The organism is Nitratireductor indicus C115 (genome assembly GCF_000300515.1).
Taxonomy (GTDB): domain Bacteria; phylum Pseudomonadota; class Alphaproteobacteria; order Rhizobiales; family Rhizobiaceae; genus Nitratireductor; species Nitratireductor indicus.
In genome coordinates, this window is the sequence record NZ_AMSI01000013.1 from 1 (window position 1) to 115343 (window position 115343).

Sequence of the window (115343 nt, forward strand, 5' to 3'; positions counted from 1 at the left end):
CCGACCATCAAGTCGCAGGTCTTTGCGATCTCACGCCGCAGATTGCCGTGCTTGTCGAAGGCCCGTATCCAGAAATCCATATCATCCATGTTCTGCATGTGTTCTCATGCGGTGTCAGGAGTCAATACGCGCCCAGATCAAGCCTTGTGACATAGACCGATCCTCCCTGACTGCCCCGCTGGCCCTATCGGCTGGCGGGGCTTTTTTGCGTTTGGGGATGGCGGATGAGTGCGGCGCTGCGCAGGAACGGGGGGACGATTCGTCGCCAGTCCATGTTGCATCTATGTCGCGTGGAACTGCCGAGTGTGGCAGGAACTCCTTAGAAATCAAGGATAGTCAGTTGCAGCACAGCGCAACATGAAAAAGGCTCCCGTAGGAGCCCTGAATTTCAGAAGATATTGATTTTATTCTGGAACTTTTTGGAGGCCTCGCCCGGAATCGAACCGGGGTGCAAGGATTTGCAGTCCTCTGCGTAACCACTCCGCCACGAGGCCATGCCGAACCGGCATTGACGCAGTTCAATAGGTTGCGGCCCATTTTGCGTCAAGCGGCTTGGCGTGCAATTTACAAACTTTCCTCTATCCGTGCGATCCGGCCCGGTACTGGCTGCGCCCGACGACAGTGCGGGCGATGACGCTGGCCACGGTCACGGCCGCGATAGCCTCCAGCGCCAGCGGCGACAATGGAACAAGCAGTACCAGGGCCGCAAAAACCAGAAGCACATGTTGTCCAGCGCCCGAAAGCACGAACCTGTCGCGCACGAACCAGAGGCCGAACATATAAAGCGCAACGGGAATGGCGACTGCATAATCGCCCACAATAAGCGGGACTTCGGCATGCTTGGTCATGATGTCCACGAGAGCGGCGAAACCGCCACCCATTGCCGCACCCGAGGCGAAAATCAGAAAATGGCCGTATCCCCAGGTCAGCGCCCGCCCCAGATTGCTGCTTTGCAGATGGTCCTCGCGGCCGAAATAGAGCCACCACAGGCAAAAGACCATGATCAGCGCGGCAATTGCCAGGGGAACCAGCCCTTCGAGCGTGCCTTCGGCTGCTGCCTGGCGAATCGCGATGGAGCCCGCAAGAAGCGTTTCACCAAGGACGATAATGTTCAAAAGACCATAGCGTTCGATGATATGGTGGCGGTGCCAGGGCGTGGTGTTGTAGCGCTCCGCGATTGCCGGAACGGCCAGTTCGAGAATCACGCCGAGCACGAACAGGCCGTAAAGCCATGCGCCTGAAAGCGGCTGGATCAGAATCAGCAATACCCAATAAATCTGGGCAATCAGGATCCCAAGCGCGTAAGCGAGTGCTGTTCTGCGGCGCAGGCTGTCATGTCGAGCGGCGCGCAGCCACAGAAGCACCATCGCCACGCGCATGATTACGTAGCCGACGATCACCGTCGTCAGCACATGTTCGCTGAAGAGGAACGAGACGCCGGCCGCCATGGTCAGGGCGCCGCCCATCGTGACCATGGTCAGGAGCCTGAAGAGCGTATCGTCGTTATCATAGGCGGAGGCGAACCAGGTGAAATTCATCCATGCCCACCAGATGGCGAAGAAGGCCATGACAAAGGTGACGATGCCATCCGCCAGATGGTTCTCGGCAATGGCGTGATGCAGCCCCGCCGCGGCCGCGGCAATGGCGATCACGGACACCAGATCGAACAGGAGTTCGAGCGGCGTTGCGGCACGATGTGCCTCGCCAGGGTCGCGCGGTGGCATGGCGCGCAAGGGGCTGAACTGGGCATGCTGGGTTTCGCTCATGGGGAACTCGGTAATTGGGGCCAGGCGGGAGAGATGGTTTGCGGTTGTGGTCTCAGAGATTATTGTTGTGCGCAGCCGCTGCCAACCCTGTTCCGAAAGCCCGTCCAGAAAGGATGCGTCATGAGCTGGAATCCCGCACTTGATCCAGGTTGTCCCGACGACGCCACAATCGATTCGATAGAAACGCTGATCATCCCGAGGGCGCGCGATATAGGTGGCTTCGAGGTGCGCCGAGCCCTGCCGGCTCCGAAGCGGCAGATGGTCGGGCCGTTCATCTTCTTCGATCAGGCGGGGCCTGCCGAGTTTTTGACGGGGCAGGGGATAGATGTGCGCCCGCATCCCCATATCGGGTTAGGAACCGTCACCTATCTTTACCGCGGCGATTTTCATCACCGCGACAGTCTGGGCACGGATCAGGTCATTCACCCCGGCGCGCTCAACTGGATGGTTGCCGGGCGCGGGGTCACCCATTCCGAACGGACCAGCGCCGAGGCCAGGCAGGGGCCGCACAGCCTGTTCGGCATCCAGACCTGGGTCGCCTTGCCCGAACGCGACGAGGGCATGGACCCCATGTTCCAGCATCATTCCAAGGAGAGCCTGCCGGTCATCGAGGCGGAAGGCGTCTCGCTGCGTCTGATCATGGGCAATGCCTATGGCGAGCGTTCTCCATGCATGACCTTTTCGGAAATGTTTTATGCGGATGTGATTCTGGAGCCGGGAGCCCGCTTTCCGTTGCCGGACGACCATGAGGACCGCGGCATCTATGTGACCGAAGGGGCTATAACCATCGCCGGGCAGGATTTCGAAGCCGGTCGGATGATGGTGTTCCGCCCCAAGGATGCGATCACCGTTGGTGCCGGACCTCAAGGTGCGCGTCTTATGCTTCTTGGTGGTGCAACCCTTGGAGGGCCCCGCTATATCTGGTGGAATTTCGTGGCATCGTCGAAAGAGCGCATCGAGGCCGCCAAGGAAGACTGGCGACGCGCGCGCTGGGGCACGGGGCTTTTCGATCTTCCGCCCGACGACCGGGATGAGTTCGTTCCGCTGCCCGGCTGATCGGCGCGGTCGGGCAATTCTTCAGGAGGACGGGTCAGCCCAGTTGCTCATAGGCACGTTTGGCCAACCCTTCCAGCTCGTTGCGCGCAAGCTCGCCGACAAGGGAACAGCTGATGGTTTCGTCCCGCCAGAACACTGCGGCGGTGCGGCCCTCTTCGACGAAACGAAAGGCGCTTTGACCCGTTTCGGGGGTTGGTTTGACATAGAGCGTCACGCGGCGCCCGCTTCTGTCTTCATACATGAATTGCGCTGCCGGACCGCTGCCGTCCGGCAGGAGACGGCCGCCTACGAGATCAAATCCCCTGTCGCGCAAGTCCGGAATGACGATGGCGCGATCGAGCCGTTTTGAAAGCCAGGCCGCAAGATGTTCTTCCTGGGAGGCTGCGACTTCAACCGGATGAACGATCTCGCTGACATAAAGATTGTGAGCGGCTACCGCATTGTCCACCAGCGCCTGGCGCATGGATGCCGCAGGCGACATGAGCCCCCGCGCATACCAGCCGCCAGCCGAAGCAGCCACGGCAACGGCAAGGCAGGCCGCTGCAAGGTTGCTCCATCCCGTCAAGCCCCATCTTGTCAATTCACGGCGCCGGCTGCGGGCAATGCGATGTGCGGAAAGTGCTGCCGGGACTGGCTCGGCTTCCACATGGCCATAGAGCGCATGCAGGGCCTCCCGGTCCCGCCTGAAGGCGGCGACCAGAGCGGCGTCGTCAGGATTTGCGGCAAGATGCCGTTCCATCTCGGCCATCATCTCCTGCGTGAGCTCGCCGTCGACATAGGCATGGAGTATGTCGCGGGAGATGGTTTTCCCGGTGCTGCTCATTTGATGCTCCTGAGATGCGGCTGTCCGTTTTCGGTCAGGCTGCGCAGATTTTCGCGTGCACGCCCCACGCGAGACATGAGTGTGCCCACGGGAATGTCCAGCACGCCGGCGGCTTCCGCATAGCTCATTCCTTCCAGAGCGACGAGCAGAAGCGCTTCGCGTTGCTCTATGCTCAGTTTCTGCATGGCCCGCGCCGTATCGGCCAGTGCAAGCCTGTCGGTCTGTGCAGCGGGCGAGGGTGGCTCCAGCGGCAGCGCATCAATGGGAAAGGCCGCGGGTGTGCGGCGGTCGCGCCGAATCTCGTTGCGGTGGAGATTGAGCAGGATCCGAAAAAGCCAGGCCCTTAGCGGCCCGGTGGGGCGCCAAAGGCTGCTTTTGCGGATCGCCCGCTCCAGGCAATCCTGGACGAGATCGTCGGCCCGGTCCCGGTCATGCGTGAGGGCGCGTGCATAACGCCTGAGCGCGGGGACGCAGGCTTCCATCTCGTCCAGAAAAAACGACATCGGCGCGGGGCCTTCCTCAATCGGCTTTTGCAGTATGCCAGACGCCGTTGACCCCGTCTCCGCTCATGTCTCCAGGCTTCATGTCGTTCTTCCAGAGATAGAGCGGCATGCCTTTATGCGCCCATTGTTTGGCGCCGTCCTTGCGCTCCACGAGCGAGAAGTCGCCATCCGCCATGGCATTGGCTCCGGCCATCAAAGGAGGCCAGTTGGCCGCGCATTGTTCATAGCAGTTCGACATGCCGGCGCTGTCCTTGTCGAAGATGTAGAGCGTCATGCCCTTGGCATCGGTCAGCACCTCGCTGCCCGAGCTTTCCATGGTCTTGATTGCGCCGCCTGCGTAATCCTCGGCAAGCGCCGCCCCGGCACTGAGGGCGAGGGCCGCAGCCGCGGCAAGAATTGTCCGTGTCGACATGGAATGTCCTTTCTGGCGATTCCGACCGGTAAGCTCCGGCCTGCAATGAAAACAACACCGCCTGAATGGATTTATTCCCCACCCGTGATCCCTTTTTTCAAACGAGCGCGGCGGGGCAAAATATTGTGGATAGCTTTAGTAGGAAGAGGAGGAGATGAACCCGCCGTCTCCGTTATAGTGCAAGACTTTCAGCGTTTGAGGGCAGGGGTTTTCAGGTGAGCGGGTGAGTGAAGCTGTCGCGCTGCGGCGGCAGAGATTGACAGGTTCCGCCCCAATCGTTAGCAAACCCTTGAATTCGCTGTTTACGCGCTGTCGCGGGCGATCGGCCCCGCAGGCTGCGGCGGGCATCCATCGGGAAAAGACCTATGAACACCGATTTTTCCGTCCAGCGGGCCAACATGGTGGAAGGCCAGTTGCGGACCACGGACGTGACGAACACTCCGCTGCTTCAGGCCATGGGGGAAATTCCCCGCGAGGCTTTCGTTCCAAGCCGCAAGAAGGCGCTCGCCTACATCGATGAAGACCTCGAGATTTCCTCAGCGACAGGGGACGCGCCCGCCCGCTATCTCATGGAGCCGTCGCCTTTCGGCAAGCTGATTCAGCTCGCCGAAGTGCAGCCGAGCGATGTGGTGCTCGATATCGGAACCGGCAGCGGCTATTCCGCGGCCGTTCTGTCTCGCCTGGCGAGCTTCGTCGTCGCGCTCGAATGCGACGAGAACCTCGCCCAGTCCGCAACCGAGACATTGAGCACGTTGGGTGCCGTCAATGTTGCGGTGGTCGGCGGTAAGCTCGCCGAGGGCTACAAGGACGATGCGCCATACGATGTCATTTTCATTGGCGGCGCTGTCGATGAGGTCCCGGCCGTGCTCTTTGACCAGCTTCGCGAGGGCGGACGCCTTGTTGCCGTCATCGGCGAGGGCAATGCCGCGCGTGCGCATGTGTTCGTAAAGGACGAGGGCATCGTGTCCGGTCGTCCTGTATTCAATGTTGCCGTGAAGCCGCTCCCCGGGTTCCGCAAGGAAGCTGAATTCGTCTTTTGATGGGTCACTTGTTGCCGTCGTGCAACGGAATTGATCAAAGCTTTGATGTAACGTCCCCGTCGGGTTGAGCCCGCTGGGCCGGGAGAAAGGCAGGGGGATGCGTTTCTCGAGGGGCACCAATCCGGTGTTTTGCCGGGTCAATCAATAGGGCGGGGTGTCTTTGGGCACGACCGCGAGAAACAGTCCGAGGTTGCCAGATCGTGTCTTTTTATCGCCGCTTGCTTGTTCCTCTAATCGCCACGAGTGCGCTTATCGCATCTCCCGCCGTGGCTTCTGCCGAATCGATTCTCGGCGCCTTGGCCAAGGCCTATCAGAACAATTCGACGTTAAATGCGGAACGCGCCGGTGTGCGCGTTACCGATGAGAGTGTCGCCATTGCCAAGTCGGGCATGCGCCCGCGCGTCGAAGCGACAGCCAGTGCCGGCTACACCAACAATGACGGCCTTGATATCCGCACCGGCCAGTTCGGCATCTCGCTGACTCAGCCGATTTTCGACGGTTTCCAGACACGCAACAATGTTCAGGCGGCCGAATCCGGCGTGCGCGCGGCCAATGAGGCTTTGCGCAACCAGGAGCTCGATATCCTGTTCAATGCGGCAAGCGCTTATATGGATGTGATCCGCGACAGGCAGATCGCTGCCTTGCGTGCGCAGAACCTTCAGTTCCTGGAAGAGCAGGTGCGTTCGTCGCGCTCCCGCTTCGAGGTCGGTGAGGGGACCCGCACGGATGTCGCCCAGGCGGAAGCGAACCGTCAGGCGGCTCTGGCACAGCTCAGCGCGGCGCGCGCCAGCGTGTCGTCTCAGGCCGCGATCTACCAGCAGATTATCGGCGACAAGCCGGGCGAGCTGAAAATGGCGAACCCGCTGGTGAAGTTCCTGCCGAAGAGCATGGAATCGGCCATTTCCGTCGGACTTTCCGAACATCCCGTCATTATCGCGCGCCAACACCAGATCGATGCGGCGTCCTTCAAGGTGAAGTCGTCCGAAGGCGCCTTCCTTCCGCAGGTGACGGGATCGGCGGGGCTGTCGCACAATTACACCAATTCCACGCCCGGCCTTTCCTCCGATGGGTCCAGCGACCAGGCGACGGTCGGCCTGAAGCTGACCGTGCCGATCTATCAGGGCGGTCTTGCTTCCGCGACGGTGCGCCAGAACAAGGAATCGCTCGGTCAGGCCCGCATCTATCTCGATGTGGCCCGTGATCAGGTGCGTGCCGCAGTTGTCTCCGCATGGACGCAATATCAGGCTGCACGCGAATCGCTGGTCGCCAATCGCGAAGTGGTTCAGGCAGCCCAGCTTGCCCTGAATGGCGTCATCGAGGAACGCAATGTCGGCCAGCGCACGACGCTGGACGTTCTTAACGCGCAGGCTGATGTGATCACCGCCAAGATCAATGTGGTCAGCGCGGAGCGCGACATCGTGGTCGCAAGTTATGCGATTCTGTCGGCCATGGGCCGGCTTTCCGCGACGCGCCTTGGCCTGCAGGTTGCCGAATACAAGCCGCAGGAACATTACAAGGCCGTCAAGGATAAGTGGTACGGTCTGCGCACGCCGGACGGCCGCTGATTTCATTGTTTCGGATCGCCTCCGCGATCCTGCTGCAGAATATGGATGCCGGGTGTCTGAAAAGACATCCGGCATTCTTGTGTGCGCCGCATTCTTGTGTGCCCCGCATTTTTGTGTGCAACGTGAGGCTGTTGCCTTCGGGGGATTCTCTCGCGCTCACCGGTCGGTTACGCTTGGACAGTGATTCGATTGCGCGTTCTGGTGGGTGCGATGCTTGCATTCCAACCTGCCCGGACGAGCGGAGACTGGGCAAAGGCGGCAGATTTTGACGATGTCACAAGGTTTTGGGGCTCAGAAAGTTGGTGCGTCGACGGACGGCGTGACGGGAACACAGCGCGAGCCTTCGATGGAAGAGATTCTCGCTTCTATCCGCCGTATCATTGAAGACAATGATACACCGGCAGCCCGCGCTGCAGCCCCGCAGCGCTCTCCGGAAACTGTGACGCCCGCCGCCCTGCAGCCGTCCAACAGCAGCGATGCGCCGGCGACTCAGCCTGCGCGCACGCGGGAACCCGATGAACCTGTCCGGCAACAGCCTGCCGCCGCCGAAGTGCGCAAGCCCTCATGGGAGCTGCCTCGGCTGGAGGATGAGAAGCCGCTTGGCCTGCGTGGAGAGCTGGGTGCCGCGGGAGCCGCTCCGGCACAGAAGCCTGTAGCCGCTCCCGCGCCGAAAGCCTCGCCCGCTCCTTCCTTCGCGACCAAGCCTACCCCCGTCGAGGCAGAGTTTCGTTCGCAACCTGCACCCAAGCCTGCAGAAACTGCGCCCGCTCTTCGTGAAGCTCCGGCCCATGGCGAGGGCGATGAGAGCAAGGTCGTCGGGGGTATCCTCTCGGCCTATACGGGGCGCAAGGTCGCTGCCGCCTTCGGCGAGTTGAATGAGGCCTTCGAGGCGAGCCGTCGCCGCAGTTTCGATCAGGTTGCCGAAGAAATGCTGCGCCCCATGCTGCAGGATTGGCTCGACAACAACCTGCCGACGCTTGTGGAACGGCTGGTGCGCGAGGAGATCGAGCGGATCGCACGCGGCGCATAAGCCGCGCCGCTTGCGGTTGACTCTACCCGACCCTTCCGCTTTACACCGGGCTCTGATCGGACCAATCTTCTTTGGTCTGTAGCCTTGCGAGCGCGGAAATCCTCATGCTTGAAAAGAATTACGACGCTGCGAGCGTCGAGCCGAAAATCGCCGAATTCTGGGAAGAGGCAGGGGCCTTCAAGGCCGGCGCCGGAGCAGAGCGCGGCGCGGAAACCTTTACCATCGTGATTCCGCCGCCGAACGTGACCGGCTCCCTGCACATGGGCCATGCGCTCAACAACACCTTGCAGGACGTCATGGTCCGTTTCGAGCGCATGCGCGGCAAGGATGTGCTTTGGCAGCCGGGCATGGATCATGCCGGCATCGCCACCCAGATGGTCGTGGAGCGTCAGCTTGCCGCCAGGCAGGAGCATCGCCGTGATCTCGGCCGCGAAAAATTCGTCGAGAAGGTCTGGGAATGGAAGGCGGAATCCGGCGGCGCGATCATGAACCAGCTCAAGCGGCTGGGCGCTTCCTGCGACTGGTCTCGTGAACGTTTCACCATGGACGAAGGGCTCTCGAAAGCTGTCGTCGAGGTGTTTGTCTCGCTCTACAAGGACGGCCTGATCTACAAGGACAAGCGCCTCGTCAATTGGGATCCGAAGCTCCTGACCGCGATCTCCGATCTTGAGGTCGAGCAGGTCGAGACGAACGGCAATCTTTGGCATTTCCGCTATCCTCTCGCCGATGGCGTTACCTATCAGCATCCCTACAAGCTGGATGAGGAGGGCAATCGCATTGCCTGGCGTCCTTCGGATGGCGAGCCTGCCGGTTATGAGACGCGCGACTATATCGTCGTCGCAACGACCCGGCCTGAAACGATGCTCGGCGATTCAGGCGTTGCCGTTCATCCCGGCGACCCACGCTATAAGGGGTTGATCGGAAAGCATGTCCTCCTGCCGCTCGTTGGTCGACGCATTCCGATCGTCGGCGACGAATATCCCGATCCCGAGGCTGGCACCGGCGCGGTGAAGATGACGCCCGCCCACGATTTCAACGATTTCGAGGTCGGCAAGCGCCACGATCTCGCGCAGATCAACGTCATGACCGTCGACGGTGCCATCACGCTCCGGGACAATGAGGCGTTTTTGGACGGCCTTGCCGTTACCGATGCGCTGGCGGCCACAATTGCGGCCCTCGATGGCCAGGAGCGTTTCGAGGCGCGCAAGATCGTTGTGGCGATGATGGAGGAAGCAGGTCTTCTCGAAAAGGTCGAGCCGCACAAGCATATGGTGCCCCACGGCGACCGTGGCGGCGTGCCTATCGAACCTTTCCTGACTGATCAATGGTATGTCGATGCCAAGACGCTGGCCAAGCCTGCGATTGCTTCAGTGCGCGAAGGACGCACGAACTTCGTGCCGAAGAACTGGGAAAAGACCTATTTCGAGTGGATGGAGAATATCCAGCCCTGGTGCGTCTCTCGCCAGCTCTGGTGGGGACATCAGATTCCCGCCTGGTACGGTCCGGACGGACAGGTCTTCGTCGAAAAGGACGAGGAAACCGCGCTCGAGGCGGCCATCCAGCATTATATCGCCCATGAAGGCCCATGGAAAGCATGGGTCGAGGAGAAGCTCGAAAACTTCAAGCCGGGTGAAATCCTGACACGCGACGAGGATGTGCTGGACACCTGGTTCTCCTCCGCACTCTGGCCGTTCTCGACACTTGGCTGGCCGGATAAGACCCCGGAGCTCGACCGCTATTACCCGACTTCGGTTCTGGTCACCGGGTTCGATATTATTTTCTTCTGGGTTGCCCGCATGATGATGATGGGCATGCACTTCATGAAGGAAGAGCCGTTCCACACGGTCTATGTCCACGCCCTGGTGCGCGACAAGTCCGGGGCCAAGATGTCGAAGTCGAAAGGCAACGTCATCGATCCTCTGGAACTGATCGACGAGTATGGCGCCGATGCGCTCCGCTTCACGCTCGCCATCATGGCCGCGCAGGGGCGCGACGTGAAGCTCGATCCGGCTCGTGTCGCAGGATACCGCAATTTCGGCACCAAGCTGTGGAATGCCACGCGCTTCGCAGAGATGAACGGTGTGGCCCGCGATCCCGGTTTCAGGCCGCAGGATGCGAAGCTTGCCATCAACCGCTGGATCCTGACCGAGCTGACACGTGCTGCGCGCGCGATCACCGAAGGCATCGAGGCCTATCGCTTCAACGAAGCGGCCGGTGCTGCCTATCGGTTCGTATGGAGCCTTTTCTGCGACTGGTATCTGGAACTCCTGAAGCCGGTCTTCGCCGGCTCGGACGAAGCGGCCAAGGCCGAGGCGCGGGCATGCGCCGCCTATGTCCTCGATGAGACGTACAAGCTCCTGCATCCGATGATGCCTTTCATGACGGAGGAGCTGTGGTCGCATACGGGTGGAGACGTGGGGCGTGAGGAGCTCCTCATGCTGTCGCGCTGGCCGGAGCTCTCCTTCGAGGATGAGGATGCGGCAGCTGACATCAATTGGCTCGTGGATATCGTTTCGGGCATCCGTTCGGTGCGCTCGGAAATGAACGTGCCGCCGGCAGCGACCGCTCCGCTTGTGGCGGTCGGCGCGGATGAGACGACCCGGGCACGCATCGCCCGTCACGACCCGGCCATTCGCCGTCTTGCCCGCGTGAGCGAGGTCGGTTTTGCGGCCGATTCTCCCAAAGGGGCGGCCCAGATCGTTCTGGGGGAGGCCACATTCTGCCTGCCGCTGGGAGACTTGATCGACCTGTCCGCCGAGACTGCACGTCTCGAAAAGGAGATCGGCAAGGTGCAGGGCGAAATGCAGCGACTGGAAAAGAAGCTTGGCAACGAAAAATTCGTTGCCAATGCGCCCGAGGAGATCGTGGCGGCCGAGCGCGAGAAGCTCGCGGAATTCGCCGAATCTCGAACCAAGCTTGAAGCGGCTCTCGCCAGGGTACGCGACGCAGGCTGAGCCGGAAGGCGAGGATATTTCAGGGCCGCATCGCAGGCAGGCGATGCGGCCCTGATTCGTGAACGACGCCCGCAAACCTTCCAAACCGGAGTAAAACGGTGCCGTTTCAAGGATCGCCGCTGCATTTGCGTCTAAATTCCTAGGGTTGTGGTATTTGTGCCACTCTTGCTCAACTTTGACATGGAACCGTCACGAACTATGGCGATTTTAAGCCAATTTTACGGCTTTCAATGGCTCTATCGGGTTCACGCACACGCTGTTTGCGTTGCTTCATGCGCGATTTCCCTTACGTAAACGTAAGTGGAAGGTGCGACAATCTGTACTCGGTATGATTGAGGTCGCGCATCACGCTGCTATCTTCATTCCACCAACTGGAGGAGAGGGTTTTCATGCGTTCCATTTGCATTGCTTCAGCAGCGGCAATGTTCGTCGGTTCCGTGGCAACCGCCAGCGCAGGCGGCTTTTCGCGTGGCACGGCCGACACGGACATCCTTTATGAGGACGGCAATTTCAACATGCGGGCTGGCGCGATCATCGTCGTGCCAACGCAGAAGTTCAAAACCGCACCCAACGTGCAGTTTGCCCCGGGCCTCGCCGGCACGAACTATCTGGGCAATTACGTCATCCCGTCAGGGGCCGTTAAGCTGAAGATCAGCGATGCCTTGTCGTGTGCCGGAACCTATACGGACGCCTATGGCGCCAATTCGGCCTATGCGGTGCCTTATGGCGCTACTGCGTTGCTGAACGAGGAGTTCACCGTCACCGAATTCGGCGCAACCTGCGCCGCCTTCTTCGATATGGGCCGGGGCCGCCTGTCGGTTCTGGGGGGGGCCTTTATCGAGCAGTTCAATTACGATGCGACCGCCCAGGGCGGCGCTCTTGATCTCGGTCTGAACAGCACCGCCTATGGCTGGCGCGCCGGGCTGGGATATGAAATTCCTGAAATCGCCTTCCGCGCCCAGCTTCTCTACCGGTCCGGCACCAGCCACTCGGCAACGGGAACGGCCAACGGCCTTCCGATTGCGGCCGGCAGCGGTGAGTTGCCGCAGACCGTCGAACTGAAGGTTCAGTCGGGTATAGCCCCCGGTTGGCTCGCCTTCGGTTCGGTCAAGTGGATGGACTGGTCCGTCAACGAGACGTTGCAGGTTACGATTAATGGCGCGCCGCTACCGCCGAACCAGTATTACTGGCGCGATGGCTGGACGATTACCGGCGGTATCGGTCATGCCTTTACCGAGAATGTCTCCGGCAGCCTCAGCGTTCAGTGGGACCGTGGCGTGGCCAACGGATATGATTTCCGCACGGACAAATGGCTGGTGGCGGCAGGCGTGGGCATGAAGGATGCCATGGGTGGCGAGTTGCGGCTGGGCGCTGCGGTTTCCTACCTGAATTCGGCCGAAGTGACGGCTCTCGACGCCGTCCATAGGGGCGCCTCCGTGGATTCGGGCTGGGCCGCTCTCTTCTCTGCCAACTACAAGGTCAAATGGTAAGTTCTCCGACCTCCTGAAACGGAAAACTGACCCGGCCCTGTGCCGGGTCTTTTTTTGCCTGCCATTTTGTCGTCCTTGTTCAGCAGCGCGCTGGCCCGGGAAGCGGGGCTTGTAAACAGTCGGATTCTGGCGCACATATAGGCCAGTCACCCGGCCCGGGCCCCTCTGGCAGGCAAGGCGTTGCCTGTGATGTCGGACCGCACGACAACGCGCAGACGCAGCGCATTTTTCGTTTCCTGAAAAATGACCATTCATGATTGGCTGTGGCCTGGATTCCTGGCCTTTGTGGCCGTGATCCTGTTCGTCGACCTGTTCGTTCTCCATCGACGTGATCACGTTATCACCACCCGTGAGGCCTTGAAGACCGTTGCGGGTTATGTGGCGCTGGCAATGATTTTTGCTGTTGGTGTCTTCTATTTCGGTGGCAAGGATCGCGGCGCCGAGTTTCTGACGGGATACCTCATCGAGCAGGCGCTCTCCCTCGACAATATCTTCGTGATCGCCCTGATCTTCACCTATTTCAAGGTTCCTGCCGAGGCGCAGTATCGCGTGCTTTTCTATGGCATTGTCGGTGCCATCCTGATGCGCTTGTCCCTCATTGTTCCCGGGGTGAAGCTGGTCGATCATTTCATGATTGTCGGCATGGCGCTGGGCGCTCTCCTTGTCTTCTCCGGCTACAAGATGATGACGTCGGGAGACGATATGGTCGATCCGGGCGAAAGTCGCATCGTCAAGTTCCTTATGAAGACGGGCCGCGTCACCACCGAATATGAGGGGTCGAAATTTTTCACGCGCCGCAACGGTCTCCTGTTCATGACGCCGCTTTTTGTGGTGCTGGTGACGGTCGAGGTGACGGATCTCATTTTCGCGGTCGATTCCATTCCTGCGGTATTGGCGGTTTCCCGCGACCCGTTCATCGTGTTCTCATCGAACGTGTTCGCCGTTATGGGCTTGAGGGCATTGTTCTTTGTGCTTTCGGGAATGATGCGAACCTTCAGGCATCTGAAGACCGGACTTTCGCTGGTCTTGATCTTCATCGGCTTGAAAATGCTTGCCGCCCACTGGGTCAAGATTCCTTCGCCATTCGCTCTCACGGTCACGGTGCTTCTGATTGGAGGCTCGATCGTCGCATCGATTATTGCGCGCAAGCGTGAGGAAGATCGGGCTGGTGCAGGCGGTTAGAACGCCCCTCGCGCCTCCAAGAGGACGCAAGGGCTCCAGCCGAGGCGGCCTCCCGCTCGTATCGACGCTGTCCGGTTTCCTGATGCGGAGAGGCAAGGGAAGGGGCGTTTGCGCCCCTTTTTGATCACGCAATGTAACCGACTATGTCATTGCGTGGGCGCCTGTGTTCATTTCGCAACAGTTTCTCAATAAGCAATCGGTTAAAAAGGAGCGGGGTCGGAACGCCAATTTCCCGCCATAAACCCGGCGCATCGAAATCTCAAAGACGCGCCGAACCTGACCGGAAGTCTTGAGAAGAACTGCCGCGCACGCGGCCAGGGTGAAAATGAACGCGAAAGCAATGTCTGGGGCAAAGCTTCCAAGCCTTTGTAAGGCAAGGGTCTCCGTGCGAATGATGCGCGGTAAGGGCATGTCTTTGACGGACTTTGTGTTCGCTGGCCGTAGAATTGCCGAAAAGCGGCGGAATCCTCTCGGCAACGAAGGGTATCCGGTTCGTGTCGCCATCAATGGTGAGTTCGCCACCGGCTTTGGCCCGGTCGCTCGCGGAAACGGTTCTGCCGTCCACCGGGCGCAATGGAAACCGCGCGAGACGGTTCGCCGTCTTGCAGCGATTGGAAGATGTGCTTCTGCTGTAGCCTTGACGCGCAATGGCGCGGCGGCTGCGTGGGGCTAAGAAAGAAACGCAGGATCATGCGGATATTTGAAACAGGCAAGGCAGCGGTTTTAGCGGGACTTGTGGCTTCCGCGATGGTGGCGTTGCCCGAAGCGGCCCTGGCGCTCGATGAGAAAGCCGTCATCAAGGAGCCGGAGCAGCGCAGCCCGTGGGCTGTGTTCCGGTTCGGCTTTTCCGCTTACAAGCGCGGCGAGAAGCAGGAAGCGATGGAGGCCTATCGCTATGCTGCCGAGAACGGCCAGGTTGGCGCCCGGTGGAAGCTGGCGCGCATGTATGCCGAGGGTGATGGGGTCACACGCAACGATTACGAAGCCTTCAAGTTCTTCTCCGCTGTGGCACAGCAGGATGTGCGTCCGGGCAGCCCGGACGAAACCTATGTCTCGGATGCGCTGGTCGCGCTTGGAAAATACCTGCAGACGGGCATTCCCAACAGCCCGATCCGGGCCAACCCGCTGGCCGCGCAGGAGCATTTCATGCGGGCCGCCGCAACCTACCGCAATTCCGAAGCCCAGTATCAGGTCGGCAAGATGTTCCTGTCGGGCGAGGGCGTTGCCAAGAGCGTCCAGCAGGCCGCGCGCTGGTTCCAGCTTGCTGCCGAAAAGGGGCATGCCGGAGCCCAGGCCACGCTTGGCCACATTCTTTTCGAGAGCGGCAAGATTGTGAAGGGGCTCGCGATGATGACGGCTGCTCTCGATTACGCCTCTCCTTCCGATATCGGCTGGATTCGCGCCATGCAGGAGCAGGCTTTCGCGCTTGCCGGCGAATCCGACCGCCGCACGGCGATTGCGCTGGCCCATGATCTGCGCGACAACGGCCTCGACTGATCGACTGGGTGCACTGCGCTCGGTCCAATAATTCCACAACCGGAATGGGGCGCTTCAGGCGCCCTTTTTGTTTTGCGCTTGAAGGAGTGGGGGCTTCGGCGCGGGCGACTGGAGCCCGCTTATCCGTTCGCAGGATTGCCCGAGAAATTTCCACGAAGCATTGTTCAGGACCTTGTCGCAACGCGCCAGTTGCGAACCTTGTGGAAGCTTCAGGCAGACGAGTTGGCCGTGTTTGTACTGTTCGCCGTTGGCGCGGCAAAGGCAATCCGCTTTGGCAGCGGATGTGGCCGCTGCCATCATCAGAACGATCCCTCCGGCAAGCAGAAGGCATGGGCGCGATATCTGGACCATGATGGCCCATCCTACAGCATTTGTTGCCGCGTGTAATCTCCCTCGCACAACGCCTGCTTTTGACGGCGACGGCAGGTTTGGGCAGGCGGTCCTCAGGCGGGCTTGAGATCGAGCTCGACTGCGACCGGCACATGATCGGATGGCTTTTCCCAGGCGCGGGTATGCTTTTCAACCGCCACGGAAAGCAGATGATCCGCCGCTTCCGGCGAGAGCATCAGATGGTCGATGCGGATGCCGTTGTTCTTTTGCCAGGAGCCGCCCTGATAATCCCAGAATGTGTAGACGCCGTCTTCGTCATTGACGGCGCGCAGCGCATCGGTGAAGCCGAGGCTCGCAAGCCGCTGAAATGCCTGGCGGCTTTCCGGCCTGAAAAGGGCATCGCCGACCCAGGCTTCGGGATGGCGCGCATCCCGCGGCTCGGGAATGACATTATAGTCTCCGGCGAGCACCAGAGGCTCCTCGAGCGCCAACCGTTCTGACGCCCATTGCTCAAGGCGCTTCATCCAGCCCAGCTTATAGGGAAATTTCTCTGAATCGACGGGATTCCCGTTGGGCAGGTAGAGCGAGACCACGCGCAGAACACCCTTGTCGGTGGAGATCACGCCCTCGATGAAACGTGCCTGTTCGTCGCTGTCATCGCCGGGAAGGCCGCGATTGACCTCGTCGAAACGAACCTTCGACAAGAGTGCAACGCCATTGAAACCCTTCTGGCCATGAGTTTCCACGTGATAGCCGAGCGCTTCGATGGGTTCGCGCGGAAATTGCTCGTCGACGGATTTGATTTCCTGAAGGCATGCAATGTCGGGGGAAGCCTCTCCCAGCCAGTGCAGGAGGTTGTCGATGCGTGCCTTGACGCCGTTGATGTTCCAGGTTGCGACCTTCATGGGATCCCTCTTGCGGCTTTCCACTGTCTTAGGCGTGGCGCCGTTCCCCCGCAACCGGTGCGTGGGCATTACTGACAGACCATGACGGAATGGAAGGCTCAGGAGCCGCCGGCGATCTTCTGCAGACGGAAGGGCAACTCTGAAAGAAGCGCGTTCACATAGCGCTTTCTCTGATAAAGCCCGTTGAGCGAGACCCGCGCCAGTGCGGTTGGCTTCGACAGCGCGTCGCTCCCGATGAGCCCGGGCATTGTCGTTACGGCCAGGTCGAAGCCTGCGGCAGCCGCCATAGCGATTTCCCGTTCTCCGACGGCTGCCCGGTACCCATAGGGATAAGCCAGGGTTCTGGGATATCGACCGACATAGCGCTCAACGGCTTCGGCGGATTGCACCAGTTCATCACGCAACGCTCCGTCGCCGAGCTTGCGCAGATTGCGATGGCTCAATGTGTGCGCGCCGAAATGGGCGAGGGGGTCCCTGGCGAGCACGCCGAGCTCATCCGCATTCATGACCTGTTTTGCGGTTATGGCCAGCGGATCCACGCCGCAGGTTTTTGCAAGGGCATCGATGCGCGCAATCGCTGCCTCCTCGTCCCGGGCCTCCGTGACGAATGCCGCAAGCCGGTCGAAGGCGGCGATCTTGCGCAGATGCGTTGTCGTGTTCAGCTTTTGCTCGCCATGCCCGAAATCGAAGGAAAAGGCATCTGCATTGTCGACGATCTCGGCCGCCGTCTTCCACCATATGGAGCAGCGGCGCTCGACGAAGCCCGCCGTGATGAAGATCGTATAGGGAACGCCATAACGTCCGAACACGGGAGCCGCGTGTTCGGCATTGTCGCGATACCCGTCATCGAGCGTGAAACAGGCATAGCGGCGCGTATCGCTTCGATCGGCAAGGCGCGCCGTAAGATCTTCGAGCGCAATGGGTGTCAGCCCGCTTTCGAGCGTCGCCTGAATGGCTTCTTCGAGAAATTGCGGCGTGATGCTGAGCCAGCTGTTCGGCGCTTCCGGATCGACCGGCTTGGGATCGACATGGTGAAGCGTGAAAATCACGCCGCGCGCCTGCGGTTTCATGCCGAAGCCGGCGCGCTGCAGAAGTGCGGAGCCCTCGAGCCCCGCCCGGATGAGCCCATAGCGGGCAAATCTCTTGAAGGCCTGAAGGGGAAGCATGCCGATGGAGACGCCGCTAATGGTTGCCAGATTTGCCGTCGAGGCGATGTTTGCGGGCTATTTCGCCCCGATAGGCCTGATCCAATCAGGAAAAGCTGAACAAATCGCTTCGTCAGTCCTTAAGAAGCGGATCGCCGCCAATATTGGTCAATACTTGGCGGACTTTCAAAAATTTCTTGATAGTTGGTTGCGCCGTTCTGGCTGATGCTCCCTGAAACAAAAGAGTCCGCGGGGATGCGGAACGAAGGGGAACAGATATGACGGAGACCACACTTCCCGGTTCGGGTGCCGGGGGCTTATCGCAAGCCGATTTACGAAACCCCGACTATACGCCACCTCTGGCTCAGGCGGTGCCGCTGGGAATCCAGCACGTCCTTGCAATGTTCGTTTCGAATGTAACGCCCGCGATCATCGTCGCGGGCGCTGCCGGTTTCGGCTTCGGATCGAATTCCCCCGATTTTCCAAGCCTCATCTACATGATCCAGATGTCGATGCTGTTTGCGGGCATCGCGACATTGTTCCAGACCATCGGCATGGGACCGGTCGGCGGTCGTCTGCCCATCGTCCAGGGCACGAGCTTTGCCTTCCTGCCGGTCATGATACCCATCGTGGCGGGGCAGGGTGTTGGCGCTATGGCCGCACTCATGGGCGGCGTGGTGATCGGCGGCATTTTTCATTTCTGCCTCGGCAGCGTGGTGGGGCGCCTTCGCTTTGCCCTGCCGCCGCTTGTGACGGGCCTTATCGTGCTCATGATCGGCCTGTCTTTGATCCGCGTCGGCATTCAATATTCGGCGGGCGGTGTCCCGCTCATCGGCAAGCCGGAATATGGGAGCCTTGCCAATTGGAGCGTGGCGCTTGTCGTCGTCGTTGTAACGCTGCTTCTCAAATTCTTCACGCGCGGCATGTGGTCCATCGCAGCGGTGCTGCTCGGTCTTATCGCCGGTTATCTTTTCGCCCTTCTTCTCGGCATGGTCAGTTTCGGCAATGTTGGAAACGCCTCCTGGGTGGCGCTGCCAGTGCCGTTCAAATGGGGCTTCGAGCTTTCGGCCCCCGCCATTCTCGGCATGTGCTTCATGGCCATCGTCTCCGCCATCGAGACGGTGGGCGATGTTTCGGGCATCACCAAGGGCGGTGCGGGCCGCGAGGCAACGGAAAAGGAGATTTCGGGCGCCACCTACGCAGACGGGCTGGGCACTGCCGTTGCCGGTATCTTCGGCGCCTTGCCCAACACGTCCTTCAGCCAGAATGTCGGCTTGATCTCCATGACCGGCGTGATGAGCCGCCATGTGGTGACCTATGGCGCGATTTTCCTGATCATTTGCGGCTTGGTGCCCAAGGTTGGCGCGATCATCTCCACCGTTCCGATCACGGTGCTCGGGGGCGGCGTCATCGTCATGTTCGGCATGGTTGCGGCAGCTGGCATCAACATGCTGTCCGAGGTTCATTGGAACCGGCGCAACATGGTCATCTTTGCCGTGTCCTTGTCGGTTGGCCTCGGTCTGCAGCTTGAGCCGGGGGCACTTCAGCATCTGCCGCAGACGGCGCAGGTCCTGCTTACCTCAGGACTTCTGCCGGCAGCATTCCTGGCGATTATGCTCAATCTCCTCCTCCCGGAAGAGGCGGGCGCCGAAAAGCCTGCCTGATAAAGCAGGAAAGCCGCCCGATGGGCGGCTTTCCTATTCATGAGCCGAAGGGCACGTTGCCTATATCGAAAAACTCGTACCGCAGCCGCACGAGGCGACGGCGTTGGGATTGCGGATCTGGAACGATTGGCCGATCAGATCGTCGACGAAGTCGATCACGGATCCGCCCATATAGACGAGCGACAATTCATCGACCAGCACGGTCGCGCCATCCCGCTCGATGGCCACATCGTCGTCATTGCGGCTGTCGACCAGATCGAACTTATAGGAAAAGCCAGAACAGCCACCCCCTTCGACTGCGACCCTGAGGGCAATCTTGTCCGGTTCGCTCTTCATGATGGTCGCGATACGGCGGGCGGCCGCTTCCGTGAGCTCCACACCCTTCATCTGCGATGCGGCATCCATTCCCATGGCGCTTGTCCTGATGGTCACCTTGCGTTCTTGCTAAGGGAATAGGTATGAAGCCGCGTGCGGCAAGTCAACCGCGACCGGAGCAAAGCCGGACGGTTGAAGAGGCGAGAATGGAAGGCGGCGGATGATGCGGACGGGTGGCGCTCTGGAAGACATCGGTTTCGGTTACAGGCCCCGCGCACCCTATGCGACGGACCCCGCGGCCTCACGGGGAAGGCTCTATCCGGAGCCGGAAAGTCCCACGCGAACCCCGTTTCAGCGCGACCGTGACCGTATCATTCACTCGACCGCGTTCCGCCGTCTGAAACACAAGACGCAGGTTTTCATCGCCCATGAGGGCGATCATTATCGCACCAGGCTGACCCATTCCATCGAGGTCGCCCAGATCGCGCGCGCTTTGGCCCGCGCCCTGCGTGGCGACGAGGATCTGGCCGAGGCAATTGCCCTTGTTCACGATTTCGGTCACACGCCCTTCGGTCACACTGGCGAGGATGCGCTTGCCGAGCGGATGGCCCGCTGGGGCGGTTTCGACCACAATGCGCAGTCGCTGCGCATTGTCACCCGGCTGGAGCGCCGCTATGCGGAGTTCGACGGGTTGAACCTGACCTGGGAAACACTGGAAGGCCTCGTCAAGCACAATGGTCCGCTGACCGATGAGCGTGGCGCGGGGCTCGATGGCAGACCGGTTCCGCAGCCGATACGCGATTATGTTGCGCGCCATGACCTGGAACTCGCCCGCTTTGCCGGGATTGAGGCGCAATGCGCCGCCATTGCCGATGATATTGCCTACAATGCGCATGACATCGACGATGGCCTGCGCTCGGGTCTTCTGACTCTCGACATGCTTGAAGACGTCATGCTGCCGGGCCGTATTCTGGCTGCGGTCGAAGAACGCTATCCAGGCCTCGATCCCGTCAGGCGAGGGCACGAGCTGATGCGCCGACAGATCACGGCCATGGTCGAGGACGTTATCGTTTCTGCAAAATCCGTTCTTGAGGACATCGATCCTAAAAGCCCGGCCGACATTCACGATGCCGGCAGGACGATTGTCACCTTCTCGCCTGCCATGCAGGCGGAGGAGAAGGAACTGAAGACCTTTCTTTATGCCAATCTCTATCGGCACCGGGAGGTGATCGAGGTGCGCCGTCGGGCCGAGCAGATCGTGCGCGATCTCTTCGACGCCTATTTTGCCGACCCCTCCGCCATGCCCAAGGGTTGGCGCGAGGGAACCGATACTGCGGAGGAGGGCGTCAAGGCGCGCCACATAGCCGATTTCCTCGCCGGCATGACCGACACCTATGCGGTGAAGGAACACCGGCGCCTGTTTGACCACACACCTGAATTGGGCTAGTGCGGTCGGCGTTCCGGTCCGCAGACCGGTACGCCAAGTTTATCCGATGAATTTCTCAGGACATTGTCCATGAACATCTTTGCCGATTTCACAGGTCGGGTGCTTAAGACCGTCGAGGCGCTGGGGCTGAAAACCGTTGATGGGTCGCCGCTTGACCTGTCGCGTATCGCCATCGAGCCGCCGCGCGATCCGAGCCATGGCGATGTGGCGACCAATGCAGCCATGGTGCTTGCCAAGGCGGTCGGCGAAAACCCGCGTGTCCTCGGTGAGAGGATTGCGGCAGCCTTCGAGAGCGATCTGGATGTCGCTGCGGCAAGCGTTGCCGGCCCGGGCTTTGTCAATCTCAAGCTGTCGGACGGCTTCTGGCAGGCGCGGCTCGCCGAAATGCTCGAACTTGCGACCGATTACGGCCGCTCGCAGATCGGTGGCGGCCGCAAGGTGAATGTGGAATATGTCTCGGCCAATCCCACCGGCCCGATGCATGTGGGCCATTGCCGCGGCGCGGTCGTGGGCGATGCGCTGTCCAATCTCCTGGATTTTGCCGGTTATTCCGTCACGCGCGAATATTATATCAACGATGCCGGCGTGCAGATCGATGTGCTTGGCCAGTCCGTGATGCTGCGCTATCGCGAGGCGCTCGGTGAGAAAGTGGGCGAGATTCCGCCTGGCCTTTATCCGGGCGATTATCTCGTTCCCGTGGGTAAGGCTCTCGCCGACGAGTTCGGGACCAGACTTCTGGAAATGCCGTCGGTTGAAGCCATGGCAATCGTCAAGGACAAGACCATCGACATGATGATGGCGATGATCCGCGAGGATCTCGACGCCCTCAACGTGAAGCACGACGTGTTCTTTTCCGAGCGCTCCCTTCATTCGGGCAATGGCGGCATGATCCGCTCGGCCATCAACGATCTCACCCTCAAGGGGCATGTCTACAAGGGCAAGCTGCCGCCCCCCAAGGGCCAGAAGCCGGAAGACTGGGAAGATCGCGACCAGACCCTGTTCCGCTCGACGGCGGTAGGCGACGATATCGACCGCCCGCTGATGAAGTCTGATGGTTCGTTCACCTATTTCGCCGCCGATGTCGCCTACATGAAGGACAAGGTGGACCGGGGGTTCGAGCATCTCATCTACGTGCTTGGTGCCGATCACAGCGGCTATGTAAAGCGCCTGCAGGCCGTTGCGCGCGCGATCGCCGGCAACGATCTCGAAATCACCGTTCTGTTGTGCCAGCTCGTGAAGCTCTTCCGTGCCGGCGAGCCTGTGCGCATGTCGAAGCGGTCGGGCGAGTTCGTGACGTTGCGCGAGGTGGTGGATGAGGTTGGCCGCGATCCCATTCGCTTCATGATGCTCTATCGCAAGAACGATGCGCCGCTCGATTTCGATTTTGCCAAGGTGACCGAACAGACGAAGGACAATCCTGTCTTCTACGTGCAGTACGCCTCCGCGCGTTGCCACTCGGCGTTCCGTCAGGCGAGCGAGCAGCTTGGTATTGCCACCTTCGAGCGTTCCAAGATGCGCGAAGCCTTGCCGCTGCTGAAGGACGAGGGCGAGCTTGCCCTCATCCGCAAGCTTGCGGAATACCCCCGATTGATCGAGGGAGCGGCCCAGACCATGGAGCCGCATCGGCTTGCATTCTACCTTTATGACCTCGCAAGTCTCTTCCATTCCCAGTGGAACAGGGGGGCGGAGACGGACGACTTACGGTTTGTTAAGGTTAACGCACCAGAATTGACTCACGCCAGACTAGGGCTGGTGCAGGCTGTCTGCGATGTGTTGACGTCGGGACTTGCATTGATTGGGGCGGAAGCGCCCTCGGAGATGCGTTGATCTGCCTGTTTTGAGGTAGAACAGTCTGTCACCTTTTGCCCACATTGCGCTGGTAGGTGCAACAGTTGTGACGTCGCCGGCGTCCGACCGAGTGTGAGTGCGGAAGATAGCATGGCAGACCATAGCTCGACCCAACGTGCAGAAATTGCAGGCCTTGCGGACGATGATCCGTTCGCTGAACTGACCCGGATCATGGGACATGATCCGCGCCAGGCGAGTGCTCGCAGGCCCGAGGCCGACATCGCTACAGATGATCTGGTTCTGGAGCTGGAGAACGAACTGCTCGGCGACATGCCGGAGCTCTCTGCGGAATTTTCCGATGAGGTTGGTTCTCCGAGTGCTGCGAACGATTCCTGGCGTGATACCCGCAATGACTGGCGCTTCGAACAGGAAGCGCCGGCGGACGTTCTGCAGGAGGCTCCGGTCGCCGCTGAACCGGCACAGGACCTCGATATCGACCTGAGCGATGAGCTCGACGGACACTTCGCCGTGGAGTTTGAGGACGAATTGTCGGCTCAGGCATCAGACGGTGAGCCCGCTCGCCATGAGCCGCAGGGTTTTTCGTCCGAGCCGGAACTGCACGACTGGCAGCCGCAGGAAACGGCTCCCGTGCACGAGTCCGTCCAGGAGAATGCGAACTGGCTGGACGAAGAGATCGCGCAAAGCCTGGATTCGGCTGCACTCGCGATTGAAGAGGCCAGCGAAGAGACCGCGCAGGAAATTTCCGAAGTTTCCGCAGAAATGGAAACGGACGATTTCCATGCTGCCGACTACGGCGAAGCTGCCGAGACCGATGCGCCCGCAGAAATGGTCGAGCAGGAAGATGATTTCGCGTTCGACGCCAGCGATTGGGCGGGGCTTGAGGCAGAGTTCGGTTCTGCCGTCGAGGATACCGCTCCGGTTGCAGAAGATTATGCTCCCGAAGCTCAGGATATGCATTACGAGGCGCATCAGGTGCCAACTGATGATATCGCCGCTGAATTCGAGCAGGATATCGTTGCGGGCGAGCTCGATGCAGCGGCTGCCGAAGATGCGGAAGCGGACATTGGCCGCGCTGATGACTGGAGCAATGCCGCCCATTTCGACGAGCCGCAGACCGAGATTTATGGCGAGGCTCCCATCGCTTCCGCGTCAGTATCCGACGGCATTGCGCATTACGACGAAAATCCCACGGCGGAAGAATTCGACACCGGCAATACGCCGAGCCAGTATCTTTCGCCCCAGGCTTTCGCAAACTCCGTAGCGAGCGGCGCATCGCGGGAAGAAGCTGTTTCCGAACCGGTCGCGCCGTTCGACCTTGCCGCAGAATTCGCCGCTGAATTTGGTGAGCAGCCGGCTCCCGTGCAGGAGGAGCCTGAGATATTCCAGGAAGCTGCTTCGGTTGATGGCGGGCAGGATGATGCTGGCGATTTCACTTTCGATACCGCTGACTGGAATTTCGAGGCTGAGGAAGCGCCGCATTACGATGCCGCCGTGCCTGCCTATGCGGAAGCATTCGCTGCTCACGACGAACGCGTTGAGGAGCCTTTCTGGCAGGCGCCTGCCGCCCCTGCTGCCAAAATTGCCGCCGAGCAGCCGTTTATCGACACGGTCGACGTGCCTGGCGAACGGATTGCCATCGACGAGGCCCGTCATATCCCCGAATATGTGAGTGAACCTCAGGCTCCGGTCGAGACGGCGGGTGAAGACCTCGAACTGGCGCTCGCCCGTGCATTCGGCGATCCTGAGAATTATGCCGCATCGGCCCAGGCGGAAGACAAGTTCCTGCACGATGAATATGCCACTGCCGCCATGCGCGGTGACGAGGCGCAGGAGCCACAGGACGATTTCGACTTCGACAGCGCATTCGGTGGCGCGTTCGCTCAGGCCGGGGAGGCCGATGATCTCTCTACCAACGCGGATGAGGACCTCGACAACCCGTATTACGTTGCCGACGAGGACCCCTGGCGGGGAGATGACGCACAGATGGAAGCTGTGGCGGGCGCAGTTCCTGCCGGGGGGGCGCTTGCTGCCGCGCCGGCTCTCGCCGGCCGCCGCCGTGGTTTGATGATCGCCGGGGCAATCGGTGCGCTTGCGGTCTTGGGTGTCGTGGGCGTCTTCGCGTTCGGCGGTGGCGGGACGGAAGGTTCCGGCACTCCCGCATTGGTTCGCGCTGACCCCGAGCCTGTGAAGGTAAAGCCGGAAAACCCAGGCGGCCAGCAGGTGCCCAACCAGGAAAATCAGGTCTATCGCCGTGTCGATGGCAGCGATGCCGCTGCGAAGCCTGCCCAGGATCGGCTGGTGACCACGGCTGAAGAGCCTGTCGAGATGCCGGTCGCAAAACCGGAAACGGTGGTTCCCAAGTCCGAAGAGCGCCTTGCTTCCACGCCGGAAACAGGCACGGCACCGCAGGGCGAGGACGTCACGGCGATGGCGCCGCGCCGCGTGCGCACTATGGTGGTTCGGCCCGATGGCACGCTCGTGCCACGCGAGGAACCGGCTCCCGCACCGGCGCCGACTGTGGCTGAAGCGCAGACGCCATCGACGCCGACACAGGCAGAGACACCGCCGGCTGCGGCAGCATCCGAGCAAGCTGTGCCCGCAGCCACCGCGCCCGCTCAGCCTCAGGCAGCGGCGAGCCCTGTGCCGACGGCGCGCCCGACGCCGCCCGCTGCACAGCAGCAACCGACCCGTGTGGCTGCGGCACCTGCGCAGCCGGCGCGTCCGGTGGCCCAGCAGCCGGCCGCACCCGCACCGGTGTCCCAGGCCGCAGCCGCCGATGGCTGGTCCGTGCAGATTTCCTCTCAGCCGACCGCCGAGAGCGCGCAGCAATCCTATCAGGACATGGCGCAGCGCTATGGCAACCTGCTTTCGGGCCGTGGCGTGAACATCGTGAAGGCTGAAGTGAGCGGAAAGGGCACCTATTATCGGGTCCGTGTTCCCACAAGCTCCAAGGAAGATGCGATCAATCTCTGCTCGCAACTCAAATCCGCCGGCGGTAGCTGCTTCGTCTCGAAGTAGTCTTTCAGCCGTATGAGTTTGCAAAGGCCGCCGCACATTGCGGCGGCTTTTGTTTTGCCTGCTTTCAGCTGATCTTTTCGGGAGGTATTCTCATTCTATGAGCGAATCAAAGGCAATGATCCTCGGCGTTGCCGGGACCGAATTGAGCGCGGACGAAAAGGCTTTCTTCCGCAATGAGTGCCCTTGGGGCTTTATCCTCTTTGCGCGCAATGTCGCCGAGCCGGAACAGCTGCGCGATCTGGTTGCCGCCATGCGCGACAGCGTTGGCCGGTCTGAAGCGCCCGTTTTCATCGATCAGGAAGGGGGCAGGGTGCAACGGCTTCGTCCGCCCATCGCCCCCAATTATCCGACCGCTGCCGAGCTTGGCGCGCTCTATGCACGCGACCGTGAGGTCGGGCTTCGTGCTGCCTGGCTGATGTCGCGCCTTCATGCGATGGACCTTGCTAGCCACGGTATTTCCGCCGACTGCCTCCCCGTTCTCGACGTGCCGGTGGCAGGGGCGCATGACGTGATCGGCGACCGCGCCTATGGGTACGATCCTCAAATCGTGATCGAGCTTGGCCGCGCAGCCTGCGACGGCCTCATGGCGGGAGGTGTCCTTCCCGTGATGAAGCACATGCCCGGTCATGGTCGTGCTTTCTCAGACAGCCACAAGGCGCTGCCGGTTGTCGAGGCGTCGCTCGATGAATTGAGGGCGCATGATTTCGTGCCCTTCAAGGCGTTGCGCGATGTACCCATGGCCATGACCGCTCACATCGTTTTCAAGGCCATCGATCCGGAACGCCCGGCGACCACATCGCCGAGGGTTATACATGACATCATTCGCGGTGAGATCGGCTTCGAAGGTCTTCTGATGAGCGATGACGTCTCCATGAACGCACTTTCTGGGGATTTCTCCGCCCGCGCCGAAGCAATCCTTGCGGCGGGATGCGATCTTGTCCTTCACTGCCACGGCATAATGCCGGAAATGCAGGCCGTGGCCGAAAAGGCGCCCGAATTGTCGGGCAAGAGCCTGGAAAGGGCGCGACGCGCTCTGGCTTTCTTGAAGCCGGCTGACACGATGGAGGAGACGGTGGCACGCGCCGAGTTCGCGCAGTGCTTCGAGGCCGTCGCCTGATGACAAGGATTGGTGGCACTTGGCAGAGAACGCCGAGAAAAAGACCGTCAAACCCATTCCCATGGACAAGCTGTGGGAAGAGGGGACCAAGGATGAGCGTGGCGTTTCCGAACCCGCGCTGACGGTCGACGTCGACGGTTTCGAAGGGCCGCTCGATCTTCTTCTTCATCTGGCGCGCACCCAGAAGGTGGATCTGGCGCGCATTTCCGTTCTTGCACTTGCCGAGCAGTACATCGCCTTCATCGAGAAGGTGCGTGAGATGCGGCTGGAGCTTGCCGCCGACTATCTCGTGATGGCGGCATGGCTTGCCTATCTCAAATCCCGCCTGCTCATTCCCAAGAAGAGCGAGGATGAAGGTCCCTCGGGCGAGGAAATGGCGGCCATACTGCAATTCCGCCTGAAGCGCCTTGAAGCCATGCGCGACGCGGCCTCAAGGCTCGTCAACCGCAACAGGCTCGGTCGCGATGTCTTTGCGCGCGGCATGCCCGAACCCATCGTCGTATCGAAGCAGAGCGCTTTTTCGGCCTCGCTTTATGATCTTCTCACAGCCTATGCCGGCCAGCGCCAGCGCCGCGCGATCACCAATGTGCGCATTGCAAAGCGCGGCGTCTGGTCCCTGAAGCAGGCGCGCGACATTCTGGTGCGCATGATCGGCGATTTTGCCGACTGGACGGCGCTCGATCATTTCCTCATTCGCTACATGACGAGCCGGGAGGAGCGGGCGACCGCCGTTGCAAGCTCCTTTGCCGCCTCACTGGAACTGGTCCGTGAGGGTGCGCTGGAAATCCGCCAGCAGGAGCCGTTCGCTCCAATCTACATGCGCAAGGGCAAGCAGACACCCGCCAGCCTCTTCGAGAATGCCCATGATTGAGGGTAACAATATCGTGCCGGCCTCGAACGAGGACGAAGCCGAGGAAACGAGAACCCCGGTGCGGGTTTTGGGCACGCTTTCGATTCAAGAAGTGAAGCGAATGGTGGAAGCCATTGTTTTTGCAAGTGCAGAACCGGTTTCCGAGCGACTCATCGCTGACCGTTTGCCCGATGGCGCCGACATCGACGCGGCACTGGAGGCGTTACGCTCCGAGTATGAGATGCGCGGCGTCAATCTGGTGAAGGTCGCCGACAGTTGGGCGTTCCGCACGGCAAGCGATCTGTCCTTCCTGATGAACCGGAACGCCGTGCAGCAGCGCAAGCTCTCCCGTGCGGCGCTGGAAATGCTGGCCGTCATTGCCTATCACCAGCCCGTTACCCGTGCGGAGATTGAGGAAATTCGCGGCGTGGAGACCTCCAAGGGCACGCTGGACATCCTTCTGGAAACCGGCTGGGTGAAGATGCGCGGCCGCCGCCGCACGCCGGGGCGCCCCGTCACCTATGGCACCAGCACTGAATTTCTCGACCACTTCGGTCTGGAGGAACTGCGCGATCTGCCGGGCATCGAGGAATTGAAGGGCGCGGGGCTTCTTTCGCCGCGCATGCCCAGCAATTTCGCCGTTCCCCAGCCAACGACCGATCCCGATACGCTGACGGAAGACGAAGATCCGCTGACCGATATCGATCTGGAGGAGCTCGGTCTGTTGACACCGCTCGCCGAGGATGATTGACGAGAGGACCGCGGACATGGAGCGTCCGCGCGCATCCAGGGAAGTCGGCAGATGAACGTTCAGAAGCAGGGTTCGGCACGAGTGACGGCCGGCGTCAGCTTCGCGGCGCGTTTGTCCTTTGAGGATATTTTCCATTCCTATGCGTCCGGCGTGGAAACGCTTCGCGGCGTTTCGCTGACGGCGGAACCTGGTGAGGTTCTCTGCCTCCTCGGGCCTTCCGGGTCGGGAAAGACCACACTTCTCAGGATCGCTGCCGGCATCGAGCCACAAAGTTCCGGCCGCGTGGTGCTGAACGAGCGCGTCATCGCCGGCCCCGGGGTCTTCCTGCCTCCCGAACAACGCTCGATAGGCCTGGTGTTTCAGGATTTCGCCCTGTTTCCGCACCTGACCATTCTCGACAATGTGCGCTTCGGCCTCACGGCCTTATCGCCCGAAGAAGCGCGCCACGAAGCGATGATCGCGCTTGAGCGTGTCGGTCTGCAGGCCTATGCCGGCGCCTATCCGCATGTGCTTTCTGGCGGCGAGCAGCAGCGCGTGGCGCTAGCCCGTGCATTGGCTCCGCGCCCTGCGGTTCTCTTGATGGACGAGCCGTTCTCCGGTCTTGATTCGCGCCTGAAGGATTCCGTGCGCGCCGAGACGCTCGATATTCTGCGCCAGAGCCGTGCCACCGCCATCGTCGTGACCCATGATGCAGAAGAGGCTATGCGCATGGGCGATCGCATCGCGCTTTTGAAAGATGGACGTCTGGTGCAGGTCGGCACTGCAGAAGAGCTCTATCAGCATCCTGCAAACCTGTTCGTTGCCGGCTTTTTCTCCGAGATCAACGAGTTCGAGGCTGCGGTGGAAAATGGCATGGTGGAAACGCCGCTCGGTCGTTTTCCCGCTCCCGAGGCGCTGGAGGAGGGCGCGGAAGCGACGGTTGCGGTGCGTCTTTCCGGCTTTCTGGTCAATCAAGACAGCGGTGCAATACCGGCGCGTATCGTCTCCCGGCGCTTCCTGGGGGTTGTGGAACACCTCGAACTGGCGGTTCCGGGGGCTGACCGAAATATGCGCGCGCGCATCCGCTGCGGCCAACTGCCGCCGAAGGCGCGCGATATCTGGATCGACATCGTGCCGTCCGATGTGCTTGTCTTCACCAGACAATCGTTTGAAACCCAGACAATCGTTTGAAACATGGCGCGAAAGCGCATAAATCATCTCAATGGCAACTGGCAAAAGAGACTGACCATGGGTTCCTTTTCAATCTGGCACTGGCTGATCGTGCTCGTCGTGGTGCTGCTCCTGTTCGGACGCGGCAAGATTCCCGAGCTGATGGGCGATATGGCCAAGGGCATCAAGAGCTTCAAGAAGGGCATGGCCGACGACGAAGACGAAAAGCCCGCAAAGACTGTCGAGCATCAGGCCGATGAGGCCATCGAAACGCCGAAGTCGAGCAAGAAGAAGGCCGGCTGATAGCCGGCTTGCCGTCAGCCGGCTGTCAGCTGGCGTCATGAGCGGCTTGCCGTGTTTTCCGTCTTTCATACGGTGATGCATGTTTGACATTGGCTGGCCAGAGATGCTGGTGATTGCCGTCGTCCTGATCGTCGTGGTCGGGCCGAAGGATCTTCCGCGCATGCTGCGCGCATTCGGGCGTACGACCTCGAAGCTGCGTTCCATGGCGGGCGATTTTCGCAAGCAGTTCGACGAGGCTTTGAAAGAAGCCGAGCTCGATGACGTGAAGACGCTGGCCAGCGATTTCCGCAAGCTCGACCCGCGCAACGAGATACGCAAGCATCTCAACCCCCTCGAAAAGGCGGGCAAGGAGTTGCGTGACGGTCTGAACGAGGCGATGAAGCCCGAGCCTGAGGCCGACGCGGCCAAGGGTGGGGTGCCGGCCGCCGCCGAACCGCATGCTCAAGCCCCCGCCAAGACGGGTGCTGCCGCGATCCCCGGCGAGACGGCATCGGAAAAGCCGGCAGCGGCAAAAGGGGCAAGGAAGAAGCCGGCGGCCAAAACTGCCGCCGCTTCCCCAGCCAAGGCCAAGCCTGCTGCGTCCGGAACCGCAGCACCCAAGAATGCTGCATCCAAGAATGCTGCATCCAAGAGCGCGGCATCCAAGCCTGCACTGATCACCAAGACAACGAAGGCCGGCACCGCCGCGAAAGCAAAGGCGTCCGCTGGCAAGAAGAGCAGCGGAGCGGCCTCGTGAGTCACGACGAACAGGACGAGATCGATCAGTCCTCGGCGCCGCTGATCGAGCATCTGATCGAGCTGCGCTCGCGTCTTATCTGGGCGATTGGCGGCTTTTTCGTCGCCTTTCTGCTGTGCTTCTTCTTCGCCAAGCAGATTTTCAACGTTCTCGTCCTGCCATTTCAGTGGGCAACCCGCTGGGCCGGCCTGGATGCCGGGAAAGTCGACCTGATCTATACGGCGCCACAGGAATTCTTCTTCACACAGATCAAGCTTGCGATGTTTGGCGGCCTTGTTCTGGCCTTCCCGGTCATTGCCATGCAGATCTACAAGTTCGTAGCTCCGGGGCTTTACCGGAACGAGAGGCGTGCTTTCCTGCCGTTTCTCGTCGCTTCCCCAATTCTCTTCCTGCTAGGGGCAGCACTCGTCTATTTCTTCTTCACGCCGATGGTGATGTGGTTCTTCCTGTCCATGCAGCAGGTTGGGCCGGACAATGAGGTGCAGATTTCGCTGCTGCCGAAGGTCTCCGAATATCTCGGCCTGATCATGACGCTGATTCTGTCCTTCGGTCTGGTGTTCCAGCTTCCGGTCGTCACCACACTTCTGGCCCGCGTCGGTCTATTGACCTCGCAGGGTTTGGCCGACAAGCGCAAATACGCGATCGTTGCAGCCTTCATCGCTGCGGCTGTTTTGACGCCACCCGATCCGGTGAGCCAGATCGGCCTTGCGCTTCCAACCATCCTTCTCTACGAGATTGCCATCTGGGCCGCCCGCATGGTGGAACGCAAGCGTCGCGAGGAAGAAGCCGCGCGCGCCGAGGCAGAAGCCAGCGAAGCGGAACAGCCGACCGCCGAGACCTGATGACAGTTCCTGTCGCTATCGGGCGGTTGTTCGCAATCTCTCCGCGATGGGAAATCTGCCATGCTCGATATCAAATGGATTCGCGAGAACCCGCAAGCGCTTGACGAAGCGCTGGCAAAGCGCGGGGCGAATCCGGAAAGCCACAATCTTCTGGCGCTCGATGAGGCGCGCCGCCAGCATCTCACCCGGTTGCAGGAGGCGCAGGAGCGCCGCAATGCCGCCTCCAAGGAGATCGGCAAGGCAATGGCCTCCGGCGACAAGGCGCTGGCCGACAGGCTGAAAGCCGAGGTGGCGGAGCTGAAGGGATTCGTCCAGGAAGGCGAGGCCGAAGAACGCCGGCTCGATGCCGAATTGCGCGATGCGCTTGCCCGCGTTCCCAACGTCCCGCTCGAGGATGTGCCGGTCGGTGCGGATGAGAACGACAATGTCGAAATCCGCAAGGTCGGCAAGCCTGCACATCACAACTGGTCGAAGGAGCATTTCGAGATCGGCGAGGCGCTTGGCCTCATGGATTTTGAGCGCGCGGCCAAGCTGTCGGGCGCCCGTTTCACCGTTCTGTCCGGTCAGCTTGCCCGGCTGGAACGCGCGCTGGGGCAGTTCATGCTCGATCTTCACACGACCGAGCACGGCTACACGGAAGTGCAGCCGCCGCTTCTGGTGCGCGACGATGCCATGTTTGGTACGGGGCAGCTGCCGAAATTCTCCGAAGACCTGTTCCGGGCCGGCGATGATCATTGGCTCGTCCCCACCGCCGAGGTTCCGCTGACCAATCTCGTGCGCGAGGAAATCCTCGATGGCGAAAAACTTCCGCTGCGTTTCACCGCGCTGACACCCTGCTTCCGTTCGGAAGCAGGATCGGCCGGCCGCGATACGCGCGGCATGCTGCGCCAGCACCAGTTCTACAAGGTCGAACTGGTATCGATCACTGACGAGGACAGTGCGATCGCCGAGCACGAACGCATGACCGAATGCGCCGAGACCGTTCTGAAAAAGCTCGACCTGCCGTTCCGCACCATGGTGCTTTGCTCGGGCGATATGGGCTTCGGCGCGCGCAAGACCTACGATCTGGAGGTCTGGCTTCCGGGGCAGAACACCTACCGCGAGATTTCTTCCTGCTCGGTCTGCGGCGATTTCCAGGGGCGTCGCATGAATGCGCGCTACCGGGCCGCCGGCGAAAAGCAGCCACGCTTCGTGCACACGCTGAACGGTTCGGGTACGGCGGTGGGCCGCGCGCTGATCGCGGTCATGGAGAATTATCAGAACGAGGATGGCACCATCGCCGTCCCCGATGTGCTGCGTCCCTATATGGGCGGGATCGAGAAGATCGGCGGCTAGAGGTTTTCGCGCCCCGATGACAGGTGGCGTGTGCTCTCGCCGGAACGGAGACGGGCAAGGTTTCTTCCTGAGCTGATGCCTGGAACACCGCGCCGGTTTGTTGAACGGACAGGATGAAGGACAGGACAGTGCGCATTCTTTTAACGAACGACGACGGCATTCACGCGGAAGGCCTTGCGACGCTGGAGCGTATCGCCCGGACATTGAGCGACGATGTCTGGGTGGTGGCACCCGAAACCGATCAGTCGGGTTTCGCGCATTCGCTGTCCCTGTCGGAGCCGCTGCGCCTGCGCAAGATCGACGAACGTCATTTCGCATTGCGTGGCACGCCGACCGACTGCGTGATCATGGGCGTGCGCAAGGTGCTCGACAGGGCGCCTGACCTGATCCTGTCGGGCGTCAACAACGGCACCAACATCGCCGACGATATCACCTATTCCGGCACGGTTGCCGGTGCCATGGAGGGGACGCTGCTCGGTATCCGTTCCATAGCGTTGAGCCAGGCCTACACGGTGACCGATGAAAGCCGGCATGTTCCCTTCGATACAGCCGAAAAGCTCGCGCCGCCTTTGCTCAAGAAACTGGTCGCAACACCGGTGCCCGAGGGCGTCTTTCTCAATATAAATTTCCCCAACTGCCGGCCTGAAGAGGCAAAGGGCACTCTCGTCACCGCACAAGGCAGGATGTCCCACGGCCTGTGGATCGACGAACGCCGCGACGGGCGCAATTTCCCCTATTATTGGCTCAATATCGGCCCGTCCGGCACGGAAATCCGCCCCGGCACGGATCAGGCCGCGATTCGCGACGGCTATGTCTCGGTCACTCCGCTGCATCTCGATCTCACCGCCCATGAGGTGCGTGAGCGTCTTTCCAAGGCACTCGCATGACGGGAGGGGAGCGCGAGCGTGAAGGCTTTGCGGCGTTTATGCTGCGCATGCGCGCCCGCGGAATAGGCGGCAAGGAGCTGTTTGCCGCCATGGAGGCAACACCACGCGGCGATTTCGTGCCCTCCGAATGGAGATCGCTTGCCTGGTCGGAGCGGATGCTGCCGATTGCCTGCGGTGAAGCCATCGAAGGGTGCGATCTTCAGGCCCGTGTGATCGAGGCGCTGGAGTTGTCTTCGGGCCATCGCGTCCTTGAGGTTGGCACGGGCTCGGGTTTCACGGCCGCCGTGATTGCCCGTCTTGCGGGCCGCGTCATCAGCCTTGACCGCTTCAAGACGCTCGGCAACGAGGCGAAGCGCCGTTGGGAGCATCTGGGGCTCTCGAACGTGCTGGCAAAGCAGGCGGATGGGGGCGAGGGCTCAGCGGCCGACGGCCCTTTCGACCGCATTGTCGTGTGGGCTGCCTTTGAAGAATTGCCGCGCCGTTTCGTGGATCAATTGGCCACCGGCGGCATCATGATCGCCCCGATGGGGCCGGCGGAAGACACGCAGATCATGATGAAACTCACCAAGGTCGGTAGCCGCTTTGAGCGCGAAGACCTTGCATCCGTGCGCCTTCAGCCTCTTGCGAAGGGCATTGCCGAGGCGATCTGAGGCGCCGCTATTAAGAATGCGCATTATTTTTTGCCCGATCTTAACCCGCGGGTAACATTAACGCGATTTAATCACTCGTGTTCAGGTATTGGGTACGCGGGTAGTCTCATGCGTTGCATCACACAGAAATTCGAGCACGCGTTGGCGCGTGGGGCGGCAGTCGCCCTAGTCGGCGGTCTGGTGGCTGGCTGCAGTTCCGATATCTCCCGTTTCCGGGCCAGCGATTTTGCCGACGGGCGCTCTTCCGGCCAAACGGTCGCAATGGCCCCGGCAAGCCAGCCTTATCCGGGAGATGGGGGATATCAGTCGGGCGGCATCGATCGCACCTACACGGGTTCCATCAACCGGCATGCGGTTCGCCCCGATGCCGTGGTCGGTGGAGTGCCGCAGCAGCAATTGCCTGCGCCTGGCACCTATCGCACGGCGCAGCCAGCACCGCTCGCTCCCCCGGTCTCTAATTCTCCGATACAGCGTCAGGCGATCGGCGCGCCCGCACAGCAGGTTGCGCGCAACGAAATGCCGTCGGCAGCTGCCGCAAGGCCGCGCCTTGATCAGACATCGACCGGTTCGGTGAGCCGTCAGCCCGCTCAACCCTCACAGGACGCTGGCCGCCGCGGTAATGTGATCACGGTCGCCGAAGGTGAAACCGCCTACAATCTCTCGCGCCGCTATGGTGTTCCGGTCTCCGTGATCCTGAGCGCCAATGGCATGCAGCACGCCTCCGAACTGAAGGCGGGCCAGCAGATCGTCATCCCGACCTATGCTTATTCCCGTCCCGCGCCGTCTTCCGGCAATACGGGGCAGGGGACACAAACGCGCACCGCTTCGCAGTCCGAGCCGGCAAAGGCGCCCGAGCCGCAGCGCGAAGCGCCCAACCGCCTCGCCGTGCTGCCCGAGACGCCGAAGCCCCGCTCGCGTCCGGATCGGCCGCAGACGAACACCCCGACAGCCTCCAACGCCAGCACTGGTGCCAGCGGCGGCTATTACACGGTGGTTTCCGGTGACACGCTCTATGGCATTGCCCGCAAGACCGGGGCCAACGCTTCGAGCATCAAGGCTGCGAACAATCTTGGAGACGGCTATTTGCAGGTTGGCCAGAAACTGGTGATCCCTTCGGGTTCCGGCCAGCCGGTGCAGGTTGCCGCCGCGCCGAAGAAGATCGACCCGACCACGACGGCGGCAACGGCGCGCCAGCCCCAGGCACAGACGGCGGTCCACCAGGCCCCTGCGCCCAGGCAACAGGCCGCATCCAAGAGCCAGGCTGAGACCCAGCTTGCCTCGGTTGCAAGCAACAGCAGCGCGGAAGCCCCCGATTCTACAGGCATCGGCAAGCTTCGCTGGCCCGTGCGGGGTCGGATCGTCTCCGAATTTGGCAGCACGGCCGGCTCCACGCGCAATGACGGCATCGACATAGCCGTCCCTGCCGGTACGCCGATCAAATCCGCCGAAAATGGCGTGGTCATTTATGCCGGCGACGGGCTGAAGGAATTCGGCAACACGGTTCTGGTGCGCCACGACAATGGCATGGTCACCGTTTACGGCCATGCCAGCGCATTGCGGGTCAAGCGCGGCGACAAGGTGCGCCGCGGTCAGGAAATCGCCTTGTCGGGCATGAGCGGTAATGCGGATCGGCCGAAAATGCACTTCGAAGTGCGCAAGGACGCGACGCCCGTTAATCCGACAGGTTATCTGGAATAGGAAATCCGCAGGTCAGGTGGAAACACCTGACCTGCGCACAAATTCAAAAGTTCCCTGGATAATGAAAAAAGAAAGGCCCGTCCGACCTCCGTCCGGGCCCTACCTTGAACCCGCCCCAAAAGGCGGGTTTCTTTATTGTTGGCTATTCCTCAAGTCGCTTGCCCAGGCGCCCGGCCAGATCCTGGATGAACTGCCACGCGACACGGCCCGAGCGGCTGCCTCGGGTCGTTGCCCATTCCAGCGCATCGGCGCGAAGGGCGTCAGCATCGGCCTCAAGGCCGTAGTGGCGCACATAGCCGTCGATCATCGCCAGATATTCTTCCTGAGAGCATTTGTGGAAGCCGAGCCACAGGCCGAAACGGTCTGACAGCGAGACTTTTTCCTCCACCGCTTCGGACGGGTTTATCGCCGTGGAACGCTCGTTTTCGATCATGTCGCGGGGCAGGAGGTGGCGGCGGTTCGAGGTGGCATAGAAGATCACATTGGCGGGCCGTCCCTCCACGCCACCGTCCAGCGCAGCCTTCAGCGATTTGTAGGAGGTGTCGTCATGGTCGAAGGACAGATCGTCGCAGAACAGGATGAAACGGTATGACGCGCTTTTGAGCAGCGCCATCAGCTGCGGCAGCGTTTCGATATCCTCGCGGTGGATTTCAACGAGCTTGAGTGCTGCCCCTCTGGCTTTCTCATCGGTTCCCTTGCCCTCGGCTTTGTGCCGGTTCACATCGGCATGCACCGCCTTCACCAGCGATGACTTGCCCATGCCGCGCGCGCCCCACAGGAGCACATTGTTGGCGGGCAGGTCCTGCGCGAAGCGCAGTGTGTTGTCGGCCAGAATGTCGCGAACCCGGTCCACGCCGTGAATAAGCCCGATCTCCACGCGATTGACCTTTTGCACGGGCTGCAGCATCTGGCGCTCCGCCTGCCAGACAAAACAGTCGGCGGCATTGAAATCGGGAGCAGGAGGTGCCGCCGGCGAAAGCCTCTCGACGGCCGCGATCAGACGCTCAAGCTTTTCCGACAGTGCTTCGATGCTTTGCTCACCCCGTTGTTCGACCATGATTCTTCCTCCGGAACATTCATTCGCCGGCGCATGTTTTATGGGCGTACCGGACGGTACGGTTGTTCCATAGGGATTTGCCCTTTGCAAGCCGGTTGGAGCCCAAAGCGGTACGCTTGCAGAACACCGTTGAATGCGGGCCGCTGACGGTTGCAATGAAAGGGTTAAAGTCTATATTCCGGCAACATTTGTGAAGAGCCGGCCAGCCGGCCAATCTCGGGAGTTTCTAATGTTTATCACCCCTGCATACGCTCAGGCTGGCGGCGCTGGAGCGCCGGATATGCTCGTCAGCATTCTGCCGTTCGCGCTGATTTTCGTGATCATGTATTTCCTGATCATCCGCCCGCAGCGCCAGCAGATGAAGAAACGCCAGGAGATGCTTTCCTCCGTGCGCCGCGGCGATACGGTCGTCACCGGCGGCGGTCTGGTTGGCAAGGTCACCAAGGTGATCAACGACAGTGAAGTCGAGGTTGACCTGGGCGGTGGCAACAAGGTTACCGCGCTGCGCTCCATGCTTGCGGAAGTGCGCGTGAAGGGTGAGCCGGTCGCGGACAACACCTCCGCCAAGAAATAACCGTAATATGACGTGATTGCGGGGAGGGAGCGCCTGCGCGCCCCTCCACCGAACCCGACGAGGCCCCATGCTACACTTCTCGCGCTGGCAAACGATATTCATCTGGCTGGCCGTGGCGCTCGGCGTTGCATATGCGATTCCGAACATCGTTCCGGCTTCCTATCTTTCTTCGATGCCGAGCTGGGCGCCGTCGCGGCCGATGACGCTGGGTCTCGATCTGCAGGGTGGTTCCCATATCCTCCTTCAGATCGAGAAGAAGGATCTTATCGATGAGCGCATCGTCACAACGCGTGACGATATCCGCCGCATCCTGCGGGATAAGAAGATTGGCTATACGGGCCTTGGCGGTTCCGGCCAGACGGTTCAGGTGCGCATTCGCGACGCTTCGGAATACGATGCGGCCAGGCAGGCGCTGAACGAGCTGACGCAGCCCATTTCGTCGGGCCTGTTCGGCGGCGGCACCGTGCGCGAACTGGCGATGAGCGAACCGGAGCCCGGGCTTCTTCGTTTCACGCTGACGGAGGAGGGGATCAACTACCGCGTCTCCTCCGCGCTTTCCCAGTCCATCGAGGTGGTCAGCCGCCGCGTCAACGAGCTTGGCACCACCGAGCCCGTGATCCAGCGTCAGGGCGACGATCGTATTCTCGTGCAGGTGCCGGGTCTGCAGGATCCACAGCGCCTGAAGGACATTCTTGGACAGACAGCCAAGCTGACCTTTCAGATGGTCGACCAGTCCGTGCCGGTTCAGGAAGCGATTAACGGTCGCCCGCCCGTCGGTACTTCCGTCAAATACTCGGTCGATGATCCGCCCGTCCCTTATCTGATCGAGGATAGGGTCATTGTCTCGGGCGAGAACCTTGTCGATGCACAGGCAACATTCGACCAGCGTACCAACGAACCCGTGGTCAGCTTCCGCTTCGATACCAAGGGCGCCACACGTTTCGGCCAGGCGACCCAGCAGAATGTCGGGCGGCTGTTCGCCATCATTCTCGACGATCAGGTGATTTCGGCGCCGCAGATCCGCGAGCCCATCCTGGGCGGTACGGGACAGATCTCCGGCAGTTTCAGCGTCCAGAGCGCCAACGATCTCGCGGTGCTGCTGCGCGCCGGCGCATTGCCGGCAACGTTGACGGTCATTGAGGAAAGGACCGTCGGTCCGGGTCTCGGCCAGGACTCCATCGATGCGGGCAAGATCGCGTCGGTCATCGGTTCGGTGCTGGTCGTGGCGTTCATGATCGCCGTTTACGGGCTGCTGGGCGTCTTCGCCGTCATCGCGCTCGTTGCCAACGTCACCATGATCATCGCCATCCTGTCGGTGCTGGGAGCGACCCTGACCCTGCCGGGTATTGCCGGTATCGTTCTGACCGTCGGCATGGCGGTGGATTCGAGCGTGCTTATTTTCGAACGCATACGCGAGGAGCGGCAGAATGGCCGTTCCGTGGTTCAGTCGGTTGATATCGGCTTCTCCAAGGCGCTTGCCACCATTATCGATGCCAACGTCACCACGCTGATTGCGGCTGTCATCCTGTTCTATCTGGGATCGGGGCCGGTACGCGGTTTTGCGGTCACGCTCGCCATTGGTATCGCGACCACCGTGTTCACGGCCTATACTCTGACGCGCTGGATCGTGGCCGACTGGGTTCGCCGTCGCCGTCCGAAGGAACTGCCGCGCAACCCCATCAAGCTTGTTCCCGACGAGACGCGCATCGGCTTCATGAAGCTGCGCCGGGTAACCTTCACCCTGTCGGCTGTCGCCTCTATTGCGGCAGTTGCCTTGTTCATGACCGTCAACATGAATTACGGCATCGACTTCCGCGGCGGTTCCTCCATCGAGGTTCAGTCGCGTGAGGGGCCTGCCGATCTGGCCGACATTCGTGCACGCCTCTCCGACCTCAATCTGGGCGAAGTCCAGGTGCAGGAGTTCGGCGATCCGCGTGAGGTGCTGATCCGCATTCAGGCGCAGGACGGTGGCGAGAATGCAGAGCAGACCGTGATCACGAAGGTGCGCGGCGAGCTTGAGGACGCTTACGACTTCCGGCGTGTGGAGGTGGTGGGACCGACCGTTTCCAACGAACTGGCGCGCGCTGGCACCATCGCCGTTCTCGTCTCACTCTTTGCCATCCTGATCTACATCTGGCTGCGTTTCGAATGGCAGTTCGCCGTCGGCGCGATCCTTGCCACATTGCACGACGTCATCATGACGGTGGGCTTCTTCGTGGTAAGTGGCATCGAGTTCAACCTGACGAGTATCGCAGCCATCCTGACCATCGTCGGTTACTCACTGAACGATACGGTGGTGGTGTATGACCGTGTCCGCGAGAATCTCAGACGGTTCAAGAAGATGCCGCTGCCACAGCTGCTCGACCTGTCGATGAACCAGACGCTGTCGCGCACAACCATGACGTCGCTGACAACCTTGCTCGCTCTGGTGGCCCTGTTCATCTTCGGCGGCGAAGTCATCCGCTCCTTCACGGCGGCAATGATCTTCGGCGTGGTGATCGGTACCTATTCGTCGATCTTCATCGCCGGTCCCTTGCTCATCCTGTTCCGCATGCGGCCGGGTGGAGCGCAGGCTGATGCCGGTGCGCAGGACGATGCCGAAGACCCCGCAGCCGGTCAGCTTCCGGCCAAGTAATGGCGGGCGGCCTTGAAATACGCGCGGCCCATTTCCCGGGCCGCGCTCCCCTCGATGCTTACGGCAACGGCGGATTTCGCTTTGCCGACATGTCGCACCGCGGATCGATCCTGTGCCTTCCCTCCGGTGTTCACGGCTGGGACGCACAGGATTTTCCCGGTCTCGAAGAACAGGACTTCCAGCGTCTTTTCGACGAAGCGGGCGAATTCGACATTCTTCTGGTGGGAACGGGCAAGACCCTCATTCCCATGCCGGCCGATCTGCGCAGGCGTTTTCGCGAAGCGGGAGTTGCAGTCGAGACCATGTCGACGGGTGCAGCTGTGCGCACCTACAACGTCCTTCTGGCAGAAGACCGCAGCGTTGCCGCTGCCCTGATCGCCGTCGATTGACATGGCAGGCGAACCGCAACACGCAATGGCGGTCACCCGCGCTGCGGATCGCGACCGCTATCTCTCCGTGCTCTATGCGCCGGAGGAAAAGCGCGGCGCACTCTTTGCTCTTTATGCGTTCAACTCAGCAATTGCCGGCATTCGTGACCGTGTCAGCGAGCCTTTGCCCGGTGCGGTAAGGTTGCAGTTCTGGCGTGACGCCTTGGCAATGGGAGTGTCGCACGGAGGAGGAGAGGCCGAAGGCGCGCCGTTGGTCATCGCGTTGACGCAGACCATTCGGGAACACGGGCTGCCGCTCGATCCTTTCCTCAACATGCTCGATGCACGCGAATTCGATCTATATGACGATCCAATGCCCAGCCGTAATGACCTCGAGGGCTATTGCGGGGAAACGGCATCGGCTCTGATTCAGCTTGCAAGCCTCGTTCTGGATCCGGCAGCGGCGCGTGGCGTGGCCGAGATCGCGGGGCACGCCGGCTGTGCGCAGGCAATCGCCGGCTTGCTGCGCCTGCTCCCGATTCATCGCAGGCGCGGCCAATGCTACGTCCCCGCCGATGTGATGGCAGCGGCAGGCATCGACCGCGAGGCGTTTCTCTCCGGTCGCGATGGATCAGGGGCCGAAAGGGTCATCGCCGCCATGGTGGCGCTTGGGCGCGATCACGCGGCCAGGTTCGAAACCCTTGCTCGCGATCTTGTGCCGGCCCTTCGGCCGGCTTTCCTGCCGGCAGGCCTTGCGCCCGCCTATTTCGGGCGGCTGGAGGGGAAGGGCGTTCGCGCGCTCGACGAGGTTGCCGAGATTCCAGCATGGCGCAGGCATTGGATCATGTTCCGCCGGGCGACATCCGGTTGGGGATGATGCGGCGCTGCCGTATTTCCGCCTGTCTGCCATGATGTCAGGCAAATGCATTGTTCAGCTGGAGGGTTTGAATTGGCCTCGCATTCATCGGACACGCATCCGGCAACGGGCTGGAAGGCGGCTCTTCGCGAAACCCTGTCTGCGGCGCGCGATGCGATACAGCGTTTTCCCGTAACGACGCTTTTCCTGTTTCTTTGCGCCTTTGTCGCCAATCTCGAAATTCTGGACAACCGCTCCCTGTTGGGATGGATCATCTCACCGGCGCGCCAGGATGATCTGATCCTTTCACTTGCGGTAGCGGCTCTGGCCTCCTTTCCCGCCACCCTGTTTGCACAGGCCCACCGTTTTCAATCCGGTGTTGGAATATTGCTGGGGCTTGTCGCCGGCCTCCTCGCCTTTGCCATCATATGGCCGGGCTTCGCCTTCGCTTCCGGCACCACCGAATGGGCCTTCGTGCTTGCTCTTGCTGGATTTGTTCCGGTGGCGCCCTTCATCGGGCGCGGCTCAAGCGCATCTTTCTGGCTGTTCGGTGCCCGTCTCGTCTTTGCGGGGATGCTCGGGCTTCTGGCACTCGGCCTCTTTGGCGGCGGCATCTCGGCCATTCTGGCGAGCCTTTCGCATCTTTTCGGCCTGCCGGTATCCCATGACCTCTATCAGCATGTCTGGGCCTCCATCGGTCTCTTCATAGCTCCACTCTTCGCCATGGGGCAGACCCCGCAGGATTTCGAGACCGCGCCGGGCGACATGGAAGCGGGGCTGATGAAGCGCGGCATGCGCGCGCTCGGCGATTTCGCCGCCGTGCCCATCCTTATCGTCTATGCGATTATCCTTCATCTTTATGCGGCGAAAATCGTCATCACCTGGTCATTGCCCGATGGGCAGGTCGGATGGCTGGTTCTCACCTACGGCTTCTGTATTTTCGCCGTTCTCATCCTTACCCGCCCTTTCATGGATACGGCCCGCGCCCCGACGCGCTTCTTCGTGCGGTTCTGGCCATTGCTCATGCCTGTACCGCTTGTGCTCCTTTTCTATGCATTGGCGGTTCGCCTGAACGCTTATGGCGTCACGGTCGACCGTTTCCTTCTCGGGCTTTTCGGGGTGATCAGCGCAGTACTGGTTCTCGCCCAGCTTCTACCGCGCCTGCGCGGCGATACCCGCCTCGTGGCGGCTTTGCCGGTGGCGGCCCTTCTGCTTGCGAGTTTCGGCCCGCAGGGAGCTATTTCACGGTCCATCGACAGTCAGACCGAACGTTTTCTCGCGATTGTCGACCAAAAGCCCGTTTCGCCGGAAGCAGAGCGCGATGCACTATCCATATTGCGCTTTCTGAACGGAAAGGGGGCGCTGGATCGTGTGGCTCCCGACACTCTGGAAATCGATCCCGACGGCGATCTAAACGGGGGCGACCGCTACAGGGATGTTGCAGAGGCCTGGGGGCTCGATCCGGACATGAAATATGTGCGGCCGGAAGCCCCGATTACCTTCTTCGGAACAGAAGCTGCCGCTCGTCCAATCGAGGGGTTCGATCTTTTGTTTGTGGGCGTGCGACCGCGCTCGGCATCCGAGCAGCCATTTTCAATGAAATTCCCGGAGGGCCGCGAGGTCCGTATTTCGCTTAGCAACAACGAACTGTCGATTGCGGTCGGCAAGGCGCAGGCGGTTCGCTTCAAGGTCAGTGAAGAGACAATCCTGTCTTTCCGGGTTCAGAAAACGGCACCCACCACAATCTCGCTCGAAGCGGAGGGGCGCCGTGTGATGATTGTTCCATCCTACCTGTTCGCCGAGGTGAAGCCTGCCGTTGAATTGCAGGCAATCGACGGCATCCTGCTGTTGCGCTCAGCCGACTGGCCCTGAGCGCACCGCTCCGCGAATTCACTCTGCGGCGATTTCCGCCGCAGCGCCTTCCAGCCATGCCTTGCAATCGGCAAGCGCTCTGGCGCTCATGGCGCGCTTCTTGGCGAGTGTCTTTTCCTTGCCACGCAGGCGCTTGCCCTCAGGTTTGGGCACCTCGATCGGCGGAAACAGGCCGAAATTGACGTTCATCGGCTGGAAAGAGCGTTTTCCGGGTTCGTCCTCGGACAGGATGTGCCCGCCGGTGATATGGTTGAGAAGCGCGCCGAAAGCGGTGGTCGCCGGCGGCGGGGTGAGCGGACGTCCCAGCCGTGCGGCTGCCGCAAAGCGGCCGGCGATGAGGCCCATGGCCGCACTTTCCACATAGCCCTCGCAGCCCGTGATCTGCCCGGCAAAGCGCAGACCGGTGCGGGTTTTGAGCTGCAGCGTGCCGTCGAGCAGAGCGGGGGAATTGAGATAGGTGTTGCGGTGCAGGCCACCGAGCCGGGCGAACTCGGCAGTCTCAAGGCCCGGAATCATCCGGAAGATATGCGTCTGTTCGCCATATTTCAGCTTCGTCTGGAAACCGACCATATTGTAGAGCGTGCCAAGCGCATTGTCCTGCCGCAGCTGAACCACGGCATAGGGCTTTTCATCCGGCTTGTGAGCATTGGTAAGCCCCATCGGCTTCATCGGCCCGTGCCGCAGCGTCTCGGGGCCGCGTTCGGCCATTACCTCGATGGGCAGGCAGCCATCGAAATAGGGCGTGCCTTCCCATTCCTTGAACTCGGTCTTGCCGCCATCGAGCAGGGCCTGGATGAAAGCCTCGTACTGCGCCTTGTCCATCGGGCAATTGATATAGTCCTTGCCCGTTCCGCCCGGTCCCACCTTGTCGTAGCGCGACTGGAACCAGGCAATGTCCAGATTGATCGTGTCGAAATGAACGATGGGGGCGATTGCATCGAAGAAGGCAAGTGATTCCGAGCCAGTCGCAGCCGAGATCGCCTCCGCCAGAGCCGGCGCGGTGAGCGGTCCGGTTGCGATGATCGCCTCATCCCATTCCTCAGGAGGCAGGCCGGTGATTTCCTCACGCGCAATGGTGATGAGCGGATGAGCCTCGAGAGCCTTGGTCACCGCCTCGGAAAACCCCTCGCGATCGACGGCGAGCGCACCGCCTGCGGGAACCTGGTTGGCATCCCCCGAACTCATGATCAGCGAGCCGGCGAGCCGCATTTCCGCATGGAGAACGCCGACCGCGTTGGTCTCGGCATCGTCGGAGCGGAACGAGTTGGAGCAGACGAGTTCGGCAAGCCCGTCCGTCTTATGTGCGTCGGTTCCGCGCACAGGCCGCATTTCATGCAGGACGACCGGCACGCCCGCCTGGGCTGCCTGCCATGCTGCTTCCGAGCCGGCGAGACCGCCGCCAATGATGTGTATCGGTTTCATGGCTGCCGAGATAGGCCGCAGCAGAGCGGAATGCAACGGGAAGCTTTTCCGCAAACGCTTTGAAGAAAGGGAAATGTGTCGGGAGGAGAGGCTGGATGCAATGGGCGCTCCCCAAAAAAACAACACCCGCCGAGGGAGGAGGTTCGGCGGGTGTCGTTTTGGGATGACCGGCTTTTGGGAGGAGGAGGAGCCGGTCGTATCCGTCAGAACTGGGAGGAGGAGTGTTCTGACGAAACTCTAATTCTTCTGCGGTCGCTCCCTATATGGGGAGCCTCCGCTGGGAAACAACACCCGCCGAGGGAGGAGGTTCGGCGGGTGTCGTTTTGGGATGACCGGCTTTTGGGAGGAGGAGGAGCCGGTCGTATCCGTCAGGGGTTCGGCGGGTGTCGTTTTGGGATGACCGGCTTTTGGGAGGAGGAGGAGCCGGTCGTATCCGTCAGAACTGGGAGGAGGAGTGTTCTGACGAAACTCTAATTCTTCTGCGGTCGCTCCCTATATGGGGAGCCTCCGCTGGGAAACAACACCCGCCGAGGGAGGAGGTTCGGCGGGTGTCGTTTTGGGATGACCGGCCTTTGGGAGGAGGAGGGGCCGGTCAATTCCGAAGGAACAGGGAGGAGGTTGTTCCGCCGGAAACTCGAAAACTGTCCGGATGTCCGCCTAAGCGACTTTTCCGGGGAAACAACACCCGCCGAGGGAGGAGGTTCGGCGGGTGTCGTTTTAGGGTGACCGGCTTTTGGGAGGAGGAGGAGCCGGTCGTATCCGTCAGGATTGGGAGGAGGATAACCCTGACGGAATTCCTTGAACTGTTAGAGCGACTTGCGCGCCACGAACGGAATATCGCCACGCGAGATGCCGAGATCGTTCAGCTCCCGGTTGGAAAGGCGGCTCAGCTCGGTAACCGTCTGACGGTAGCGGCGCCAGTTGCGATAATTGCGGATGATGTTCATTTCTCTAGTCTCACTTCGATGCGAAATCTGAATTCGTCTTGCGATGAGGAGATAGTCCCATCGAGCCATGCTTTGAAGTGCCAATGTTGCATGACTGCAATGCGTTTTGTGCAATGCAACATGGCTTCTTTGCGGCTGCAGCATGACGGCTCTTTGACAGGCGGTTGCGACCTCTCGTGAAGCGTTGCCCGGTGGGACTTGCCGCGCTGCAGCGGGGCGAAGCCGCAGGCTTTCCGGAAAGGCGCAAAAAAGCCCTGAAAATTGCCAATTTCTCTTTGATAGAGTGGGTGCAGGTGATATAGAACCCCGCGCTTTCGGAAGCTTTAGGCGTATCTTGGGACTTTCGAAGCGGGTGTGGTGGAATTGGTAGACACGCAGGATTTAGGTTCCTGTGGCGCAAGCCGTGGGGGTTCAAGTCCCTCCACCCGCACCAGATAGGCCAGTTCCCGGCACGAATTTCCCCGACAGTAGAGCGTTGGGCGCCGTGAAAGCGGTGATGCAAGCGAATACAAAGGTTTTGATGGATGCAGGTAACCGAGACTCTTAATTCAGGGCTCAAGCGCGAACTGAAGGTCATCGTCCCGGCCAAGGATATGGAGGCCCGTCTTTCGGAGCGCCTCGATACCGCCAAGGACAAGGTGAACCTCAAGGGCTTCCGGCCGGGCAAGGTGCCGGTCCAGCATCTGCGCCGGGTCTATGGCAAGTCGCTCATGGCGGAAGTCGTGAACGAGATTCTGTCGGACACGCAGAAGCTTCTTACCGATCGCGGTGAAAAGCCGGCTATGCAGCCGGAGATCGCCATGACCGAGGACGAGAAGGAAGCCGAGAAGGTTCTCTCCGGCGGCGCCGACTTCGAGTTCACCATGTCCTACGAGGTCATTCCGCCGATCGAGCTGAAGCCTTTCTCCGATATCAAGATCACCCGTCAGATTCATGACGTGCCGGATGAAGATGTTGAAGAACAGGTCAAGCGCGTTGCCGATTCCGCCCGCACCTACGAGGTGAAGAAGGGCAAGGCGGCTGACGGCGACAAGGTCAAGATCGACTATCTGGGCAAGATCGACGGTGAAGCCTTTGCAGGTGGCGCCGCCGAGGATTCCGAGGTGGTGATCGGCCTGAACCAGTTCATAGCCGGTTTCGAAGAGCAGCTTGTCGGCCTGAAGGCTGGCGACGAGACCACGATCAAGGTTACCTTCCCGGATGAATATGCCGCTGAGCATCTCGCCGGCAAGGAAGCCGAGTTCGACATCAAGGTGAAGGAAGTCTCCAAGCCGAACGAGCTGGAGATCAACGACGAGACCGCCAAGATGCTCGGCCTGGAATCGGCTGAGAAGCTCCGCGAGATCGTTCGTGGTCAGCTTGAGAACCAGTTCGGTCAGGTGACGCGCCAGAAGGCGAAGCGCCAGATTCTCGACGCTCTTGACGAGGCCTACAAGTTCGAGGCTCCCGAGCGTCTGGTCGAGGCCGAGTTCAACAACATCTGGGAGCAGGTCACCCGCGATCTCGAGCGCGCCGGCCACACCTTCGAGGATGAGGACACGACCGAGGAAGAGGCGCGCGAGGAATATCAGCGTCTTGCCGAGCGTCGCGTGCGCCTTGGCCTCCTTCTCTCCGAGATCGGCGAAAAAGCCGGTGTCCAGGTGAGCGACGAGGAAATGCAGCGCGGCCTGATCGAGTCCATTCGCCGCTATCCCGCCCATCAGCAGCAGGAGATCTACGAGTTCTATCGTCAGAACCCGCAGGCGCTGGCCAATGTCCGTGCTCCTCTCTTCGAGGAGAAGGTCATCGACCATCTGCTGGGCGAGATTTCCGTCACCGACAAGAAAGTGTCGCGCGACGAACTGATGGCCGACGACGAGGATGACGCTGGCGAAAAGCCGGCCAAGGCCGAGAAGGCCGCTCCGAAAAAGAAGGCAGCGCCCAAGAAGGCCGCCGCCAAGAAGAAGGAAGAGGGCGAGTAGGCCCGTTTCCGACCCCAATCAGGAAAGGCCGCCTCAGGGCGGCCTTTTTCTTTAAGGCCGGCTTGGGTAGTCAGCCGGTTCTGTTTCGGGCCATTCCAAATCTTGTTTTTGTATCTATGCGGTTGCCGGTGTTCTGTCAGGCCGCAAAGTGTCGTGATCAGGCACGTGTTGCATCGAACCATGCATGACGCCACTGCTGCGAGATTGAGCACGGCCGGTCGAGCGCAATGACCAATCGTATAGTGACACTCGTCCCAGTTCTTCTTCCGTGATCGGGCCGATTTCCCCGATGCCGCGTGTGGCGGCGAAAGCTAGATCAGATGCGTGCCGCGAAAACTGACATGGCCGCTCGCGCCGATGATGATGTGATCGTGCACCGTGATGCCGAGCGGCTCAGCCGTTTCCACGACGGTCTTCGTCATCTGGATATCCGCCTGCGAGGGAGTGGGATCGCCCGAGGGATGGTTGTGCACGAGAATGACCGCGCTCGCTGAGAGTTCGAGCGCCCGCCGCACGATTTCCCTCGGATAGACCGGCGTGTGATCCACAGTTCCCGTTTGCTGCACCTCGTCGGCGATCAGCCGGTTCTTCTTGTCCAGAAACAGGATGCGAAACTGCTCGCGCGGTTCATAAGCCATGGCCGCATGGCAATAGTCGATGACCTTCGACCAGGATGCCAGGACCTGCCGTCCCATGAACTCGCTTTTCAGCATACGCCGGGCGAGGGCGCCGGCGAGTTTGAGATCGCGCGCGGCCGCTTCTCCGATACCCGGCTCTTCGCAAAGGCGCTGGCTCGGCGCGCCGATCACACCGGCCAGCGAACCGAAGCGCTTGAGAAGGGCTTTTGCCGGCCCTTTGGTGTCCGCGCGCGGAATGGAACGGAAGAGAAAGAGCTCCAGAAGCTCATAATCTGAAAGCGCATCGCTGCCGGCCTCGGCAAAGCGTTGCCGCAGCCGCTCCCGGTGCCCGTGATAATGCGGTTTGTCTATGGCTGGTTCGGTCGTTTCCGCAGGGGGCTTGATCGGCCCCTCTGCGAAGAACCCGCGCTCATCTTCGCCACCCATATCGTCGTTGCGCATCCGTACCCCACCCGAAAATGATGTCCCGCCCGGCGCGTTTGCACTCCAGATGGAACCATTTGACGCCCGCACGAATGCGGAAGAACAGGGAGATCAAGCGGATCAGCGTTTCCCTGAAACGACCACCGCTCCATGCCGCCCATGCGGATAGTAGGGCAATTCCCTCAAGGAGGGAAAGATGTTCGGGGAACTCTTTTCGGTTGCAGTCAGATCTTCGGAGGCAGGCCGGGGCGGTCGAGGCCCGCCAGGGAAAGCGTGAAAATCTCACACCCGGTTTCGGTGACGCCAACCGTGTGCTCATATTGCGCCGACAGCGAGCGGTCGCGCGTTACGGCTGTCCAGCCATCCGAGAGAACTTTCACATGCGGCTTGCCGAGATTGATCATCGGCTCGATGGTGAAGATCATGCCGGGGCGCATTTCGACGCCCTCGTTCACGCTGCCGTAATGCAGGATATTGGGCGCGTCGTGAAACAGAAGCCCCACGCCATGGCCGCAGAAATCGCGAACTACGGAGCAGCGCTCACCTTCCGCATAAGCCTGAATGGCTGCGCCGATGGCGCCGGTGCGTGCGCCGGGTTTGACGGCCTCGATCCCGAGCATGAGGCAATCATGCGTGACTTCCAGAAGACGTTCCGCGGCCCGCTTGATCGTGCCGACGGGATACATGCGGCTCGAATCGCCATGCCAGCCGTCGACGATATAGGTCACGTCGATATTGACGATGTCGCCCTCGCGCAGCGGCTTGTCGTCGGGAATGCCATGACAGACCACATGATTGATCGAAGTGCAGGTGGATTTCGTGTAGCCGCGATAATTCAGTGTGGCCGGAACCGCCCCATGGTCCATGCCGAATTCGAAGACGAAACGGTCGATGGCGTTGGTGGTGAGGCCCGGTTCAACCATCGAAGCGAGTTCGTCAAGGCAGCGTGCAGTGAGGTTGCAGGCCTTGCGCATGCCCTCGAAACCGGCCTCGTCGTAAAGACGGATCTGTCCCGTATTGCGCAAGGGGGCGGCGTCGGCTTCGAGATAGGTGACCATGGCTTCGCTGTCAGTCTGTGTTGGGAGCGTGAACGATTGTGAGGCTTTCACGCCAGGATGTCTATTGTGCAATCGGCGATGATCGCTTCGGGAGTGATTTGGCACTTGATGGCGCAAGCTTCAACCCCCGCATCCGACGCAATGCGGAATGCTGCCGCATAGCGCGCGTCGAGATCCTTGCAAAGCCTGAAGCGATCGCAATCTCCCCGCTGGATGACATAGATCATGATTGCCCGGTGCCCATCGGCGCACATGCGGGCGAGTTCCTGCAGATGCCGCGTTCCGCGTGCTGTCGCAGTGTCGGGGAACTCGGCAAGCCCGTAAGTGCGCATGAAATGGACGTTCTTGACCTCGGCATAGACGGTTTTGCGTTCGGGGTCTTCAAGCAGCAGGTCGATGCGCGAGCGCTCCCCATACCGCTGCTCCCGCTTGAGGGTAACATATTCAGCCAGATCCCCCACGAGCCCTGCGCGTATTGCCTCTTCGGCGATGCGGTTGGGCATGCCAGTGTTGATGCCGACCAGGGTGCCGTCAGCTTCCACGATTTCGAGACGATAGGCGTATTTTCGCTTGGGATCGTCGGAATGGGAGAGAAAGACCCGGGAACCGGGTGCCGTAAGTCCAAGCATCGACCCGGTGTTCGGCACGGAAACGGTGATTGCGCTTCCGTCAGGCAATATGACGTCGGCCAGAAACCGCTTGTAGCGGCGCAGGAGCGTTGCTTCGACAAGAGGCGAGGAAAAGCGCATTCTTTCTTCAATCCTCGCCAGGAGAGGCGCTATGTGGCTGCGCTGCCGGTGCCCGCTTCCGATAGAAGCGGCCGAGAAGCATCGGGGTCAGATAGATGGGAACCTGATAGCAGCCGATGTAGAGAAGAAGTGGATCGGTGATCGTGGCGGGCAGGGCGGTCAGGAAGAGGCTGATATTCCTGTTTCCCGCAACAATGCCGAGGGGGCCTGCCAGCGCCTGGTGCCCGGTTTTCTCCAGAAACAGCGCGGCCGCGATCTGCAGCAGGAAATTGGCCGCAAAAGCGACGGCAAGGTGAAACAGAACCTGCAGCGGATCCACCCACAGCATTGCGCCCATTGCCGACATGAGGCCGATGACGATCATCCCCATCAGCAGGGCCGATATGCCGTCCATGGAGCGAATAGCACGAGGCCCGGGAGATTTCAGGAAGAACCCTCTCACGATGAAGGCCGCAGCCACCGCCACCGCGATCACCGAAAGCAGCCGGCCTGCCGCCATAAGAATGAGGCTCGAATCACCGAGCGCTGGCATGAACCAGAACACCGGAACAACGGTGAGCGGCATCAAGGCGGTGCCGAGCGTCATGACCCGCAAGGCAGGGGCGGGATCGTTGCCGGTCATGATCGCAAGATGCGGGCTGCCGGAAATGGGGGGAGCCGCGGCCATCAGAATAAGCGCGGTGGGAAGGGCGCCGCGCCAATCCACCAGATAGAAGATGAGAATGAGAAGAAGAGGCAGCGCAAGCTGCAGGAGCAGGCTCGTACCCGCCGATTGGCCGATATCGCGCACGGCACCCAGAAGCTGCCTTGGCCCGACGCGAAGGGCTGCCATGAAAAGCAGTGCCCCGATCATCTCGGCGATCCACGGCTTGGCCGCCTGGGCTGCGCCGGGAACGAAAAGGCCGACCAGAAGCCCGGCAATGAGAATCAGGCGGGCATGTCGTGCGAACGAATCGAGTGTGGCTTCCACGAAGCCCTTGGCACTGGCCATTCCCTGTCGCTTTCAACTCTGCCCATAGTCCTGCCCACACACGCTGATGGCGGGGAAATGGGAAATTCACATGCTTGCCTGAGAGGCGGATGTCCGGCAGAGGGCACCGGAAGCCTTCGAAACCAAGGCTGTGCTTAAGCAGTCGCTCGCGCGGGGTCAAACATGCGACCGCCGATTGGCGGCGTGGCCTGACAGGCACCACACGCTGGCACAACGATTCATGAAAGAGGAAAGAGAAATATCTTGGTACGCCCAAGGGGAATCGAACCCCTGTTTCCGCCGTGAAAGGGCGGCGTCCTAACCGCTAGACGATGGGCGCGCTCAAGACGAGGTGCCTTATAGTGAGCTTCGCGGCTCCCGGCAACCCATCTTGTGATGGTAGCATACGTTTTTTTGAATTATTTGCGGCGGCGGCAGCGCCAGTTCCAGTCGCGCTCCGGACCGACGTCCACATGCACCGAATTCGTGTGGCAATAGGTGCCAACACCGCCACGGCCGGGCATGGAGCGCGCGAACTTGGCCAGCTCCCATTTGCTCACGCCATCGATCTGGATGTCGGCAGCCGCGCAGTACATGTGCAACGAGTTGCGCGCGCCGCGAACACGCTGATTGTAGCTGGGACTGCGATAGCCTGAAGTGACGATGATTCGCTTTCCGTAATGGCGTTCGATCTTCTTGAGAACGCTCACCAGAGCCGGCTTGAGGCAGGCGGTATCGACGCTTTCGCGTTGCTTCAAAAGACCATTGGGCGCCAGACGCGCGAGGCCTGCCGCCGAAGCAACCTGATAGCTCGGCTCGTCCTCGTAAAGATCGACGTCTGCATCGCCCGAACCCGATTTTCGGGTGAATTCGAAAAGGCTCTCGCCTTGCCGCACGCCGGGCAGGGCATCGCCAAGGCTGGCGCGAACCGGTCGAGCGTCCGAAGTGGCCGCGGTGAGAACCACCTTGGGTTTTTCTCCTCGCTGTGCCGGCTTGGGTTGGGCGGCTGGCGTCGCTGCTTTCTCGACGGCCGCTGCTGCATTCGATTGGCGGCCGGAGAAGAATGCGGAGAGGAAATCGCGTTTCTTGGGGCTGGTTTCCTCAGCGTTTTGCTGGGGGGCTTCGGCCGGTAATTCGGCGGCTGCAGCCTGGACCGGTGCCTCTTCTTTGTTTTGGGGTTTGGCCGGGGCGGCGCTTGCCGTTTCCTGATTGGTCTCAGCCGCGGGGGCTTCGGGCTCGGCTTGCGCCGTCTGAGTGGCGCCCTGCGCCTCCTCGGAAGCCTGCGGTGTTCCCTCGGCTGCCGCTACCGCGACTGCATCTTCCTGTCCAGGACGTGCAGTCGGGGTGGGGGCAGAAGCATCCGCAAAGGAGAGCGTGTCCTCTCCGAGGGAAGCGCTGGCGAGCGTTGTCGAGGCGCTCTGGTCTCCGGCGGGAGCAAGCCCCAATTGAACCGTGGGGTCGGACGCGGTGGAGCAGGAAGCGAGAAGGACAGACATGAGTGCGGCGATAACGCTGCCGCAGCCAACACCTCTCCCTTCGATCGCGCGACCTGTGCCGCGATGCCAGAAAGCCAAGAACCAACCCCCTCAACAAGACAGTTCAGAGCGGCGGGGAACACACCGTTCCAGCGCCATGCTCAGCCCACCTCCGAATCGAATACGCAAAACAAATTATTCGCGAGAAACGGAAATATGCCGCTAGGTAACAAATGAGGCAAGAACATGTTGCTTATGCAAAACATGCTGCATGCCGGCTATTGTGTTGATTTTCTATACGCCGTTAACCCTGTTGGCAATGCTGTGGGCGTTCACGAACGAATACGGACATAATCACCGGGTGCATCCCCTAGGGGCTTTTTCTTACCACCCGGTTTACGGGCGGCAACGCGTTCGCCGTCCTGTTTCTCGATCCATGTCTGCCAATAGGGCCACCAGGAACCGCCGGTTTCTTGTGCGTTCGTGATCCAGCTTTCCAATTCGCCGGCAGGCTTCGCCCCGGTCCAGAACTGGTATTTGTTGGAGACGGGCGGATTGACCACGCCTGCGATGTGGCCTGATCCTGCCAGGACGAATTCGACCGGGCCGCTAAAGAAGCTGCTGCCGAGGAACACGGATTTTGCAGGGGCGATGTGGTCTTCGCGGGCCGCCAGATTGAAGATCGGTATCGTGATCGCGCCAAGGTCGATCTTCTTGCCGCCAAGTACGGCACGCCCGTGCGACAGGTTGTTCTCAAGATAGCAGTTGCGCAGGTAGTAGGAGTGGTTTGCGGCGGCCAGCCGGGTCGAATCGGAATTCCAGTAAAGGAGATCGAAGGGAAGTGGCGCCTTACCGCGCAGATAATTGTTCACCACATAAGGCCAGATCAGGTCGCCGGCCCGCAGCATGTTGAAGGCCGTGGCCATCCGGTTGGCGTCGAGATAGCCTTTGCCCTGCATCACCTTGTCGAGGGCTGCGATCTGTTCTTCATCGACGAACACTTTGAGATCGCCTGCATAGGTAAAGTCCACTTGCGTGGTGAGGAAGGTCGCCGTTGCTATGCGCTCGTCGCCTTCCGCTGCCATCAGCGCCAGGCTGGCCGCAAGCAGGGTTCCGCCGACGCAATAGCCGACGGCGTTGACCTGCTTTTCACCGGTCGCCTTTTCGACAGCGTTGAGAGCAAAGCGGATCCCTTCCTCAAAATAGTCGCTCCAGTCCAGAGTGCCGTGCCGCTCGTCCGGGTTCACCCAGGAGATGACGAACACCGTGTGACCTTGTTCCACCGCCCAGCGGATGAACGATCTTTTGGGGTTGAGATCGAGAATGTAGAATTTGTTGATCCATGGCGGGACGATCAGGAGAGGGCGCTTGAGCACGTTCTCGGTCGCCGGTGCGTATTGCAGGACCTCCACCAGCCGGTTGCGTGCGATCACCTTTCCGGGTGTGGCCGCAATGTTCTCGCCGACTTTGAACTGGGAAGCATCCGATTGGCGCAGTTTGATATCGCCCCTGCCGGCGGAGATGTCCTCGGCGAGCATGCGCATGCCACGCACCAGATTCTCGCCATTGCTCGCCATCGTCTCGCGGAAGAGCTCGGGATTGGTGAGCAGGAAATTGGAGGGTGACAGCGCCTGGCTCACCTGCTCCATGTAGAAGCGGGCCTTGTGCCGGGTCGCCAGGTCAAGGCCATCGGCGCCTTCCACAAGGTCGAGCGCCCATCGCGAGGTGACGAGATATGCCTGCTTGAGGAAACTGAAGAAGGCGTTGCGCCCCCATTCGGGGTCTTGGAAACGCTTGTCGGAAGCCGGAGCCTCCGCATGGTCGGGGATGCCGGCTTCGCTCATGCGGCGAATGGCGTTTGCCCAGATGCCCATGAATTCGGCGAAGAGCCGCGTCTGTGCTTCCAGCGCTCGTGTAGGATCGCCGAGCCAATATTCGCTGACACGTGAAAAGGTCTTGATCATGTCGGCGATGGGAGCTGCCGAGACGTCGCTTGCCTCGCCCTTTTCGCGGGCTTGGGTCCACGCGGCAGCCACTTTGCCGAGTTCTTCCATGGCGCGCGCCAGATTGCGCGCGAATTGCTCGGGATTCCTGGCGGTGTATTGGTCGATCAAAGGGCTGGAGCGGTCATCCTCTTGCCGATCGCGTTCTTTCTGCTCAGCCATAACTTGCGCCCGCACTTATATGCGCCTTCCAACTGACGCCTTGTTAACATAGTTTGTCGGGAAGCTCCCCATTCTCATGATGCATCGTAGCGACTTGAATCGGAAGAGAATATGAAATTGACGAGGCGAGGCGCCTTTTTTCCTGCTGCCGCGATTTGCGCGGCCCTTGCTGCCCTTTCAGGTTGCACGACGACGAATCTTGCCGACATCGCTCCCACCAGCGCGACGGCAACGCCGGTTCCCCAACCCCGCCCGCAGGAAACCGCCGCCAACCCGGTCGCGCAGCCTTCAGGTGGCGGGCCTCGAGAAACGGGCGAATATCCAAATCTCAACGTGGCGCCCACAAGGGCGGCAAATCCGATCAGCGACGCAGAGAAAAGCTCGATCGTGCGCGATCTGACCGCCACGCGCAACAGCGTCAATGCAAACGCGCCCTCCGTCGATACGGCAGCCGAAACCCGCCGTCTTCGCGAATTGGCCAGAACGCACGCCCAGCGCCAGCTTGAGGAAATCGAAAAGAGCGAATAGCTCGCCGCGCCGGGTTCCCGGGCCCATTTTCCTGTGCCCTTGTGGCGCGCCTTGCTCTCGACCGCCCGGGGGTTTGGGTATAAGGAGAGCCGGCGCAAGGTGCGCATGCGTGTTGAGGAACCCCTATGGAAGAATTCCATAAAATCCGCCGGCTTCCGCCTTATGTGTTCGAGCAGGTCAATCGCCTGAAGGCGAGCGCCCGCTCGCGCGGGGCCGATATCATCGATCTCGGCATGGGCAATCCGGATTTGCCGACGCCGCAGGCCATCGTCGACAAGCTGTGTGACGTGGTGCGCGACCCGCGCACCCACCGTTATTCATCCTCGCGCGGCATTCCTGGCCTGCGCCGCGCCCAGGCCAATTATTATGCCCGTCGCTTCGGCGTGAAGCTCGACCCCGATACTCAGGTCGTCGCCACGCTCGGCTCGAAGGAAGGTTTCGCCAATATGGCGCAGGCCATCACCGCCCCCGGCGACGTGATTCTGTGCCCGAACCCGACCTATCCGATCCATGCCTTCGGTTTCATCATGTCTGGCGGCGTCATCCGCGCCATGCAGGCCGAGCCGGACGACAATTTCCTTCCCGCTCTCGAGCGCGCCGTGCGCTATTCGACGCCCAAGCCATTGGCCCTGATCCTCAACTATCCGGCCAATCCGACCGCCTTCACCGCGAGTGTCGATTTCTACAAGGATGTCGTTGCCTTTGCGCGAAAGCATGATCTGATCATCCTGTCCGACCTTGCCTATTCCGAGATTTATTTCGACGGCACGCCGCCGCCCTCCGTCCTGGAAGTGCCCGGTGCAATGGACGTGACGGTGGAATTCACCTCCATGTCGAAGACATTCTCCATGCCCGGTTGGCGCATGGGCTTCGCAGTGGGCAATGAGCGGCTGATCGCGGCGCTGTCACGGGTGAAATCCTATCTCGATTACGGTGCATTCACGCCGATCCAGGTGGCTGCCACCGCCGCGCTGAACTCGGATGGAACTGAGATTGAGGAAGTGCGCTCGATCTATCATCGCCGTCGCGACGTGCTGGTGGAATCTTTTGCACGCGCGGGCTGGGACGTTCCGGCACCACCCGCCACCATGTTCGCCTGGGCGCCGATCCCCGAACCCTACCGCCATCTGGGCTCGCTTGAGTTCTCCAAGCTCCTGGTCGAGAAGGCCGATGTCGCGGTTGCGCCGGGCATAGGATTCGGCGAGTTCGGCGACGATCATGTGCGCATCGCGCTGGTGGAGAATGAGCACCGCGTTCGCCAGGCTGCGCGCAATATCAAGCGCTTCCTGTCTCAGGCGCCCGAAAGCGCCGACAACGTCATTCCGCTCGGCGCGCGTCGCTGAGCGGATACACCCGAAAACAGCTTAATTTACCAGAAGGAGCACGCCGCGAGATGGTCGAAGCGTTGCGTATTGGAATTGCGGGTCTTGGTACCGTTGGAGCGTCCGTTGTGCGCTGCATGGCCGAGAAGGAAGCAGAACTGACCCGGCAATGCGGACGCACGATTACGGTGACGGCCGTCTCCGCGCGTGACCGAACGCGTGATCGCGGCATCGACCTGGCCGGCGCGCAATGGTTCGACGATCCGGTCGACCTTGCCCGCACCGCGGATATCGACGTTTTTGTCGAACTGATCGGTGGCGACAGCGGACCTGCCTTTGAGGCGGTCAAGGCGGCCCTGAATGCTGGCCGCCATGTGGTGACGGCCAACAAGGCGCTTTTGTCCAAGCGCGGCGTTGAGCTTGCTGCCATTGCCGAGGATAAGGGAATTCTCCTCAACTACGAGGCGGCGGTCGCCGGCGGTATTCCCGTCATCAAGACCATGCGCGAATCGCTTGCCGGCAATACCGTCGAGCGCGTTTTCGGCATCATGAACGGTACGGCCAACTACATTCTGACGCGGATGGAAGCAGAGGGTCTGTCCTTCGAGGACTGCCTGACGGAAGCACAGCGCCTTGGATATGCCGAAGCCGATCCGACTTTCGACATCGAGGGGCACGATACGGCCCACAAGCTCTCCATTCTGACGAGCCTTGCCTTCGGCTGCCGCATTTCGGCCGATGACATCTATATGGAGGGCATCTCCAACATCACGCAGGCGGATATCCGGGCTGCCGCTGAACTCGGTTATCGCATCAAGCTTCTGGGTGTTGCCCAGCGCACCGACAGCGGCGTGGAACAGCGCGTCCACCCCACCATGGTGCCGACCCAGTCTGTCATCGCGCAGGTACATGGTGTCACCAATGCCGTTGCGATCGAGACCGATATTCTGGGCGAACTGCTTCTTTCCGGCCCTGGAGCCGGTGGCAACGCCACTGCTTCCGCGGTGATCGGCGATATCGCCGACATTGCCAAGAGCCGTCCGGGTTTTCAGCACGGACCGGTGTTCGGCCGCCCGGCAAAGAAGCTCACCCCCTACAAGAAAGCCCGCATGCGCGCCCATGAGGGCGGCTACTTCATCCGCATGACGGTGCATGACCGTGCCGGTGTTTTCGCTGCCATTGCCAAACGCATGGCCAGCAATGACATTTCGCTTGAATCCATCGTTCAGCGTGCCGATGCGGGGCTGTCGGAAGATCAGAAGAACGTCATCCTGGTCACGCACGAAACCACGGAAGCGGCTGTCCGCAAGGCCGTGGACGGCGTGATGCAGGACGGCCATCTGGTCGATAAGCCTCAGGTGATCCGCATCGAACGGGCCGCCTGAATACGATCATGCCGCGGCGCGGGGGGCGGGATATCGCTCTTTTTGCGCCGCTGGCATGGCTCGGTTTTCACCCTGTCACATTTATTCAATCGATTCATGTTCTTGACGGAAGGCGCAGGGCCTTGCCGTTGAGCGCGCTCTTTGCAAGAAGAAGCCGGCAGCTCATAGGGAGCGCCGGAACATCAGGATCAAACTCATGCTGAAAGCCAACCAGGCCGGTCTCGACCGCATTCTCACGCTGGAACTCGTTCGTGTGACGGAGCGCGCTGCGGTGGCTGCGGCCAGGCTGCGCGGCCGCGGAGACGAGAAGGCCGCCGATCAGGTGGCCGTCGATGCGATGCGCTCCGAGTTGAACCGCCTGCCCATCAAGGGCACGGTCGTGATCGGCGAGGGTGAGCGCGACGAGGCGCCGATGCTGTATATTGGCGAGGAAGTGGGCGTCGGCGAGGGGCCGGAAGTCGACATCGCGCTCGATCCGCTGGAAGGCACGACCATCTGCGCGAAGAACCTGCCGAATTCGCTCGCCGTGATCGCCATCGCCGAACGCGGCAGCCTGCTTTATGCGCCTGACGTCTATATGGAGAAGATTGCCGTTGGCCCGGGGTATCCCGAAGGCGTTGTGGATCTCGACGCTCCGGCCGTCGAGAACATCGAGGCGCTCGCCAAGGCGAAGGGCGTGCCGGTCAACGAGATCACCGCCTGCATTCTCGACCGCCCGCGCCATGCCCGGCTGATCGAAGAAGTGCGCGGCACCGGTGCTGCCATCCGCCTTATTGGCGATGGCGATGTCGCCGGCGTGATCCACACCACTGATCCCGACGAGACGGGCATCGACATTTACCTTGGCATTGGCGGTGCTCCCGAGGGTGTGCTTGCTGCTGCTGCGCTGCGCTGCATCGGCGGTCAGATGCAGGGTCGCCTGCAGCTCAACACCGAGGAGAAAGTTGCCCGCGCTGCCAAGATGGGTATTTCCGATCCCAACAAGATCTACCGTATGGACGAGATGGCCAAGGGCGACGTGCTCTTTGCTGCCACGGGCGTGACGGACGGCAATTTACTTTCGGGTGTCAAGTTCGGTCGCGAGCAGATTTCCACGCACACCATCGTGATGCGTTCTTCCTCGCAGACCGTCCGCGAAATCATCGCGCGCCATCAGGACCTCGATAAGTTCTGAAGAAAGGGCGCCCGGTCGTCCATATATTGCGGGCAAGGCAAACCGCATCGTCCCGGCTTGCCTTTGCTCCGCGCCTGTGAAACCTAGGCGGCGATGACGACTGGCGACAAACGGTATTTTCTCGATATCCGGCACTCGGCTCGTGGGCTGGCGTGGGAGCATCGCCTCGATCAGCGCGGCGAGAACATCGCGCTTGCCATCGCCCAAAATCACGGCATTCCCGATATCGTCGCGCGCGTGCTCGCTGGCCGGGGCGTTGGGCAGGACGATGCCGAGCGCTTTCTGGCGCCGACCATCCGCGATCTTCTGCCCGATCCGGCAAGCCTCACCGACATGGAAGCCGCAGCCGCCCGTCTGGCGGAGGCAATCCGGCGTGGCGAGAGGGTAGCGATCTTCGGCGATTACGATGTGGATGGCGCCGCTTCGTCCGCGATGATGAAGCGGTTTCTCGCCCATTACGGCATCGAGGCGGAAATCTACATTCCCGACCGTATCTTCGAAGGTTACGGCCCGAACCCCGATGCCATGCGTGAACTCGTGCAACGCGGCGCGAGCCTCATTGTCACCGTCGATTGCGGCGTCAACAGCGTCGAGGCGGTGGCCGCGGCGAATGCGGCGGGTGCCGATGTGGTGGTGCTCGACCACCATCAGGTCGGAGGCGAGCTGCCACCCGCTGTTGCCAGCGTCAATCCGAATCGGGAGGACGACCTTTCGGGGCAGGGGCATTTGTGCGCGGCGGGCGTTGTGTTCCTTGCGCTGGTCCAGACCGTGAAGGAACTGCGCCGGCAAGGCGCAACCAAGACCCCGCCCGACCTTCTGTCCATGCTCGATCTCGTGGCTCTGGCGACTGTTTGCGATGTGGTACCTCTGGTCGGCGTCAACCGAGCCTTCGTCGTCAAGGGACTTCTGGCGGCCCGCCAGATGCTGACACCGGGGCTTGCCGCGCTGGCACGGGTATCGCGCATCGGCGAACCGCTGAACCCCTATCACTTCGGCTTTCTGATCGGCCCGCGCATCAATGCGGGTGGCCGCATCGGCAATGCCGCTCTCGGCAGCAATCTTCTGGCGACCAACGATCCGGCAGAGGCCGCGAGCATTGCGGAAACGCTGGATCGCCTGAACACCGAGCGTCAGGACATGGAGACGGTGATGCTTGCCGAAGCGCGGGCCGAGGCCGATGCCGAGCTTCTTTCAGGCGAGGGGCCGGCGGTTCTGGTAACGGCCAGCGAACGCTGGCACCCGGGTATTGTCGGCCTGATCGCATCGCGGCTGAAGGATCATGCGCGCCGACCGACTTTCGCCATCGCCTTCGACCCGTCAGGCAAAGGCACGGGTTCGGGCCGCTCCATTCCCGGGTTTGATCTCGGAAAGCTCGTGCGCGAGGCGGTGTCCGAGGGCTTGCTGGTCAAGGGAGGTGGCCATGCCATGGCGGCGGGCATCACGGTGGAACGTGCGAAACTCGGCGCTCTGCGCGCATTCTTCGAGGACCGGGCCGCGACTGCGGTGAAATCCCTGCGCGACGCCGAAAGCCTGAAGATCGATGCGGCGCTCTCTGCCGACGGAGCGGGGCTTGCCTTGCTGGATGAGCTGGAAAAGGCCGGACCCTACGGCTCGGGCCATCCCACGCCGGTGGTAGCCTTGCCGCGTCACCGGCTGAACGATGCGCGTATCGTCGGCAATGGTCATATCCGTATCGAGTTGCGCTCGCAGACCGGCGCGCGCCTAGAAGGGATCGCCTTCCGTGCCGCGGAGACCGATCTCGGCAATTTCCTCTTCAAGAGCCGGGGTGCTATCGTGCATGCGGCCGGAACGCTCGCCGTCAACCATTGGAACGGCAATCGCCGTGTCCAGTTGCGCCTTCAGGATGCGGCGGGGGCCTGAAAGAGGATAGGGGGCTTCTCGTTCGAAGACCTATCTGACACTCTTTGCTGGCAGGGGCGTTGTGCACAATGTCTGGACGCCTCTATCGCAGGAAGGTGAGTAGCCTTTCGAGCTCAGGAAGCCGCGCCTGCGTGGTTTCATAGCCGATGGCGATGGCCTCGTCGGCGCGGTGGAACTCCGTCAGGCCGAGATGACCAAGCTTGGGCTGAAGCGAAAGATCGGGCGGGTCGCCCGCCATACGCGCCCGCGAAATCCTGTCCTGAATGATGTTGAAGGCCTCGACCATGACGCCGGTAATGCCGATCCGCTGTTCGCGTTCGTGCTGCTCGCCTGCGGCGGCTCCGTCGGTTCTGGTGCGCGTCTCGCTGGGCTGCGGCAGGCCCGCATTGTGTTTGATGACGGCCGCGCGTCCGAAAAGGTCGTAGTGAAGGTTCACAGCAACGACCAGCGGCTGCTCATGGGCACGACAGGCCGAGACCGGCACCGGATTGACGAGCGCACCGTCCATCAGAACCCGGCCATTGCAATGCACGGGCTCGAAAACGCCCGGAAGCGCATAGGAAGCACGCATCGCCGTGATGAGCGAGCCGCTTGAAAGCCAGATTTCATGACCGGTACGCATTTCCGCGGCCACGCACACGAACGGTTTGGCGAGATCGTCGAAGGTGACGCCGTCCAGATGTTCCTGCATGCGTGCCGTCAGCTTCATGCCGCCGAAAAGCCCGCTGCCGCGCAGATTGAGATCGAGCAGCCCGAAAATACGTCGCTTTGTGAGCGATCTGGCGAATTCCTCGAGTTCGTCGAGCTTGCCGGCAAGATAACAACCGCCAACGAGCGCGCCGATGGAGGTGCCCGCGATCATGCCGATGGGAATATTGGCTTCCTCGATTGCCCGTAGAACACCGATATGGGCCCAGCCGCGGGCTGCACCGCCACCCAGCGCCAACGCTATGCCGCGCGGAGCCTGCGGTTCCGGTTCCGGTAAATCGGGCTCGGGAGGCATCGGTTCGATGTCCCGGTCGCCCTGTTTCTTGCGAAGAGATGCCCAGTCGAGCATGTCCGTCTCCTAATCCCCGGACATAAGGGTGCCCGAGGACAGTGTCAAATTGGTGAAGATTTGTCGCATCGTGCGCCCGAAAGGTTCACGAGGGGCAATTTCACCCGTTTGCGCTCGACAACGGCTTCATGCCGAGATCGACCAGAACCGCCTTTCCATCCCGAACGCTGATGTTGCGATAAAAGCAAGTGCTGCGCCCGGTATGGCAGGTTGCCCCATCGCCCACGACAGTCACCGCAAGGTGCACCGCATCCTGGTCGCAATCCGTCGCCATGGACACGATATGCTGCACGTTTCCCGAGGTTTCGCCCTTTTTCCAGAGCTTGCCGCGCGAGCGTGACCAGTAATGTGCAATGCCTGTTTCCAGTGTCGTCGCAAGGGCCTCGGCGTTCATGTGCGCGACCATCAGGAGCGCGCCGCTCTCCGCATCCGTGACAACGGCCGTAACAAGACCATTTGCGTCGAAACGGGGCGAAAAAGCCGTGCCTTCCTCAAGCGCGACTTTCTCCGCAGGGGCGGGGGGAAAGGTGATTTCCGTCATTTGCGCCCTAGTTCCGTATGTCGCGCAGCATGGTCATGAAGCGCGCCTGCTCCTGCAGGTCCTGCTTGTAGGCACCGGTAAATGTGGTGGTAAGCGTGGTCGACCCCTGCTTGCGGATGCCGCGCATGGCCATGCACATATGTTCCGCCTCGATGAGAACGGCAACGCCGCGCGGCTGCAGGACTTCCTGGATCACGCCGGCAATCTGCGCGGTCATGGATTCCTGGGTTTGCAGGCGGCGCGCGAAGATGTCGACGACGCGGGCGATCTTCGACAGGCCGACCACCTTGCCATCGGGCAGATAGGCGACATGAGCCTTGCCGATGATCGGCACCATGTGATGCTCGCAGTGCGAATGGAACGAGATGTCCTTGATCAGGACCATGTCGTTATAGCCCTGCACCTCCTCGAAGGTGCGCCCGAGTTCTTCCGCCGGGCATTGGTCATAGCCCGAAAACATCTCGCGATAGGCCTTGGCCACCCGCTGGGGCGTCTCGATCAGCCCCTCGCGGGAAATGTCGTCACCGGTCCAGCGCAAAAGAGTGCGAACGGCGGCTTCGACCTCTTCCTGGGATGGGCGGTCGGTAAAAGGTTTGTCCATGAAGGATTTACTCTCCGCATCCTTGCCACCCTTGTCGGTGTGAGGCGGAAAATTCTTGATAACAGCATCCATAGAAGGCGTCTCCCGTAGTCCCTGTCTACGCAGGGACGAGTTGAACGGTTCACGGCCTTATCCAGCGGGTTTGGGAGAAATATCTCAGCCCGGCCCGAAAGCGGCGTGCACTTAACCGGGGTCCTGGGAAAATACATCCCTTGTCGCGGACCCATGGTGCTCATTATATATGCTGGAAGTGAGCGAAAGAAAGACCGGGAAGCAATATCCTGACACTTTGACCGGCCAATTCGAAGAAAACTATGCTGGACGACGTCTACAACGCGAAAATTCTCGGCTTTGCGGGCAATATCGGCCGTATCGGTCGGCTTTCTGCCCCGGATGCAAGTGCCAAGGCACATTCCAAGCTTTGCGGCTCGACCGTGCTGGTCGACCTCAAGATGGAGGGTGATACCGTCACCGATTTTGCTCATGAGGTGAAGGCCTGCGCCCTGGGACAGGCATCCTCATCCATCATGGCGGCCCATGTGGTGGGCGCAACCGCCGACGAATTGCGCCATGTGCGCGATCAGATGTACGCCATGCTGAAGGAGGAAGGTCCTCCGCCGCAGGGGCGTTTCGATGACCTGAAATATCTGGAGCCCGTTCGCGGCTACAAGGCGCGCCACGCCTCCACACTCCTGACATTCGATGCGGTGGTCGACGCCATCGGGCAGATCGAGAAGGCGCGCGCGGACGCTGCGGCCTGACGATGGCCGGCGCTCCGACCAGCCGCAATTGGCGCGGACCGTGGCCGAAGACGCCGGGGCGCATTTTCGGTACGGCTTTCGTTCGGCTCTACCAGCTCACGCTTTCCGGTTTCATCGGAAATTCGTGTCGTCATTTCCCCACCTGTTCGGAATATGCCTATGAGGCGATTGCCCGCCATGGTCTTTGGGCGGGCGGCTGGATGGGGCTTTTCCGCGTTGTGCGTTGCGGGCCGGGCGGAACGCATGGGGTGGATCCGGTGCCCGACACGCTCGACGAGCGGCTTAAATGGTGGACACCCTGGCGCTACTGGCCCTTGTCGAGGCAGAAGGGCGGCCACGAATGACCGTTCCCATGGACTATCTCTATGCCAGTCGCGATTTTCGCCGGTTTCTGGGATCGGTCAAGGAACGCGCCATGCTGGCCACCAACAACCAGTCCTATGCGGTGACGCGAGCGGTTCTTCATGTGTTTCGCAGCCATCTCGCACTGCGCGATGTTCTGGTCTTTGCGGAAATCCTGCCGCCTTTGCTGCGCGTAACCTTTCTGGAAGGGTTGGGCGCGGAACACAAACCTATCGCATTCCCGGATCGTCAAACGCTTCTTGAAGAGGTGAAGGCGGTGCGTGAACCTCATAACATCGCACCGGACAGCGCCATCGACGACGTTGCCGAAATCTTGCGCGCCGAAATCGGAGAAGCGACCCTTCGGCGTGTCCTCGGGCGCATGCCGCAGGACGCGCAGGCCTACTGGCTGGCCAGTTGAAACAGGCATTCTCCGGCACGCGGTCTGCCAAGGACGCGGTTTGCTCTTTACGCGCTCTGGCGAAACGCTTATTTCGACCCTTCAAACCACAACATGCCCAACCACCCGCGCTCGTTGGCGGGACTGGATAAGGAGAAGTCTTATGGCAGAAGCCGTTTCCCTCAAATTTCCCGATGGTTCCGTCCGCGAATACGACGCGGCGACGACCGGCGCTGATATTGCAAGTGGCATTTCCAAGTCGCTGGCCAAGAAGTCGGTCGCCTATGCGATAAACGGTACGGTGCGTGATCTTTCCGATCCCGTTGGCATGTCGGGCGACATCGAGATCGTGACGCGAGAGGATCCCCGCGCGCTTGAGCTCATCCGCCATGACGCTGCCCATGTGTTGGCCGAGGCCGTGCAGGAGCTTTGGCCCGGCACCCAGGTCACCATCGGTCCCGTGATCGAAAACGGCTTTTACTACGACTTTGCGCGCAACGAACCCTTCACGCCCGAGGACTTCCCGGTCATCGAGAAAAAGATGCGCGAGATCATCGAGCGCAACAAACCCTTCACCAAGGAAGTCTGGTCGCGCGACAAGGCGAAGAAGGTCTTTTCCGACAAGGGTGAAAACTACAAGGTCGAGCTGATCGATGCCATCCCGGAGGATCAGGACCTCAAGATTTATTCCCAGGGCGACTGGTTCGACCTCTGCCGCGGCCCGCACATGGCCTCCACGGGGCAGGTGGGCAAGGCCTTCAAGCTGATGAAGGTGGCCGGCGCCTATTGGCGCGGCGACGCCAACAACCCGATGCTGACCCGTATTTACGGCACCGCGTGGCAGACGCAGGAGCAGCTCGATGCCTATCTCCACATGCTGGAGGAGGCCGAGAAACGCGATCACCGCCGCCTAGGCCGCGAGATGGACCTGTTCCATTTCCAGGAGGAGGGACCGGGCGTCGTGTTCTGGCACGCCAAGGGCTGGCGCATATTCCAGAACCTTGTGAGCTACATGCGCAGAAGGCTTGCAACGGATGGCTATCAGGAGGTGAACGCTCCGCAGGTGCTCGACAAGAGCCTGTGGGAGACCTCCGGTCACTGGGGCTGGTACAAGGAAAACATGTTCGCGGTGAAATGCGCCGACGAGGAAGCCGAGGACAAGCGCACGTTTGCCCTGAAGCCGATGAACTGCCCGGGCCATGTGCAGATATTCAAGCACGGGCTGAAATCCTATCGCGACCTGCCGATCCGTCTTGCCGAGTTCGGCAATGTCCATCGCTATGAGCCGTCGGGCGCGCTGCACGGGCTGATGCGCGTGCGCGGCTTCACGCAGGACGACGCGCATATCTTCTGCATGGAAGAGCAGCTTGCCGCCGAATGCCTGAAGATCAACGATTTGATCCTCTCCACCTATGCCGATTTCGGCTTCGAGGAGATCACTGTGTTCTTCTCCACGCGCCCTGAAAAGCGCGTCGGTTCGGATGCGCTGTGGGATCACGCGGAAGAAATCATGGCGGGCGTTCTGAAAAAGATCGCCGCATCCGACAACCGCATCAAGACAGCCATCAATCCCGGTGACGGCGCCTTCTATGGCCCGAAATTCGACTATGTGTTGAAGGATGCCATCGGCCGCGAATGGCAGTGCGGCACCACGCAGATCGATTTCAATCTGCCCGAACGGTTCGGTGCCTTCTATATCGACCAGGATTCGGAAAAGAAGCAGCCGGTCATGGTCCACCGCGCTATCTGCGGCTCCATGGAGCGCTTTCTCGGCATCCTGATCGAGAATTTCGCCGGTCATTTCCCACTCTGGTTCGCGCCGGTGCAAGTGGTCGTGGCGACGATCACCTCGGATGCCGATGACTATGCGGTGAAGGTTGCGGAGCGTCTTCGGCAGGCGGGGCTGCAGGCTGAAACGGACCTGCGCAACGAGAAGATCAACTACAAGGTCCGCGAACATTCGCTGGCCAAGGTTCCGGTCATTCTTGTGTGCGGTCGCCGCGAGGCGGAGGAGGGCACCGTCAATATCCGTCGTCTTGGAAGCCGCGATCAGGCATCTATGACGCTGGACGAGGTCGTTGCGGCTCTCTCCGATGAGGCGACCCCGCCAGACCTGAAACGCCGGGCCATCGCTGCCCGTCGTTGAATGTCGTCCATTGAAACTGATGAGGGCGGCCCGTGTGAGCGGGACGCCCTTTTTTATGGGAAGTGTCAGTCCGGGAACTGGTTGTTCTGGTCGAGCAGATCCGTCGGAAGAAGTTCGACGTCCTGGTTGCGGCCCGGCACCACGGTGAAGTCGCGCTGATAGATTCTGTCGCGGTTCTTCGCGATGAAGGTGTAGGAGCCTTCGGCAAGCACCATCGAGGCATAGGCCCCGACTGTTTCATAAACGATTTCGCCTGTGTCGGTCAGGATCGACCAGGCCGTATCGGCAATCGCTTCACCGCCGCGTTCGCGCACCAGCTTGAGCGTCAGATTGGCGGCACGGTGTTCCACGGTCGCCTCTGTCAGCTTGCCGGCCTCGACACGGATATCCGAGCGGATCACCGCATTCACCGAGCCGTAATTCGACACCACGTGATAGGTGCCGGCATTGAGGCGCACGATGCTGCCCGGTTCAACGTCGGGAATGATCAGCGCACCGTCGCTCGCCGTTTCGGCACTGGTCTCATAAATGGCGAAGCGCAACTGCCCAGAAGGGATACGCACGCCCCCCGAAAGACGCGCATCGAGCTTCAGGCCGCCGGCATCCAGAACGAGGTCTTCGCGCAGCGGGTCTCTTCCAACGGTGATGCGCTTGGTAACGCCTGCGCGCCCATAGGCGGCATGCACGAGATAGCTGCCCGGCGCGAGTTGGAAAACGCCGGTCCCGCCACGGGCGGTGGCCACCAGAGGCAGCTTCTCGTCAGGGCCGGTTTCGGTGCCGAAGACGCGCCAGATCACGCCGCGCGGAATTTCCGCGCTCTCGTCGGTGAGATGAGCGGCGAGCGTTATCTGTCCGCCTTCGCCGGCCGCAAGCGGCCGTCCCGAATCGGTCGGCGCGTAATTGTTGAGGTTTGGAAGGCGCAGATTGTCGATACCGGACGACGAATTTCCCTGAGCGCCAGCCTGAGCGACCAGAAAAGGCGAACCGGCAATGACGGAGAGGGCGAACATCGCCCGTTGAATACGGCGCATGATCGACTTGAAGCCCAAGCCGGTGGCAATTTCAAGGCGTTTATGCGATCTCCAGAGCGCCGTGCGCCCTTTCGCGTGCACAAGGGCCACTCTATATCGTTTCAATCCGGAACATGCTTTCCGTGCGGGCGGCTGCGTCCCGGCAGGATGCTCCGGCCACGAAGATCAGGAGAAGACAGTGCATTCTTCCGTGCTCGAATTCATGCTGGCGCGCAAGTCGGCGCCCATCCAGGATATGAAGGAACCGGCGCCATCCGACGATGAGATTGCCACCCTTTTGAAGGTCGCCACGCGGGTTCCCGATCACGGGCGGCTCGCGCCATGGCGCTTCATCCTTTACCGCGGCGACAAACGCCACGAGATCGGTGAAGCTCTCGCAAGGCTGGCTGTCGAACGTGAAGGGTCCTTGCCCGAGGCACGGCTCGACAAGGAACGCACCCGCTTTTCCCGCGCGCCGCTTGTCATCGGCGTTGTCTCGGTTCCGAAGGAAAGCCCGACCATCCCTCAATGGGAAATGCTGCTTTCCGGCGGTATGGCTGCGATGAACCTCATGATTGCAGCCAATGCCATGGGATATGGGACGAACCTCATCACCAACTGGTATTCCGACGATCCGGAGGGCCGCCGTATCCTGGGCCTGAAGCCTGAGGAGAGGGTTATCGGCTTCATCCATGTCGGAACGGTGGATACGGAAGCGCCCGAGCGTCCGCGGCCGGATCCGGCTTCCCTCCTGTTCGAATATGCAGGTCCCTCGGAGGTGTGATGTTTTACGAACCGGAAAAGGGCCACGGCCTGCCGCATGACCCCTTCAAGGCCATTGTTTCACCGCGCCCCATTGGATGGATTTCCACAGTGAGCAGGGATGGGGCTGTCAATCTCGCGCCCTATTCCTTTTTCAACGCGATCTCGTCCAACCCGCATCTGGTCATCTTTTCCTCCGAAGGGGCAAAGGACAGTGCCACCTTCGCCGAGGAAACCGGAGAGTTTGTCGTCAATCTGGCGAGCATGGACCTGGCGGAGCGGCTCAATGCCACGTCGATCGATGCGCCGCGCGGCGTCAGTGAATTTGCGCATGCGGGGCTGACGGAAGCGCCATCGAGGATCGTGGCGCCGCCACGCGTCGCCGAATCGCATGCCGCCCTTGAATGCAAGGTGACCGACGTGACCCGCCCGCTCGGACTCGGCGGAAAGTCTTCCGGTGTCATTCTTGTCACGGGGGAGGTCGTCGGTGTGCATATGGATGAAAGCGTGATGCGCGACGGGCTCTTCGATGTGGTTGCGGCAGGCAATCTCTCGCGCCTTGGGTATATGGATTATTCCGCAGTGACCGAGGTTTTCCAGATGCGCCGGCCGCGCTGGGAAAAGCGCTGAGGCGGTGGCCCGCGGCCGGATCGCCTGATTGTCCGGATAACCGGCGGTGAGTGCAGGCATCGCCGGTGTTGAACGAGACTGGGAATATCTGCGCTTTTTCTCATATATCGCCTTGCCCGTTGCCTTTGCCGGTGCAAGTGTCAGCCATTCCATTTCTTCGGAGGCGACCATGCGCAGGCATTTCATCCTGGTTTCAGCGCTCATTCTCTGGGCGATCACCTTATGCATGCCCGTTTTTGCGCAGGGCACGATGTTGACCGTCAGCGGTGCAGTCGAGAAAACCAATCGCGGTGCCTTCGACCCCTTCTATGACGGCTTTCTGAATTTCCACGACAAGAGCTTCGACAAGGCCTTCGAATTTGACTGGGCGACTCTGGCCGGGCTACCTCAGCAATCGATTTCGGTGGCCGCCGATGTCGGTGACTGGCCGGCGGAAACCCTTGAGATGAAGGGGCCGCTTCTAAAGGATGTGCTGGCCGCTGCGGGCGCCAGCGGAAAGCAGGTCACGCTTTACGCCCTCGATGGCTTCGGCCTCACGCTCGATCCTGAAAAACTCGGCGCGCATGACTGGGTCTTGGCAATGAGCGTTAATGGAAAGCCGCTCGGCATTGGCGGTTTCGGCCCGCTCTGGCTCACCTATGATACGGGTGGCAAGAAGGCTCCTGAATCGGAGGAAAAGAGCTGGGTCTGGTCCGTTTTCCATATCGAGGTCGAATAGAGTGCCCTTGGCGTTCCGGGCGCTCCAGCTTCTTGTCGCCGGCTATGAGCTGGCGCGGGCAAGCACGCGCTCGGCAAGGGCAAGGTGAGGGCGGTCATACATGCGGCCGCCGATATTGACGACGCCGGCGTTGCCGGCCTCCGCGAACGCCTTCACCACGGCGCGCGCCTTTTCCAACTCCGCGTCGCTGGGCGTAAAGGCCCGGTTGATGACGGGAACCTGTGCCGGGTGGATTGCCATGCGGGCGACGAACCCGTCGCGCACGGCATCTGCGCAGTCTCGTGCGAAAGCGTCCATGTCCGAGAAATTCGGAAAGACCGTGTCGACGGCTGGAACGCCGGCTGCCGCTGCCGCAAGCAGGGTGGTGCTGCGGGCAAGGCGAAAGAGGTCGGTGTAGCGCCCTTCGCTGTCGCGGGCCGAGAGGGCTCCGATATGAGCCGAAAGATCTTCCGCCCCCCATGTCAGCCCGGCGAGGCGTTCGCTCGAACCGCGATAGCTCGCAGCATTCAGAACGCCCATGGCCGTTTCGGTGATGATGGGCAGGATGCGGGTGGACCCGTCCGCGATATCGTTTTCGGCTTCATGCACCCGAAGGCTTGCCGCCAGGCACGCCACATCGTCGCCGCCTTCGGCTTTGGGCAGCATGATGCCGTCGGGCCTGCCGGCCATGATCGCGCCAAGGTCCGTATCGGTCATGCCGGTGGAAAGATCGTTGACACGGATATAGAGCTTCGCGCCCGTGCGGCCGCGCGCTTCTGTCAGGAACCGGCCAGCGATCCGCCGGCCATCGTCCTTCCGCTCAAGGCCAACGGAATCTTCCAGATCGAGGATGAGCACATCCGCCTCCGCGGTGAGCGCCTTGTCGAGCTTGCGTTCGGAATCGGCCGGTACGAAGAGAAGCGAGCGCATGATCAGGCCGGCTTCTTCTGGAGCATGGCCTGACGCAGGCAGCGCGCCACAAGCTGGTCGTCCTGATTGTAGGCGCGATGCTCGAATTCCACGATGCCGCGATCGGGTTTCGATTTGGACGCGCGCACGGATTTCACCTCCGTTTCAACGCGGATCGTGTCGCCGTGAAAGACCGGATGGGGAAAGCTGGTATCGGTCATGCCAAGATTGGCAACGGTGGTGCCGAGCGTCGTGTCATGCACGGAAATACCGATCATGAGGCCAAGCGTGAACAGCGAATTGACGAGCGGCTTCCCCCATTCGCTCTTTGCCGCGAAGTCGAAATCGATATGCAGGGGCTGAGGGTTCAGTGTCATGACGGAGAAAAGCATGTTGTCGCTCTCTGTCACGGTCTTGCGCAGCGGATGCTGGAAAACCTGCCCTGGCTGAAACTCCTCGAGATAAAGACCGGCCATTCCTCTCCTCCATTTCAACCTGCCCTTGATAAGCGTGCGCCGGGACGCCCGCAAGCATGCGATTATGGTAAAGGATTCCTATACGAATTCACGTTACGGTCGAAGCAATGGGGCGGGAGCTTGACCGGCGTGAAAGTGATTCAGCATTTCATGAAATGGATGGAGACGGCGAAAGTCGCCGAACGGGCTGCGGCAGCGGTGGCGCTGGCTCATGCCTATCTCGACGGAAAACTTGCCTTTGAAGAGCGCTACGCGGCCGAAGCCGCCATGACGGCTTTGCTCGACGATCCTTCCTCGAAGGTGCGGGCAGCCCTTGCCGAGGCAGTCTCGATGAGCCGCCATGCGCCGGTGCAGGTGGTGGCAGCGCTTGCCGCCGATCAGCCGGACGTCGCAGGCCCCGTGCTTGCCCGTTCTCCGGTTCTTTCCGATACGGACCTTATCGAGTGCATTTCGGAAGGACGGGAAGCCTCGCAATGCCTGATTGCCGGTCGTCCACGCGTTTCCATGGGGGTGGCCGCGGCGATTGCCGAGGTCGGCGCTCTGGAGGCCTGCCTCGTCCTGGCCGACAATTCGGGCGCGGATATCGCCAGCCTGAGTTTTCGCCGCCTGATCGAGCGTTTCGGCTCCGACGCGCGGCTGCGCGAGGCGCTGTTTGCCGACCCACGTCTTCCATCCGATTGCCGCCACAAGCTTCTTGTCCATCTTGGCGAGGCGTTGCGCGACGCGCCTTTCGTCAAGGCTCTGGTCGGTCAGGTTCGGGCGGAAAAGCTCACACGCGAGGCTTGCGTGCGTGCTTCGCTTACCCTGATCGATAGTGTCGAGCAGAATGAATATGAAGCTCTGGTCGAGCATTTGCGCCTGAGCGGCGAGCTTTCCACCGGTTTCGTGATCCGCCTTGTCGCCCATGGAAAGATCGATTTCTTCGGCACGGTTCTGGTGGCACTGGCCGGCCAGCCGGAAGCGCGCGTTCGCGCCCTGCTGTCCAATGGGCGCGATGTCGCGATTTCCGCTCTCCTGCAGAAAGCCGGTCTGGCGCGCGAAACGCATACGCCGGTATTGCGCGCGCTCGATTTGTGGCGCGACGTGGCATGCGGCAAACGCATTGCCGGCCCGCAGGAAGTTTCCTGGCTGATGCTGTCGGCCATTGGAGGGACAGACCCGCAGCCCGAATCTGCCGAACTGGCCGGTCTCCTGCGCACCATTCACCTGGAAGTTTTACGAGAGAACGCTCGTATCCAGGCACAGGCTATTGCTGCCGCCTGATTTCGATACGCTCTCTGTAGCGAGAGCTGGCGTCAGGCGCCCTCGCAGTTCGATAAGCTCACCATGAGGGCGGAACGCCGCACGACCGCTCAGATGTCCAGCTCGTCGGCGAATTCCGCATTGTCCTGGATGAAACGGAAGCGGGCTTCGGGCTTGGTCCCCATCAGGGCGTCGATGGCGTCCTTGGTGGCATCCTGACCGTCGATCACGGAGACGCGCAGGAGCGTGCGCTTCCTCCGGTCCATGGTCGTTTCCTTGAGCTGTGCCGCCATCATCTCGCCGAGGCCCTTGAAGCGGCCGATCTCGACCTTGCCACGCCCGGTGAATTCGGTAGCGAGCAATTCGTCCTTATGGGCATCGTCGCGCGCATACATGGTCTTGCCGCCTTGGCTAATGCGGTAGAGCGGAGGCACGGCCATGAAGAGATGGCCGTTCTCGATGAGTTGCGGCATCTCCTGATAGAAGAAGGTGATGAGCAGCGATGCGATATGCGCGCCATCCACGTCAGCGTCGGTCATGATGATGACCCGGTCGTAACGCAGGTCGTCCTCGCGATACTTCGTCCGTGTGCCGCACCCCAGCGCCTGAACCAGATCGGAAATCTGCTGATTGGCGGCGAGCTTTCCGGTTCCGGCGCTGGCCACGTTCAGGATTTTGCCGCGCAGCGGCAGAACGGCCTGGCTGGTGCGGTCGCGCGCCTGCTTGGCGGAGCCACCGGCCGAATCGCCCTCGACGATGAAGATTTCCGCCCCGGCGGCCGCACCCATGGTGCAATCGGCAAGCTTGCCCGGCAGGCGCAGCTTGCGCACGGCGGATTTGCGGCTGACCTCGCGCTCCTGACGGCGGCGCAACCGCTCGTCGGCGCGCGCCACCACCCAGTCGAGCAGCTTCGAGGCTTCCTGCGGGTTGTCGGCGAGCCAATGGTCGAACGGATCGCGCACGGCGTTCTCGACGATACGGGTCGCCGCCGCCGTCGCCAGCTTGTCCTTGGTCTGGCCGACGAATTCCGGCTCGCGGATGAAGACCGACAGCATGCCGGCGCCCGAGATCATCACATCCTCGGAGGTGATGATGGAGGCGCGCTTGTTGCCGGTGAGTTCCGCATAGCCGCGTAAGCCGCGCAGCAGCGCGTTGCGGAAGCCCGATTCATGCGTTCCGCCTTCGGGTGTCGGCACCGTGTTACAATAGGAGTTCAGCATGGCGTCGCCGCCATACCAGGTGATTGCCCATTCCACCGCACCGTGGCCGGAATTCTTCTCGCTGCGGCCGGAGAAGATTTCCTTGGTGACCTGGAATTCGCCTTCGAGCGAGGCGGACAGAAAGTCCTTCAGACCGCCGGGGAAGTGGAAGGTGGCTTTTTCGGGCGTCTTTGCCTTTTCGCCAAGCAATGAGGGCGCGCAGGACCAGCGGATTTCGACACCGCCGAAGAGATAGGCCTTCGAGCGCGCCATGCGATAGAGCCGTTCCGGCTCGAACTTCGCATCCTTGCCGAAGATTTCCGGGTCGGGCCTGAAGCGCACGCGCGTACCACGCCGGTTGTGAACCTCGCCGAGCTTCTCCAGCCCGCCCTGCGGAATGCCGCGCGAAAAGGTTTGGCGGAAGAGCTGGCGATTGCGTGCCACCTCCACTTCGAGAAGCTCCGAGAGCGCGTTCACAACGGAAACGCCGACACCGTGCAGGCCACCCGAGGTCTCATAGACCTTGGAATCGAATTTGCCGCCGGCATGCAGCGTCGTCATGATGACTTCGAGCGCCGACTTGTCCTTGAACTTGGGATGCGGGTCCACGGGGATGCCGCGTCCATTGTCGGTCACCGACAGGAAACCCTCAGCATCGAGCTCCACCTCGATGAAGGTCGCGTGGCCGGCCACGGCCTCGTCCATCGAGTTGTCGATGACCTCGGCGAAGAGATGATGCAGGGCCTTGTCGTCCGTGCCGCCGATATACATGCCTGGCCGTCGGCGGACAGGCTCCAACCCTTCCAGAACCTCGATGTCGGCTGCACTATAGCCGTCACTGGACGAGGCGGCGGGCACGGGCCGCGGTGCCGGCTTGCGCTCGGCTGCAGGCTCAGGCGTCTTGGCGCGTTCTTGTGGAGCGGCCGACGGGGCAGCAGGCGCGGCACCGGTCAGTCCGGCAAAGAGATCGTTATTGTCGTCCATAGGGCGTGTGGCTTCCTGTCCCGCGAATCACAGCGCAGTTTGCCATGGATTCCAAGGCAAAGCGAAGGGCGTTCCGGTTCCGTTCGGTGCGTGTGAACGGGGTTTAACAGAAACCTGGAAGCCGCTGCAATGGGCAGGCCGAAAGACGGTGGAAAACAAAAGCCGAAAAGGTCGGCGGAGCCCCGGAAGGCTCCGCCGGAAGCGTCAGCTTGCCAGCGCCTCGATAGGTGGGCAGGCGCAGACCAGATTGCGGTCGCCCGCCACATTGTCGATGCGCGAAACGGGCGGCCAGTATTTCGACGCCGAATCCAGCGATCCGGCGGGGAAGGCGGCCTGCGCCCGGCTATAGGGATGCGCCCAGTCGTCCGCCATGAGTTCGGCGGCGGTGTGGGGCGCGTTGGCGAGCGGATTGTCGTTCTCCGCCCATTCGCCGCCTGCAATGCGCGCAGCCTCGCCGGCAATCGAGATCATCGCCTCGCAGAAGCGGTCGAGCTCCTGCTTGGGTTCGGATTCCGTCGGCTCTACCATCAGCGTTCCGGCCACCGGCCAACTCATGGTCGGGGCGTGGAACCCGTAGTCGATCAGACGCTTGGCGATGTCCTCGACGCTGACGCCCGCGCTATCCTTCAACACACGCGTGTCGAGGATGCATTCATGCGCCACGCGGTCGTTGCGCCCCTTGTAGAGTACCGGATAATGCTCCTTCAGGCGATGCGCGATGTAATTGGCGTTGAGGATTGCCATTTCGGTCGCAAGCTTCAGTCCGCTGCCGCCCATCATGCGGATATACATCCATGTGATGGGCAGGATCGATGCGCTGCCGAAGGGAGCGGCTGCCACGGCGTGGCTGCTGCCGAGTTCCACGTGACCGGGCACAAAAGGCTTCAGATGCGCCTTTACGCCGATCGGCCCGACACCAGGCCCACCGCCGCCATGGGGAATGCAGAAGGTCTTGTGCAGGTTCATGTGGCAGACATCGGCGCCGAGATCGCCCGGTCGGGCAAGGCCCACCAGCGCGTTGAGGTTTGCCCCGTCGAAATAGACCTGCCCGCCATGCTCGTGGATCATCGCGCACATGTCGCGCACGCCTTCCTCGAACACGCCATGGGTGGAGGGATAGGTGAGCATCAGCGCGGCGAGCTTTTCCGAATGCTCCTGCGCCTTGGCCTTCAGATCCTCCTGGTCGATATCGCCGTTTTCCGTGCAGCGCACCACCACGACCCGCATGCCGGCCATCGCCGCCGAAGCGGGATTGGTACCGTGGGCGGAGGAGGGGATGAGGCATATGTCACGCCCGCTGTCGCCGCGTGAGGCGTGGTAACGGCGGATCGCCAGCAGGCCGGCATATTCGCCCTGGCTGCCCGCATTGGGCTGCAACGAAACGCCGTCGAAGCCGGTGATCTCCGAAAGCCAGCGGTCGAGATCCTCGATCATGCGGCGATAGCCGGCCGTATGCGCCTCAGGCGCGAAGGGATGCAGATTGCCCACTTCGGGCCAGCTCACCGGCATCATCTCGGCGGCGGCGTTGAGCTTCATTGTGCAGGAGCCGAGCGGGATCATGGCGCGGTCGAGCGCCAGATCCTTGTCGGACAGCCGGCGCAGGAAGCGCATCATCTCCGTTTCGGAGCGATGGGTATGGAAATCGGGCTGCGTCAGAAAGCCCTTGCCGCGTGCCGCAGCCGGCGCGAGAGGTGTGATTGCCTGCGGAACGGTTGCCCCGAAAAGCGCTGCCAGGGCTTCGAGATCGGCCTCGCCGGAGGTCTCGTCGAAGCTGACGCCGAGCCTGTCGCCATCGATGAGACGGAGAAGCCGTCCACCGTCTTCGGCCTTGCGGGCGATGTCGGCGGCCTTGCCGGGAACGCTGACCGTCACGGTGTCGAAGATGCTTTCGCCTGCAAGCGAAAGCCCGGCTGCCTTGAGACCCGTATGGAAGCGCGCCGCAAGCCCGTGTACGCGGCTTGCGATCTCTGCAAGTCCTTCCGGTCCGTGCCAGATCGCGTAGGCGGCAGCCATGTTGGCAAGCAGCGCCTGCGCGGTGCAGATGTTGGAGGTGGCCTTGTCACGGCGGATATGCTGCTCGCGTGTCTGGAGCGCCAGCCGATAGCCGGGACGCCCATGCGCATCCGTCGACTGGCCGACGAGCCGGCCGGGCATCAGGCGCGTCAGCCGTTCCGACACGGCGCAATAGGCGGCATGCGGGCCGCCGAAGCCCATCGGCACGCCGAAGCGCTGCATGGAGCCGACGGCGATCTCCGCGCCGAGTTCAGCCGGTGTCCGGCTCAGGATGAGGCCGAGTGGATCGGCCACGAAGATGACCACGACGTCTTTCGCCTTGGCCTCGGCGATCAGCGCTGAATGATCGACATAGACGCCATAGGTGTCGGCCCAGGGCACGATCAGCGCGAACGTGTCGTCGTCGATAACACTTCCGTCCACGGTGATACCGAGTGGCTCGCCGCGCGTTGTCACCACGTCGAGCGTCTGCGGGTGCAGGCTGCCCGCAATGGCGAGCCGGTTGCGCTTGGATCGGTGATGTCGCCAGGCGATCCCCACAGCCTCGGCAACCGCCGATCCCTCATCGAGCAGCGATGCGGAGGCGACGGGCAGGCCGGTGAGCTCCGTCACCAGCGTCTGGAAATGAAACAGCATTTCCAGTCGGCCCTGGCTGATCTCGGACTGATAGGGCGTATAGGCCGTATACCAGGCAGGGTTCTCGAAGAGGTTGCGCTGGATAACAGGCGGAACCTCCACGCCGTGGAAGCCGGCGCCGATGAAGCTCTTCATGACCTTGTTCTGGCGCATGGCCGCGCCGAGTTCGGCAAGCGCCTCTGCCTCGCTGGCCGCAGGCGGCAGATCGAGGGCGCGGTCGAGCCGGATAGATTTCGGCACGGCCTGCGTGATGAGCGTTTCGAGCGAGGGCACACCAAGCGCAGCGAGCATCGCTTTGGATTCATCGCCGCGCGGACCGATGTGGCGGGCGGCGAAAGGGAGTGTGTTGACGGGCATGGTGTTTCCTCAGCCGAGCGAAGCCTGATAGGCGGCTTCGTCCATCAGACCTTCGAGCTGGCTTTCATCCGTAAGGGTCATCTTCCAAAGCCAGCCATCGCCGGCGGGCGCGGAATTGACGAGGGAGGGATCGCTGGAAAGCGTGTCGTTGACGGCGGTGATCTCCCCATCGGCCGGTGCATAGACGTCGGAGGCGGCCTTTACGGATTCAACCACGACAGCGGTATCGCCCTTCGAAAGTGTCGCACCGGTTTCAGGCAGTTCCACAAACACCAGATCGCCAAGCTGCTCCTGCGCGTAATCGGTGATGCCGACCGTGGCGACGCCGCCCTCGATCTTGATCCATTCGTGGTCAGGCGTGAAATAGATCTTGCTCATCGATTTATCCTTTGTGGTAGCGCTGCGGCGTGAAGGGAAGGGAATGGACGTCGAGCGCGATGCGATTGCCGCGCACTTCGGTGAAAAGACGGGTGCCGGGTTCGGAGAGTTGTTTGTCGACATATCCCATGGCGACGGGATGGCCGACGCTCGGGCCAAACCCGCCGGAGGTGACGCGGCCAACCGCTTCTCCGGCTTCGTTGACGAGGAGCGCGCCTGCGCGCACCGGCTGGCGGCCCTCCGGCTTCAGCCCGACGCGTTTCTGGTTGGCGCCCTTCGCAAGGATGGCACCCAGTGCCTGTGCGCCGACAAAGCCGCCGCCCTCGCGCACTGCCTTGGGAATGGCCCACAGGATGGCTGCGCTGGCCGGGTCAGTGGTCTGGTCGAGGTCCTGTCCGTGCAGGCAAAGCCCGGCTTCGAGCCTGAGGCTGTCGCGTGCGGCAAGGCCGATCCACTCAACACGCTCATCCGCGATGAGCTTGCGGGCGAAACGTTCCGCCTCATCGACGGGCAACGCCACCTCGAAACCGTCCTCGCCCGTATAGCCGGAGCGGGCGGCGAACCAGCCATCCTTCGGCTCGGTGCCGCTCATGAAGACGAGATCGCTGAGGTCGAGCCCCGCCGCGATCAGAACAGCTTCGGCATCCGGCCCCTGAAGGGCAAGCAGAACCCGTTCGAGAGGCTCGAAGGAGACATTGAAATCCTCCGCGATGGCCCTGAAATGGGCCTCGTCGGTCGCTGCATTGCCGGCATTGGCCACCACCATGAACCGCTCCGCACCGAGCCGTGTGACGATCAGGTCGTCGATGATGCCGGCCTCGTCATTGAGGAGCACGGTATATTTTGAGCGGCCCTCGCCGAGGCCCGCCGCATCGAGTGGGCAGGCGTGCGACAGAAAGCGCGCCGCATCCGGTCCCTGCACCTCGAAGAGCTGCATGTGGGAAATGTCGAAAAGCCCGGCGCTGGCGCGCGTGTGAAGATGTTCCTTCATCACGCCGGCCGGATAGGTCAGCGGCATGCGCCAGCCTGCGAAAGCGCCGAAGCGCGCGCCGGCTTCTTCATGCAATGCCTCAAGCGGCAAATGTTTGGGAGAGGCGGTGTTCTCGCTCATCAGTCCTCCGAAGTTGCACAATCACGCCGCGGCAAGCGGCATGTTCGCGCCCCTCTGTCGGAAGCCTGAGAGACTCGCGCAGTTCCGGTTCCGGAATTCGGTTCCCAACTGCGCTTACACCTTCGGCGCGGGGGCAAGCCCCGACTTTCCAGAGTGTCTTAACCGGCCGACGGTTCTTTTGCCTGAGAGATTTCGGGCGATTTCCCCTTCGGCGGCCCTTCCGGAATTCCGGTTGGACTCTCTCCCGCTGGCCGGCAGGGCCGAAGCCCTGGACAATCCGGAAACTAGCCGAGACGCCCTGCTTTGTCACCTGCCGGATCGTTATGGCGGGACGTTATCCCGCTTCTATGCAGGAAGGCGGGTGTCGCCGGGCCCTGGTCCGAACCCCGGTAATGGCAAAGGCGGCATCCCCATCGGGCACGCCGCCTTATTTTGAAGGAGAAATATTGTTCTATTTTTAGGTAGTTATGTGGATTTTCGGATTCAATCTCTGACCTTCTTCACGCAAGCCTTTCGGCATGCCATGCCAGATGATCGTCCATGAATGTGGAAATGAAGAAGTAGGAATGGTCGTAGCCGTCGCGCATGTTCAGTGTCAGCGGCAGGCCGGCATTCTTGCAGGCGTCCTCGAACAGCCAAGGGCGCAGACCCTCATCGAGAAACCCGTCGGCGCTGCCCTGATCGATCAGGAATTCAGGAAAGCGGGCCCCTTCCTTTACCAGCGCACAGGCATCGTGGGCGCGCCATGCGGCCTCGTCCTTGCCTAGATATTTCTCGAAAGCAGGTTTGGACCAGCCCGCCGTGGACGGTTCCACAATGGGGGCGAAGGCGGAGCAGCTTTTGTAGCGATCGGGATTGTTAAGGGCGATGGTGAGCGCGCCGTGGCCACCCATGGAATGGCCGAAAATGCCCTGCCGGCTCATGTCGGCCGGAAAATGTTCGGCGATCAGGGCGGGAAGCTCCTGCGTCACATAGCTGTACATGCGGTAGTTCTCGGCAAAGGGCTCTTGCGTCGCATCCACATAAAAACCGGCGCCCTTGCCGAACTGCCAGTTATCGGGCTCGTCAGGAACAGCCTCGCCGCGCGGGCTCGTGTCGGGGCAGACGATCATCAGCCCGAGTTCGGCGGCCATGCGCCGGTATTCGCCCTTGTCCATGACATTGGCATGGGTGCAGGTGAGACCGGAGAGATACCAAAGGACCGGCACTGGCCCCTTTTCGGCTTGCGGGGGTACAAACACGGCAAAGGTCATGTCGCATCGGCAGGCGGAGGAGGCATGCGTGTAGACGCCCTGCGTTCCGCCGTGGGATTTCGCGGTGGAGACGGTTTTCATGATGACTGATTTCCCTGATTTGCGCGCAATGCCCGGCGCACGGTCTGGTCCAGCGCCTGGAGAAAAGCGGAACGGTCCTTCGGCGTGAAACCGGGATTGTATCCCTTGATCTCGCCCGCCTCGCGCAGGTCCTGCTTCAGATTGCGCATGGCGACGGCCATGCCGATGGTTTCCGGCGTGAAGGGCCTGCCGGTGGGGCCGAGCGTGTGAACACCTTTTTCCACCAGTCGCGCGGCCAGCGGCACGTCCGCGGTGATGGCAATGTCGCCGGCCTGCGCATGGTCCACGATCCAGTCGTCGGCCGCGTCGAAACTGCCCGAAACGACGATGTTCCGGATCATCGGATCGCGCGAGGGCCGAAGCCCGCCATTGGCGACAAAGGTGACCGGCAGCCCATGCCGCTCGGCCACCTTCATCACCTCGGCCTTCACCGGGCAGGCATCGGCATCCACATAGATGGCGGGCACGGCAGTGGCCTCAGAAGACCACCACGGAGCGGATCGATTCGCCCGCATGCATCAGATCAAAGCCCTTGTTGATCTCGTCGAGCGACAGCGTGTGCGTGATCATCGGGTCGATGTCGATCTTGCCGTCCATGTACCAGTCGACGATCTTCGGCACGTCGGTGCGCCCGCGAGCGCCGCCAAAGGCAGTGCCTTTCCAGGTGCGGCCCGTCACGAGCTGGAACGGGCGAGTGGAGATTTCCTGTCCTGCGCCGGCAACGCCGATGATGATGGATTCGCCCCAGCCGCGATGCGCGCATTCGAGCGCCTGGCGCATCACCGTGGTGTTGCCCGTGCAGTCGAATGTGTAGTCGGCGCCGCCGATCTGATCGGCACCGCGCTTGGTGAGGTCGACGAGATAGGGCACCAGATCGCCACCGATCTCCTTCGGATTGACGAAATGCGTCATGCCGAAGCGCTCGCCCCATTCCTTCTTGGAATTGTTGAGGTCGACGCCGATGATCATGTCGGCGCCGGCAAGACGCAGACCCTGGATCACGTTGAGGCCGATGCCGCCGAGGCCGAAGACCACCGCTGTCGAGCCTTCCTCGACTTTGGCCGTGTTGATGACGGCGCCGATGCCCGTCGTCACGCCGCAGCCGATATAGCAGATCTTGTCGAAGGGAGCGTCCGGATTGACCTTCGCCACCGCGATCTCGGGCAGCACGGTGAAATTGGAGAAGGTGGAGCACCCCATGTAATGGTGCAGCTTCTCACCATTCAGCGAGAAACGGCTGGTGCCGTCCGGCATCACGCCCTGGCCCTGGGTGGAGCGGATGGCCGTGCACAAGTTGGTCTTGCGCGACAGGCAGGACGGGCACTCGCGGCATTCAGGCGTGTAGAGCGGGATGACGTGATCGCCTTTCTTGAGGCTTCTCACACCGGGTCCCACATCCACGACGACGCCGGCACCCTCATGACCGAGGATAGCGGGGAACAATCCCTCGGGATCGGCGCCTGAAAGGGTGAACTCGTCGGTATGGCAGATGCCTGTTGCCTTGACCTCGATCAGAACTTCGCCTTCGCGCGGTCCTTCCAGGTCGACTTCCATGATTTCAAGGGGTTTTCCGGCCTGGATGGCGACGGCGGCACGGGTTTTCATCGGGCTCTCCTGCAAACGAAAGATTCTGAGCCGAAACTTTCAGGAATTGCCCTCTGCCGCAAGTCCGTTGGCCGGCTTGGCAGTTCCTTCCTTACAGGCAAGGTGGTTGCGGGTCCTGCAACTGCAGGATGCGGCACGGCAAGTCCGGTGGACAAACCCGCTTCTCACCCGTTCGATGCGCGAAGCGCTTGAGCGTCGGCCCGCAAACCCATAAAAAAGGGAAAATGCCGTTTGGGGAAACGCCTCTCATGTTCAAGAAAATCCTCATCGCCAATCGCGGCGAGATCGCTTGCCGCGTCATCAAGACCGCGCGCAAAATGGGTATCGCAACCGTCGCGGTCTATTCCGACGCCGATGCGGATGCCGTGCATGTGGAAATGGCCGATGAGGCCGTGCATATCGGCCCGCCGCCGGCCAATCAGAGCTATCTCATCGCCGACAGGATTATCGCCGCCTGCAAGGAGACCGGTGCCGAGGCCGTTCATCCGGGATATGGCTTCCTGTCGGAAAATGCGGGCTTCTGTGAGAAGCTGGAAGCCGAGGGCATCATCTTTATCGGTCCCAAGGTGAAGGCCATAGAGGCGATGGGCGACAAGATCACCTCGAAGAAGATCGCTGCCGACGCGGGTGTGTCGACAGTGCCAGGCTTCATGGGGCTGATCGAGAATGCCGAGCATGCCGCTGAAATCGCTTCGCAAATCGGCTATCCGGTGATGATCAAGGCATCTGCGGGCGGTGGCGGCAAGGGCATGCGCATCGCGTGGAACGAGGCCGAGGCCCGCGAGGGGTTCGAGCGCTCCAAGTCGGAGGCGGCGTCTTCCTTCGGTGACGATCGTATCTTCGTCGAGAAGTTCGTCGAGGAGCCGCGCCACATCGAAATCCAGGTGCTGGCCGACGCACATGGCACCTGTATCCATCTTGGCGAGCGCGAATGTTCGATCCAGCGCCGCAACCAGAAGGTCGTCGAGGAGGCGCCGTCGCCCTTCCTCGACCCTGAAACCCGCGCTGCCATGGGTGCACAGGCGGTGGCTCTGGCAAAAGCCGTTGATTATCAAAGTGCTGGCACGGTCGAGTTCATCGTCGACAGGAATCGGAATTTCTATTTCCTGGAGATGAACACCCGCCTTCAGGTGGAGCATCCGGTCACCGAGCTCATCACCGGCATCGATCTCGTCGAGCAGATGATCCGCATCGCGTCAGGCGAGAAGCTCGCTTTCGGACAGGACGGTGTGGAACTGAACGGCTGGGCCGTGGAAAGCCGCATCTACGCTGAGGATCCCGTGCGCAATTTTCTGCCGTCCATCGGTCGTCTGACACGCTATCGCCCTCCGGCGGAAGGCCGTTTCGGCGATGTGGTGGTGCGCAACGATACCGGCGTCACGGAAGGATCCGAGATATCGATGTTCTACGATCCGATGATCGCCAAATTGTGCACTTGGGCACCGGACCGGCTGACGGCCATCGAAGCCATGAGCGAGGCGCTCGACGGTTTCGTGATCGATGGCATCGAACACAATATTCCCTTCCTGACCGCATTGATGAGCCATCCGCGGTGGCGCGAGGGGCGGTTGTCCACTGGCTTCATCGCCGAGGAGTTTCCCGACGGTTTCACGCCTCGCGAACCAGGGGTGGAGGAGCGCCATGTTCTGAGCGCGGTGGCGCTCGCCGTCGAGCTTCTGCGCCGCGACCGTCTCGACCGGCTGACGGGCCGCCTGGCACCGCATTCGGGTGAGTTGAAGCGCGACTGGAGCGTGCGTCTCAACGATGAATACGTGAAGGCCAGCGTCGTAGAGGGAATGATCTCTATCCCTCTTGAAATGGATGTGAGTATCGATGGTGCAAAACCGATCACCGTCGCCTCGTCCTGGCGGCCTGGCGACGCCGTCTGGGAGGGCACGGTCGACGGTCGCACCGTGCATGTGCAGGTCAGGCCCGTCCTGAACGGCGTGCAGCTTGCCTGGCAGGGCGTTTCGGCGAAAGCCCGGGTGATGCTGCCGCGCATCGCCGAGCTCGACCGTCTGATGCCGGTTCGCGAGGCGCCGGACACGTCGAAGCTCCTCCTGTGTCCGATGCCGGGTCTTGTGGTCTCCGTTGCCGTGTCCGACGGCCAGGAGGTCAAGGCGGGTGAGACGTTGGCCGTGGTCGAGGCAATGAAGATGGAGAACGTGCTGCGCGCCGAACGCGATTGCACGGTCATGAAGGTCAACGCCAGGCCGGGAGACAGCCTTGCTGTCGATGCGGTGATCATGGAATTCGATTGAAACCGCAAGCGGAGCGATACGGCGCATGGCACAGGACAGGCGGGTTTCCGTCCTTTTCGATCTTGACGGAACGCTGACCAATCCCTTCGTGGGAATTACGAGCAGTATCCGATATGCGCTTGAAAATATGGGGTATTCCTCACCTGCTGATGAGGAGTTGCGGCGCTTCATCGGGCCACCTCTGCATGTCACCTTCGCCGATTTTCTCAAGACGGATGACGAAGCTGTCATATGGGAGGCGGTTGGCCATTATCGCGAGCGGTACAATCGCATCGGCAAGTTCGAAAATGAGCTGATCCCCGGCGTGAAGGAGACGCTTGCAGCGTGCGTGGATGCCGGCTGCTTCCTGTCGATAGCGACCTCCAAGGTCGAGTACTACGCTCGCGACATCCTCGAGCATTTCGATCTCATGCGCTTTTTCGATGCGGTCTATGGTTCGGCGCCCGATGGGAGCCATGCGAACAAGTCCGATCTGATTGCCCACATCCTGAAAAGCGAGAGACTCGATCCGCGACATGCCTTGATGATCGGAGATCGCCTGCATGATGTGGAGGGCGCGGCGGCAAACGATGTTCGCGCCATCGGGGTGCTTTGGGGCTTCGGCGACCGGGCGGAGCTGGAAGAAGCGGGCGCTGCGCGCATCGTGGAAACTCCGGCAGAGTTGACCGCGTCCATCTCCGAAATGCTTCTTCTTGAGCGTAACTGAAATCGCCCGCGCTTCCGCCCTTTACCCGGCGGGGTCGAAGGGAAAGAATGAAGACATGAGTCTTCCAATCCGAGCGGCGAAATACCATGGCGAGTGACAGGCTATCGCGCGATCCCATTTTCGCGGCTGCCGAACGCGAGAGAATGCGGCCGGAGCGGCCCTTTATCCATTTGCGGGTTCATTCCGCCTACTCGCTTCTGGAAGGCGCGCTGCAGCTTGGCAAGATCATCGGCCAGGCGGTGAAGGACGAAGCGCCGGCCATTGCCGTTACCGATACCAACAATCTGTTTGGCGCGCTGGAATTTGCGCAGAAGGCGACGAAGGAAGGGTTGCAGCCCATCGTCGGGTGCCAGCTGTCCTTCGCCTTTGAGGATGCGTTGACCGAGGCGCGCCGCGGCAATCGGAAGATGGGGCCGCAATATGAAACGCTGGTCCTGATCGCAGCCACTGAGGAAGGTTATGCCAATCTGGTCCGGCTGGTGAGCCGGGCCTATCTGGAGACGGAGCCGGGGACCGAGACCCATATCGGCGCCGATTGGCTGAAGGAGCTCAATGCCGGCATCATCTGCCTGACGGGCGGCCCGCGCGGTCCTGTCGGCGCGGCTCTCAAGGCCGAGCGCCCCGAGATCGCCGAGCAGCGGCTTCTGTTCCTGAAAGAGCTTTTCGGAAACCGCCTTTATGTGGAGCTGGAGCGGCTGCAGGGCTATGATCGGGCGGTGGAGGCCGCGACGGTTGACCTTGCCTATCGCCACGAACTGCCACTGGTTGCGACCAATGAGGCGTTTTTCCTGAAGCGCGACGATTTCGAGGCGCATGACGCGCTGATCGCGATTGCCGAAGGCACGGTGATCGCCGTCGACGATCGCCGCCGTCTTACGCCCGACAATTATCTGCGGCCACAGGTGGAGATGGCGAAACTCTTTGCCGATCTGCCCGAAGCGATCGACAACACCATCGAGATCGCGCGGCGCTGCTCCTATTTCCCGAAAACGCATCCGCCGATCCTGCCGCGCTTTACCGGTGGCGACGCGGAGGATGCGGAAGCAGCGCTTCAGGCGGAGGCCGATGAATTGCGCCGACAGGCCCGCGAAGGCCTGCAACGCCGCATAGACGGGCTGGGAATGGCAGCCGGCTATACGCTCGAAAACTATGAGGAACGGCTGGAATACGAGCTGGGCGTCATCGAGCGGATGAAGTTCCCAGGCTACTTCCTGATCGTGTCGGACTTCATCAAATGGGCGAAGGCGCAGGATATTCCTGTTGGGCCGGGGCGTGGTTCGGGTGCCGGCTCGCTGGTCGCCTATGCGCTGACCATCACGGATGTGGACCCGCTGCGCTTCTCGCTGCTGTTCGAGCGCTTCCTCAATCCCGACCGCGTGTCGATGCCCGACTTCGACATCGACTTTTGTCAGGACCGCCGCGAGGAGGTGATCCGCTACGTGCAGGGCAAATACGGTCGCGACCAGGTGGGACAGATCATCACCTTCGGAACACTGCAGGCGCGCGCCGTGCTGCGCGATGTGGGGCGCGTTCTGCAGATGCCCTATGGCCAGGTGGATCGGCTGTGCAAGATGGTGCCGTCCAATCCGGCCAATCCGACGCCCTTGCCCAAGGCAATCGAGGACGAGCCGCGCTTTGCCGAAGAGGTGGAGAAGGAGCCCATTGTCGGCACGCTTCTGGAAATGGCCCAGAAGCTTGAGGGGCTATACCGCCATGCCTCGACCCATGCCGCAGGTATTGTGATCGGCGACCGGCCCCTTTCGGAACTGGTTCCGATGTATCGCGATCCGCGATCCGACATGCCGGTGACCCAGTTCAACATGAAATGGGTGGAGCAGGCCGGTCTGGTGAAGTTCGACTTCCTCGGCCTGAAGACGCTGACTGTCCTCAAGACTGCGGTGACGCTGATTGCGCGGCGTGGCATAGATATCGACTTGGCGCGCATCCCGCTCGACGATGCCGAGACCTACCAGATGCTGTCGCGGGGCGAGACCGTCGGCGTGTTCCAGGTTGAAAGTGCCGGCATGCGCAAGGCGCTGATCGGCATGAAGCCCGACTGCGTCGAGGACATCATCGCACTGGTGGCGCTCTATCGCCCGGGCCCGATGGAGAACATCCCGACCTACAACGCGCGCAAGCATGGTGAGGAGGAAATCGCCTCCATCCATCCCAAGATCGACCATCTGGTGAAGGAGACGCAGGGCGTCATCGTCTACCAGGAACAGGTGATGCAGATCGCGCAGGAACTGGCCGGCTACACGCTCGGACAGGCCGATCTTCTGCGCCGCGCCATGGGCAAGAAGATTCGCGCGGAGATGGAAAAGCAGCGCGGCATCTTCGTGGATGGAGCCACCGAGCGTGGCGTCTCCAAGCAGCAGGCCAATTTCATCTTCGACCTTCTGGCGAAGTTCGCCGACTACGGCTTCAACAAGTCGCACGCTGCCGCCTACGCTATCGTCTCTTATCAGACGGCCTATCTGAAGGCGCATTATCCGGTCGAATTCCTGGCCGCCTCGATGACCTACGATATGGCCAACACCGACAAGCTGAACGACTTCCGCCGCGATGCCATGCGCCTCGGCATCGAGGTCGTTTCTCCCTCGGTCCTGACCTCCTACCGCAATTTCGAGGTGGGCGAGAACCGCATCTTCTATTCGCTTGCCGCCATCAAGGGGGTGGGCGATGCGGCGGTGGAGCACATCGTGGAGAAGCGGCGTGAAAAGCCCTTTAAGAGCCTTGAAGACTTCTGCGCCCGCATCGACCCGAAGATCGTCGGCAAGCGCGTTCTCGAAAGCCTCATCCAGGCCGGTGCGTTCGATTGTTTCGGAATAGATCGTGCCGCACTTTTCGCGGGCATCGACCGGCTGATGGGCATGGCCGCGCGCGCTGCCGAGGACGCGGCCATGGGGCAGGGCGATATTTTCGGTATGTCGGGCGGCGGCGAACCGCAGAAGCTGCATCTGCCGGTCACGGATCCCTGGACGGCAGCCGACAAGCTGCACCGTGAGTTTCAGGTGGTGGGCTGCTATCTTTCGGCCCACCCGCTCGATGAATATGCAGAAACATTGGCCAAGATGCGCGTCCAGAGCTGGGGCGAGTTCCAGGCGGCGGTCAAGCGCGGTGCATCTGCCGGGCGTCTGGCCGGCACTGTCACCTCAAAGCAGGAGAGGCGCACCCGCACGGGCAACAAGATGGGCATCATCCAGCTCTCCGATGCCACCGGCCAATATGAAGCGGTGTTGTTTTCCGAAGCGCTCGCGCAGTATCGCGACTTGCTGGAGGCAGGCTCCTCAGTGGTGATCATGGTGGGCGCGGAAGATCGGCCCGAAGGGGTTAATCTGCGCATCCAGAGCGTTCAGTCGCTCGAAGAGGAAGCCTCGCGCATGCAAAAGGCGCTGCGCGTCTATCTGCGCGATGCCAATCCGCTCGGCGCCATCGCCTCGCAGCTCAAGCAGCGCGGCGACGCGGAGGTGAGCCTTGTCGTCATCAAGGAGGGAGGGCAGGGCGAAATCGAGGTCGGGCTTCCGAATCGCTACCGCATCTCTCCCCAGATTGCCGCCGCAATGCGCGCCGTTCCAGGCGTGGTCGATGTCGAGCTCGTCTGAACGTTTGATCGAGATGCGTTTCGCAGCCAGGTGGAACAAACGCCTGCCGCCCGCATGAAAGCGGAATATCGAAAGATCGAGGCGCCACCGCTTGCGGGCGAAATCCTCACAAACACCAGATCAGGCACCAGATCGGATGGTTGCTGTCCTGTAACATCATGCAGCTAAATTTGATAACAGGAAATGCAACCGGTGGTAATTGTTCCGCCTCCTAAATCCGGTTAACAAGCACGGTCTCCATATATTCTTCCCAAAAAGGTCAAGTTTATCATGAATACCAATGAAGCCGTGCCGCTGGGTCGCGAGGCGCGGCGCGAACTGAGCTTCTCCTTCACCGGTTCCGCGACGGAATATTTCGGTATCTGGATCGTCAATCTGCTTCTTTCGCTCATCACGCTCGGCATTTATACGGCGTGGGCCAAAGTGCGTCGCCAACGCTATTTCTACGGAAACACCTGGCTCGACGGCCATAATTTCGAATATCACGCCCGTCCGGTCAAAATCCTCATCGGGCGCATCATCGTTTTGGGCTTGCTGGTCCTCTACAATCTGCTGGTGCTGATCTCGCCGTTTTTCAGCTTTCTGCTGATTTTCTATATCCTGGCCTTCCCGTGGATTCTCAACAAGTCGATGGCCTTCAATGCGCGCATGACGAGTTATCGCAATGTGCGGCTGAATTTCCGCGGTTCCTATTGGGGTGCGTTCTTTTCCTTCATCGTCATGCCGATCGTGGCGCTGGTCTCGCTTGGCATTCTGGCTCCGCTCGCCTCGCGCTATGCGTATAATTATATCGGCCGGCACCTTGGCTATGGCACCGCCCGTTTTGAGACGCAGGCGCCGCTCAAGGCGCTTTACGGCAATCTGGGCGCAACAATCATATTCGTGATTCTCGCCGCCGTGGTTTGCGGGGCCATCGGCCTTGCGCTGTCCGCGGGCATCGGTTCCTTCAGCTATGGCGATATGGGTGACGAGGAATTTGCCCGGCTGCTCGCCAGCGGCCCGCTGGTCGCAGGCCTTCTTGGGGCCTATGTGGCGCTTGCGCTGTCTTACGTCTTCTATGCAGCCGGCGTGCGCAACATCGCCTACAACAGCACGACGCTGGACGGAAAGCACCGCATGACCTCCAATGTTGGTCGTTTGCGCTATGTGTGGATTCTCGTCTCGAACCTGATCGTCACGATTCTGACCGTCGGGCTGATGCGGCCCTGGGCAGCGGTGCGCAGCTGGCGCTATCTGGCAGCCAGTACCGGTCTTCTGGCTGCCGGTCCGCTCGATGATTTCGTTGATGAGGCTGCGCCCGAAGGCAATGTTGGCGCCGCCGAATTTTTCGATATCGAGGGCATCGACTTCGGGCTTTGATGCCGCAGTGACGGTGGAACGGCGCAGCCCTTCCGGGATGCGCCGTTTCAGACTTCATGTTCAAACCGTGCTCGCAGGACCGATAGTGCTTGCTCTCTGAGGCGCTCCGCGCATTCTTGGACGCCCTGAGATAAGGCCGCGATCCTTTGAACCTGCAGAACAGCTTTAACCGGAGCCTGGAATGATCGAAGGGCGCTATTTTCCGCCAGCTTCTTCCGCAGTAACGTCGGCGGTCTTGTCGGGCACGCCCGAAGCTTTGCGGCTTCAGGAAACCGGCGGGCAGGAGCCCATGATGCCGGTGCTTCAATCCGTTTCCGATCCCGTTGCCGGCGTTCCCCGCAAGTTCACCTTCGCCGATGGCGGGGTCTTCGAGGCAGCTCCCGGAGCGGATGTGGATGGCTTCCTGGGTACCCACAAGAGCTTCTTTTCCCGCCTTACGCGTTTCGAAGCCAATCTGAAATATATTGCGCTGGCTGCAATGGTCACAATTGGCCTGCTTTTCGTCGCCTATCGCCACGGGATTCCGCTCCTTGCCTCCGGTGCGGCGGTCATGACGCCGGCACCCATCGTTGCGGCCATCGATTTCGGCACGCTTGAAACGGTGGATCGGACCCTTTTCGAACCGACAGAATTGCCCGAAAAGCGCCAGGAGGCGCTGCGTGCACTCTTCGCAGAGCTTTCATTCGCCGCAGGGAAGAAGGGCCCGCCATTACAGCTTCTTTTGCGCAAGGGCGGCAAGACAATCGGCGCCAACGCCATCGCCCTTCCAGGCGGAACGATTATCGTCACGGACGAACTTGTGACACTGGCTGCCACCGATGACGAGATAGCAGGTGTCATGGCGCATGAAATCGGCCATGTCCGCGAGCGCCATTCATTGCAGCAGATTTATCGCGTGCTTGGCATCGGCTTCATGGTGGCTCTTGTCGGGGGCGATGCCAGCCAGTTGGTCGATGACGTGGTGACCCAGGCAAGCGCCGTTCAAACGCTTGTCTATTCCCGCGAGTTCGAGACAAGTGCCGATCTCTACAGCGTCGATCTGATGAGCCGGGTGGGGCGGGACCCCGTGAGCTTTGTCGACCTGCTCGATCGTATAGGCAAGGACGATGAAGCCGCGCAGGAGACCTATTGGTTCTCCACCCATCCTGGCATGAAGGAGCGGCGGGCGGCGGTGGAAAAGAAGATTCGGGAGCTGGCAGGCGGGTAAGGCGAGCAGGTTGCGGTGCGGGTTTGCCCGAAAGGCGCTCAACTGGCGTCGGGATCCTGATCGCGCTGTGGCTGTCCTGCGCGCCCGCGCCCGAATGTATAGCCCGTTTCAACGGCCTGCTTGCCGAACTTGGCACGCAGGCTGTCGATGGCGCCCTCGGCCATGGCGCGCTTGTGCGACAGGCGGTCCACCAGATCAGGCGGATCGGCCTTGGCGGCATCCGTCAGGTCGCTGACACCGATCCCGATGAGGCGAAAGCGCGTGCCGTCGAGCTCGCGCTTGAGCATGTCGAGCCCGGTATGGAATATCCGGTCGGCGAGGCGGGTGGGATCGCCCAGTTGCCGGTTGCGTGTGCGGATACGGAAATCCGCCGTCTTGAGCTTGAGAACGACGGTGCGGCCTGCAATATCGGCCTTCTTGAGCCGCGCCGAAACCCGCTCGGACAAGGCGCGCAGTACCGGCACGAGATCGTCGGGACTGGAAAGGTCGGTGTTGAAGGTTGTTTCCGACGAAACGCTCTTGGCTTCGGAGTTGGCTTTCACACTGCGTTCGTCCAGTCCTCGCGAAAGGTGGAATAGCCGGTCGCCCATTGTGCCATAGCGGCGCATTAATTCGCTGCGTTCCATGGTCTGCAATTGTCCGATCGTGCGCAGGCCGTCGGAGGCGAGTGTCGCGGCGAAGGCCTTGCCTACGCCCCAGATCAGCGAGACGGGCTGGCCGCTGAGAAAGGACACGGCTTCCGCCTTGCCGATGACTGAAAAGCCACGCGGCTTGTTCAGGTCGGAAGCGACTTTTGCGAGGAATTTGCAGTAGGAAAGACCGACGGAGGCGCTTATTCCCACCTCTTGTTCCACCTGCCTGGCAAAGCGCGCCAGCACCAGCGCAGGAGGTGCGCCATGCAGGCGCTCCGTTCCCGACAGGTCGAGAAAGGCCTCGTCGATGGAAAGCGGCTCCACCATCGGCGTCAGCGCCTGCATCATCTCACGGACCTGTTTGCCGACGCTGGCATATTTCTCCATGTTCGGCTTGATGACGACAGCTTCGGGACAGGCTTCGAGCGCCTTGAACATGGGCATGGCCGAACGCACCCCATGGATGCGGGCGATGTAACAGGCGGTCGAAACCACCCCGCGCTTGCCGCCGCCCACGATCACCGGCCGGTCGCGCAGCGCTGGATTGTCGCGCTTTTCGACCGCGGCATAAAAGGCGTCGCAGTCGATATGGGCGAGCGATAGTTCGCTCAGTTCGGCATGGCGCAGCATGCGCGGGCTTCCGCACGCACGGCAACGCCGCTCCGGCGCCGCTGCAGGCGTCAGGCAATCGCGGCACAGACCGTGGAGTAGGACGCTGACAGTCATGGCCAGTCTACGAACAGAAAGAGAACATGCATCATAGCCGATACGGTGCCGCGGCTCAATCGGCCTGTTGTCAGGAGGGTTTTGGAGGCTATGCGTCCTTTCGCATGAAGCAAGGACGCTCGATCTTCCAGTTGCCGCAGTCATGGGGACGTCAAGTGTTCCCCTGACTTGTTCCCCTGACTGCGAAATGCTCCCGTACCTGGTGCTCGCGGTCAAATCCAGCGCCGCACCTTCTTCTGGTAGTCGCGGTATTTTTTGCCGAAGCGCAAGGCGAGATGTTTCTCCTCGGGCTCGATGGCAAGCTTGAAGGTCATGAACCCGGCAAGGAAGACGAAAAGCAGGAACCACGGGTTGCCGGTAACGAAGCCAAGCCCTGCGACCAGCATGCTGTTGCCGAGATAGATCGGGTTGCGGCTGATCGCGAAAGGGCCGTCCGTCACGAGAGCATGGGCGCCCTGATGCGGCAGGATCGTGGTTTTGGCTTGGAAAAGCGTGCGCATGGCCTGAACGTCGATGAACACGAAGCCAGCGATCATCAGCCATCCGAGAGCAAAGAGTATGTCGGATAGCGGTGCACCGAACCAGGGCAGGGGATAGGCGAGCCCTGCAGCGACGGAGGCGGCTATCGCGATGAGGTAGATGATGGGTGGCCAGGGAAATCGGCTGGGTCTTTGCTCATGGTCTTTCATTCGTCCCGTCCCGCTCTTGCATGATGGCCCCCGTCTCGGCGGTCATAGTGCATTCGGACGCGATCTCGCTCAAGCGGGATTCGTTACGGGCGTCCGAGCGCGCAGACATAACGGATTCCAGGCGGTTTTCGGAACGCAGGACTTCGGTGAAACAGTCGCAATATGCCTTGCAGAACGCCGCATCGCGCGTTTCGGAACATTGCTGCGTGCATGCGTTGACAAAGCGGGCTTCGGTGGTGGCGAGCGCCGGCGGAAAGACCTGCGATACGGCCCATACGCACGCGATCAGCACCGGCTGGTGCAGGAGATAGAAAGCAAGACTATGCTGGCCGGCAAGCCGCAAGGGCGCAGACCAATTGCCCGTGCGGACGAGCGCCATACGGTCCAGAAGCCCGCTGTCACGGGCGAGGCGGCCTGCGGCGATACCGGCCAGAACGGCGCCGAACCATGGAAAGAGAGGCACATAGTCGTTTGAATGGGGACGAAAGGTGGAAAGCCCGACCCACCACAAGGCCGGATTGTCGAAGACGAGGGCGGAGAAATAGTAAGGCAGTGCGACCGTACCGGCAGCGAGGGCAAGCACCAGCCAGACCGGCAAATGCAGGAACAAGAGCCCGAGCAGGCTCGCAAGCGCGATATGATGCAGGATGCCGAAAAAGATGAAGCCGGAAGGGAAGATCGCCCATGTGGCCGCTGTGATCGCCGCTGCCGCGACGATCACCATGGCGAGGCGTTTGAGGAAGGGCGGCCAGCGCACCCCTTTCGCGTGGGCCAGAAACAGGCTCACCCCCACGAGAAACAGGAACGAAGTGGCAATCGACCTTGCAAAGAGGCGCCATCCGCCCGTCACCGCCGTTCCCGGTTCCATGTAACCGAACAGCTCTAGGTCCCAGCCGAAATGATAGACAGCCATGGCGAGTAGTGCGATGCCGCGCGCAATGTCGATGAGTTCGACGCGTGACTTCTTTATTGCGGCATGCCGCATGGGCAGTGGTCCTGGTTTGATCCTATTGTTTATAGGTGTATCAGTTATCGCGAATAGCGGCTGAAACAAGGAGACCAGTTCATGCAGACCGTCGAAGCCAACGGTGCCTCCATTCCCGTGATCGGACTTGGAACCTGGACGCTGAAGGACAAGGCCTGCGCCGACATGGTTTCACGGGCCATCTCGCTCGGTTATCGCCATCTGGACACAGCCGCTTCCTACGGCAACGAAGAAGCCGTGGGAGAAGGGTTGCGCGCCTCGGGCGTTGCAAGAAACGATATTTTCGTGACCACCAAAGTCTGGTGGACGGATATTGCGCCGGCTGATCTGGCGCGTTCGGCGGAAGCGAGCCTGTCTCGCCTTGGGCTCGATCATGTCGACCTGCTTCTTATTCACTGGCCGAATCCGCAAGTGCCGCTCGCCGATAGCATCGGTGCCCTGAACCTTATGCGAGAGCGCGGTCTGGCGCGGCATATCGGCGTTTCGAACTTTCCGACTGCCCTGCTTGCCGAGGCACTGCGTCTGTCCGATGCGCCGCTGGTGGCCAATCAGGTGGAAAATCATCCCTATCTGGACCAGTCGAAGGTGTATCGCGCCTGCCGTGAGGCCGGTATGGCAATGGTCTCCTATTGCCCGCTTGCGCGCGGTGGCCGGCTTTTCGAGGAACCTGCGGTGAGCAAGGCGGCTGCCCGTCACGGCAAGACGCCGGCGCAGATCGTGCTGCGCTGGCAGGTTCAGCAGGATGGCATCGTTGCCATCCCCAGAACGAGCAATCCGGAGCGGCTTTCAGAAAATATCGGACTTTTCGATTTTTCCCTGAGCGAGGAGGAAATGGCTGCTATCTCGGCTTTGCGCGGCGCCGGTCAGCGCATTTGCGATTATGATTTCTCGCCAGCTTGGGACGAAGTTGAATAGCCGGCGCAATCGCTGGTTAACCCGGCGTTAGCTCATGCCGGTTATCTTGCAGAACTATGAGTGTCTGGATCGCGCTTGGGGGGTGTTCTGACACAAGGGCCTTGGGGAAGGTTATCCGCGCATGCTGCAGACTTCCAGCGCATCGAACGATCGCTCTGGCGATATCGCCACGACCATTGCTGACTGCATGAAACGCATGGGCGTGGTCGGGCTGCCGCGCAACTATGAGATATTCTACGAGGTTTACGCCGGATCCAACCGCGATCTGGCACGCGATTTCGCCGCATTGGAAGGGCGCCTGACGCAGGATGCGCTCGACAAGCTCGCGATGAAGCATTTCGCCCAGAGCAACCGCGACGCCATCGTCGAGAGTGCCCAGAACCAGATCGCTATCCGCGCCGAGGAAATCCTTTCCCTTCTTGGCCGCGAACGCAGTTCGCTTGAAAAATTCGGGGTGATCCTTGACCAGACTTCGAACGGTCTGGGCTCCAATGCCGATCTTTCGCGCGATATTTTATGCAAGATCGTAGGCATCATGGCAGCGGCAACCGAAACGACGATCCAGCAAGGGCGCCAGATCAGCCAGGCGATGGCCGAGAAATCGGAAGAGCTGGAAAAGATGCGCAGCCAGCTCGAACAATATAAGCGTCTGGCCGACACCGACCCGCTCACCAAGGTCTGGAATCGCCGCGCCTTCGACAAGCGCATGGCACGCATCTACGACGATCCGCGTTCCATCATGTATCACGCGTTGATCCTCATCGATATCGACGGCTTCAAGAGCTTCAACGATCAGTTCGGCCATCCGATCGGCGACCGGGTGCTGCAGATCGTGGCCCGCCTTCTGAAAGTCCAGGGCAATGCGGACAGTTTTCTGGCGCGCACCGGTGGCGAGGAATTCGCGCTCATTGTCTATGGATTGAGCGAAGATGCGACCATGACACTTGCCGAGACGGCGCGCGCCACCGTCGAGCAGGCCGAGTTCGTCCTCGGTCCCTCGGGGCGCAATTACGGACCGATTCGCATCTCGCTTGGCGTTTGCATGGCTTCCGAGGCCAACGATGCCGACGATCTCTACACCAAGGCGGATCAGGCACTTTATGGCTCGAAGCTCGATGGGCGCAACCGCGCCACGCTTTATTCGCGCAATCCCAAGGGGTCTTTTGCCAAGAACTGGCTTATCTATCGCAAGGACTGACCGAAACGGGAACTGTTAGTGTCGTGTGCAAATCCGACGCAATGTCCTATAGTCCGGCGGGGATGCGCAGAATTTTGCCTAAATTGTGCGTCACGGGCAGTCTGGGGATTGCCAAGCACGATTCTTTTCGCGGTATTTCAGAGAAGTGAGGACACCGACCATGTTGAAGAAATCCATCGCTGTCGCGCTCGTTGCCGGGCTGACGGCCGGCTGCGTGACCAGCACCGACCCATATACGGGACAGCAGAAGATCTCCAATACGGCCGGTGGTGCAGCCCTTGGCGCACTGGCTGGCGCTGGCGTCGGTCTTCTGGCGGGTGGCGATGATCGACGCAACGCCCTGATCGGTGCCGGTATCGGTGCTCTGGCCGGCGGCGCGGTCGGCTCCTATATGGATCAGCAGGAAGCCCAGCTGCGCGGTCAGTTGCAGGGAACGGGTGTCAGCGTCACCCGCCAGGGCGACTACATCATCCTGAACATGCCTTCCAACATCACCTTCGCGACCGATTCCTCGACCATCCAGCCTGCCTTCTACGGCACGCTGAACTCGGTCGCCCTCGTGTTGCAGAAATATAACCGCACCCTTGTCGACGTTTTCGGCCATACGGATTCGACAGGCAACGACAATTACAACCTTCAGCTCTCACAGCGCCGCGCCGGTGCCGTGGCGAATTACCTGACGGGCCAGGGGGTCAACGGCCAGCGCTTTGCGGTGATCGGAGAGGGCGAAACGCAGCCCATCGCGTCCAACGCCACGCCGGAAGGCCGCGCGCAGAACCGTCGCGTCGAAATCCGCCTGTCGCCGCTCACGGGCGCCTGAAGCATATTGCAGTTTTCGAACGAAAAAGGCCGCCGGATCATTCCGGCGGCCTTTTCTTTTGTCGGGGCCATCCTTCAGCCGGCTGCAATGGCGCGTGCGATGCGCGCCGCGAGGCGGGCATTGTTTTTAACAAGAGCGATATTGGTGGCCAGACTGGCACCATCGGTCAGTTCGAGGATGCGCGAAAGCAGGAATGGTGTCACATCCTTGCCTGAAACGCCGCCCGTCCGTGCATCGTCCTGCGCCTTTGCGATATATCCGGCCATTTCTTCGGCAGAGATTTCATCTTCCGCCGGTACCGGATTGGCAATCAGCATGCCACCCTCGATGCCAAGCGTTGCCCGCGTTGCCTGAAAACGCGCGATCGCTTCCGGCGTATCGAGACGCAGCGGCGCTTTGTGGGGCGATTGGCGCGACCAGAAGGCCGGCATGACGTCTGTTCCATAGGCGACCACCGGAACACCGCGTGTCTCCAGCACCTCAAGCGTCTTTTCAGTATCGAGAATGGCCTTGGGCCCGGCCGAGACCACGATGACGGTTGTGCGGGCGAGTTCATCGAGATCGGCCGAAATGTCGAAACTCGTTTCCGCCCCCTTGTGGACGCCCCCGATCCCTCCGGTGGCGAAGACAGCGATACCTGCGCGCCGCGCAGCGATCATGGTGGCGGCAACGGTGGTTCCGCCGCTTCTCCCTTCCGCAAGGGCGAAGGCGAGATCGGCGCGGGAAAGCTTCATCGTTCCGCTTGCCTTGGCCAGCGCCACGCGCTCGGCCTCGGAAAGCCCGACCTTGAGACGGCCGTCGATGACCGCAATCGTGGCTGGCACTGCGCCTTCTGCACGCACCAGATCTTCCACTTGCGCCGCCATCTCATTGTTGCGCGGCCAGGGCATGCCATGGGTGATGATGGTGCTTTCGAGCGCCACCACGGGCAAGCCCGCTTCAAGGGCTTCGGCGACCTCGGGGTGGATGTCGAGGATATTTTTGGACCGCACGGGTTCTGCTCCTTCAGGAAACGGCGCGCGCTGCCGGTACGCGGGCGAGGGCGGCGCTGAAAATGGTAGTGTCGAATTCGGGCGCTGCCGAGGCGCTGCCGATGGCTATGCCGGCGCCTGCAATGCCGTGGCGAACGGCTTCGCTCAGGCTTTCGCCATTCATCAGGGCTGCCATGGTTGCCCCGGCAAGCGCATCGCCCGCGCCGGTGACATCGGCAATCCTCTCGATGGTGGGGGGCTCGATCTCGAATATGCCATTCTGGTCGAACAGCAAGATGAGGCCGCTTCCAGCGGTGATGACACCCGCGGAAAGGCCAAGGGCCTCGAGTTTTAGCACGGCGTCGCTCAGCGGGCCTGCTTCAGCAAGGCCGGCAAGCGCGCGCGCCTCCCGCCCGTTCATGAAGAGGACCGATAGGTCGCGCAGGGATGGCAGCAGCCGGCCTGCCTTGGCCGGCGATACGGCGATGGCGCCGAAAAGCCTTGCGTCGCGCTGTGTCGCAAGTGCGGCAATCGCCTCGGCCGGCATATTGGCGTCGCAGAGCAGGGCATCGACGCCTGCAATCGCCTCACGCAGCTTGCGCCGGCGCATCTGGCGCGGGAAGGTGCGCTCATAGAGCTCCATATCCGCAAGCCCGGTGATGAGCTCCCCATGGTCGTCCAGGATGGCGGTGTAGCTCGGCGTCGTGCGGTCGAGAAACACGCAGGAAAGGTCTTCTATTCCGCTTGCAGCAATGGCCTCCGTCACCCGTTCCCCGCCTGCATCTCCGCCACGCACGGAAAAAAGAGAGACGTGAATGCCGCGTTGTACCGCGCAACGAGCCGCATTGAGGACCCCGCCGCCCACATCCTCGCGCATGTGGCCGGGGTTGGAGGTGGCGGGAATATGGGGGCCAGACAGCCGGCCACGGCGATCGATATGCGCACCGCCCATGGCAAGCAGGCGAGGGGTATTCGTCACGTCACGCTCCTCCCCGGCGAATCGCATCGACGGACGCGACATGACCAACCCCTTCTACAGTATGCGCTGAACGGTTGCGCACAGGAGATATGGAATGCTGCGCACAAAATAAGAACAAATATGAAATATGAAGAAAAAACAATAAGATAATCCCTATTGCAAAAATGGAACAAAAAGGGTACGAATAAACATCGCGGATTTGGCGGAACCGCTCCCATTGACGACGAAGGGGTGTTGTATCATGGCTCAGAACTCATTGCGGCTGGTAGAGGACAATTCGGTGGACAAAACCAAGGCTCTGGATGCGGCGCTGTCGCAGATCGAACGCGCCTTCGGCAAGGGCTCGATCATGCGTTTGGGCGCGAATGACCAGGTGGTCGAGATCGAGACGATTTCCACCGGCTCCCTCGGCCTCGATATCGCGCTGGGTATTGGTGGCTTGCCGCGTGGCCGTATCATCGAGATTTACGGGCCTGAAAGCTCGGGCAAGACGACGCTCGCGCTTCATACGGTTGCCGAAGCGCAGAAGAAGGGCGGCATTTGCGGCTTCATCGATGCCGAGCATGCTCTTGATCCTGTCTATGCCCGCAAGCTGGGTGTCGATCTTGAGAACCTTCTCATCTCCCAGCCGGACACCGGCGAGCAGGCGCTGGAAATCTGCGATACGCTGGTGCGCTCCGGGGCGCTTGATGTGATTGTGGTCGATTCCGTCGCGGCACTCACGCCACGCGCCGAGATCGAGGGCGAAATGGGCGATTCCCTGCCGGGCATGCAGGCGCGCCTGATGAGCCAGGCGCTGCGCAAGCTGACGGCTTCGATCTCCCGCTCCAAGACCATGGTCATCTTCATCAACCAGATCCGTATGAAGATCGGCGTCATGTTCGGCTCGCCGGAGACGACGACGGGCGGCAACGCGTTGAAGTTCTATTCCTCGGTGCGCCTTGATATCCGCCGCATCGGCTCGGTCAAGGATCGCGACGAGACGGTCGGCAATCAGACCCGCATCAAGGTGGTCAAGAACAAGATGGCCCCGCCCTTCAAGCAGGTCGAGTTCGACATCATGTATGGCGAGGGCGTGTCGAAGACGGGCGAGTTGATCGACCTGGGTGTGAAGGCCGGTGTCGTGGAGAAGTCGGGTGCCTGGTTCTCCTACAATTCCCAGCGTCTCGGCCAGGGCCGGGAGAATGCCAAGCAGTTCCTGCGCGACAATCCTGAAATTCTCAACGAGATCGAGACGGCGCTGCGCCAGAATGCAGGACTGATCGCCGACAAGTTCCTCGACGACACAGGCCCCGGCGACCAGGACGGCGACGGCGGCGAGGATTGAGGTTCCCGGCGGTTTTCATCGCTGGCTGAATGACGGGCGGCGGAGGATGAAAATCCTCCGCCGCTTCCGTTTCGGGATTTCTGGACACGATTGGGTGCTGACGCTAAAAGGCGAACACCTGTTTCCCGCATCTGTCGCGCGGGGCTCTCGCAAAGGCTGAAACATGAGTGGCGTCAACGACATCCGGTCGACCTTTCTCGACTATTTCAAGAAGAACGGGCACGAGGTGGTTTCTTCCAGCCCGCTGGTTCCGCGCAACGATCCGACGCTGATGTTCACCAATGCGGGCATGGTGCAGTTCAAGAACGTTTTCACAGGTCTTGAGTCCCGCCCATATGATCGCGCCGCGACCGCTCAGAAATGCGTGCGTGCAGGCGGCAAGCACAACGATCTCGACAATGTCGGCTACACGGCCCGTCACCACACTTTCTTCGAGATGATGGGCAATTTCTCCTTCGGCGACTATTTCAAGGATCGGGCGATCGAACTGGCCTGGAACCTCGTCACCAAGGAATTCGGCCTGGACGCCAAGCGCCTTCTGGTCACGGTCTATCACACTGATGATGAGGCAGCCGGCTACTGGAAGAAGATTGCGGGTCTGTCCGATGACCGCATCATTCGCATTCCCACCAGCGACAATTTCTGGGCCATGGGCGATACGGGCCCCTGCGGTCCATGCTCGGAGATTTTCTACGATCACGGCGAGAGCATTCCGGGCGGACCTCCCGGAAGCCCGGATGAGGATGGCGACCGGTTCATCGAGATCTGGAATCTCGTCTTCATGCAGTATGAGCAGCTGACGCTGGACGAACGGGTGGAATTGCCACGTCCTTCCATCGACACGGGGATGGGCCTTGAGCGTGTCGCAGCCGTTTTGCAAGGCGTCCACGACAATTACGATATCGATCTGTTCCGCGCTCTGATCCGCGCATCGGTGGAGGCAACGGGCGTTGCGGCCGAAGGCCCCCAGCATGCGAGCCACAAGGTCATTGCCGATCATTTGCGCGCGTCGAGCTTCCTGATAGCCGACGGGGTTTTGCCCTCCAACGAGGGGCGTGGCTATGTGCTGCGCCGCATCATGCGCCGCGCCATGCGCCACGCGCAGCTTCTTGGCGCCCAGGAACCGCTGATGTGGCGTCTCGTGCCGGCTCTGGTGCGCGAGATGGGTCAGGCCTATCCCGAGCTCGTGCGCGGGCAGGCTCTGATCACCGAGACGTTGAAGCTGGAGGAAACCCGCTTCCGCAAGACGCTTGCGCGCGGTCTCTCGCTTCTGTCCGATGCGACGGGCGATATGCGCGAGGGCGATCTGCTCGATGGCGAAACTGCCTTCAAGCTCTATGACACCTATGGCTTCCCGCTGGATTTGACCCAGGACGCGCTGCGTCAGCGTGGCATTCACGTGGACCTTGGCGGCTTCACCGATGCGATGGAGCGCCAGAAGGCGGAGGCGCGCGCCAACTGGGCGGGGTCTGGCGAGGCGGCAACGGAAACGGTCTGGTTTTCGGTTAAGGACAAGGCCGGAGCCAGCGATTTTCTGGGCTACGAGACGGAGGATGCCGAAGGCGTCGTCACAGCACTTGTTCGCGATGGAGCCATCGTCGAGAGTGCGGGCGAAGGGGATACGGTCGCGCTTGTGACCAACCAGACGCCGTTCTATGGCGAATCCGGCGGCCAGATGGGCGATACGGGCACCATTGAGGGCGAAGGTTTCGTGATTGCCGTTTCCGACACCCAGAAGAAGGGCGATGGCCTGCTGGTCCATCAGGGTAAAGTCGAAAAGGGGACGGTGAAGACCGGCGATGCGGTTGCAATGCATGTCGACCATGCCCGCCGCACCCGCATTCGTGCCAATCACTCCGCCACACATCTTCTGCACGAGGCGTTGCGTGAGGTGCTGGGCGGCCATGTGGCGCAGAAGGGATCGCTGGTCGCGCCAGAGCGCCTGCGCTTCGATTTCTCCCATCCGAAGCCCATTTCCGATGAAGAGCTCGCCCGCATCGAGGACATCGCCAACGAGGTTGTGCTGCAGAATGCGCCGGTCGTCACGCGCCTGATGGCCGTGGACGATGCGATTGCTGAAGGTGCAATGGCGCTTTTCGGCGAGAAATACGGCGATGAAGTCCGCGTCGTTTCCATGGGCACGGCCTTCGAGGGAGAAAAGGCCGGCAAGGCCTATTCGATCGAGCTTTGCGGCGGTACGCATGTGCGCGCCACGGGTGATATCGGTCTGGTTCGCGTGGTTGCCGAAGGCGCCGTTGCGGCGGGCGTGCGCCGCATCGAAGCCCTGACAGGGGCGGCCGCGCGCCGCTATCTGGCCGAACAGGAGCGCCAGCTCAAGCAGGCGGCGGGGGCGCTCAAGGTCGCTCCGGCCGATGTCGCTCAGCGTCTGGAAACGGTTTTGGAGGAGCGCCGCAAGCTGGAGCGTGATTTGTCCGACGCCCGGCGCAAGCTCGCGCTTGGCGGCGGCGGTGCCGGCAAGGCGGACGATGCCGGAAAACAGACCGTTGCCGGCGTCAGCTTCCTCGGCAGGGTCGTCGAGAACATTTCGCCGAAGGATCTGAAGCCGCTTGCCGACGAGGGCAAGGCTTCGCTCGGCTCGGGCGTTGTCGTGTTCGTCGGCACCGGCGAGGAAGGCAAGGCGAGCGTGGTGGTTGGAGTGACCGCTGATTTGACGGAACGCTTCAGCGCCGTCGATCTCGTTCGTGCTGCTTCCGCCGCCATTGGCGGCAAGGGCGGCGGCGGCCGGCCGGACATGGCTCAGGCGGGTGGCCCGGATGGCGACAAGGCTGCGGACGCGGTCGAAGCCGTCAAGGCGGCGATGGGAGCCGCCTGATTTATCCGGTCTGATCGGCGATTGAGACCTTCTGCTGCCGCGCATGGTTTCTGTGCGCGGCACGCCACAGGAGATACCCCAGAAGCGCCGTCAGGGCTGCGGCGCCGATGAACCAGCCGAGATTGGCGACGAGCTCGGCAATGCCGGCAATGGAACGGCTGAACCCGTAGCCGATAGCGAGATAACCCGCGATCCAGATGGCTTCGCCGGCTACATCCCAGAGCAGGAATTTGCCCCAGGGATAGCGTGCAAGCCCGCTGGTGAGATTGATCCACGGGCCAAGAGGGCTGACGAGCCAGCGGCTGAAGAAAACACCTGTACCGCCCCATTTTCGTGAAAATTGCTCTGCCTTTGCAAAGCCCTTCTGCGCTGCCGCCCCCTTTGCCACGCGATCGATCAGGCCGCGCCCGCCGAAGCGTGCCACGGCGTATCCGGTCTGGTCGCCGGCGACCGCGCCCGCAAGGGCGAAACCAAAGGTTGTCGCTGGCGAAAGATCGCCATCGGCCAAGAGCGCCCCGACACTCATCAGCAGGATCGATGTCGGCAGCGGAACGCCAACCTGTCCTGCGGCCAGTATGAGGAAAACGCCCGGAAGGCCATAAAGCGCAAAAAGCGCGAGAATGGCTTCGCTCATGGCGTCTTGCCTTTGCCCTCGGGCGTTTCACGCAACCTGTCGACGGCTTTGCGCACATCTTCGAGCAGGACCCCCGCCGGCACGCCGCGCTCGGCTGCAAGCCGCGCGATGCTGCGGCGGTCGCGCGTCTGGTCGTCCAGACCGAGGGAACGGCGCAAGGCGTCGGGTTCGACTTCCCAGGAGCGCGCTACATAGCCGATGGTCATCCAGTCCTCGATCGGTACGGCGCGGTGTGTCGACCAATAGGCGTAGAAAGCGACGGTTCGCAGCGCGAGAAGCAGCGTGATCAAGAGCGCGATGCAGAAGGCGATGAAGAGCAACCGGTGATGTTGCCACAGGGAGCGGATCGTCTTGCCCAAGGATCTATCCTCGCTCCGTCTTCAGGATGGTTGCTATTCAGCTGAATGGATGTCTCGACTGCAATAGTGGCAGGCGAACGGCGCAATTGTCGAGATGGAATCGCCGCAAAGAAAGCGGCCCGGAATGCATGCGCACCCCGGGCCGTTTCGTTCAATCGATCAGGAAAACCGGTGCGGCCTACGCCATGGCTTTCTGGAGATTCTCGTCGATCTTGTCGAGGAAGCCCGTGGTGGAAAGCCACGGCTGGTCGGGTCCGATCAGCAGGGCGAGGTCCTTGGTCATATGACCGGATTCGACCGTCTGCACGCACACGTCCTCAAGCGTCTTGGCGAACTTCGCCAGCGCCTCGTTGTTGTCGAGCTTGGCGCGATGCGCAAGGCCGCGCGTCCATGCGAAGATCGACGCGATGGAGTTGGTCGAGGTTTCCTCGCCCTTCTGGTGCTGACGATAGTGGCGCGTCACCGTACCGTGCGCGGCTTCCGCCTCGACCGTCTTGCCGTCCGGCGTCATCAGCACCGAGGTCATCAGACCGAGCGAGCCGAAGCCCTGGGCAACCGTGTCGGACTGCACGTCGCCATCATAGTTCTTACAGGCCCAGATATATCCGCCGGACCATTTCAGGCTCGAAGCCACCATGTCGTCGATCAGGCGGTGTTCGTACCAGATCTTCTTTTCCTTGAAGCGCTCTTCGAACTCGCTCTCATAGACTTCCTGGAACAGATCTTTGAAGCGGCCATCATAGGCTTTCAGGATGGTGTTCTTGGTGGACAGATAGACCGGATAACCGCGCTGCAGACCGTAATTCAGCGAGGCGCGGGCGAAATCACGAATGGAATCGTCCAGATTGTACATTGCCATGGCAACGCCGGAGGAGGGTGCATCGAACACGTTGTGCTCGATGGTCTCTCCGTCTTCGCCGACAAACTTGATCGTCAGCTTGCCCTTGCCGGGGAAGCGGAAATCGGTGGCGCGGTACTGATCGCCGAAAGCATGACGACCGACCACGATGGGCTGGGTCCAGCCCGGCACCAGACGGGGAACGTTCTTTGCGATAATGGGTTCGCGGAAGATCACGCCACCCAGAATATTGCGGATCGTGCCGTTGGGCGACTTCCACATTTTCTTCAGGCCGAATTCCTCGACGCGGGCTTCATCCGGTGTGATGGTGGCGCATTTCACGCCGACGCCGTATTTCTTGATCGCGTTCGCTGCATCGATCGTCACCTGATCGTCGGTCGCATCACGCGATTCCATGCCGAGATCGAAATATTTCAGATCGATATCGAGATAGGGATGGATCAGCTTTTCCTTGATGAACTGCCAGATGATGCGGGTCATCTCGTCGCCATCGAGTTCGACGACCGGATTCTCCACCTTGATTTTGCTCATGAAAAAGCTCCGCGATGCTGTGTGAAGGAAAGCGCGGAGAAGCGCCCGCGCCAAGGGTTGGCAGCCCTATAGCATCCCTCGCGCAAAGCGCAAAGCCGAAGGCTTCCTTTGCCAACACGCTTGTTGAACGAAGGCAGGATTTCGTCTTTTGCGCCTTTCGGGCAAACTGCCTGCAAAACCGTGCTGCCGTGCTGATCCGCAAGCGATAGTCCGGTTTACAGGTTGGGTAATAAGGGGGAGGAGATGAAACCGGTACATGATGCCACACCCCTGATAGCCGCCAATGCGGTTGCCTTCGATACGGAGACGACGGGGCTCGACGTGCGCGAGGCGCGGCTTCTCCAGATCGGCGCCATGGCGATGGTTGGGGGCCGGCTCGTTCCGGAGGACACATTCGAAGCGCTGGTCGATCCCGGCATTGCCGTGCCGCCACGCGCGACCGCCATTCACGGCATTACCGGGCAGATGCTGCGCATGGCGCCGGATTTCGCGGCGGCCTGGGAAGATTTCGAAGGCTATCGGCGCGGCCGGCTCCTCATCGGTTATGCGCTTGGTTTCGATCTCGCCATATTGGAGCGCGAAGCGGGCAGGGCGGGGCTTTTGTGGCAGGCACCACGCACGCTTTGCGTGCGCATGCTGGCCGGCATCGTCAATCCCGATCTCCCGGACGCTTCCCTCGATGCGATTGCGGCCTGGCTCGATGTGGAAACGGCCGGTCGGCATAACGCGGTTTCCGATGCCCGTATTGCCGGGGAGATATTCACGGCACTCGTGCCGCATCTCACCGGAATGGGCATTCGCACCGTGGCCGAGGCGGAGCGCGCTTCCAGCCTGCGTTCGCAGGCGCTGCGCCAGCAGGCGGAAGCGGGCTGGAGCGAGCCATTTCTGCGGCGCAGCGATGCGTCGGCACGCGCGCTGGGCGTTATCGATCCCTATGCATTCCGCCACCGGGTGCATGAGGCGGCAAAGCCGGAGCCGGTTGTCATGCGTGATGACATCACGCTTCAGGCGGCTGCAGAAACCATGGTCGAAAAGCGTATCAGCTCCCTTTTACTGGAGCCCGGCGCAGCTTCGGCACGGCCTGTCGAAGATTACGCGATCGTGACGGAGCGCGACGTGCTGCGGGCAGTGGCGCGCAGCGGGGCCGACGCGCTTGCTGATCCTGCGATGACGCATGCCGCAAGGCCGCTTGTCGCTATCCGCAAGGACGCATTCTTCTATCAGGCGCTTGGCTTGATGAACCGCCATCGCATCAGGCATCTGGCCGTAACCGACGAGAAGGGGCTCCTGGTGGGCGTCCTTTCGGCACGCGATTTCCTTAAATTCCGGGCAGGAGCCGCAGTCGATCTTCAGGCCCGCATCGAAGGTGCCTCGAACCCTGCGGATCTCGCCATGGCGTGGTCGCGGGTGCCTGTTGTCGCGTCCGCACTCCTTGGCGAGGACATCGATGCACGTATCGTTGCCGAAATCGCTTCGGGCATTCTGTGTGCCATGACCGCGCGTGCGGCCGAGATTGCCCTTGATGATATGCGATTTTCAGGCGAGGGCGAGGCGCCATGCCGTTTCGCCATCATGGTTCTGGGTTCGGGTGGGCGTGGTGAAAGCCTTCTGGCGCCCGATCAGGACAATGCGCTTGTCTTCGATGAGGGCGAGCCGGGCAGTGCTGCCGATCTCTGGTTCGAACGCTTCGCCATCCGCTTCACCGACCATCTTCATGCCGCGGCCATTCCTCTGTGCAAGGGCGGTGTCATGGCGCGCAATGCGGGCTGGCGCGGTTCGTCGGCCGAATGGCGCCGCCGCGTCGATGACTGGGTGATCAAGGCCCGCCCGGAAGACCTTCTCAATGTCGATATCTTCTACGATCTGCGCCCGGTCCATGGCGAGGCGCAACTGGTGGAGAGCCTTCGTACCTATGCCTGGCAGCGAGGTGGAGAGCATGTCGAATTCGCCAAGCAGCTCGGGGAAAGCGTGCGCAACGTCAACAACCCGTTCACGCTCCTGGGCGGTTTGCGGACGCAGGAGGGCCGTATCGATCTGAAACTGAATGGCCTCTTTCCCATTGCCGCCATGGCGCGGGCGCTGGCCATTCATCACCATGTTGCCCGCGCTTCCACGAGAGAAAGGCTCGAGGGGCTTGCCGCATTGCCCGGCATGCCGCGCAATGATTTCACGGTCCTGCGCGATGCTCATGTGTTCTTTCTGACGCTGGTCTTGCGCCAGCAGGTGGCCGATATCGGTGCGGGCATCCCGCTTTCGAACCACATCGCGCTGGACCGGCTGACGGGGCGTGAGCAGAAAACGTTGAAGGATGCGCTCAGGAGTGTCGCCATGATACCGGAGCTGGTGCGCGCAACGATGTTTGCCTGAAGCGCTTTACCGCGCCGCGCGAAGCGGGTAACAGCAGCCCCCATGGCAGGAACGGACAAACAACAGCCCATGCTCGCGGAAGGCCCGGCGATCATTCTGGTCGAGCCGCAGCTTGGTGAAAACATCGGGATGGTGGCGCGCGCCATGGCCAATTTCGGCCTTGCGGAGCTGCGCCTCGTCAACCCGCGCGACGGCTGGCCGAACGAGAAGGCGCAGGCTGCGGCAAGCCGTGCCGATCACATCATCGATGCCGTGACCACGTTCGATACGGCTGCTGATGCGATAGCCGATCTCAATTTCGTCTATGCCACCACGGCGCGTCCGCGAGACAATTTCAAGCCGGTGCGCGGACCTGTCGAAGCCTCCATGGAATTGCGCAACCGTTTTTCCGCCGATCAGAAGACCGGCATTCTTTTCGGCCGTGAGCGTTGGGGCCTGACCAATGAGGAAGTCTCGCTTGCCGACGAGATCGTCACTTTCCCGGTAAATCCGGCCTTTGCTTCTCTGAATATCGCCCAGGCCGTGCTTCTCATGTCCTATGAGTGGATGAAGACCGGCGATCAGGCCGTGCGCCCGCCGCAGGCACAGATGATCCCGGCGCCGAAGGAGCATATCGAGAACCTGATGTCCTATCTCGACCGGGTTCTCGACGAGCGGGGATATTTTCGTACAGACGACAAAAAGCCCAAAATGATGGACAACCTGCGCGCTCTCTTCACGCGCCCGGGCTTTTCCATCGAGGAACTGGCGGTTTTGCGGGGCGTGTTCTCTTCGTTGGAAAAGTTTTCGCCCTGGAAACCGCGCGGTTCGGGGGCACCTGAAAGGGACTGACGGCACATGGATAACCGGCCCATCCTGTTCTTCGATTCCGGTATCGGCGGGCTCTCGGTTGTCAAGGAAGCTCGCATTCTTTTGCCTGGCCGGCCCTATGTCTATGTGGCCGACGATGCGGCTTTTCCCTATGGGGCTTGGGAGGAAGAAGCGCTTCTGGAGCGCATGGTCGGTCTTTTCGCCGAACTACTCGCGACCTACAGGCCGGTTATGTCGGTCATTGCCTGCAACACGGCGTCTACGCTTGCCATTCACCGGTTGCGCGAAACGTTTCCGCAAGAGATTTTCGTAGGCACGGTTCCCGCGATCAAGCCGGCGGCTGAGCGCACGCGCTCGGGCCTTGTTTCCGTACTGGCCACGCCCGGCACGGTAAAGCGTCAATACACGCGCGATCTGATCCGCGACTATGCGGCGAGATGCCATGTGCGTCTGGTTGGCAGCGAGAATTTGGCGGCGCTTGCCGAGCAATATATGCGCGAGGGCTTTGTCGACGAGGCGGCCGTCGAGACCGAAATAGCGCCGTGTTTCGTCGAACAGGACGGACGCCGCACCGATATTGTCGTTCTGGCCTGTACCCACTATCCCTTTCTCGTCAATCGCATGCGCAAGACCGCACCCTGGCCGGTCGACTGGATCGATACGTCGGAAGCCATTGCCCGCAGGGCTCAGACGCTCGCTTCCTCACTGCCGCCCGCCGGGCCGATGGAGAGTGAGGACATCGCGCATTTCACCTCCGGCAAGCCGCCAGAGGCTTTGCGCCGCCTTCTTCTGGGCTTCGGCTTCCGCCCCGAGGCCGGTTGAGGCTATCCGCAACAGCCTGAGGACCAAGGCGTCTATGGGCCGCAAGGGCTCGCAACTGTTGACATTCGGCCCGGGCTCGCCTATTCAGCCGCCAATGCGCGGCAGCCATCCGGTTTTCGCGCATTTTAACGTGTCCCGTGGGCAAGGCCGCAAAGCGTGCGTGGCTTGCCCTGTCAGGCTTCGAAAAAGGAAGCCAGAGGAGGGCGCGTTTCCTTCGTCCGGGGCGAATGCCTCGGGTATTTATGTTTGAAAGGGAATGCGATGAGCAAGCGCCAATCCGCGAAATACAAGCTCGACCGCCGTCTTGGCGAAAACGTCTGGGGTCGTCCGAAGTCCCCGGTGAACCGTCGTGAATATGGCCCCGGCCAGCATGGTCAGCGCCGCAAGGGCAAGCTGTCTGACTTCGGTCTGCAGCTGCGCGCCAAGCAGAAGCTGAAGGGTCACTACGGCGATATTTCGGAAAAGCAGTTCCGCAAGACCTACGACGAGGCGAGCCGCCGCAAGGGCGACACCAACGAGAACCTGATCGGTCTCCTCGAGTCGCGCCTCGACGCCCTGGTCTACCGCGCCAAGTTCGTGCCCACGATTTTCGCCGCGCGCCAGTTCGTCAATCACGGCCACATTCTGGTCAATGGCCGTCGCGTCAACATCCCGTCCTACCGTTGTAAGGCCGGCGATGTCATCGAGGTCAAGGAAAAGTCCAAGCAGCTGGCCATCGTCCTGGAAGCAACGCAGCTCTCCGAGCGCGACGTTCCGGACTATGTCGATGCCGACCACAACAAGATGGTTGCCAAGTTCGTGCGCGTTCCCGCGCTCTCCGACGTACCGTATGCTGTGCATATGGAGCCGAACCTGGTGGTCGAGTTTTACTCGCGCTAACGGTTTCTGCTATCCGTCTTTACGAAGAGCGCCTTGCCTTTGGCAGGCGCTCTTTTTTATTTAGTCGTGACGACCGACGGAGCCCCTATGAGCAGCACGGCAGATAAAAGCAGAACGGCGGAAAAGCCCGCATTACAGATTCTTCTGTTGCTGGCGTTCTATGTTGTCGTCTGGACGCTGTATGCGAGCTGGACACAGCTCAACCTCGACGGCTTTGGCGATATGCTGGAGAATTTCTCCTGGGGCATCGCCTGGCAGAACGGCTACTTCAAGCATCCACCGCTTTTTGCATGGATAACCGCGGCCTGGTTCTCCGTTTTTCCCCGTGCTGACTGGGCCTACTACCTTCTTTCGGCGGTCAACAGCGCTGTAGCGTTCCTTGCCAGCTGGCGCATTGCCGTGCGTTTTCTCGATCCGTGGCGGGCAGCGATGAGCACGGCGCTCTTCTTCTTTTTGCCCCCGGTCAGCTTCCTTGCAATCAAATACAATGCAAATGCGGCTATGCTGCCGTTCTGGGCGGCGACGGTTTTGTTCTATCTCCGCTTTCTGGAAAAGCGCCGGCTGCTGGACGCCATTTTGCTTGGCGCCCTGGCGGCATGTTCCATGCTGGTCAAATATTATTCGGCGGCGCTTCTGGGGGCGATCTGCCTGCACATGCTGTTCGACCGCGAAGCGCGCGCACTTTTTGCCGGCGCAGGGGTCTGGGTGGCGAGTGCGGTCTTTCTCCTGGTCATGGCGCCGCATCTTGTGTGGCTCGTCGAGCATGATTTCCTGCCGCTCACCTATGCTGCGGAGCAGGGCGATGGCTCAGCCCTGGCCGGCATAGCCTCGGCACCGCGCTTTCTGGGGGCGTTGATCGCCTATCTCCTTCCGGCAATTCTCGTTCTGGCCATCGCGCTTATGCGCAATGGGCGTGGTGCATGGTTCGAAACCCGCCAGATTGCAGCCCTGCGAAATAGCCTCACCGGTCGCGCTTTGTTGTGGACCAGCTTCGGGTCCCTTGGCCTCACTCTCGTTCTGGGCATCGTTCTGGCAGCCCGTTTCAGTTCCGTATGGGCCTTGCCGCTGTATTTCTCGGCGCCGATCCTGCTCATGCTTTTCATCCGGCCGGGCCGGCTTGAAACCTGGAAAGCGGTCATTCCGATTGCAGTTGTCGTCTACAGTACTGCCTTGCTGGCACTTTCACCCTTCATCCGGGCTGAGGAAGCCAAGGACAGTTCGAACTATAACGGGGTGCCCGTTCGCGCCATCGCGCTCGAGATCGAGAAAATCTGGGATGATCGTTTCGACAAGCCGCTTGCCTATGTGGCGGGAGACAAGATCCTGGCGAGCGGGTCGAGCTTTTATGCCAGCGCGCGACCATTCTCTATGCAGGACAGTTCATTCCGCCTCACACCATGGGTCACAGAGGCGGACGTGCGCAGCAATGGCATCGTGATTGCCTGTTTCGCCGAACAGGCCTGGTGCCTGAACGCAGCCGGAAAGTTCCCAGTCAGAGCGACCGAGGAAGAACGTATTTCCGTACCCGGCTTCACTGATGAGAAGATTTGGGACGTGCGCCTCTTCATCGTGCCGCCCGCATGACTGACGGGCGCTGCGGCGCCCCGGCTCTGAGGCCCTCAGGCCAGCCGATCCTCGATGGACCAACGCGCTGCGAAGAAATTCAGTGCCGCGCCGATTGCAATGCCCACGATCTTGGCCGGAAAGACGCCAATGAGCGGTGGCAGGAGCCATACCGCAATGGTGGATGAGCCGAGGGAAATGATGCTGCCCGAAAAGGCAAATTTCGCGAATGCTTTCCCGAGATGGAATTTGTGGGAGCGCACGAATGTCCAGCGCGAATTCACTGCAAAGGAGACGATGACCGCCACCGCCCATGCGAGGAGGTTGGAGAAAAGCGGTGCCAATCCGAGATATACAAGCACCGTAAACGCTGCGAAGTCGATCGCCGAGTTCATGAGGCCGACGATTGCAAAGCGCCTGAGCTTGACGAGGAGAGGCCGTTCCATCGTGCTCATTCGCCCTGTTCCGTTGCAAGGCTGATAGCGTTGCGGGCAAGAAACGTCGGGAAGTCTTCTGACGAAAGAAGCGCAAGCTCTTCTTCCCGTGCGTCGGTAAAGACGTCCCTTTGCCGCAGGAGAGCGTCCACCCGACCCGGATGGCACATGACAACGCCGTTTTCCGGCATCTTCTTCAAGAAGAAGGGCAAGGCAGTCTCGAATGTGCCTTGTTTGCGCCAGTCGTAAAACCCCCCGAGCGGTCCCCGCACGCAAAAGCCGCTGCGGCGCATCTCAATGTCGAAACCCCGTGCCAGAAGTCGCGCAAAGGCAACCTTTGCCGTGAGGCCCGCGGGGGCTGCGCGCAATGTCGGCGCGCCGCGCAGCCACGGCCGCATCTGCCGCGGCAGGCCCGCAAAACGACCGCAGAGCCAGTGCCGGACGGGGCGCAGGAAATGCACGTGCTGATGCCCGTCGATGAAGGCGGGGTCGCGCCCAAAGACGCTACGGAAGCGCTCCATCTGGGCATCTGCTTCGGCGGCGATGGAGCGGCTTTCGCCGCGCGCGCAGTCTGCGATGAGCCGTTTAAGCCCCGGCATGCGCACCCCGGTTGTAAGAGCGGGGAAATCGGTCAGCGTGAGGTGAAGTCCGATCGACGCGGAAGCGCCGAGATCGGCAAGCCGGTTTGCCTGTTCCTGCCAGTCTTCGAACAGTGTCATGCAGCCCGTGCCGCTAAGCCTGCCTGCCGCAATCAATTCGCGGATCGCGGCGCTGACCTGCGGCGAAAGTCCGTAATCGTCGGCAATCAGCCAAAGGCTGCGGCCCGCCCTAGCCATTGCTCTTCCTGGAAGCTTGTTGACGCACGCCAGCAGCTTTTTGCGATTGCGAGACAGACTTCACGATATAGTTGGGCCGGTTCTTTGCTTCGCTCAGTGCCGACCAGACATATTCACCCACAAGCCCCGTAAGGGCCAGGTTCAACCCGCCAAGAACGAGCACGGCGACGATCAGGCTCGGATAACCAGGGACCGCGACCCCGGTGAAAAGGACTTCAAGAAGGATCTTGATTCCATAGAGGAAGCCGAGCACGGCAACCGCCCCTCCGAACAGCGACACCATTCTGAGCGGCACCACCGAGAAGGAGGTGAACCCTTCGAGCGAGAAGGCAATGAGCCGGCGCTTCGACCATTTGCTGGTGCCGCCCTGGCGTTCCGCAGGCTTGTAGAGAATGCGCTGCTGGCGAAAACCCGTCCAGGCGTAGAGACCCTTGTTGAAACGGCGCTGGTCGCGCAACTGGCGCATGGCTCCGGCGAAGCGGCGCGACATGATGCGGAAATCGCCGGCATTGGCCGGAATTTCGTAGCGCTGGCCCATATTGATGAGCCAGTAGAAGCCATTGGCCAGGTAGCGGCCGAGGGTCTGGGTTTCGGCGCGGTCAGCACGCACGGCATAGACCATGTCGAGTTCCGGATCAGCGAGAATTCGCCCGATCATGTCGAGCGCCACCTCTGCCGTGTGCTGAAGATCGGCGTCCATCATCAGCACATAGTCGGCCTCCGAATGATCGAGGCCGGCAAGGATCGCTGCCTCCTTGCCGAAGTTGCGCGACAAGGTGACGAGGGTCCAGGTTCCTTGCAAATGCTCTTCATAGAGCCTGCCGCCGTCATCGGTGCTGCCATCGTCGATCAGGACGAAACGCGTCTCCAGCCCGAAGCGCTGGCGCGCTTGTGTGGCAAGCCCGCTCGCAAGCGCACAAAATCCGATGGCGGATTCGCGCTCATTGAGAAACGGCACCAGAATATCGAGCTGCTTTGCCACGCGCGCAGTTCTCCTCACAGTATTTTGCCGTCGGATGATTCCACCTGACTGCAAAATGCTCTAGCACGAATGCATTGAGAAACAGGCAAAATGGGCGACAATCCGTACGAACGCCCGATAAATACACGAAGGTC

The 115343-nt window shown here is 61.2% G+C and carries 99 protein-coding genes, 3 tRNA genes and 1 riboswitch; of the genes, 59 read left to right on the top strand and 43 right to left on the bottom strand.

What is annotated here, in order from left to right; genetic code table 11:
* Positions 1-420: 420 nt before the first annotated feature.
* A tRNA-Cys gene (locus NA8A_RS17465) sits at positions 421-494 on the bottom strand.
* 84 nt (positions 495-578) lie between these two features.
* Complete coding sequence (locus tag NA8A_RS17470; protein ID WP_009451693.1) at positions 579-1766, bottom strand: low temperature requirement protein A; 1188 nt, start codon at positions 1764-1766, stop codon at positions 579-581.
* A 120-nt stretch (positions 1767-1886) separates the two neighbouring features.
* On the opposite strand from NA8A_RS17470, the gene NA8A_RS17475 reads away from it, so the two are divergent.
* Positions 1887-2822, top strand: a complete 936-nt coding sequence (locus tag NA8A_RS17475) for a pirin family protein (protein WP_009451694.1) — start codon at positions 1887-1889, stop codon at positions 2820-2822.
* Positions 2823-2856: 34 nt separating this feature from the next.
* Here NA8A_RS17475 and NA8A_RS17480 read toward each other — a convergent pair whose 3' ends face one another.
* The 3 genes from NA8A_RS17480 to NA8A_RS17490 are packed head-to-tail and all read right to left on the bottom strand — an operon-like array spanning position 2857 to position 4560.
* Positions 2857-3645: an anti-sigma factor family protein gene (locus NA8A_RS17480; RefSeq protein ID WP_009451695.1), complete on the bottom strand. Its 789-nt coding sequence runs from the start codon at positions 3643-3645 to the stop codon at positions 2857-2859.
* Positions 3642-4148, bottom strand: a complete 507-nt coding sequence (locus tag NA8A_RS17485; protein ID WP_009451696.1) for a sigma-70 family RNA polymerase sigma factor — start codon at positions 4146-4148, stop codon at positions 3642-3644. The genes NA8A_RS17480 and NA8A_RS17485 overlap by 4 nt, the downstream gene beginning before the upstream one ends.
* Before the next feature lie 16 nt (positions 4149-4164).
* Positions 4165-4560 carry a COG4315 family predicted lipoprotein gene (locus NA8A_RS17490; RefSeq protein ID WP_009451697.1) on the bottom strand — a complete coding sequence of 132 codons (396 nt, stop codon included), beginning with the start codon at positions 4558-4560 and terminating at the stop codon, positions 4165-4167.
* A 365-nt stretch (positions 4561-4925) separates the two neighbouring features.
* Here NA8A_RS17490 and NA8A_RS17495 point away from each other — a divergent pair, with 365 nt between their 5' ends.
* From NA8A_RS17495 to NA8A_RS17530, 7 genes are all read left to right on the top strand, one after another.
* Entirely contained in the window at positions 4926-5600 is a 675-nt protein-coding gene (locus tag NA8A_RS17495; protein WP_009451698.1) for a protein-L-isoaspartate O-methyltransferase family protein, read from the top strand.
* Positions 5601-5800: 200 nt separating this feature from the next.
* Complete coding sequence (locus NA8A_RS17500; RefSeq protein WP_009451699.1) at positions 5801-7165, top strand: TolC family outer membrane protein; 1365 nt, start codon at positions 5801-5803, stop codon at positions 7163-7165.
* Between the two features lie 271 nt (positions 7166-7436).
* Positions 7437-8195, top strand: coding sequence for a PopZ family protein (locus NA8A_RS25660; protein ID WP_074896852.1), 759 nt, complete (start codon positions 7437-7439; stop codon positions 8193-8195).
* A gap of 104 nt (positions 8196-8299) precedes the next feature.
* Entirely contained in the window at positions 8300-11149 is a 2850-nt protein-coding gene (locus NA8A_RS17510) for a valine--tRNA ligase (protein WP_009451701.1), read from the top strand.
* A 389-nt stretch (positions 11150-11538) separates the two neighbouring features.
* A complete protein-coding gene (locus NA8A_RS17515) occupies positions 11539-12639 on the top strand; it encodes an aromatic hydrocarbon degradation protein (RefSeq protein ID WP_009451703.1) in 1101 nt (366 codons plus the stop codon).
* Positions 12640-12882: 243 nt separating this feature from the next.
* On the top strand, positions 12883-13821 hold the full coding sequence (locus NA8A_RS17520) for a TerC family protein (protein ID WP_009451704.1): 939 nt from the start codon (positions 12883-12885) through the stop codon (positions 13819-13821).
* A 690-nt stretch (positions 13822-14511) separates the two neighbouring features.
* A complete protein-coding gene (locus NA8A_RS17530; RefSeq protein WP_009451706.1) occupies positions 14512-15318 on the top strand; it encodes a tetratricopeptide repeat protein in 807 nt (268 codons plus the stop codon).
* Between the two features lie 54 nt (positions 15319-15372).
* Here NA8A_RS17530 and NA8A_RS24420 read toward each other — a convergent pair whose 3' ends face one another.
* The 3 genes from NA8A_RS24420 to NA8A_RS17545 all read right to left on the bottom strand — a co-directional run bounded on the left by NA8A_RS24420 (position 15373) and on the right by NA8A_RS17545 (position 17719).
* Positions 15373-15618: a hypothetical protein gene (locus NA8A_RS24420; RefSeq protein WP_143088095.1), complete on the bottom strand. Its 246-nt coding sequence runs from the start codon at positions 15616-15618 to the stop codon at positions 15373-15375.
* Between the two features lie 143 nt (positions 15619-15761).
* Positions 15762-16553 (bottom strand): exodeoxyribonuclease III, encoded by a 792-nt coding sequence (gene xth, locus NA8A_RS17540; protein ID WP_009451708.1) that lies wholly within the window; start codon positions 16551-16553, stop codon positions 15762-15764.
* A 98-nt stretch (positions 16554-16651) separates the two neighbouring features.
* Positions 16652-17719: a polysaccharide deacetylase family protein gene (locus NA8A_RS17545; RefSeq protein ID WP_009451709.1), complete on the bottom strand. Its 1068-nt coding sequence runs from the start codon at positions 17717-17719 to the stop codon at positions 16652-16654.
* Here NA8A_RS17545 and NA8A_RS17550 point away from each other — a divergent pair.
* Both NA8A_RS17550 and NA8A_RS17555 read left to right on the top strand, forming a co-directional pair.
* Complete coding sequence (locus NA8A_RS17550; RefSeq protein WP_009451710.1) at positions 17718-17924, top strand: hypothetical protein; 207 nt, start codon at positions 17718-17720, stop codon at positions 17922-17924. The genes NA8A_RS17545 and NA8A_RS17550 overlap by 2 nt on opposite strands.
* Positions 17925-17976: 52 nt before the next feature.
* Positions 17977-19362: a uracil-xanthine permease family protein gene (locus NA8A_RS17555; protein ID WP_009451711.1), complete on the top strand. Its 1386-nt coding sequence runs from the start codon at positions 17977-17979 to the stop codon at positions 19360-19362.
* A gap of 60 nt (positions 19363-19422) precedes the next feature.
* On the opposite strand, the gene erpA is transcribed toward NA8A_RS17555, so the two are convergent.
* Positions 19423-19773, bottom strand: a complete 351-nt coding sequence (erpA, locus tag NA8A_RS17560) for an iron-sulfur cluster insertion protein ErpA (protein WP_040672976.1) — start codon at positions 19771-19773, stop codon at positions 19423-19425.
* A 124-nt stretch (positions 19774-19897) separates the two neighbouring features.
* Here erpA and NA8A_RS17565 point away from each other — a divergent pair, with 124 nt between their 5' ends.
* The 14 genes from NA8A_RS17565 to NA8A_RS17630 all read left to right on the top strand — a co-directional run bounded on the left by NA8A_RS17565 (position 19898) and on the right by NA8A_RS17630 (position 36269).
* Entirely contained in the window at positions 19898-21124 is a 1227-nt protein-coding gene (locus tag NA8A_RS17565) for a deoxyguanosinetriphosphate triphosphohydrolase (RefSeq protein ID WP_009451713.1), read from the top strand.
* 69 nt (positions 21125-21193) lie between these two features.
* Positions 21194-22951 carry an arginine--tRNA ligase gene (argS, locus tag NA8A_RS17570; RefSeq protein ID WP_009451714.1) on the top strand — a complete coding sequence of 586 codons (1758 nt, stop codon included), beginning with the start codon at positions 21194-21196 and terminating at the stop codon, positions 22949-22951.
* A 111-nt stretch (positions 22952-23062) separates the two neighbouring features.
* Positions 23063-25951, top strand: a complete 2889-nt coding sequence (locus NA8A_RS17575; protein ID WP_009451715.1) for an SPOR domain-containing protein — start codon at positions 23063-23065, stop codon at positions 25949-25951.
* Between the two features lie 97 nt (positions 25952-26048).
* Positions 26049-27068, top strand: coding sequence for a beta-N-acetylhexosaminidase (nagZ, locus tag NA8A_RS17580; protein WP_009451716.1), 1020 nt, complete (start codon positions 26049-26051; stop codon positions 27066-27068).
* A 61-nt stretch (positions 27069-27129) separates the two neighbouring features.
* Positions 27130-27939, top strand: a complete 810-nt coding sequence (locus NA8A_RS17585; RefSeq protein WP_086006178.1) for a segregation and condensation protein A — start codon at positions 27130-27132, stop codon at positions 27937-27939.
* Positions 27932-28669, top strand: a complete 738-nt coding sequence (gene scpB / locus NA8A_RS17590; RefSeq protein ID WP_009451718.1) for an SMC-Scp complex subunit ScpB — start codon at positions 27932-27934, stop codon at positions 28667-28669. Before NA8A_RS17585 ends, scpB begins: the two co-directional genes overlap by 8 nt.
* 51 nt (positions 28670-28720) lie before the next feature.
* The gene (locus NA8A_RS17595) at positions 28721-29839 is read left to right on the top strand and encodes an ABC transporter ATP-binding protein (protein WP_009451719.1); all 1119 of its coding nucleotides are present in this window, start codon (positions 28721-28723) and stop codon (positions 29837-29839) included.
* Between the two features lie 57 nt (positions 29840-29896).
* Positions 29897-30121 carry a twin-arginine translocase TatA/TatE family subunit gene (locus NA8A_RS17600; protein WP_009451720.1) on the top strand — a complete coding sequence of 75 codons (225 nt, stop codon included), beginning with the start codon at positions 29897-29899 and terminating at the stop codon, positions 30119-30121.
* A gap of 79 nt (positions 30122-30200) precedes the next feature.
* A complete protein-coding gene (tatB, locus tag NA8A_RS25665; RefSeq protein WP_009451721.1) occupies positions 30201-30857 on the top strand; it encodes a Sec-independent protein translocase protein TatB in 657 nt (218 codons plus the stop codon).
* Positions 30854-31699, top strand: a complete 846-nt coding sequence (gene tatC, locus NA8A_RS17610) for a twin-arginine translocase subunit TatC (protein WP_009451722.1) — start codon at positions 30854-30856, stop codon at positions 31697-31699. The genes tatB and tatC overlap by 4 nt, the downstream gene beginning before the upstream one ends.
* A 60-nt stretch (positions 31700-31759) precedes the next feature.
* Positions 31760-33034, top strand: a complete 1275-nt coding sequence (serS, locus tag NA8A_RS17615; RefSeq protein ID WP_009451723.1) for a serine--tRNA ligase — start codon at positions 31760-31762, stop codon at positions 33032-33034.
* Positions 33035-33162: 128 nt separating this feature from the next.
* Positions 33163-33921 carry a 5'/3'-nucleotidase SurE gene (gene surE / locus NA8A_RS17620; RefSeq protein ID WP_009451724.1) on the top strand — a complete coding sequence of 253 codons (759 nt, stop codon included), beginning with the start codon at positions 33163-33165 and terminating at the stop codon, positions 33919-33921.
* On the top strand, positions 33918-34571 hold the full coding sequence (locus NA8A_RS17625) for a protein-L-isoaspartate(D-aspartate) O-methyltransferase (RefSeq protein ID WP_009451725.1): 654 nt from the start codon (positions 33918-33920) through the stop codon (positions 34569-34571). Before surE ends, NA8A_RS17625 begins: the two co-directional genes overlap by 4 nt.
* Before the next feature lie 108 nt (positions 34572-34679).
* Positions 34680-36269, top strand: coding sequence for a peptidoglycan DD-metalloendopeptidase family protein (locus NA8A_RS17630; RefSeq protein WP_009451726.1), 1590 nt, complete (start codon positions 34680-34682; stop codon positions 36267-36269).
* 142 nt (positions 36270-36411) lie between these two features.
* Here the strand turns inward: NA8A_RS17630 and NA8A_RS17635 are convergent, their stop codons facing one another.
* The gene (locus tag NA8A_RS17635; RefSeq protein ID WP_009451727.1) at positions 36412-37326 is read right to left on the bottom strand and encodes an ATP-binding protein; all 915 of its coding nucleotides are present in this window, start codon (positions 37324-37326) and stop codon (positions 36412-36414) included.
* A 229-nt stretch (positions 37327-37555) separates the two neighbouring features.
* Between NA8A_RS17635 and yajC the strand changes: the two genes are divergently transcribed.
* The 5 genes from yajC to NA8A_RS17660 all read left to right on the top strand — a co-directional run bounded on the left by yajC (position 37556) and on the right by NA8A_RS17660 (position 43631).
* Positions 37556-37900: a preprotein translocase subunit YajC gene (gene yajC / locus NA8A_RS17640; protein ID WP_040672977.1), complete on the top strand. Its 345-nt coding sequence runs from the start codon at positions 37556-37558 to the stop codon at positions 37898-37900.
* 67 nt (positions 37901-37967) lie between these two features.
* Positions 37968-40535 (top strand): protein translocase subunit SecDF, encoded by a 2568-nt coding sequence (secDF, locus tag NA8A_RS17645; RefSeq protein ID WP_009451729.1) that lies wholly within the window; start codon positions 37968-37970, stop codon positions 40533-40535.
* Positions 40535-40924: an Mth938-like domain-containing protein gene (locus NA8A_RS17650; RefSeq protein WP_009451730.1), complete on the top strand. Its 390-nt coding sequence runs from the start codon at positions 40535-40537 to the stop codon at positions 40922-40924. Before secDF ends, NA8A_RS17650 begins: the two co-directional genes overlap by 1 nt.
* Before the next feature lie 25 nt (positions 40925-40949).
* On the top strand, positions 40950-41780 hold the full coding sequence (locus NA8A_RS17655; protein ID WP_009451731.1) for a phytoene/squalene synthase family protein: 831 nt from the start codon (positions 40950-40952) through the stop codon (positions 41778-41780).
* Between the two features lie 72 nt (positions 41781-41852).
* Positions 41853-43631, top strand: a complete 1779-nt coding sequence (locus tag NA8A_RS17660) for a DUF4153 domain-containing protein (protein ID WP_009451732.1) — start codon at positions 41853-41855, stop codon at positions 43629-43631.
* A gap of 18 nt (positions 43632-43649) precedes the next feature.
* Here NA8A_RS17660 and trmFO read toward each other — a convergent pair whose 3' ends face one another.
* Positions 43650-45053, bottom strand: coding sequence for a methylenetetrahydrofolate--tRNA-(uracil(54)-C(5))-methyltransferase (FADH(2)-oxidizing) TrmFO (trmFO, locus tag NA8A_RS17665; protein WP_040672997.1), 1404 nt, complete (start codon positions 45051-45053; stop codon positions 43650-43652).
* 806 nt (positions 45054-45859) lie between these two features.
* Positions 45860-46000, bottom strand: coding sequence for a DUF1127 domain-containing protein (locus NA8A_RS24725; RefSeq protein WP_007008226.1), 141 nt, complete (start codon positions 45998-46000; stop codon positions 45860-45862).
* A 348-nt stretch (positions 46001-46348) separates the two neighbouring features.
* On the opposite strand from NA8A_RS24725, the gene NA8A_RS17670 reads away from it, so the two are divergent.
* Both NA8A_RS17670 and tig read left to right on the top strand, forming a co-directional pair.
* Positions 46349-46433, top strand: a tRNA-Leu gene (locus NA8A_RS17670).
* A gap of 91 nt (positions 46434-46524) precedes the next feature.
* The gene (tig, locus tag NA8A_RS17675; protein WP_009451734.1) at positions 46525-47961 is read left to right on the top strand and encodes a trigger factor; all 1437 of its coding nucleotides are present in this window, start codon (positions 46525-46527) and stop codon (positions 47959-47961) included.
* A gap of 311 nt (positions 47962-48272) precedes the next feature.
* Here the strand turns inward: tig and radC are convergent, their stop codons facing one another.
* The 7 genes from radC to NA8A_RS17710 form a co-directional block, all read right to left on the bottom strand.
* Positions 48273-49040: a RadC family protein gene (gene radC / locus NA8A_RS17680; protein ID WP_009451735.1), complete on the bottom strand. Its 768-nt coding sequence runs from the start codon at positions 49038-49040 to the stop codon at positions 48273-48275.
* Positions 49041-49246: 206 nt separating this feature from the next.
* A complete protein-coding gene (gene map, locus NA8A_RS17685; RefSeq protein WP_009451736.1) occupies positions 49247-50080 on the bottom strand; it encodes a type I methionyl aminopeptidase in 834 nt (277 codons plus the stop codon).
* 47 nt (positions 50081-50127) lie between these two features.
* Entirely contained in the window at positions 50128-50829 is a 702-nt protein-coding gene (sfsA, locus tag NA8A_RS17690; protein WP_009451737.1) for a DNA/RNA nuclease SfsA, read from the bottom strand.
* A gap of 7 nt (positions 50830-50836) precedes the next feature.
* Positions 50837-51820 carry a hypothetical protein gene (locus NA8A_RS17695; RefSeq protein ID WP_009451738.1) on the bottom strand — a complete coding sequence of 328 codons (984 nt, stop codon included), beginning with the start codon at positions 51818-51820 and terminating at the stop codon, positions 50837-50839.
* Between the two features lie 244 nt (positions 51821-52064).
* Positions 52065-52139, bottom strand: a tRNA-Glu gene (locus NA8A_RS17700).
* 79 nt (positions 52140-52218) lie between these two features.
* Positions 52219-53373 carry a YcbK family protein gene (locus NA8A_RS17705; RefSeq protein ID WP_009451739.1) on the bottom strand — a complete coding sequence of 385 codons (1155 nt, stop codon included), beginning with the start codon at positions 53371-53373 and terminating at the stop codon, positions 52219-52221.
* A 233-nt stretch (positions 53374-53606) separates the two neighbouring features.
* Complete coding sequence (locus tag NA8A_RS17710; RefSeq protein ID WP_009451740.1) at positions 53607-55439, bottom strand: PHA/PHB synthase family protein; 1833 nt, start codon at positions 55437-55439, stop codon at positions 53607-53609.
* Between the two features lie 111 nt (positions 55440-55550).
* Between NA8A_RS17710 and NA8A_RS17715 the strand changes: the two genes are divergently transcribed.
* The 5 genes from NA8A_RS17715 (at position 55551) to recJ (ending at position 61729) form a co-directional block, all read left to right on the top strand.
* Complete coding sequence (locus tag NA8A_RS17715; RefSeq protein WP_009451741.1) at positions 55551-55967, top strand: hypothetical protein; 417 nt, start codon at positions 55551-55553, stop codon at positions 55965-55967.
* A 125-nt stretch (positions 55968-56092) separates the two neighbouring features.
* Positions 56093-57310 (top strand): LL-diaminopimelate aminotransferase, encoded by a 1218-nt coding sequence (locus NA8A_RS17720; RefSeq protein WP_009451742.1) that lies wholly within the window; start codon positions 56093-56095, stop codon positions 57308-57310.
* A gap of 50 nt (positions 57311-57360) precedes the next feature.
* Complete coding sequence (locus NA8A_RS17725) at positions 57361-58674, top strand: homoserine dehydrogenase (protein ID WP_009451743.1); 1314 nt, start codon at positions 57361-57363, stop codon at positions 58672-58674.
* 196 nt (positions 58675-58870) lie between these two features.
* Positions 58871-59848 carry a class II fructose-bisphosphatase gene (gene glpX, locus NA8A_RS17730; RefSeq protein WP_009451744.1) on the top strand — a complete coding sequence of 326 codons (978 nt, stop codon included), beginning with the start codon at positions 58871-58873 and terminating at the stop codon, positions 59846-59848.
* A gap of 93 nt (positions 59849-59941) precedes the next feature.
* Positions 59942-61729, top strand: coding sequence for a single-stranded-DNA-specific exonuclease RecJ (gene recJ, locus NA8A_RS17735; RefSeq protein WP_009451745.1), 1788 nt, complete (start codon positions 59942-59944; stop codon positions 61727-61729).
* A gap of 82 nt (positions 61730-61811) precedes the next feature.
* Here the strand turns inward: recJ and NA8A_RS17740 are convergent, their stop codons facing one another.
* The 3 genes from NA8A_RS17740 to folE form a co-directional block, all read right to left on the bottom strand.
* Entirely contained in the window at positions 61812-62732 is a 921-nt protein-coding gene (locus NA8A_RS17740; protein WP_240532821.1) for a patatin family protein, read from the bottom strand.
* A 154-nt stretch (positions 62733-62886) separates the two neighbouring features.
* Positions 62887-63327, bottom strand: coding sequence for a phosphoribosyl-AMP cyclohydrolase (hisI, locus tag NA8A_RS17745; RefSeq protein WP_009451747.1), 441 nt, complete (start codon positions 63325-63327; stop codon positions 62887-62889).
* 7 nt (positions 63328-63334) lie between these two features.
* Complete coding sequence (folE, locus tag NA8A_RS17750) at positions 63335-64000, bottom strand: GTP cyclohydrolase I FolE (protein WP_009451748.1); 666 nt, start codon at positions 63998-64000, stop codon at positions 63335-63337.
* A 242-nt stretch (positions 64001-64242) separates the two neighbouring features.
* On the opposite strand from folE, the gene NA8A_RS17755 reads away from it, so the two are divergent.
* The 4 genes from NA8A_RS17755 (at position 64243) to thrS (ending at position 67577) form a co-directional block, all read left to right on the top strand.
* The gene (locus tag NA8A_RS17755) at positions 64243-64689 is read left to right on the top strand and encodes an iron-sulfur cluster assembly scaffold protein (RefSeq protein WP_009451749.1); all 447 of its coding nucleotides are present in this window, start codon (positions 64243-64245) and stop codon (positions 64687-64689) included.
* 2 nt (positions 64690-64691) lie between these two features.
* On the top strand, positions 64692-65033 hold the full coding sequence (gene yidD, locus NA8A_RS17760; protein WP_009451750.1) for a membrane protein insertion efficiency factor YidD: 342 nt from the start codon (positions 64692-64694) through the stop codon (positions 65031-65033).
* Complete coding sequence (locus NA8A_RS17765) at positions 64976-65452, top strand: DUF2267 domain-containing protein (protein WP_081581967.1); 477 nt, start codon at positions 64976-64978, stop codon at positions 65450-65452. The genes yidD and NA8A_RS17765 overlap by 58 nt, the downstream gene beginning before the upstream one ends.
* 142 nt (positions 65453-65594) lie before the next feature.
* Positions 65595-67577, top strand: coding sequence for a threonine--tRNA ligase (gene thrS, locus NA8A_RS17770; protein WP_009451752.1), 1983 nt, complete (start codon positions 65595-65597; stop codon positions 67575-67577).
* Positions 67578-67642: 65 nt separating this feature from the next.
* Here the strand turns inward: thrS and NA8A_RS17775 are convergent, their stop codons facing one another.
* On the bottom strand, positions 67643-68608 hold the full coding sequence (locus NA8A_RS17775; RefSeq protein ID WP_040673005.1) for a hypothetical protein: 966 nt from the start codon (positions 68606-68608) through the stop codon (positions 67643-67645).
* 178 nt (positions 68609-68786) lie between these two features.
* Here NA8A_RS17775 and NA8A_RS17780 point away from each other — a divergent pair, with 178 nt between their 5' ends.
* From NA8A_RS17780 to NA8A_RS17790, 3 genes are read left to right on the top strand one after another with little or no spacing between them, the layout of a single operon-like run.
* Positions 68787-69371, top strand: coding sequence for a nitroreductase family protein (locus tag NA8A_RS17780; RefSeq protein WP_009451754.1), 585 nt, complete (start codon positions 68787-68789; stop codon positions 69369-69371).
* Positions 69371-69979, top strand: a complete 609-nt coding sequence (locus NA8A_RS17785; RefSeq protein ID WP_009451755.1) for a flavin reductase family protein — start codon at positions 69371-69373, stop codon at positions 69977-69979. The genes NA8A_RS17780 and NA8A_RS17785 overlap by 1 nt, the downstream gene beginning before the upstream one ends.
* A gap of 46 nt (positions 69980-70025) precedes the next feature.
* Positions 70026-70697 carry a putative pterin-binding protein gene (locus NA8A_RS17790; protein ID WP_009451756.1) on the top strand — a complete coding sequence of 224 codons (672 nt, stop codon included), beginning with the start codon at positions 70026-70028 and terminating at the stop codon, positions 70695-70697.
* Between the two features lie 42 nt (positions 70698-70739).
* On the opposite strand, the gene NA8A_RS17795 is transcribed toward NA8A_RS17790, so the two are convergent.
* Positions 70740-71606 (bottom strand): HpcH/HpaI aldolase/citrate lyase family protein, encoded by an 867-nt coding sequence (locus tag NA8A_RS17795; RefSeq protein ID WP_009451757.1) that lies wholly within the window; start codon positions 71604-71606, stop codon positions 70740-70742.
* A gap of 2 nt (positions 71607-71608) precedes the next feature.
* A complete protein-coding gene (locus NA8A_RS17800; RefSeq protein ID WP_009451758.1) occupies positions 71609-72061 on the bottom strand; it encodes a MaoC family dehydratase in 453 nt (150 codons plus the stop codon).
* 150 nt (positions 72062-72211) lie between these two features.
* Here NA8A_RS17800 and NA8A_RS17805 point away from each other — a divergent pair, with 150 nt between their 5' ends.
* Positions 72212-73324 (top strand): DUF2336 domain-containing protein, encoded by a 1113-nt coding sequence (locus NA8A_RS17805; protein WP_040673007.1) that lies wholly within the window; start codon positions 72212-72214, stop codon positions 73322-73324.
* 89 nt (positions 73325-73413) lie between these two features.
* Here NA8A_RS17805 and parE read toward each other — a convergent pair whose 3' ends face one another.
* The 7 genes from parE to NA8A_RS17840 all read right to left on the bottom strand — a co-directional run bounded on the left by parE (position 73414) and on the right by NA8A_RS17840 (position 82920).
* Positions 73414-75486, bottom strand: coding sequence for a DNA topoisomerase IV subunit B (gene parE / locus NA8A_RS17810; protein WP_009451760.1), 2073 nt, complete (start codon positions 75484-75486; stop codon positions 73414-73416).
* Positions 75487-75690: 204 nt separating this feature from the next.
* On the bottom strand, positions 75691-78492 hold the full coding sequence (gene gcvP / locus NA8A_RS17815) for an aminomethyl-transferring glycine dehydrogenase (RefSeq protein ID WP_009451761.1): 2802 nt from the start codon (positions 78490-78492) through the stop codon (positions 75691-75693).
* Between the two features lie 9 nt (positions 78493-78501).
* Entirely contained in the window at positions 78502-78870 is a 369-nt protein-coding gene (gene gcvH / locus NA8A_RS17820) for a glycine cleavage system protein GcvH (protein WP_009451762.1), read from the bottom strand.
* Positions 78871-78874: 4 nt separating this feature from the next.
* Complete coding sequence (gcvT, locus tag NA8A_RS17825; protein ID WP_009451763.1) at positions 78875-79981, bottom strand: glycine cleavage system aminomethyltransferase GcvT; 1107 nt, start codon at positions 79979-79981, stop codon at positions 78875-78877.
* Between the two features lie 160 nt (positions 79982-80141).
* Positions 80142-80238: riboswitch (glycine riboswitch) on the bottom strand.
* A 243-nt stretch (positions 80239-80481) separates the two neighbouring features.
* Positions 80482-81315: an S-formylglutathione hydrolase gene (fghA, locus tag NA8A_RS17830; RefSeq protein WP_009451764.1), complete on the bottom strand. Its 834-nt coding sequence runs from the start codon at positions 81313-81315 to the stop codon at positions 80482-80484.
* On the bottom strand, positions 81312-81830 hold the full coding sequence (locus NA8A_RS17835; protein WP_051018027.1) for a YaiI/YqxD family protein: 519 nt from the start codon (positions 81828-81830) through the stop codon (positions 81312-81314). The genes fghA and NA8A_RS17835 overlap by 4 nt, the downstream gene beginning before the upstream one ends.
* Positions 81793-82920, bottom strand: coding sequence for an S-(hydroxymethyl)glutathione dehydrogenase/class III alcohol dehydrogenase (locus NA8A_RS17840; RefSeq protein ID WP_009451766.1), 1128 nt, complete (start codon positions 82918-82920; stop codon positions 81793-81795). Before NA8A_RS17840 ends, NA8A_RS17835 begins: the two co-directional genes overlap by 38 nt.
* A gap of 248 nt (positions 82921-83168) precedes the next feature.
* Here NA8A_RS17840 and NA8A_RS17845 point away from each other — a divergent pair, with 248 nt between their 5' ends.
* The 5 genes from NA8A_RS17845 (at position 83169) to NA8A_RS17865 (ending at position 92058) form a co-directional block, all read left to right on the top strand.
* Positions 83169-85181, top strand: coding sequence for an acetyl-CoA carboxylase biotin carboxylase subunit (locus tag NA8A_RS17845; protein WP_009451767.1), 2013 nt, complete (start codon positions 83169-83171; stop codon positions 85179-85181).
* A gap of 25 nt (positions 85182-85206) precedes the next feature.
* Positions 85207-85887 carry an HAD family hydrolase gene (locus NA8A_RS17850; RefSeq protein ID WP_009451768.1) on the top strand — a complete coding sequence of 227 codons (681 nt, stop codon included), beginning with the start codon at positions 85207-85209 and terminating at the stop codon, positions 85885-85887.
* A gap of 143 nt (positions 85888-86030) precedes the next feature.
* Positions 86031-89492: a DNA polymerase III subunit alpha gene (gene dnaE / locus NA8A_RS17855; RefSeq protein WP_177203400.1), complete on the top strand. Its 3462-nt coding sequence runs from the start codon at positions 86031-86033 to the stop codon at positions 89490-89492.
* Between the two features lie 270 nt (positions 89493-89762).
* Positions 89763-90851, top strand: a complete 1089-nt coding sequence (locus NA8A_RS17860) for a YjgN family protein (RefSeq protein ID WP_009451770.1) — start codon at positions 89763-89765, stop codon at positions 90849-90851.
* A 181-nt stretch (positions 90852-91032) separates the two neighbouring features.
* On the top strand, positions 91033-92058 hold the full coding sequence (locus tag NA8A_RS17865; RefSeq protein WP_009451771.1) for a M48 family metallopeptidase: 1026 nt from the start codon (positions 91033-91035) through the stop codon (positions 92056-92058).
* Positions 92059-92096: 38 nt separating this feature from the next.
* On the opposite strand, the gene NA8A_RS17870 is transcribed toward NA8A_RS17865, so the two are convergent.
* The 3 genes from NA8A_RS17870 to NA8A_RS17880 form a co-directional block, all read right to left on the bottom strand.
* A complete protein-coding gene (locus NA8A_RS17870; protein ID WP_040672979.1) occupies positions 92097-93416 on the bottom strand; it encodes a DNA polymerase IV in 1320 nt (439 codons plus the stop codon).
* A gap of 212 nt (positions 93417-93628) precedes the next feature.
* A complete protein-coding gene (locus NA8A_RS17875; protein WP_009451773.1) occupies positions 93629-94105 on the bottom strand; it encodes a methyltransferase family protein in 477 nt (158 codons plus the stop codon).
* Entirely contained in the window at positions 94092-95090 is a 999-nt protein-coding gene (locus tag NA8A_RS17880; RefSeq protein ID WP_009451774.1) for an acetyltransferase domain-containing protein, read from the bottom strand. The genes NA8A_RS17875 and NA8A_RS17880 overlap by 14 nt, the downstream gene beginning before the upstream one ends.
* 81 nt (positions 95091-95171) lie before the next feature.
* Here NA8A_RS17880 and NA8A_RS17885 point away from each other — a divergent pair, with 81 nt between their 5' ends.
* The 3 genes from NA8A_RS17885 to NA8A_RS17895 all read left to right on the top strand — a co-directional run bounded on the left by NA8A_RS17885 (position 95172) and on the right by NA8A_RS17895 (position 98023).
* Positions 95172-96005, top strand: coding sequence for an aldo/keto reductase (locus NA8A_RS17885; protein WP_009451775.1), 834 nt, complete (start codon positions 95172-95174; stop codon positions 96003-96005).
* A 121-nt stretch (positions 96006-96126) separates the two neighbouring features.
* A complete protein-coding gene (locus NA8A_RS17890; protein WP_009451776.1) occupies positions 96127-97203 on the top strand; it encodes a GGDEF domain-containing protein in 1077 nt (358 codons plus the stop codon).
* Between the two features lie 160 nt (positions 97204-97363).
* Positions 97364-98023, top strand: a complete 660-nt coding sequence (locus NA8A_RS17895) for a YiaD family glycine zipper/OmpA-like lipoprotein (protein ID WP_009451777.1) — start codon at positions 97364-97366, stop codon at positions 98021-98023.
* A 74-nt stretch (positions 98024-98097) separates the two neighbouring features.
* Here NA8A_RS17895 and NA8A_RS17900 read toward each other — a convergent pair whose 3' ends face one another.
* Together NA8A_RS17900 and NA8A_RS17905 are read right to left on the bottom strand one after the other, a co-directional pair.
* The gene (locus NA8A_RS17900) at positions 98098-99015 is read right to left on the bottom strand and encodes a pseudouridine-5'-phosphate glycosidase (protein WP_009451778.1); all 918 of its coding nucleotides are present in this window, start codon (positions 99013-99015) and stop codon (positions 98098-98100) included.
* A gap of 13 nt (positions 99016-99028) precedes the next feature.
* Complete coding sequence (locus NA8A_RS17905; protein ID WP_240532817.1) at positions 99029-99973, bottom strand: carbohydrate kinase family protein; 945 nt, start codon at positions 99971-99973, stop codon at positions 99029-99031.
* 241 nt (positions 99974-100214) lie between these two features.
* Between NA8A_RS17905 and recA the strand changes: the two genes are divergently transcribed.
* Positions 100215-101300, top strand: coding sequence for a recombinase RecA (gene recA / locus NA8A_RS17910; RefSeq protein WP_009451780.1), 1086 nt, complete (start codon positions 100215-100217; stop codon positions 101298-101300).
* Between the two features lie 163 nt (positions 101301-101463).
* Complete coding sequence (gene alaS, locus NA8A_RS17915; RefSeq protein ID WP_009451782.1) at positions 101464-104133, top strand: alanine--tRNA ligase; 2670 nt, start codon at positions 101464-101466, stop codon at positions 104131-104133.
* Between the two features lies 1 nt (position 104134).
* On the opposite strand, the gene NA8A_RS17920 is transcribed toward alaS, so the two are convergent.
* The 3 genes from NA8A_RS17920 to NA8A_RS17930 all read right to left on the bottom strand — a co-directional run bounded on the left by NA8A_RS17920 (position 104135) and on the right by NA8A_RS17930 (position 106516).
* On the bottom strand, positions 104135-104767 hold the full coding sequence (locus tag NA8A_RS17920; RefSeq protein ID WP_009451783.1) for a DedA family protein: 633 nt from the start codon (positions 104765-104767) through the stop codon (positions 104135-104137).
* Positions 104764-105126, bottom strand: coding sequence for a hypothetical protein (locus NA8A_RS17925; protein ID WP_009451784.1), 363 nt, complete (start codon positions 105124-105126; stop codon positions 104764-104766). The genes NA8A_RS17920 and NA8A_RS17925 overlap by 4 nt, the downstream gene beginning before the upstream one ends.
* A gap of 178 nt (positions 105127-105304) precedes the next feature.
* Complete coding sequence (locus tag NA8A_RS17930; RefSeq protein ID WP_009451785.1) at positions 105305-106516, bottom strand: NADP-dependent isocitrate dehydrogenase; 1212 nt, start codon at positions 106514-106516, stop codon at positions 105305-105307.
* 243 nt (positions 106517-106759) lie between these two features.
* Between NA8A_RS17930 and NA8A_RS17940 the strand changes: the two genes are divergently transcribed.
* From NA8A_RS17940 to NA8A_RS17960, 5 genes are all read left to right on the top strand, one after another.
* Positions 106760-108883 carry a DUF294 nucleotidyltransferase-like domain-containing protein gene (locus tag NA8A_RS17940; RefSeq protein WP_009451787.1) on the top strand — a complete coding sequence of 708 codons (2124 nt, stop codon included), beginning with the start codon at positions 106760-106762 and terminating at the stop codon, positions 108881-108883.
* Positions 108884-108925: 42 nt separating this feature from the next.
* A complete protein-coding gene (locus tag NA8A_RS17945; protein ID WP_009451788.1) occupies positions 108926-109714 on the top strand; it encodes an RNA methyltransferase in 789 nt (262 codons plus the stop codon).
* Positions 109715-109720: 6 nt separating this feature from the next.
* The gene (gene murI, locus NA8A_RS17950; protein ID WP_009451789.1) at positions 109721-110515 is read left to right on the top strand and encodes a glutamate racemase; all 795 of its coding nucleotides are present in this window, start codon (positions 109721-109723) and stop codon (positions 110513-110515) included.
* A 261-nt stretch (positions 110516-110776) separates the two neighbouring features.
* On the top strand, positions 110777-111394 hold the full coding sequence (gene rpsD / locus NA8A_RS17955) for a 30S ribosomal protein S4 (protein ID WP_009451790.1): 618 nt from the start codon (positions 110777-110779) through the stop codon (positions 111392-111394).
* A gap of 87 nt (positions 111395-111481) precedes the next feature.
* Positions 111482-112978 (top strand): glycosyltransferase family 39 protein, encoded by a 1497-nt coding sequence (locus NA8A_RS17960; protein ID WP_009451791.1) that lies wholly within the window; start codon positions 111482-111484, stop codon positions 112976-112978.
* A 35-nt stretch (positions 112979-113013) separates the two neighbouring features.
* Here the strand turns inward: NA8A_RS17960 and NA8A_RS17965 are convergent, their stop codons facing one another.
* From NA8A_RS17965 to NA8A_RS17975, 3 genes are read right to left on the bottom strand one after another with little or no spacing between them, the layout of a single operon-like run.
* The gene (locus tag NA8A_RS17965; protein WP_009451792.1) at positions 113014-113412 is read right to left on the bottom strand and encodes a GtrA family protein; all 399 of its coding nucleotides are present in this window, start codon (positions 113410-113412) and stop codon (positions 113014-113016) included.
* Complete coding sequence (locus NA8A_RS17970) at positions 113409-114227, bottom strand: ChbG/HpnK family deacetylase (protein WP_009451793.1); 819 nt, start codon at positions 114225-114227, stop codon at positions 113409-113411. The genes NA8A_RS17965 and NA8A_RS17970 overlap by 4 nt, the downstream gene beginning before the upstream one ends.
* A complete protein-coding gene (locus tag NA8A_RS17975) occupies positions 114220-115209 on the bottom strand; it encodes a glycosyltransferase family 2 protein (RefSeq protein ID WP_009451794.1) in 990 nt (329 codons plus the stop codon). Before NA8A_RS17975 ends, NA8A_RS17970 begins: the two co-directional genes overlap by 8 nt.
* Between the last annotated feature and the right edge of the window lie 134 nt (positions 115210-115343).

Excerpts from the sequence above, each read along its gene's own strand:
- NA8A_RS17715 (WP_009451741.1), top strand. The coding sequence starts at position 55,551 with ATGAAATTGACGAGGCGAGGCGCCTTTTTTCCTGCTGCCGCGATTTGC.
- NA8A_RS17970 (WP_009451793.1), bottom strand. The coding sequence starts at position 114,227 with ATGGCTAGGGCGGGCCGCAGCCTTTGGCTGATTGCCGACGATTACGGA.
- NA8A_RS17945 (WP_009451788.1), top strand. The coding sequence starts at position 108,926 with ATGGCAGGAACGGACAAACAACAGCCCATGCTCGCGGAAGGCCCGGCG.
- NA8A_RS17965 (WP_009451792.1), bottom strand. The coding sequence starts at position 113,412 with ATGAGCACGATGGAACGGCCTCTCCTCGTCAAGCTCAGGCGCTTTGCA.
- NA8A_RS17845 (WP_009451767.1), top strand. The coding sequence starts at position 83,169 with ATGTTCAAGAAAATCCTCATCGCCAATCGCGGCGAGATCGCTTGCCGC.
- NA8A_RS17600 (WP_009451720.1), top strand. The coding sequence starts at position 29,897 with ATGGGTTCCTTTTCAATCTGGCACTGGCTGATCGTGCTCGTCGTGGTG.
- NA8A_RS17635 (WP_009451727.1), bottom strand. The coding sequence starts at position 37,326 with ATGGTCGAACAACGGGGTGAGCAAAGCATCGAAGCACTGTCGGAAAAG.
- NA8A_RS17860 (WP_009451770.1), top strand. The coding sequence starts at position 89,763 with ATGAATACCAATGAAGCCGTGCCGCTGGGTCGCGAGGCGCGGCGCGAA.
- NA8A_RS17800 (WP_009451758.1), bottom strand. The coding sequence starts at position 72,061 with ATGGCCGGTCTTTATCTCGAGGAGTTTCAGCCAGGGCAGGTTTTCCAG.
- NA8A_RS17480 (WP_009451695.1), bottom strand. The coding sequence starts at position 3,645 with ATGAGCAGCACCGGGAAAACCATCTCCCGCGACATACTCCATGCCTAT.
- NA8A_RS17655 (WP_009451731.1), top strand. The coding sequence starts at position 40,950 with ATGGCGGTCACCCGCGCTGCGGATCGCGACCGCTATCTCTCCGTGCTC.
- NA8A_RS17890 (WP_009451776.1), top strand. The coding sequence starts at position 96,127 with ATGCTGCAGACTTCCAGCGCATCGAACGATCGCTCTGGCGATATCGCC.
- scpB (WP_009451718.1), top strand. The coding sequence starts at position 27,932 with ATGATTGAGGGTAACAATATCGTGCCGGCCTCGAACGAGGACGAAGCC.
- tig (WP_009451734.1), top strand. The coding sequence starts at position 46,525 with ATGCAGGTAACCGAGACTCTTAATTCAGGGCTCAAGCGCGAACTGAAG.
- secDF (WP_009451729.1), top strand. The coding sequence starts at position 37,968 with ATGCTACACTTCTCGCGCTGGCAAACGATATTCATCTGGCTGGCCGTG.
- NA8A_RS17595 (WP_009451719.1), top strand. The coding sequence starts at position 28,721 with ATGAACGTTCAGAAGCAGGGTTCGGCACGAGTGACGGCCGGCGTCAGC.
- NA8A_RS17805 (WP_040673007.1), top strand. The coding sequence starts at position 72,212 with ATGAAATGGATGGAGACGGCGAAAGTCGCCGAACGGGCTGCGGCAGCG.
- NA8A_RS17795 (WP_009451757.1), bottom strand. The coding sequence starts at position 71,606 with ATGCGCTCGCTTCTCTTCGTACCGGCCGATTCCGAACGCAAGCTCGAC.
- NA8A_RS17515 (WP_009451703.1), top strand. The coding sequence starts at position 11,539 with ATGCGTTCCATTTGCATTGCTTCAGCAGCGGCAATGTTCGTCGGTTCC.
- NA8A_RS17510 (WP_009451701.1), top strand. The coding sequence starts at position 8,300 with ATGCTTGAAAAGAATTACGACGCTGCGAGCGTCGAGCCGAAAATCGCC.
- NA8A_RS17785 (WP_009451755.1), top strand. The coding sequence starts at position 69,371 with ATGTTTTACGAACCGGAAAAGGGCCACGGCCTGCCGCATGACCCCTTC.
- trmFO (WP_040672997.1), bottom strand. The coding sequence starts at position 45,053 with ATGAAACCGATACACATCATTGGCGGCGGTCTCGCCGGCTCGGAAGCA.
- dnaE (WP_177203400.1), top strand. The coding sequence starts at position 86,031 with ATGCGGCCGGAGCGGCCCTTTATCCATTTGCGGGTTCATTCCGCCTAC.
- NA8A_RS17550 (WP_009451710.1), top strand. The coding sequence starts at position 17,718 with ATGCCGATGGAGACGCCGCTAATGGTTGCCAGATTTGCCGTCGAGGCG.
- NA8A_RS17775 (WP_040673005.1), bottom strand. The coding sequence starts at position 68,608 with ATGCGCCGTATTCAACGGGCGATGTTCGCCCTCTCCGTCATTGCCGGT.
- yidD (WP_009451750.1), top strand. The coding sequence starts at position 64,692 with ATGGCCGGCGCTCCGACCAGCCGCAATTGGCGCGGACCGTGGCCGAAG.
- glpX (WP_009451744.1), top strand. The coding sequence starts at position 58,871 with ATGCTGAAAGCCAACCAGGCCGGTCTCGACCGCATTCTCACGCTGGAA.
- NA8A_RS17470 (WP_009451693.1), bottom strand. The coding sequence starts at position 1,766 with ATGAGCGAAACCCAGCATGCCCAGTTCAGCCCCTTGCGCGCCATGCCA.
- NA8A_RS17630 (WP_009451726.1), top strand. The coding sequence starts at position 34,680 with ATGCGTTGCATCACACAGAAATTCGAGCACGCGTTGGCGCGTGGGGCG.
- NA8A_RS17575 (WP_009451715.1), top strand. The coding sequence starts at position 23,063 with ATGGCAGACCATAGCTCGACCCAACGTGCAGAAATTGCAGGCCTTGCG.
- NA8A_RS17710 (WP_009451740.1), bottom strand. The coding sequence starts at position 55,439 with ATGGCTGAGCAGAAAGAACGCGATCGGCAAGAGGATGACCGCTCCAGC.
- nagZ (WP_009451716.1), top strand. The coding sequence starts at position 26,049 with ATGAGCGAATCAAAGGCAATGATCCTCGGCGTTGCCGGGACCGAATTG.
- gcvP (WP_009451761.1), bottom strand. The coding sequence starts at position 78,492 with ATGCCCGTCAACACACTCCCTTTCGCCGCCCGCCACATCGGTCCGCGC.
- NA8A_RS17565 (WP_009451713.1), top strand. The coding sequence starts at position 19,898 with ATGATGCGGACGGGTGGCGCTCTGGAAGACATCGGTTTCGGTTACAGG.
- NA8A_RS17885 (WP_009451775.1), top strand. The coding sequence starts at position 95,172 with ATGCAGACCGTCGAAGCCAACGGTGCCTCCATTCCCGTGATCGGACTT.
- NA8A_RS17940 (WP_009451787.1), top strand. The coding sequence starts at position 106,760 with ATGAAACCGGTACATGATGCCACACCCCTGATAGCCGCCAATGCGGTT.
- gcvH (WP_009451762.1), bottom strand. The coding sequence starts at position 78,870 with ATGAGCAAGATCTATTTCACGCCTGACCACGAATGGATCAAGATCGAG.
- rpsD (WP_009451790.1), top strand. The coding sequence starts at position 110,777 with ATGAGCAAGCGCCAATCCGCGAAATACAAGCTCGACCGCCGTCTTGGC.
- NA8A_RS17865 (WP_009451771.1), top strand. The coding sequence starts at position 91,033 with ATGATCGAAGGGCGCTATTTTCCGCCAGCTTCTTCCGCAGTAACGTCG.
- fghA (WP_009451764.1), bottom strand. The coding sequence starts at position 81,315 with ATGAAAACCGTCTCCACCGCGAAATCCCACGGCGGAACGCAGGGCGTC.
- NA8A_RS17650 (WP_009451730.1), top strand. The coding sequence starts at position 40,535 with ATGGCGGGCGGCCTTGAAATACGCGCGGCCCATTTCCCGGGCCGCGCT.
- NA8A_RS17840 (WP_009451766.1), bottom strand. The coding sequence starts at position 82,920 with ATGAAAACCCGTGCCGCCGTCGCCATCCAGGCCGGAAAACCCCTTGAA.
- radC (WP_009451735.1), bottom strand. The coding sequence starts at position 49,040 with ATGCGCAACGACGATATGGGTGGCGAAGATGAGCGCGGGTTCTTCGCA.
- NA8A_RS17960 (WP_009451791.1), top strand. The coding sequence starts at position 111,482 with ATGAGCAGCACGGCAGATAAAAGCAGAACGGCGGAAAAGCCCGCATTA.
- NA8A_RS17585 (WP_086006178.1), top strand. The coding sequence starts at position 27,130 with ATGGACAAGCTGTGGGAAGAGGGGACCAAGGATGAGCGTGGCGTTTCC.
- NA8A_RS17545 (WP_009451709.1), bottom strand. The coding sequence starts at position 17,719 with ATGCTTCCCCTTCAGGCCTTCAAGAGATTTGCCCGCTATGGGCTCATC.
- NA8A_RS17475 (WP_009451694.1), top strand. The coding sequence starts at position 1,887 with ATGAGCTGGAATCCCGCACTTGATCCAGGTTGTCCCGACGACGCCACA.
- recA (WP_009451780.1), top strand. The coding sequence starts at position 100,215 with ATGGCTCAGAACTCATTGCGGCTGGTAGAGGACAATTCGGTGGACAAA.
- NA8A_RS24725 (WP_007008226.1), bottom strand. The coding sequence starts at position 46,000 with ATGAACATCATCCGCAATTATCGCAACTGGCGCCGCTACCGTCAGACG.
- NA8A_RS17835 (WP_051018027.1), bottom strand. The coding sequence starts at position 81,830 with ATGCGGGCGAATCGATCCGCTCCGTGGTGGTCTTCTGAGGCCACTGCC.
- NA8A_RS17625 (WP_009451725.1), top strand. The coding sequence starts at position 33,918 with ATGACGGGAGGGGAGCGCGAGCGTGAAGGCTTTGCGGCGTTTATGCTG.
- thrS (WP_009451752.1), top strand. The coding sequence starts at position 65,595 with ATGGCAGAAGCCGTTTCCCTCAAATTTCCCGATGGTTCCGTCCGCGAA.
- recJ (WP_009451745.1), top strand. The coding sequence starts at position 59,942 with ATGACGACTGGCGACAAACGGTATTTTCTCGATATCCGGCACTCGGCT.
- xth (WP_009451708.1), bottom strand. The coding sequence starts at position 16,553 with ATGAAGGTCGCAACCTGGAACATCAACGGCGTCAAGGCACGCATCGAC.
- NA8A_RS25660 (WP_074896852.1), top strand. The coding sequence starts at position 7,437 with ATGTCACAAGGTTTTGGGGCTCAGAAAGTTGGTGCGTCGACGGACGGC.
- NA8A_RS17870 (WP_040672979.1), bottom strand. The coding sequence starts at position 93,416 with ATGACTGTCAGCGTCCTACTCCACGGTCTGTGCCGCGATTGCCTGACG.
- NA8A_RS17920 (WP_009451783.1), bottom strand. The coding sequence starts at position 104,767 with ATGAGCGAAGCCATTCTCGCGCTTTTTGCGCTTTATGGCCTTCCGGGC.
- NA8A_RS17895 (WP_009451777.1), top strand. The coding sequence starts at position 97,364 with ATGTTGAAGAAATCCATCGCTGTCGCGCTCGTTGCCGGGCTGACGGCC.
- NA8A_RS17490 (WP_009451697.1), bottom strand. The coding sequence starts at position 4,560 with ATGTCGACACGGACAATTCTTGCCGCGGCTGCGGCCCTCGCCCTCAGT.
- NA8A_RS17720 (WP_009451742.1), top strand. The coding sequence starts at position 56,093 with ATGGAAGAATTCCATAAAATCCGCCGGCTTCCGCCTTATGTGTTCGAG.
- NA8A_RS17850 (WP_009451768.1), top strand. The coding sequence starts at position 85,207 with ATGGCACAGGACAGGCGGGTTTCCGTCCTTTTCGATCTTGACGGAACG.
- NA8A_RS17495 (WP_009451698.1), top strand. The coding sequence starts at position 4,926 with ATGAACACCGATTTTTCCGTCCAGCGGGCCAACATGGTGGAAGGCCAG.
- hisI (WP_009451747.1), bottom strand. The coding sequence starts at position 63,327 with ATGACGGAAATCACCTTTCCCCCCGCCCCTGCGGAGAAAGTCGCGCTT.
- NA8A_RS17530 (WP_009451706.1), top strand. The coding sequence starts at position 14,512 with ATGCGGATATTTGAAACAGGCAAGGCAGCGGTTTTAGCGGGACTTGTG.
- NA8A_RS17765 (WP_081581967.1), top strand. The coding sequence starts at position 64,976 with ATGGTGGACACCCTGGCGCTACTGGCCCTTGTCGAGGCAGAAGGGCGG.
- murI (WP_009451789.1), top strand. The coding sequence starts at position 109,721 with ATGGATAACCGGCCCATCCTGTTCTTCGATTCCGGTATCGGCGGGCTC.
- argS (WP_009451714.1), top strand. The coding sequence starts at position 21,194 with ATGAACATCTTTGCCGATTTCACAGGTCGGGTGCTTAAGACCGTCGAG.
- NA8A_RS17755 (WP_009451749.1), top strand. The coding sequence starts at position 64,243 with ATGCTGGACGACGTCTACAACGCGAAAATTCTCGGCTTTGCGGGCAAT.
- folE (WP_009451748.1), bottom strand. The coding sequence starts at position 64,000 with ATGGATGCTGTTATCAAGAATTTTCCGCCTCACACCGACAAGGGTGGC.
- NA8A_RS17880 (WP_009451774.1), bottom strand. The coding sequence starts at position 95,090 with ATGCGGCATGCCGCAATAAAGAAGTCACGCGTCGAACTCATCGACATT.
- NA8A_RS17930 (WP_009451785.1), bottom strand. The coding sequence starts at position 106,516 with ATGAGCAAAATCAAGGTGGAGAATCCGGTCGTCGAACTCGATGGCGAC.
- erpA (WP_040672976.1), bottom strand. The coding sequence starts at position 19,773 with ATGGGAATGGATGCCGCATCGCAGATGAAGGGTGTGGAGCTCACGGAA.
- serS (WP_009451723.1), top strand. The coding sequence starts at position 31,760 with ATGCTCGATATCAAATGGATTCGCGAGAACCCGCAAGCGCTTGACGAA.
- NA8A_RS17695 (WP_009451738.1), bottom strand. The coding sequence starts at position 51,820 with ATGGCCAGTGCCAAGGGCTTCGTGGAAGCCACACTCGATTCGTTCGCA.
- NA8A_RS17555 (WP_009451711.1), top strand. The coding sequence starts at position 17,977 with ATGACGGAGACCACACTTCCCGGTTCGGGTGCCGGGGGCTTATCGCAA.
- map (WP_009451736.1), bottom strand. The coding sequence starts at position 50,080 with ATGGTCACCTATCTCGAAGCCGACGCCGCCCCCTTGCGCAATACGGGA.
- parE (WP_009451760.1), bottom strand. The coding sequence starts at position 75,486 with ATGGACGACAATAACGATCTCTTTGCCGGACTGACCGGTGCCGCGCCT.
- NA8A_RS17725 (WP_009451743.1), top strand. The coding sequence starts at position 57,361 with ATGGTCGAAGCGTTGCGTATTGGAATTGCGGGTCTTGGTACCGTTGGA.
- gcvT (WP_009451763.1), bottom strand. The coding sequence starts at position 79,981 with ATGAGCGAGAACACCGCCTCTCCCAAACATTTGCCGCTTGAGGCATTG.
- NA8A_RS24420 (WP_143088095.1), bottom strand. The coding sequence starts at position 15,618 with ATGATGGCAGCGGCCACATCCGCTGCCAAAGCGGATTGCCTTTGCCGC.
- NA8A_RS17875 (WP_009451773.1), bottom strand. The coding sequence starts at position 94,105 with ATGAAAGACCATGAGCAAAGACCCAGCCGATTTCCCTGGCCACCCATC.
- NA8A_RS17740 (WP_240532821.1), bottom strand. The coding sequence starts at position 62,732 with ATGCCTCCCGAGCCCGATTTACCGGAACCGGAACCGCAGGCTCCGCGC.
- yajC (WP_040672977.1), top strand. The coding sequence starts at position 37,556 with ATGTTTATCACCCCTGCATACGCTCAGGCTGGCGGCGCTGGAGCGCCG.
- NA8A_RS17520 (WP_009451704.1), top strand. The coding sequence starts at position 12,883 with ATGACCATTCATGATTGGCTGTGGCCTGGATTCCTGGCCTTTGTGGCC.
- sfsA (WP_009451737.1), bottom strand. The coding sequence starts at position 50,829 with ATGCGCTTTTCCTCGCCTCTTGTCGAAGCAACGCTCCTGCGCCGCTAC.
- tatB (WP_009451721.1), top strand. The coding sequence starts at position 30,201 with ATGTTTGACATTGGCTGGCCAGAGATGCTGGTGATTGCCGTCGTCCTG.
- alaS (WP_009451782.1), top strand. The coding sequence starts at position 101,464 with ATGAGTGGCGTCAACGACATCCGGTCGACCTTTCTCGACTATTTCAAG.
- NA8A_RS17485 (WP_009451696.1), bottom strand. The coding sequence starts at position 4,148 with ATGTCGTTTTTTCTGGACGAGATGGAAGCCTGCGTCCCCGCGCTCAGG.